This window comes from Neisseria sp. P0020.S005, from assembly GCF_051957055.1.
In the GTDB taxonomy this organism is placed as follows: Bacteria; Pseudomonadota; Gammaproteobacteria; order Burkholderiales; family Neisseriaceae; genus Neisseria; species Neisseria subflava_A.
On sequence record NZ_JBQCWV010000002.1, the window covers coordinates 171,295 to 255,450 of the forward strand.

Consider the following 84,156-nt stretch of genomic DNA (forward strand, 5'->3'; position numbering starts at 1 on the left):
GCCGCGCCAGATATTGCGCCAAATGCGGGCGCGGCGCTGTTCTTGGTAGGCGGCGAGGAGGACTTCGCGCAGGGTGTTGCGCTCCCAGTTGTCGACGGGGGTGGAGGCTGAAGAGGGTGTGTTTTGGGCATCGCCTTCACGGTGGATTCGGTATTGCATGATGTGATGTGCTTTCTTGTGGGCCGTCTGAATGTTCAGACGGCCTTATCGGTTTTAGTTGATGGAATAGCCGCGCAGGTATTGCGTACGTTCGCGGGTCATGCGTGTTTCACACTGCAGGCGCAGGTATTCTGCTTGTGCGGCGTTGTCTGCGGACGCGGCGGCTTGTTGGCAGTTGAGTTTTTTGCTTTGAATCCAGGCGCGTTGTTCGCCGAGGATTTGTTGTTTGACATCGCTGTCCATGCCGCCCCAAAGGTCGTTGATCTCGCCGTCTGCCTGACGGTTTTGCGCACGCGCATTGTCGAGTTCGCTTTGGCTGAGGCCGGGCGGCTCGTTGCGCGGAGTTTCACGGTCAGGACGCAGGACTTCGTAGTCTGAATTGTCATCATCAGTCAAGCCGACAGCTTGGCTGGCGGCGTTGTTTTCAAGGATGTCTTGCGGATTAACAGTCGGCGGCTCTTCCGTATTTGGGTTTTGCAGCAGCTTGATGGCCTGCTCTTTGGATACAGGCTTGCCGTCTATCATGACGATGCTTTTCACGCCGTAGGGCAGCAGGGTGGCGGAAAGGGTTTGGGCTGTGGTGCTCAGGGTGTTGTCTTCGAGAACCAGTTTGCCGTCTTTGTCTGGTGTGTAGAGCAGGGTGGTGCTGAACGTGTTGTTTTCAAAAGTCAGGTTGCTGCCCATCAGTTTTTGTTCGAGCATGTCGGACAACGGGGTGTTGCCGTAAATCAGCGGGCTGTTGTCTATGGCTGTTTTGAGGATGGTGTCGGGAATGCGGATTTTGAGGTTGGCGCGGCAGATGGCTTTACCGTTGTCTTCGGTTTCTTTTGGGTCTTCAAGCAGGGTTTCTAATTCGAGGCCGGCAGCGATGATTTTGTCGGCATCAACGAATTGGCGGTTGTCGTTGCGGGCGAAGGAGCGCGCTTGTTGTTTGAGGGTGTCTTCGATGGTGGTACGGATGTTTTGCAGGGTGGCCGGTTGGGCGCAATCAAGCGCGGCTTTCGGCTCTTCTTTGCTGCATGCGGCAAGAAGAATCGTGCTTAAAATCAATACGGAAGCGGTTTTTTTGTACATAGGTACTCCTGAAGATGACGGCCTTTCAGACGGCCTGACGTGCCTATCATAACAAAAGCACTTGCAGCAAGTAAATGCGGCAAGTGCTTTTCTATGTCAGATGTATCAGCCTTTGATGACGCTGACAAAGCCGGAGAGGATGGCGGCGTTGAGCAAGTCAACGAAGAACGCACCGACCATAGGTACAATCAGGAAGGCTTTGTGCGACGGGCCGAAGGTTTGGGTCAGGGACTGCATGTTGGCAACGGCGGTCGGGGTGGCACCCAAACCGAAGCCACAGTGGCCTGCCGCCAATACGGCAGAGTCGTAATCGCGACCCATGAAGACGTAGGTAACGAAAGTGGCGTACAGAATCATCACAACGGTTTGTACGGCCAAGATGATGGTCACAGGACCTGCCAGACCGGTCAACTCCCACAGTTTCAGATTCAGAAGAGCCATGGCAAGGAAGAGTGACAGGGAAGCGTTACCGAATACGTCGATGGCGCGGTCAAACATATTGACTTTGAAGGCTGAGGTCAGGACATTGCGGATGACCACACCTGCAAACAGACACCATACGAATTTAGGCAAGTCGAAGAAGGCTTTGTCGTAGCCATCCACGATTTCGGCAAATGCCAAACAGCCGGCAAACATAGCCAGGGTTTCGACAGCAGATTCCGCAGTAATCAGGCGGGTACGCTGTGCTTGTTCGAAGATGTCGTCGGCAGCATCGTTGTCGTCGGATTTGGCAGTTTTGACGACAGGTTTACGGCCCAATTTGTTGATCAGACGGCGTGCAACAGGACCACCGATCAAACCGCCGAATACCAGGCCGAATGTTGCAGAAGCCATACCTAAGCCGGTTGCGCCGGTCAGGCCGAATTTGCTTTCAAAGTCAGGACCCCATGCACCGGCAGTACCGTGACCGCCGGTCAGGGTAATCGAACCGGTAATCAGGCCAATCAGCGGATCCAAGCCCAATGCGCTCGCCAAGCCGACACCGACGAAGTTTTGGACGATGATGAATGCACCCACCACGGCGGTAAAGATAACCAAAGGCAAACCGCCCGCTTTCAAACGGGAGAAGTCGGCGCTCAAACCGATGGATGTGAAGAAGATGAGCATGAACGCATCTTGCAGCGGTTTTTCAAATTTGAAGCTGACGCCGTAGGCTTCGTGCAGGGCGAACAGGACGATAGCGGCAATCAAACCGCCGGCGACCGGCTCGGGAATATTGAAGTCTCTTAAGAATTTGATTTTTTGAACCAGAAATTTACCAACCAGCAACACGAGCGTGGCGGCAATCAGTGTGTAATAACTGTTGAATTCCCATTCCATGTTGTTTCACCTCCTAGAAATGTTTTTCCGAGCATCCGTTTTTGTTCCGGATGTAGTGTGTTTCAACGCTTGGCGTTATCCGCCGAGTGTCATGGTATTGATGCGCGGACAAGGTGTTTTCAGAAAGAAATGAAAACAATGACGTGTCCGTGAAAAATAACTGGCAAATATTAGGGGAATAGTTAAAGATTGTCAAAAAATGCGAGTGTAAATCTTTTCAGACGGCCTTTTGTCCGATGGCATGATGTGCTTCGCGGCGCCATTGTTCTAATAGGGATGTTAAAGATTCGGCCGAAGTGAGGCCGTTGCTGATGGCGGCCTGCAACCAGTAGCAGGCGGTCGGAACATGACAGCCGACACCTTGCCCGTGATAGTAAAAACAGGCGAGGTGGTATTGGGCGGAAGGGTGGTTCTGTTCGGCAGCGATGGCGTACCAGTGTGCAGCCGCCCGAGGGTCTTGCGTTGTGCCGAGGCCGTAATGGTAGATGCGGCCTAAGGCTGCCGCCGCGTTTTTATGGTGGAACTCGGCAGCTTCCATGTAATTTTTGCGCGCGGCATTGTAGTCGGCGGGACGGCCGATGGCGTGGGCTTGTGCTTCCGCCAAACGGTAGATGGTTTCGGTTTGTTGCTGTTGTAGGGCGGCAGTTTTGATTTGTTCGTATTGTTGCGGATGGTAAAGAGCGGCGTCGCTGATGAGTTTTTGTGCCGCGGCGGCGGAACCTAGCGCGGCGGCCCGGTGGTAGTAATCATGCGCGATATGGTTGTCGGCTTTGATGCCGAGGCCGTAGCGGTAGAGGTCGCCCATGATTTTTAGGGCTTCAGGATAGTCTTTCTCGGCAGCGGCTTTGGCATAGTGCGCCGCTTGGAACGGATCGCGTTCGGAAAGTTCGCCGTTCAGGGCGTATTGGGCCAGCTTGGCCTGTGCTTCCGCGTGTTCCTTATCGGCGGCACGACGATACCATTCAAAGGCTTCGGGTTTGCGTTGGGCGGCAAGAAGGTCGGCCAGCAGGGTTTGTGCGGCGATGTGGCCGGCTTGTGCGGCTTGTTCGAGGTATTGTTCGGCTTGTGCGTGGTTTGGGTTGATACCTGTGCCGTAGAAGTAGATTTGACCGAGTTGCCAGCAGGCAGCAGTTACGCCGAGCGCGGCCGCTTTTTCGTATTGTTCGATGGCTATTGTAACGTCGCCTTGGCGTTGATGATGGCGTGCCAGATGGTAATATGCAGGCGCGGCATATCGGGCGGCAGCAAGTTCCGCCCAGTAAAGGGATTGTGGATCGTTGCGCTGCGCGTGGTAACGCATGAGGATTAATTGGGCTTCAAGATGACCTTGCTCACCCAGCCAGGTGTAGTCGTTAAGAAGCTGTCCGGTTGGAGTGCCGTTGTGTTGGCGTTGTTGCAGCAGGATAAAGAGTGCCTTGGGATGGCGTTGGGCCGCGGCGGCTTCCAGCCATGGAAGTGCCTGCTCCGGATGACCATTTTGCAGCAGATGATTGCCCAATACAAAAGCAGCTTCCGTATAACCCTGCTCTGCGGCCTGTTGCAGCAGTGGCAGGGCTTGGGCGGTATTGGATTGTTCCAAAAGGGCGGCGGCTTGCCGGCAGAGGATATCAGGAGCGGCGGTCATGGTTTGCGGGCGGATATAAAGTGGAAGACGGATGCTGTGGCATATGGGCGACGATACCGGTTGAGGGTTTTGTAAAAATATTGCTCGCCACAGTTTTGTAAAGTGTATTGCCTTGCTGGCTTATCTTTAGGATGTTTGGCTTGTTATATTGTTTTGCCTGGGAGTACATCCATATTTTGTGTGTTATTAAGGCCTCAGCTTGAGTTGGTATGCTTTTATGACAGCTTAGTTATTATACTGTCTTTGTAATTTATTGTTAATGATAAATGCAGTTTTTATGTTTTATTTACATGGTAGTAGCTAAGATATTGTTTGCTTCAGGCCGTCTGAAATGTTTTTCAGACGGCCTGAACTTTTCCTTCACTAAGTCAGGTTGTCGGTGTGGAAGAGTCGGATGTGTTTTTGTGAGGAAAAAAGACCTGACTGTAGAAGTTACCGTTAATTTGGGTCACGTTGAGGTGGTACATTCGGTAGGCATGGAACAGCTCTTTGTCAGGCGGTGTCGGATGATTCCAAAATTCTGCCAAGGTATTTTGGTCAGTAATGCCGGGAATATCATAATAGGCACGGCCGAGCACTTTGACAGGCATATTGTGTATCAGTCCGGACAGGCCGCTGGTGCTGTTGATGGTGACCATGCCGAGGCCATGGCGCAGGAAAGCGGGCAGGGGGACATCATGGACGTAAGTCACGCGGCCTTTGAGTTCGGGGTGTTCTTTGATAAAGCGTTTAATGTCGCGCCAGTAGTCGATAAAGCCACGATCCATCGGATGATGTTTGATGATGATGTTGGTACCGGCAGGCGCGTGCTCGGCAAATGAACTCAAAACATGGAGCAGGAAGCTGCGGACGCTGGGAAAGTCGCAATGGATACGGACTTGGCTGTCGTTGAATACCTGCAGAGGAACAATAAAAAACTTGCCGTATTTGCCTGCTTCCACACGTTTGGCGATTTGGATGTCTTCAATATAGTAGTTCAAACGCTTGAGGATGGAGAGCGACCACAGTTTGAGGTAATGGCCGGCATTGGGCGCGCGGTGGTGGATGTAGTCGGGGTATTTGCGTGGATTGCGGAACAATTCGATATAGTAACGGATGGCGTTTTTTGCCATGGGCGTAAACCCGCCGCGTACCGGCGTTGGCGCTTCATATTCTTGCCGGGCAAGCTTAGGGAATTGTTCAAGAAAAAAGTCGGCACGGCGTGGCAGAGGGGAAAATGCGTTGACGCCGTCTTTTTCTAAGGTGATGTAGTAGGGGCGGAAATAGCCTTCTTCAAACGCCCAGAAACTGGCTTGGTTTTCGTTTGCAATGCGTTTTGCGATGATGTGATAAGGGCGTGTGTCGCCAAAGCAGACAACGGCCTGGATGTGATGTTGAGCGATGTATTCTTGCAAAAATTCAGGAAAGGCATCGTAGCTGTCGTTAAAAACAACGGTATGCGCTTGAGTGGGCGGATAAAAATAGTCGTCGCCTGCATTAAAGTTGAATTTATGTACGGTTTTGCCGTTTGCAGTTAGCCAGTCGGCAAGACGCAGAAAAAAATTGCCGACAGGACCTTGAAGTAGCAGGATATTTTCTGTGCTTTCGAGCAGGTTTTGCAGGTTGTTTTGGAGGACGGTCTGTTTCATGTCGCAATGTGGTTTTGTTTTTTATGTAATAGTTTTAGGTTGAACTTTCAAGCATACGCCAAGCGTATTAACGATGCAAAGGCAATGATGCCTCAATAGAGGCAAGTTTATGACGTGTCGTTAATTTAGATGGTGTTTATTTGAAAGATCGATATAGTTGTTTGATTTTACCTAATTTTTTAGCAAAGTACCCGCGATGTAATCCGTTGTTGTTTTTTTGCATATTTTTTTGTCGTATCAGGATTTGGGCAGCGGTTTCCGCATTGATGGCCTGATGGGTTTCGGGGTGGATATAGTCGGGGTAGTGGATGAGCGTGCCGGCAATCAGCTGCCAAAGCTCAAGCCTGCGGCTGCGGCGCGGAATGGGGAGCAGATCTTGGGTAAGCCCCCAGCCTGCATAGAAAGGCAGGCCGTAGCAGCTGACTTTTTTGCCGCGCAACAAGGCTTCAAAACCTGTCAGCGAAGTCATGGTATGTATTTCGTCTGCGTATTGGAGACAGGTCAGGATATCGGCTTGTTCGGCGGTTTGGTCGGCATATTGTGCAGCATCTTCAAGGGAAATATGGCCTATACGGTTACCGCTGACTACATCGGGATGCGGTTTGTAGATGATATAGGCATCGGGATTGCGTTCGCGTACGGTACGGAGCAGATCCAGATTGCGATAGATTTGGGGCGAACCGTAGCGGATAGACGCATCATCTTCAACCTGGCCGGGAACGAGGATTACGGTTTTGTCGGTTGACGGGACGGTGAAGTCTGAGCTGCCGACGTTGTATTTGCTGATGTGGTTTTCGGTCAGCATTTTTTGCAGCTTCAAGGCCGTCTGAAAGTCTTGGTCGTCGAAGTTTTGGTTTTGCAGGATGTGTTCAAGACGGGACGGGGTTTCGGCATTGAAATAAATGCCCATATCGTCGGTAACGAGCGACAGCGGCGGCACTAAATTAGAACCGAGTCCGACCGAGCGGATAAATCCGTCTTCCATGCGCAGCAGGGGGATATGGTGTTGTTCGGCAAAACGGACGATGGCCTCTTTGCCATTGCCCCAAGCAAGGATGCGTGCATCGTCGGACAGTTTGACCCCTGCCAGTTTTTGGGTGGAGGAGATAAATTTCAGACGGCATGAGGGTACGTTAAAGAATGGTTTGGCAACCGCGCGTTTCCACAAAGACATGCCGACGCAATATAACTCACCACGCAATTTGTCGTTTTTGCGTTTGACCGTCGCCAGATAGTCGATGACATCAAAGAGGCTGCCTGTTTCGCCGGTATTGGGGTTGAGGTAGCGGCTGTATTGCAGATAGGCTGCGGCGAAGAGCTGCAGCAAGTTGCGGGGGGCGCGGCGTTGGGTTTGAACAAGGTTGTCGATTTGTGGGTGGCGGTCGTCGCTTACGCCCCATCCGGCATACCACGGCAGGCCGAAAGTGGTCAGCGGTTTGCCGCATAAAAGCGCCTCAAAACCCATTTGCGAGGTAACGCAATAAACCTTATCGACGTTTTGCAACAAAGAAATTGGATTGATGTCTTCTGCCAAAAGATGGACGCGGTGTTGCTGCGCCAGTTGGGTCAGATAGCCTTGTTTTTTGCCGCACAAAACATCGGGATGGGTTTTGACCCAGATATCGGCTTGTGGGTTTTCATTCAAGGCCGTCTGAAACATCAGTTCAAACGTAGAGGCGTCTGCGCCGCCATATTGGATGGCCATATCGCCGAAGGTTTGGTCGATGATGAGGACAGTTTCAGGCTTGGATGGGGAACGTAAAGGATGATCGTCTGAAAGCTCGGGCGCGTGGTTGTATTTGGACAGGTGGTGTTGCAGGATGAAATTCATCGCCTGCCGCGCCTGAGCCAAGGTTTCAGACGGCATGGTCTCGGCGGCAAGAATCAGTTGTTCCAAACGTGAAGGACGGGTGGTGTCGTAGTAGATGCCGATGTCGTCATAGACGATGGAATAGGGCGGATAACCGGAGACGCCCAGTCCGACTGAGCGTAAAAAACCGTCCTCAAGATTGAGCAGGGGCAATCTTAAGATATGTGCTAATTTTCTGCGTTTGGGATGTTTCTTGCCCCAAAATACTGCGGTCTTATCCGTTGAAATTTTGTCTAAAAATTTGGTTAGCAAGAGACGTTGTTTAAATAGGCCGAATGTTGAAAAAATCATTTTAAATTATTATTTTATCTATAAAATATCATTAATGTAAGAATTTATTCTGCCTCTATTTCAAAGTAAGTGTCCATAAAATTACGGAAATGTAGGGCATAGTTTTTATCCGCATTATTACTGCTTGAATCGTTAATGCAGAAGGAGTGGGGCATATGAAGGTATTTCTTCTTGAATAACAATTTCTTATATTGAGTCTGGGCGTGTGAACTGCGTATATTGAAATAGTAGCAAATTTCACGTTTCGGTGTGGCATATCCGTCAAGGTACATCAACCAAGGTACTAAAAAACTGGCCATATTAAGTTCAGAATTATGGCGTACCTTGTTATTTAGAAAAGAATTTATTTCATCTTCAAATAATGACCATGCTTTTTGAAAGGATGTTTTCCGTAGTGGAACGTAAGTATGTACCAACGGTGTATTGATATTAATTGTCGGATAATGTCTTTTTAAGAGCTTTAATGCGTGTTCTGATGCGGTCAATGTCGGTGTGATTAGACCTCGTTGACGCATTTTTTGAAAACTTTTATTGGCAACAAATAGGGAAGCCAAGCCATTATTTTCAAAAAAGTGGTTAGGTGTCAGTGGTCTTGCAACGAAAACATCATCATTGAAATAAATAAAATGTTCACTTAAATCTGGAATTTTATATAAGTTTGCTTCAATGACGTGGGAATTAAACGTTGGTAAGTATTTGGCATCAATAATTTTTGAATGATTGATTAATTTAATTTTAGAATGGGTGTTTTCATCTAACCATTTAGGTTTTTGATCCGCCGTTACAATAAAAATATTGCGGACCCACGGCATAAACTTCTGTACGGCCTGTACTGAATAAAAAAGTTCATTATGGTTGGAAAAGCGGGCAGGGTCGGTTGCATACAGACCGATATCTTCTTGATCAATGGGTTGCAGGGTACGGTAATACTGTTCTTGCCATGCTTTATCGGTATTGTCGACCCAAGTAAAAACAACATCGATGGGGAAGTTTGGCAAAACGTTTTCTGTGAGTGATGCAAGATTTGCATCTGCATTGATCAGAGTGAATTCTTCAGTTTCAGGAATAGGCTGTTCTACATTATAAGGAGGAAAGCGTTTATTTAGAAAATCCCTAAAGAAGATATGGGGTTCTCTAAAAAATTTTCTAATTTTATTTAAATTCATTTGAAACTTTCTAATACTACAAAATATAAACAGTTGATTCTGTTATGTTTTGAAGTTATTCAAACGTTACCGCTTCGGCCAATACTTTGCCTGCCAAGTCTTTAGGCGACAGGTTTGGCTCGCCTTGCAACGGCCAGTCGATGCCGACGGTCGGATCATTCCAAATCAGCGAGTGTTCAGCTTTGGGGTTGTAATAGTCTGTACATTTATAGACGAATTCGGCTTCATCGCTCAGTACATAGAAGCCATGTGCGAAACCTTCGGGTACCCACAGTTGGCGTTTGTTTTCTGCGGACAGAATCTCGCCCACCCATTTGCCGAAAGTGGGGGAGTCTTTACGCATGTCAACAGCCACGTCAAATACTTCGCCGACAACCACGCGCACGAGTTTGCCTTGTGTGTTTTCAGTTTGATAGTGCAGGCCGCGCAATACACCTTTGCTGGATTTGGAGTGGTTTTCCTGCACGAAGGTGCGTTCGCAGACTTGGGTCTTGAACCACTCGTCGCGGAAGGTTTCCATAAAAAAGCCGCGCGCATCGCCGAAGACTTGGGGTTCAAGCAGTTTTACGTCAGGAATGGCGGTATCAATGATGTTCATCGTTTTATCTTTCATCTAAAGGCCGTCTGAAAAGTTTCAGACGGCCTCAAACATTATTTTTTCAACAGGCGCAGCAAATATTGGCCGTATTGGTTTTTCGCCATCGGGCGCGCCAGCTCTTCCAGTTTTTCATCGGAAAGCCAACCGTTGCGCCAAGCAATTTCTTCCAGGCAGGCGATTTGCAGGTCTTGGATGTTTTGCACGGTTTGGACGAATGAAGCGGCTTCGTGCAGGCTCTCGTGGGTGCCGGTGTCCAGCCATGCGAAACCGCGTCCCAAAAGTTGCACCGACAATGAACCGTCTTCCAAATACATTTGGTTGAGGTCGGAAATTTCCAATTCGCCGCGGGCGGACGGTTTGATTTGTTTGGCGAACTCGACGACGCGTTGGTCGTAGAAGTACAAGCCGGTTACCGCCCAATCGGATTTGGGCTGTTGCGGTTTCTCTTCGATAGACAGGGCGTTGAAGTTTTCGTCAAATTCAACCACGCCGAAACGCTCGGGATCTTTGACCTGATAACCGAATACGGTTGCGCCGTGGGTCTTGGCGGCGGCCTGTTTTAATGTTTGCGTAAACGATTGGCCGTAGAAAATATTGTCGCCCAAAACCAAGCAAACATTGTCGTTGCCGATAAATTCTTCGCCGATGATAAATGCCTGTGCCAAGCCGTCCGGACTGGGTTGAACGGCATAGCTGATGGAAATGCCGAAATCGCTGCCGTCGCCGAGCAGGCGTTTGAAAGAGGCGTTGTCTTCGGGCGTGGTAATCACCAAAATATCGCGGATTCCTGCCAGCATCAATACGGACAGGGGATAGTAAATCATGGGCTTGTCATATACGGGCAGCAGTTGTTTGGATACGCCGCGCGTGATGGGGTAGAGGCGCGTGCCGCTGCCGCCGGCAAGGATGATGCCTTTCATGGGTTTTCTCCTGAGTAGTGTGTGTTTGCATGATTTTCAGACGGCCTAATATGGGAATAGGCCGTCTGAAAACTTATTTTCCGGTGCCTAAACGTTCCAAACGGTAGCTACCGTTCAATACGTTTTGCCACCAGGTTTTGTTGTCCAAATACCATTGCACTGTTTTGCGGATACCGGATTCGAATGTTTCCTGCGGTTTCCAGCCCAGCTCCCTGCCGATTTTGGCAGCGTCGATGGCGTAGCGCACGTCATGGCCGGGGCGGTCTTGTACGAAAGTAATCAAATCTTCATAACGCGCCACGCCGGCCGGTTTTTCAGGAACAAGCTCTTCCAGCAGGGTGCAGATGGTTTTGACGACTTCAATATTGGCTTTTTCATTGTGGCCGCCGATATTGTAGGTTTCGCCGACAACACCTTCGGTAACAACCTGATACAGCGCGCGCGCGTGGTCTTCGACAAACAGCCAGTCGCGGATTTGCATACCGTCGCCGTACACAGGCAGCGGTTTGCCGTCGAGCGCGTTCAGAATCATCAATGGAATGAGTTTTTCCGGGAAATGGTAAGGGCCGTAGTTATTGGAGCAGTTGGTTACGATGGTCGGCAAACCGTAAGTACGCAACCATGCGCGGACGAGATGGTCGCTGGACGCTTTAGAAGCAGAGTAGGGGCTGGACGGCGCGTATGGCGTGGTTTCGGTGAACAAATCGTCCGTACCGTGCAAATCGCCATAGACTTCATCGGTAGAAATATGGTGGAAGCGGAAGGCTTCGCGCTTTTCAGACGGCATTTGTTGCCAGTAGGCGCGGGCCGCTTCAAGCAGATTGAATGTGCCGACGATATTGGTTTGGATAAACTCGCCTGCCGAATCGATAGAGCGGTCGACATGGCTTTCCGCAGCCAAGTGCATCACGGCATCAGGCTGGTGTTGTGCGAATATGCGGTCGAGTTCGGCGCGGTCGCAAATATCCACTTGCTCAAAAGCATAGCGAGGGTTGCCTGCTACCTCAGTCAAAGATTCCAAATTGCCGGCATAAGTCAGCTTATCGACATTGACGACAGAGTCTTGGGTGTTTTGGATAATATGACGGACAACGGCAGAACCGATAAAGCCCGCGCCGCCGGTAACAAGGATTTTTTTCATAAGTTTCAGAGGATAGTCAAAATAATATAAACGGATTATAGCAGACAGAATGTGTGTTTTTCAGATAAAGAGGCCGTCTGAAAACATCTCTTTCAGACGGCCTGTATCAGGTTAACTTAATCTTCGTAGCCATTTGGGTTGTTGCTGACCCAACGCCATGAGTCTTCCATCATCTGCGCCAAATTACGCTTGGTTTCCCAACCGGTCTGCGCTTTGGTGTAGGCGGGATCGGCGTAGAAACAGGCCAAATCGCCATCACGACGCGGTTTGATTTGGAACGGAATGGTCAAACCGGAGGCTGCCTCAAAGGCACGGATGATTTCCAATACCGAATAAGCACGTCCCGAACCCAAATTAAACAGGTGTACGCCCGAAACATCGCTTTTCGCCTGCATCGCCGCCACATGGCCTTCCGCCAAATCCATCACATGGATATAGTCGCGCATACCCGTACCGTCTGGGGTAGGGTAGTCATCGCCGAAAACTGACAACTGCGGCAGCTTGCCTGAAGCCACTTGGCAGATATAAGGCAGCAGATTGTTTGGGATACCGTTTGGCTGCTCGCCGATCAAACCGCTTTCATGCGCACCGATAGGGTTGAAATAGCGCAACAAAATCACGCTCCAACGCGGATCGGCCTTTTGGATATCCGTCAAAATGCGCTCCACCATAGACTTAGACGTGCCGTAAGGGCTGGTCGTATCTCCGGGTTGCATATCTTCCGTATAAGGCACTTTACCCGGATCGCCGTAAACCGTAGCCGATGAACTGAACACAATCTTAAATACACCGGCACGTGCCATTTCTTCAGCCAAAACCAAGCTACCGGAGACATTGTTGTCATAGTATTTCATTGGTTCGGCCACGCTTTCACCGACTGCCTTCAAGCCGGCAAAATGGATGACAGCATCAATATCGTGTTCTGCAAAGATTTGACGCAACACTTCACGATCACGGATATCCCCTTGGTAAAAAGGCACAGATTTGCCGGTAATCTTTTCCAAGCGCGGGAGGATGTTGGCGGACGAATTGCACAAATTGTCCAAAATCACGGCACTAAAGCCTGATTTCAACAGGGAAACAACGGTATGAGAACCGATAAAGCCGGTACCGCCGGTGATAAGAATAGTCATTGGTTTTCCTTAATTAAAATTGTGTTTGGAAGTCGTGAAACCGGTTGGCTGAAAATACAAACGCTTTCAGATGGCCTGGTGTAAGTGTTGTCAAAGAGGGATTGCTTTATTTGGTTATTGTATATTTAGTTACCTGAAAAGTAAAAAAATATGGGATAATCACAGTGTTATGCACAGGGTGCAAAGCGTTATCATTTCAATTTTAATAAAAGGATCTTACCATGTCAGTATCTAACGAAGTTTTGGCGTTGATTTCACAAGTTGCACAAAAACAAGTGTCAGCAAATGAAGAATTGTTGTCTACAGGACTTATTGATTCTGTGAGCGCAATGGATTTGGTTATGGCCATCAAACAAAAATTTGATGTTGATTTGCCGTTTGAGCAACTGGTTGATATTTTGGCAAACTCGGCCAATATCATTCAATATGTTGAAAATAATTACAAAGGCTAAATCATGAAACAATTAAATGAATTCCAAAATCTTGATGATTTTTTGGAATACCGTTTCAGCCAAACTTCGGGAAAAGCGTTAGTTAATGATACTCAGGAATGTTCTTGGGAAGAGTTGCGCGTAAAAATAGCCGCATTTATCGAGGCTTACAAAAGCATAGCAGATATTACCAAAAACATTCCTTTAGTGTTGCACGGCCATAAAGAAATTGATTTTGCAGTGGCAATTTATGCCTGCTTATTAAACAAAATCCCTTTTATTCCGGTGGATAGTATTTATCCTGAAAGCCGTCTGAACAATATCTGCCAACTGTCGAAAGCACGCTTTGTATACCGTTCGGCAACGCAAACTTTTGAAAAGCAGACTGATGAAGAAGTAGAGTTGGCTGAAAAAGATTTGGCTTACATCATGTTTACTTCAGGAACAACCGGCGCACCTAAGGGTGTGCAAATCGGTCGTGAAGCCGTGTTTAACCTGATGAAATGGATGAAAGAGCAGCTTAATTTAGCCGCACCTAATGTGTTTATGAATCAGGCTCCGTTTGCGTTTGATTTGTCAATGTACGAAATCTTTGGCAACTTGGCTTACGGCGGTTGCATTGTCATGAACAGTCGTGATGCTATTTCTAATCCTGCCACCTGGATTGATTTTTTGGCCAAACAACAAATTACTACCTGGGTTTCCACGCCTTCTTTTGCCATGCAGCAGCTGCTTAACCCTAAATGCAGTCAGGCTACTTTACCGAGTTTGAAAGAATTTTTGTTCTGTGGCGAAAAACTTGGCAAACCAGTAGTAAATATGATTTTTCAAAAATTTCCCGGTGTCCGTGTTATCAATACCTATGGTCCGACTGAGGCTACTGTAGCAACAACTTACGTTGATATTACACCTGATATGCTGGCGGCAGAAGAAGAGTTGCCTGTAGGCGTTGCCGTGCTTAATTCCAAATTAGAGATTGTTGACGAAGAGATTTGGATTAGTGGCAACCATGTGATGCGTGGCTATCTGAACAACGAAACTGAAAATGCTAAACGCTTGGTAGTACACAGTGCAGATAACCGCACTTATAAAACAGGTGACTACGGTTTTGAAAGAAATGGATTGTTCTATGTACAAGGCCGTAAAGACGAGCAGATTAAGCTCAATGGCTACCGTATCGAACTTTCAGAAATTGAAGAAAAAATCCTTAACCTTAAGGAATTTGCCTTTGATAATGTGGCAGTAGTGGCTTTGAAACGCAACACAGGTGCAGTATTGCGTTTGGTGTGTTTCTATACAGCCAAGCAAAGTGCAGATACTCAGGCGATCAAAGACACATTAGTACAAAATTTACCGTCTTACATGATGCCGTCTGAATTTATTCACATCGATGAAATTCCAGTCAGCACCAACCACAAAACCGACAAAAAAGCATTGTTGGAAAAATATCAGCAGGGTTTATAAAATGGATTTATATCAAATTCAGCAAAACATCTTACGAAAAGCCAAGATTGATCCTCAAAAGGTTAACGCTTGGATTTATAACAATCAAAGTATAGTGTTTGATTTTCTGTTGAACGACTATTTTGTCAGTGTCAGTTATACGGCAGTAGGACAAACCTTTAACTTTATTGAGCGTAATAAGAGCAAAATTTCTAAGATTTCCGGCTTCCATAAATTTCTGAAATATATTTCAGAAATTTATGGAAGTTACCCACAATCGGTTAATCAAGAAAAGACAGTATTGTCTTTTAAATTTGCTGAAACCGATTGGGCAAAAATCGAGGATAAATTTAGTGAGATTTTAGAAGTCACTTCCATTTATCTTGGCAGCGAACTGTGCTACATCCTGAATGTTGAAAAAAATAAGGGCATTAATTTAGCCGAGTACTTGGATAAGCCGGAAGTTGAATACATTGGTGTTAAAGGCGACAGTAATGAGTTTTTCCTAAGCTATGCTCGGAATCATGGTCTAAGTGATTATGTTTATGAGCTAAATAATAGAGGCTTTTTAGCTGTTGAACACAAAATGGGTGTAAGTGTGTTCCGTCGCGTGAACAAGCACAGTTATAAAGATCTTTTGGCTTATTTCCCAGACTCTTTCCATGAGTTGGAAAATGTCATTTATACTGTTGAAGCACCGAAAGTATTGAGTGCCAACAAGAAAAACCTATTGGTGTTGTTCTCTTATACCAATAAGAGTAATGAGAATATGGTTGACCGTTATTATAGCCACCCATTTCCATTTATCAGCAACAGCATTATGCCAAATACTTACATCATCCGTATGGCTGATGTATCAGACGCGTTTGGCAGTCACGGGTTGAATACAAAGTTTGATGAAAATATCGAAGACAATATCCAGCGTTTCATTAAGAGCCTGATGAGTATTTATGGCGTAGATAAGAAAAACGTAGTCATTTGCGGTGCATCATCAGGCGGTACAGGGGCGGTATATCACGGCTTAATTGGTGGGTACAAAACCTTTGCAATCGACCCATTTTTGGGCAACCATAAATACTATGGTGGCAAAGATCCATTGTATCTGCACTCTATCCGTACGCCGATTTTGGAGACTTTCAAAAAGCTACCAGATGTAATTGATCATAACCTTGAAAATCAAGTGGTCATTTCATCGGCTAAGGTATCAGAGTTTTACCCGGATATTAAAGAGCTGAAAGAAGCATTGCCTACAGTTGTATTATGTGAGTTTGACTTTGAAAAAATTCAAAAGCACATAGATTTTTCAGGCAACACAGTATTCTTGTCCAATACCATTATCAATAATTTGCTGTTGGACATCCATATTACTGATTCGGACATTAATCTGAACTAAATGTGAAGTAAATAGACAGTAAGTTTAAAATTTACTGTCTATTTTTTTAATATTTGAATCATATTTATCATGTTTGGGGAATGTAATGGTAGATAAAACGACTGAAGAATTTCAGCAAGAAATTCTTAAAAATATCAAATTAAAAAATACGTCTGTTGATATTTATTATCAGCAGAATGTGTACTGCAATTTCAAATCTGACCGTGAAACACCATTTTCTGTCAGCTTAAATTTAGATTGGCAGAAGATTTTCCTGTTTTATCGTAATAAAAGTGAGATAGATAATATCGGAGAAATGTTTCCAAACTTCAGCTTATCTAAGCAGGATGGGGATAATGTATACATTTATGATGTCAGTACTTTGGATTTTGCCCAAACCTGTGCGGTCTTTATCAAATTGGCCGAGCGTGCGGAACAATATTTTTCTGAACGGCCAGTAGTTAACGGCCGCAAAAAAGAGGTGATGTCAGGTAATTATATCGACACCTCCGGAAATAAAATTACTGCACCTGATAATCTGCGAAACTGTCATTTCCAATTTCTAGGAGGAGGTGGGAATGAAGTTGTTATCCACCCTAATGCAAACTTGCGTAATGTATTTTTGGAATTTTTAGGCAAGGACAGCAAAGTCTATATTGGAGAAAATGTTTCTATGCAAGGCCAATGGTGTTTGGGAGTAGGCTGTACGATTAATATCGGCAGTAAAACTACCAGTACCAATCCGGTTTATATTACTGTTGCCGAACATACAACCTTGTCCATTGGTGAAGATTGTATGTTTGCCACTAATAATCAAATCCGTACTGATGATGCACACCCGATTTATGATGTTCATACTGGCAAACGTTTAAATGTTTCTAAAGACGTTACCATTGGAGACAGAGTGTGGGTAGCCTATGGCGCAACAATTTGGGGTGGTACAAAGATTGGTAGCGGTAGTATTGTTGGTGCATTTTCGGTAGTGAAAAAACATTTTCCTAATAACTGCGTTATTGCAGGCGTGCCGGCTAAAGTCATACGTAAAGATGTATTTTGGGAACGCAATAATGTTTTATATACAGATATAGATGAAGGTAAGGATTTGGCAGAAATGAATCATGTCACCTATATCAATTCAACAGTAGAACTTGATTAGTACATCTAACTAGTAAAGGCCGTCTGAAAACATAAAAGTTTTCAGACGGCCTTTTTTAAGATAAGACAGAGATTACTCTAAACAAGCCAATTGTTTTTTCAGACACTCAGCCTGTAATACCTTGTCACCTTTAGCTTCGGCTATTTCAGCTGCCAGTTTCCAATATGCTGCTGTGTCTTGTAGAGAGAGACTGTCAAAATAACGTTGTGCTGCTTGATGGTTTTTCAGACGGCATAAAGCAGTTGTATAAAGATACATCGTTTCCGGTGAGGTTTGTGCAAAATCAGCCAATATTTTGGTGACAGACTCCCAATCTTGGTTTTGGGCAAGTTTTTCAGCTTCATACAAGGCCAAAGACGGATTCTCAGGATATTTTTGGCGCAGTTGAGCCAATAGATATCCTTCGCCGTCAGTGTTGCCGGTAGCGTACATTTTTTTCAGATAATCGACTGTTAAATCTTCAGGAATTAAGAGCAGATTTTCTTCAAAGGCACGGTTAAGCTGGGTAAATAGTTTTTCAGAATCACCGCGTAATTTTGCCAGTCTTGCAATCGCGATACGGCAACTTGGATCATTCTGAGTATGGTTTTCAAAAGCAACCAAAAACTGATGCGCGCCTTGTAAGTTACCAAGTTTCATACAGAGGTAAGAAGCCAATAGCTCGGGTTTGAGATAGCCTTTTTCGCGATCGTCCAAGCTATCAATATACGTTTTCAGTAAAGCCAATGCTACAAAATAATTCTGCTCCGATAGCTTTTGTGCTACGGCTAACAAAGGTTGATATGAGTCGGGTAAGTCTGTACCTATCCGGGCAAACAGTTTTTCAGACGGCCTTTTTGCTTGGTGAAATGAGGCTGCAAGCAATGCTACAAGTAAATCATTTTGCGTTCCTATATGCTCGTTTTCAGCAAAAAATTCCGCCCCTTTAACGGCATTACCGATATATAAATCCATTTTCGCATGCCAGTAATCAGCGGTATCGGGATAATCAGGTAACAGGTTTTGCAAAGTGTCAAACTGGTTGCTTTCAAATAAAGCGTTCAGATAACGATGGCGATAATCAGCTGTTTCTTCCGCATTCAGACGGCCTGTACCAAGCAGAGTTTGGATACGGCTTGCAGCCAAGTCCCATGCATGAAGTTTTTCAGCTTGGGCAATCATATTCTGAATAATAGGCAGATCATCTGTAGTGTCAGGTTGGTCAAGTGCTGTAATAGACTGATAGACACGCTCACAATTATTCGAATCCCTAAATTGGAATGTTTTATCGATACGTTTTTGATATAAATCAGGTACTTTAGCTTGATTGTCTACTAGATCTTTTAATGCTGCCAGAAGTTCTGTTTCATTATAAGCAACTGCACCAAAACCATCTCGGTTATAGTCAAAATAACCTTTTTGATAGGTGTGATTTCCACTCGAGAATACTTCATCATAATCAAATTGATAATACAAAATAGCTTTATTCAAGTAGGCTACATCAAATGCAACAGATGAATAGTCTGTAATCAAGACGCTAGTATTTTGGAAGACGGATTGGATGTTACCTTCTGAATAGCTATAGATTTTAATAAAGTCAGGCACAGTGAACTCATCCATGTATTCCTGAATACTTGGATGTGGTGCAAAGACGATTTGATAACCTTGATCATTCAGTTCTTTTAATATGGCATGATTCATGAAGCCATGCCAATGTCTGGCATAGTTAGTTTTCATGAAATCAGGGTTTCTTGTTCGTTCTGTACCTGAGATATATGTACCTACAATGGAGCTACGCCATGTTGGCATAATTAAAATCTGTTTAGATTCGGTATTGTTATTGATGAGTAAACGGTCATAACGAGGGAAACCTGTCAGTTTAACTTCTTTTTTACCAAATTTATAAGCAGTCGTATTGTCCACAATAGAATGGTATTCTGGATTTGTCGCTGTAACGAAACAAGCAATTTTTTTGGTATTTAACCAACCTGATAAATCATCTTTCGTAATGCCATGTTGTAAAAAGACGTAGTCTTTATCTAATAGGGAATTATCTTTGAAATAATGTGTGATATATCCATCAACATGACTACTGATGATTTTTGCGCAGTCTTTTAATTTACTCTCAAATGCAGATGAGCCAAATTCAAGTAAATTAAACCCATCTTGTTCGAGCCTTTTCCAATCAGAGGAGGTTTTTTTCAGGGCAAAATAAATATCTTGTTCTGGATGATTTTCACTAATATAACGATATAAGTGTTCTGCATTATCATCGGCCTGATTGTCCCTATCCATTAAAATCCAGGCATTCGATTTAACCGTGGATTTTTGTTTGAATGAAGTGAATACTGCTTCGATTGGTAGTTTGTCAAATTGTTTTCCTGAGAATGTTAATTTGGCTCTTTTACCGGCTAAAAAAAGTTCTAAATCGCCCATGTCTTGACAAGGAAGCCATGTGCGGTATTCTTTAGTGTATAAACTGCCTAGAAAGTCATAGACAACTTCTTTTTGGTATTTAGGGAATATTTCCTTACCATTGATTACCCATTGTTCAACAATTGGAAAATTTGAAAAATATTTCACCAAAATCTGTTTCTTTTTCAAATCAAAATCTTCAATATAAGAAATTTGATTCTTAGGTGCTGTATTTTTAAATAAACCGAGCAGAGCTACTTTTTGGAAAAACCATGTCCCTGCTAAATTAAAGCGAAGAATTGTTGCTTCATCAATATATGAAAACATTTCATGTAATAAGGCAACGAAATGTTTTTTTTGCTCTTCACTTAGGTGTGACAATGCTGCAGGTTTATTTACGATACGACCAAAATACCAGATGATATGGTATAGGACGATTCTTTGAATATGCTCAGGGACTTTTCCAAATTTCATTTTGGCTGTTTTCAAAATTTCAATACAGCCTTTTTCAATTACCCTAGAAAATAGTAATGGATTGTTCCATGCTCCATCTAACGTGGACGAACCATCAGAACGTTTCCGATAAAAATAACTGATTTTTGACAGAAAAGCAGCATTAGTTGAGGCATCAGTATTTAGAATATAATCGGTAACAAATTTTGCATCTTCAAAGCTAGGTTTCATTGCCTCATCAAAATAAATATGTGCATTACGGATATTATCAATTTTGAAAAAAGCAGTACTTGCAGATAATTGTAGGTGATCTTTTAGATTAGATAATGGAAGGACAATATCCCCTTTAGCAAAACGGTATTTTAAGGGGTGTGTATCTTTCACCATGTCTTTATCTTCAAAGTAGAATACTAATGGGCAACCTACTATGCTAATGTTGGCATTATTACTTAAGAAGTTATCTGTTTTGTAGAAGTAATCAGAAGAAACAAAGTCATCTGGATCTATGAATGTTACCCATTCGGTTTCAACATGTTGCAAACCCAGATTGCGTGCCGAGGCTTGACCGCCATTTTCTTTGTAAAAATAATGGATATTTTGGGGAAACTTGGCTTGCCATCGTTTGATGATTTCTGCCGAATGGTCGGTTGACCCATCATCTACTAGAATGATTTGAATGTGTTTTTTGAAATTCAAGCTTTGTTTGACGATACTGTCAAAGTATTCATCAAGGTATTTTTCGACGTTATAAACAGCTGAAACGATTGTAAATTGATTATTACCTTCGTATTTTAAGGGAAGGTATTTTTTGAGTTTCATTACGCGTTTGGCGTACATGTCGCGGAAAAAGAGTTTAGGGTCTCGTAAGAGCTTCCGAAATTTTTTATTGTTCATTTTTTTGACCTTTTATTTTTATTTGGTTTTGAAGTAATTTTCCAGCATTTGAATCAGTTTGTCCTGGTAGTTTTCAATCTGTTGCTGGCTGTGAAAATCGTTGGCACAAAAAGAGTGTGGCTGCCGCCCATTTTTTTTATTTTCCAAGAGCTTGATATATTGGGCAGGCGCTTTGTTGGAGCGGATATTAAAATAATAACATATTTCATTACCTACTGTAGATTTCCTGTTTAAAAACATCAGCCAAGGTACGAGGAAGGTGGCAAGGTTGAGATCGTGGTTAGAACGGAAACGGTTGGATAAAAAGGCTTCAATCTCAGTACGGTAGTGCTGCCAAGCAAATTGAAAGCTGCTTTTATGCAGTGGAATATAGGTGTGTACTAACGGACGGTCGATGTGGCAGTCGTAGTGCTGTTGTAATAGTGTGATGCAGTTTTTTGAGGCGGAAAGAGTGGGTGTGTCGGTTCCTCTTTCGGACATTTGTTTTAGGCTTTTGTCTGCAATAAAAAGTGAAGCAATCCCGTTGGCGTGAAAAAAATGTTCCTTCGGTAATGGTCGGGCAACAAATACATCATCGTTAAAATAGATGAAGTGTTCATTTAGATTAGGAATGTTGTGCAAGTGTGCTTCGATTACATGCGAATTGAAGGTGGGCAGGTATTGCGAGTCAATGATTTGACTGTGATCTATTATGCTGACGTTGGGATAGTCGGCAGGATTGAGCCAGTCGGGGCGTTGGTTGTCGGTAATGATGTAGATATGGTTGACCCACGGCAGGAAGGTACGCACGCTGTGAAGTGAATAGTAAAGTTCGTTGTGGTTGCTGAAACGGGCTTCGTCATTATTGTGAAGTGCGTTTTGTTCGGCGGTAGGGCTATATTGGCGGCGACGCTGCTGCCATTGGGGATCTTGGTTATTTACCCATGTGAAAACGACATCAATTTTAATAGGTGGAAGGTTGATACTATTTTCAAGTTCGGCTAAATACAGGGTGTTGTCGATAATGACCGGTTCGTCAGACTCTGTTGTACGCTGTTCGGCGTTGCGGACAGGGTATCTTTTGTTGAGATAGTCGCGGAAGAATACACCTGGTTGTCGAATCAGTTTTTTAAGTTTTCTCATGACGGTATTCACTGTAATGTGATGTTTTTGATGCTTATGTCAGGTTTTCAGACGGCCTAATATTTCATCAGGTGTTATAATGGCTGTGCGTAATTAAAAGTATAGTGAGATTTAATCAATGTTGAAAGCAGAATGTCTTACCCGCAGGGGCATGTTATTGTTGTGCGTCAGTCTGTTGGCTGCATGCTCTTCTCTTCCTAATTCTGGTCCGAGTACGCGAAATGTTGTTGCTTTGGGGCAACAGTCGGCTACAGCCGAAGTGCCGGAGGTGGAATTGATTGATGTGAATGGTGCGGTAGCTCAGTCGCTATATCAAGCGCAAGTTAATCAGTCATTTGCTCAGTTGGGCGATGGTACATCATCAATAGGGGCTATCAATATAGGCGATGTGCTGGACATTACGATTTGGGAAGCTCCTCCGGCTGTGTTGTTCGGTGGAGCTTTGTCGTCTACCGGTTCGGGTAATGCGCAGCAAACGAAGCTGCCTGAACAGATGGTCAGCTCTTCAGGTACGATTTCTGTGCCGTTTATCGGCGATGTGTCTGTCCTTGGTAAAACACCGGTTCAGGTGCAAAACATTATTAAAGGCCGTCTGAAAAAAATGGCGAACCAGCCGCAGGTAATGGTGCGCATGGTTCAAAACAATGCGGCGAATGTATCGGTTATCCGCGCGGGTAACAGTGTGCGTATGCCTTTGACGGCTGCAGGCGAGCGTGTGTTGGATGCGGTGGCTGCCGTGGGCGGTTCGACTGCGAATGTTCAGGATACGAACGTACAGCTGACACGTGGCAATGTTGTCAGAACGATTGCTTTGGAAGACTTGGTGGCGCATCCGCGTCAAAATATTTTGTTGCGCCGCGGTGATGTAGTCACAATGATTACTAATCCAAGCACGTTTACGTCTATGGGTGCGGTCGGTCATACGCAGCAGATTGGTTTCTCTGTGAAGGGCTTATCTTTGGCTGAGGCTGTGGGACGTATGGGCGGTCTGCAGGATTATAGTGCAGATGCGCGCGGCGTATTTGTATTCCGTTATGCGCCTTTGTCCGAGCTGCCTCCTGAGAAACAATCTAAATGGGTTGAAAAGGGTTATGGCGATCGTGCGGAGATTCCTGTGGTCTACCGTTTGAACCTGGCAGATGCGAATTCTATGTTTTGGATGCAGCGTTTCCCTGTGAAGGATAAGGACGTGGTGTACGTATCGAATGCACCGATGGCCGAAGTACGCAAGTTCTTGTCATTTGTGTTCTCGCCTGTGGTTAGCGGTGCGAACAGTATTAATAATTTAGTGAACTGATGGGGAAAATAATGTCTGAGCAAGTTTCTGCAAATGTGGATGTGAAACCGGAACAACCGGCTCCCGAAAAGAAAAAGGCCAAAAAGTCTTGGTTGCGTAAGATTAATCCGTTGCTTTGGGTAACGGTTATCGTGCCGACTTTGTGTTCCGGTGTGTATTACGGACTATTTGCTTCTGATCAGTTCACATCTCAGTCCAGCTTTGTGGTGCGTTCTCCTAAGAGCCAATCGTCTTTGAACGGCCTGGGCGCTATTTTGCAGGGGTCTGGTTTCTCTCGTGCGCAAGACGATATTTATACCGTGCAGGAATATATGCAGTCGCGTTCAGCTTTGGACGCGTTGCGTAAGAAAATGCCCGTTCGTGATTTTTATGAAAAAGAAGGCGACATCTTCAGCCGTTTTAATGGTTTTGGCCTGCGTGGCGAGGATGAAGCGTTTTATCAATACTACCGCGATAAGGTATCCATCCATTTTGACTCTGTCTCAGGCATTTCCAATTTGAGCGTTACATCGTTCAATGCCGGTGAATCTCAAAAGATTAATGATGCTTTGCTCAAACAGGGTGAGGTATTGATCAACCAGCTGAACGAACGTGCGCGTCAGGATACGATTCGTTATGCTCAGGAAGTGGTCAATTCGGCTGAAGAACAAGTTAAAGAGGCTTCTGCCCAATTGACAAAATTCCGTGTGTCCAACGGTATTTTCGACTTGAAGGCGCAATCCGATGTGCAAATGGGTTTGGTGTCTAAATTGCAGGACGAGTTGATTGTCATTCAAACCCAGCTTGACCAGGTAAAAGCTGTTACGCCTGAAAACCCGCAAATTCCAGGTTTGATTGCGCGCGAGAAGAGCTTGCGTAAAGAAATCTCGCAACAAATGAAAGCGATTTCCGGCGGTGGCGAGGGTTCGTTGTCCAATCAGGCGGCGGAATATCAGCGCGTGTATCTGGAAAACGAATTGGCCGAGAAACAATTGGCTGCAGCGATGACTTCTTTGGAAAGTGCAAAAGCGGAAGCAGATCGTCAGCAATTGTATTTGGAAGTGATTTCCCAACCGAACAAACCTGACTTGGCGCATGAGCCAAACCGTCTGTACAACATTGTGGCAACGTTTGTCATCGGTTTGATTGTCTATGGCATTGCTGTGTTGCTGTCTGCAAGTATCCGTGAGCATAAAAACTGATGAAAGAGCTACATAAAACATCGTTTTTGGAGTCGCTGCTTATCCAAAAAAGGGTAATCGGCGCACTCTTAATGCGTGAAATTATTACTCGCTACGGTCGTAATAACATTGGTTTTTTGTGGTTATTTGTCGAACCTTTGCTGCTGACTTTGGTTATGGTGTTGATGTGGAAGTTTTTCCGCATGCACAACGTGTCGGCTTTGAATATCGTGGCTTTCACGCTGACAGGCTATCCGATGATGATGATGTGGCGTAATGCCTCTAATCGCGCCATCGGTTCGATTGCGGCCAATACAAGCCTGCTGTATCACCGAAATGTACGTGTTTTAGATACCATTTTTGCGCGTATGTTGTTGGAGATTGCCGGTGCCACCATTGCGCAGGTTGTGATTATGTTCGCATTGGTCGTCATCGGCTGGATTGATGTACCGGCAGATATTTTCTATATGTTGTTGGCTTGGCTTTTGATGGCTATGTTTGCCGTTGGATTGGGGCTGGTCATCTGTTCGGTGGCATTTCACTTTGAGCCGTTTGGCAAGGTTTGGAGTACCATCAGTTTTGTGATGATGCCTTTGTCCGGCGTGTTTTTCTTCGTACACAACCTGCCTCAGCAGTTGCAACACTATGTGCTGATGCTTCCGATGGTGCATGGTACAGAAATGTTCCGTGCCGGATATTTTGGTAACAGCGTTACGACTTACGAAAATCCTTGGTATATTTTGTTGTGTAATTTAGTTTTGCTGCTGCTTGGTTTGGCGATGGTGGCGAGATTCAGCAAAGGGGTTGAGCCGCAATGATTTCAGTTGAACACGTTTCCAAGCGCTATCTGACCCGCCAAGGTTGGCGGACAGTCTTGCACGATATCAACTTCAAAATGGAGAAGGGCGAGAAAATCGGTATTCTCGGCCGCAACGGTGCAGGTAAATCGACGCTCATCCGTTTGATCAGTGGCGTTGAGCCGCCAACCACGGGCGAAATCAAGCGGACGATGAGTATTTCTTGGCCTTTGGCATTCTCCGGTGCGTTTCAAGGCAGTCTGACCGGTATGGACAATTTGCGTTTCATCTGTCGGATTTACAACGTCGACATCGATTATGTGAAGAACTTTACCGAAGAGTTTTCCGAGCTGGGTCAATATCTTTATGAGCCGGTCAAGCGTTATTCTTCAGGTATGAAGGCACGTTTGGCATTTGCTTTGTCGTTGGCGGTAGAGTTTGACTGCTATCTGATTGACGAAGTGATTGCAGTTGGCGACTCGCGCTTTGCCGATAAATGTAAGTACGAGTTGTTTGAAAAGCGCAAAGACCGTTCCATCATCTTGGTGTCACACAGCCACAGCGCCATGAAGCAATATTGCGATAATGCGATGGTGCTGGAAAAAGGACATATGCACCAGTTTGAAGACATGGACAAAGCCTACGAATATTATAATTCGCTGCCTTAAAGCGATTGTTTTTTAAATCAGGCCGTCTGAAATTTCAGACGGCCTGTCCGTTGGAATTCTATTGATGAACATTACTCAAATTCTTTCCCAAGAACTTTCGGCTACGGCCGCGCAAATTAATGCCGCTATTGAGCTTTTAGACGACGGCGCGACCGTGCCGTTTATCGCGCGTTACCGTAAAGAAGCCACAGGCGGGCTGGATGATACGCAGCTGCGTCAGCTTGCCGAGCGGTTGCAATATCTGCGCGAGTTGGAGGAGCGCAAAGCCGTTGTTTTAAAAAGCATTGAAGAGCAAGGTAAGCTTTCAGACGACCTCAAAGCGCAAATCGAAGCCGCCGACAACAAAACCGCGCTGGAAGACCTGTATCTGCCCTACAAGCCCAAACGCCGCACCAAAGCGCAAATCGCGCGTGAACACGGTTTGCAGCCGCTGGCGGACGTGTTGCTTGCCGGGCAGCCGCAAGATGTAGAAGCCGCCGCGCAAGGCTACCTGAACGAAAACATCCCCGACGCCAAAGCCGCGCTGGACGGCGCACGCGCGATTCTGATGGAACAGTTTGCCGAAGACGCGGAACTCATCGGCACACTGCGCGATAAGTTGTGGAACGAAGCCGAAATTCACGCGCAAGTCGTTGAAGGCAAAGAAACCGAAGGCGAAAAATTCAGCGATTATTTCGACCATCGCGAACCTATTCGCACCATGCCCAGCCACCGCGCGCTGGCGGTTTTGCGTGGTCGCAACGAAGGCATGTTGAACATCGCGCTCAAATACCAGCCCGACGACACGCCGATTACCCAGCAAAGCGAATACGAGCAACTCATCGCCCGCCGCTTCAAGGTTTCAGACGGCCATAAATGGCTGCGCGACACCGTGCGCCTGACTTGGCGCGCGAAAATCTTTTTGTCGTTGGAACTCGAAGCTCTCAATCGTTTGAAAGAAGCTGCCGACACTGACGCGATTACCGTGTTCGCCCGCAATCTCAAAGACTTGCTGCTCGCCGCGCCCGCCGGACGGCTGACGACTTTGGGTCTCGACCCGGGCTACAAGAACGGTGTGAAATGCGCCGTGGTGGACGACACAGGCAAGCTGCTGGATACTGTTATTGTCTATTTGCATCAAGAAAACAATATGTTGGCAACGTTGTCGCGCCTGATTAAGCAGCACGGCGTGAAGCTCATCGCCATCGGTAACGGCACCGCCAGCCGCGAAACCGACAAAATCGCGGGGGAACTGGTGCGTGGGATGCCGGAAATGGGGCTACACAAAATCGTCGTTTCCGAAGCCGGAGCATCGATTTATTCCGCGTCCGAACTGGCGGCGCGCGAGTTCCCCGACTTGGACGTTTCCCTGCGCGGCGCGGTGTCCATTGCCCGCAGGCTGCAAGACCCGCTCGCCGAGTTGGTTAAAATCGATCCCAAATCCATCGGCGTGGGTCAGTATCAGCACGACGTGAACCAAAGCCAGCTCGCCAAATCGCTGGACGCGGTGGTCGAAGACTGCGTGAACGCCGTCGGCGTGGACGTGAATACCGCCTCTGCCCCGCTCTTGGCACGGATTTCCGGTTTGAATCAAACCCTTGCCCAAAATATCGTCGCCTACCGCGATGAAAACGGCGCGTTCGACAGCCGCAAAAAATTGCTGAAAGTGCCGCGTTTGGGCGAAAAAACCTTCGAACAGGCGGCAGGCTTTTTGCGGATTAACGGCGGCAAAGAGCCGCTGGACGCGAGCGCCGTCCACCCCGAAGCCTATCCCGTCGTCGCCAAAATGCTGGCGCAACAAGGCATTACCGCCGCCGAACTCATCGGCAACCGCGAGCGCGTGAAGCAAATCAAAGCGTCCGACTTCACCGACGAACGCTTCGGTCTGCCGACCATTCTGGACATCCTGTCTGAGCTGGAAAAACCCGGCCGCGACCCGCGCGGCGAGTTTCAGACGGCCTCCTTTGCCGAAGGCATTCACGAAATCAACGACTTGCAAGTCGGCATGATACTCGAAGGCGTGGTTTCTAACGTCGCCAACTTCGGCGCATTCGTGGACATCGGCGTCCATCAGGACGGCTTGGTGCACATCTCCGCCCTGTCCAATAAATTCGTCCAAGACCCGCGCGAAGTGGTGAAAGCCGGCGACGTGGTGAAAGTGAAAGTGCTGGAAGTCGACGCCGCCAGAAAACGCATCGCGCTGACCATGCGCTTGGATGACGAGGCGGGCGGCTCAGACAAAGGCAACAGGCCGTCTGTAACCCGACATCAAGAACGCCGCGACCGCAAACCCCAACGCAATGAGCGTGTCCCAACCAATTCAGCAATGGCAGATGCGTTTGCGAAGTTGAAGCGGTAACGATAGTCTGAAGTGCAATTTAAAACAAAATCTTTTGGAAACAAATAAATAAAATTAAATTGTAAAAAAAATGCCGTTTTTTTATCATAACGAAACAATATAGCAAAAAAAATCGGAATTTTTTATTATTTAACCGAAATCCTAAAATGTACTCGATCGAACAATTCCCTCCTGAAATAGATTTCGACTCTGTTGCCGTCTTGAAAAAACTGGCTTCCGCCCATCGTTATCTAGCCGAATTAAAAGGCATCTGCCGCAGTATTCCCAACCAAGGCATTCTGATTAACACGCTGTCTTTGCAGGAAGCCAAAGATAGTTCCGAAATCGAAAATATCATTACTACCCATGACGAACTGTTCCGCGCAGGAATATCGGCAAGCTCATCTAGTCCTGCCATCAAAGAAGTGCAGAATTATGCTTCAGCACTTCTTTGTGGCTTCGACCTTATCCAAAAACACGGAATGCTGACCAACAATCATATTTTGACGATACAGGCCGAGTTGGAAAAGAACCGTGCCGGATTCCGTAAACAGTCGGGGACGATGCTGAAAAACGACCGTACAGGCGAAACCGTCTATACGCCGCCGCAACATATAGACGACATCATTTGCTTGATGAGCAGATTGGAAGCATTTATCAACAATGACAACACGGAAAAACCTATTGATCCGCTTATCCGTATGGCGTTGCTCCATCACCAGTTTGAAAGCATTCACCCGTTTTACGACGGCAATGGCAGAACAGGTAGGATTATTAATGTGCTGTATCTGGTTTTAACCGGGTTGCTGGATATTCCCGTTTTATACCTCAGCCGCTATTTGGTACGGAACAAAAGCGAATATTACCGACTGTTACAATATGTACGCGATACGGGTGAATGGGAGGATTGGCTGTTGTATATGTTGGAAGCCGTGGAACAAACCGCCAAGGACGGCATCGATACCGTGCAACACATCCATCAGGCGATGCTGGACTACAAACATCGTATCAGGCAAAAATTCAGCTTCTACAGTCAAGACCTGATTAACCACCTATTCAACCATCCCTACACAAAAATCGATTTCCTGATGAAAACGCTGAACGTTTCTCGTCCCAGTGCCGCCAAATATCTGGACGAACTGACAGAAGGCGGGTTCCTTCACAAAGAAAAAATAGGCAGAAGCAACTACTATATCAATATTGCGCTGATGAGTATCTTACTACCAACCAATTGATAATATTTGAATTTATACAATATTAAATTAATATATTATTTACCATCATACTTGATGGCTTGCCGATATAAATAAGCGTATAGTTCCAAATATCACAAACCCATCATCACAACTTTAGGAGTTCAAACCATGAAACCTGTTTTGTTTGCCGCGCTGATTTCCTGTTTCTCCGTTGCTGCGTATGCGGCCTGTACCGACAGCCAGCAGCAGTGCGTGATTTATAAAAACGGCAACGTCGCGACAGAAGGCGGCTGTACGGTCAGCAAGTGCCAAAGTGCCGAGGCGCAAGTGTTGAAATGGAAGCTGAAAAACGGCAAAGGCGTAACCGTTGAAATCGGAAAAAACGGTAAGGTTTTGGTGAACAAGAAACCGGGTGCGAAAGCGAACAACAGCAATGCGTCAGGCATGGGTTTGACATGCTATGCCGCCGATGCGGACAAACGCGAACAGTTCTGCTCGACCAATTATTGATTGGATTGTTGCTTTGATTAAAGGCCGTCTGAAAAGTGTTTCAGACGGCCTTGATGTTTATCCTTCCGATATTTTTTCATTGAGAAAGTCGATAAAGCTGCGCACTTTCGCGCTGAGAAAGGCTCTGTCGACATAGGTGGCGTTCAGTTGGTCTGTCCAGATGGTGTAATCGGGCAGGAGTTGGACCAATGTGCCGTCCTTCAATTCCTGCTGAACTGCCCAAAGGGGCTGATAGCCTATGCCCGCACCTGATTTAATCAGCTCGCGGATCATCAGCGTGTTGTCGCTGCGGATAACGGGGGAGAGGTGGAGGATGGCTTTTTCTCCTGTGGTGCGGTGGGTAATTTCCCAGTCTTGTTGACTGGTATAGGAAGGCAGAATAGCTTGGTGCTGCATGACGGCTTCGGGTGTATCGGGTGTGCCGTGTCGGGCAAGATAGTCGGGGGCGGCAAGCAGGACGAACTCGATTTTGGCCAGTGGTTTGACGATCAGCGAAGGGGAGGGGGTTTTGGAAACGCGCAAGGCGAGGTCGAAGCCTTCGGCGATGAGGTCGATATGGCAGTTGTCGAGGACGAGGTCGAGCGTGACTTTGGGATAACGCTGGCGGTATTCTGCCAACCATGCGCTCATATTACCACCTGTAAACCACAGGGGCATGGTAACGCGCAACATACCTTGCGGCGTGTCGGCGCCGCCTGTCGCTTTTTGGGCGGCGGTGTCCAAGGTATCCAGCGCGTAGCTGCATTGGCGGTAGTATTCTTCGCCTGCTTCGGTCAGGTGGAGGTTGCGGCTGTTGCGGTGTAAGAGCTTGGCTTGAATGGTGTTTTCCAGATGGCTGACGTGTTTGCTGGCCATGGCGGTGGAGATGTTGAGCTGATCGGCAGCACGGGTAAAACTGCCGCTTTGAACCACTTGGCGGAAAACTTTTAGGCTAAATAGGGTATCCATGATTTCTTATTAGGAAACGTTGTATCAATAATTCGAGTATATATCTCTTACTGGGAATTATCTATACTGTACTTATTGAAATTGCGCCCTACCTCTTTCAGGTAGCCATTAAAATAAGGAATATTAAGATGTCAGCTCTCAAATCAGTCCAACCGGTTGTATTATCCGTCTTGCGTATTGTTACGGCGTATCTGTTTTTGCTGCATGGTACGGCCAAGTTTTTCAGTTTTCCGATGTCCATGGGCGGCGCGCCTGAAGGTTTGATGCTGGTGGCCGGTATTTTGGAAATTGTCGGCGGTATCTTATTGATATTAGGTCTGTTCACCCGTCCGGCCGCGTTTGTTTTGTCCGGTCAGATGGCAGCCGCCTACTTTATGGCACACGCGTCTTCTGGTAATGTTTTGTTCCCATTGGCCAATCAGGGTGAATCTGCCGTTTTGTTCTGTTTCGTGTTTTTGTACCTGGCAGTAGCCGGTGGCGGAGCGTGGGCTTTGGATAACGTTTTTGGTAAAGATAAAGATTAATTTAAGTTTAAGGAAAAGATCATGACTTATTCTGTTTTGCAACAAGCTGCTGAAACCCGTCGTTCTATCTATGCATTGAACAACACCCTGCCTCTGTCCAATGAGGAAGTAACCAAAATCATCGAACACGCCGTTTTGCATACGCCGTCTTCTTTTAATTCGCAATCTGCCCGAGTGGTCGTATTGTTCGGCGAAGAACATGCCAAAGTGTGGCATTTTGTCGAAGAGGCTTTGCGTGCAATTGTTCCTGCCGAGCAGTTTGAAGCCACTGCACAAAAACTGAACTTGTTTAAAGCAGGCGCGGCGACAGTTTTGTTCTTTGAAGATCAAGATGTTGTCAAAGGCTTGCAAGAGCAGTTCCCATCTTATGCGGCCAACTTCCCGATCTGGGCGGATCAGGCAAATGCCATGGTTCAATATGCTGTGTGGACAACATTGGCGGCTGCCGGTATTGGCGCCAATCTACAACACTACAATCCACTGCCTGATGCGGCCATTGCCAAAGAATGGAACTTGCCGGAAAGCTGGTTGTTGCGTGCGCAAATGGTGATTGGCGGTATCGCGGCTTCAGCCGGTGAAAAAGCCTTCCAACCAATCGAAGGCCGTCTGAAAGTATTTGGCGCATAAGTGAAATGATGTGTTAAACAAAGGGCGCGATGTTTGCGCCCTTTTTGAAATAACAAAATTAAAAAGGCCGTCTGAAAACAGTTTCAGACGGCCTTTTATCTATGCCATAAAATCAACCGCGGCGCCAAGTCGTACCGCCGGCGTTGTCTTCCAGAATGATTTTGTGTTCGTTCAGAAGGTCGCGGATACGGTCGGATTCCGCCCAGTTTTTATCCGCACGTGCCTGTTTGCGGCGGGCGATCAAATCGTCGATTTCCTCGTTGGACAGGCCGTCTGAAACCGCGCCGCCTTGCAGAAACTCGGTCGGGTCGCGTTGCAGCAGGCCGATGATACCGCCCAAGGCTTTCAGGCAGCCAGCGAGGTGCGCATCGTTGGTTTTGTTCACTTCGCCTGCCAGTTCAAACAACACGGCAACGGCTTCGACCGTACCGAAATCGTCGTTCATGGCGGCGTAGAAGCGGCGGGTGTAATCGTTGGCGTTTTCGGACAAATCAAACTCAGCCGCAGGAGTGTTTTTCAAGGTGGTGTACAGGCGTGTCAGTGCGCCTTTTGCGTCGTCCAGATGCGCGTCGGAGTAGTTCAGCGGGCTGCGGTAGTGGGCGCGCAGGATGAAGAAGCGCACGACTTCGGGGTCGTATTGTTTCAACACTTCGCGGATGGTGAAAAAGTTGCCCAGCGATTTGGACATTTTTTCGCCGTCCACGCGGATGAAGCCGTTGTGCAGCCAGTATTTGACGTGGCTGGCAATGCTTTGCCCGTGGTGGGTTTGCGCGTGGTCATGGCCGCAGGTATGCCCCGTCGCGCCGACGCTTTGGGCGATTTCGTTTTCATGGTGCGGGAACTGCAAATCCGCACCGCCGCCGTGAATGTCGAAAGTATCGCCGAACAGGTTTTCACTCATGGCGGAGCATTCGATATGCCAACCCGGACGTCCGTTGCCCCACGGGCTTTCCCATGCCGGCTCGCCTGCTTTGGCCGCTTTCCACAACACAAAATCAAGCGGATCGCGTTTGAAACCGTCCACTTCCACGCGCTCGCCTGCGCGCAGATCGTCCAACGATTTGCCCGATAATTGCCCGTAAGCGGAAAACTCGCGCACGGCGTAGTAAACGTCGCCGTTTGCGGCAGGGTATGCCTTGCCGTTTTGAATCAGGGTTTCAATCATGGCAATCATTTGCGGAATGTTTTCCGTCGCCTTCGGCTCAATATCCGGACGCAACACGCCCAAAGCATCGGCATCTTCGTGCATAGCCTGAATGAAACGCGCGGTCAGTTCGCCGATGGTTTCGCCGTTTTCAGCCGCCCGGGCGATGATTTTGTCGTCGATGTCGGTGATGTTGCGCACATAAGTGAGCGGATAACCGCACTCGCGCAGCCAGCGGGCAATCATGTCGAACACAACCATCACGCGGGCATGGCCTAAGTGGCAGTAGTCGTAAACAGTCATACCGCAAACGTACATACGCACGTTTTTCGGATCGATGGGGGTGAAGGGTTCTTTTTGGCGGGTCAGGGTGTTGTAGATGGTGGTCATATTAATTAAGTAAGTTTAGAAATTAGTAACAGTAATGTCATATCCGCGATTTTTGACGAAATCTAAAAATTCATTGGCTTCATTAACGGCAGGAAATTCACGCATAATTTCAGTTTTAATATTTTCCAACAACGCTTCTGCAATTGGATATTGACCTCTCAATGCTTTTTCGTACCAACGTATCAAATCATCCTCGGTTACGATGTTTTGAATTCGGCTTTTCCAGCCTATCTGTGTCAGTAATGAAACAATGACTGATTGTTCTGCTTTTTTGCAGACAATGACAATTTTGTCTGCGCTGATGGAGGATACAATATCTTCAGCCAACTCTTCGTCTAAAGAGAGATGCTTGACTTGTATAGCCAATCCGAAGTTAGACCACATATCTAACCCTCTATCGGCAGCATTGGTTACGCCTACACGGTGGATTTTTGCAGGAAGTTTTAAATGCCCATTTTTGGGCATAGGGATGATTTTTTCGGCAAAATCTTGATATTCCTCCCATAAAAACAGGTTTTCCTTAGGAAAATCTATTGAAACCGTTATACCTAATTCTGAAACCAATGCATCAAATAATGCATAAACAACGATTTCATATATCTTGTCTATACTTCTTTTCAATCCTGGCTCAAGCCAAAATAAATTTAGAAATTCAGACAATTGGAAGGAGTATCTGTCTGTATTGCCAACATAAGCCAATGCCTCACTCATTTGAGAAAAGCGGTTAAAAAACTGTTTATAAATATATGATTCCACACCACCATCCAACTGTCGATTTAAGATTCCCAAAACCGCTAGTTTTTCAGGTGGCATTGCATTTTTTTCAAACAAATTATCTTGAAATTTTGCCGATGAAGTAGAAATTCGTCCTAAAAATTGACGACAAATTTCATCTCTCCAACGTTTTGATTGATTGCGGTAAGTATCTAAATTTAGAAAATCCAACTGTTTGATGCAGCGATCATGATATAAAATTTCTGCAATTTGAATGGGTTTATAAAGGTGGACACGGGATTTTTTGATAATACTGTCCAATGCTTCTTTGGCTTGTTTTTCTTCGAGTGTCATATTGCCTCCAATAAATTCAATTGTCCTTTTTGTTCAACCTTGCCAGAAAGAGAAGCGAGCATATTTTCTGCGATAGCTTCTATTACAGGGACAGATACGGAATTTCCGGCTACTTTTCTGACTTGTGAGTAGGGAATATTGATTTTAAAATCATCAGGAAAACCTTGTAATCTTAACATTTCTCTTCCTGTTAATCTTCTTACTCCGTTTACCACTAAATAATTGTAACTTCCCCCAGCTCTTAAGGCACAGGAATATGGAAGTGCAGAAACATTTCCACCAATATTTTCATGCCAAATTGATGGAGTAGGAGGGGCTTTTTTTAAAGCTGCCAAACGTTTTTGTTTCAAGACATCTGATAAAAAATAGCTTGGTTCGACGTCTTGATCATTTTCCAGCAGCTCACTCAATGATCGATATTTGTTTATGGGTTCGGGGAAGTAAAAAGGGATGTTGTCTGAAAAACCCACAATATAAATTCTTTCGCGTTTTTGTGGTAATCCAAAATCCAAAGTATTTAAAACTTTAAAATAAACCGTATAACCAAGCTGTTTAAGGGTTTCTAAAATAATACGGAAAGTTCTACCTGAATCGTGCGTAGTTAGCCGCTTAACGTTTTCCAGAAGAAAAGCCTTTGGCTGTTTGTTTTTCAGAATTTCAGCAATATTGAAAAACAATGTTCCGCGTGTATCTTCAAATCCTAATCCCTTACCTGCGATACTGAAAGGTTGACACGGAAATCCCGCAAGCAGAATATCATGATCGGGAATATCTGAAGGATCAATGTCGTTAATGTCGCCAAAAGGTTTTTCTCCAAAGTTTACTTCATACATTTGTCGGGCATATCTGTCCCATTCCGATGAGAATACATTGGTGCAACCGTGTCTTTCAAAACCTAGGCGTATTCCGCCAATACCTGAGAATAAATCTATTGTTTTGTACATAGCAAATATCTGAAGAATGAGTCGTCTGAAAATTTTCAGACGACCTTGTTTTTTCACTCCGGTTTAAACACGCCAGTATCCGTTTTAGGCTGCTGCTCGGCAATTTCGGCTTTTGCCACTGCCTGTTCCGCTTCTGCTTTTTCGGCTTCGATGCGTTTTTTCTCGGTTAGGTATTGGTTGATTTGGTGTACCAATTCCTGCGTACCTTGGTGGGTTAGTGCGCTGATTTGGAAGAGGCGCGGGGTTTCCATGTCGAATTGGAAGCGGTCATCGGGTTTGGGGTAATCCCAGCCGATGGCTTCGAGGAAGGCGGCGCTACGCGCTTGGGCTTCTTCTTCATCGAGCATATCGAGTTTGTTCAGTACCAGCCAGCGCGGTTTGTCGTAGAGTTCTTCGTCGTATTTGCGCAATTCGTTGATGATGGCAAGGGCTTCTTCGGCGGGGTTGACGGTTTCGTCGAATGGGGCCAAATCGACGACGTGCAGCAGCAGGCCGGTGCGCGATAAGTGTTTGAGGAAGCGGTGGCCAAGGCCTGCGCCTTCTGCTGCGCCTTCAATCAGGCCGGGGATGTCGGCCATGACGAAGCTGTGGTTTTCGTCGATGCGCACGACGCCCAAGTTTGGATGCAAGGTGGTGAAGGGGTAGTTGGCGATTTTGGGACGTGCGGCGGAGACGGCGGTAATCAGGGTGGATTTGCCGGCGTTGGGCATGCCTAACAAGCCGACATCGGCGAGGACTTTAAGCTCAAGTTGCAGGGAGCGGGTTTCGCCTTCTTCGCCGGAGGTGGATTGTTTGGGCGCGCGGTTGACGGACGATTTAAAGTGGATGTTGCCCAAGCCGCCTTTGCCGCCTTTGGCGAGGCAGACGCGCTGGCCGTGATAAGTGAGGTCGGCAACGATTTCGTCGGTGTCGAGGTCGCGGATGAGGGTGCCGACGGGCATTTTGAGGACGATGTCGTCCGCACCTGCGCCGTAGCGGTCGGAGCCGTGGCCTTTTTCGCCGTTTTTGGCTTGGTAGCGTTTGACGAAGCGGTATTCGACGAGGGTGTTGGTGTTTTCGTCGGCTTCTGCCCAGACGCTGCCGCCTTTGCCGCCGTCGCCGCCGTCGGGGCCGCCGCGCGGTACGAATTTTTCGCGGCGGAAACTGGTTGCGCCATTACCGCCTTTGCCTGCGGCGACTTCGATTTTTGCTTCGTCGATAAATTTCATGATGTTCTCTTATGGGTATTCGGTTGTTTCAGACGGCCTTTGTTAATAGAGGAGCTTGGTGTCTGAACGGATAAAATGTTGCTTATTATAAAGGATATTTCGGTTTTAGGCCGTCTGAAATATGGTTTCAGACGGCCTTGGTTTTATTGGGCGAGGGCTTGGTCGATTTCTTGATAGAGTTGGGTGAAATTGGGTTCGCCAACGTAGGTTTTGAGGATGTTGCCGTTTTTGTCGATCAGGACGGAAGTCGGGTAAACCTGTGTGCCAAAGGCTTTTGCGGCAGTTTTGTCGGCATCGTACATGACGGTGAAAGGCAGGCCGTATTCTTTGACGTACTGATGGACGCTTTCAATGGGGTCGATGGGCTGGGCAATGCCGAGGACTTGGAAATTTTTGCCTTGATAGTCTTGGGCGGTTTTGATGATTTTAGGCATCTCGCTCACGCAGCCGGGACAGGAGGGAAACCAGAAGTTAATGAGGGTAACTTTGTCTTTTAAATCGGCGTTGGTAATGGTTTTGCCTTGCAGGTCGGGCAGGGCGAAATCAGGGGCGGCTTTGTTGCTGGGGATAAGGACGAAGGCAAGAAGTGCGCCGATCGTGGCAACGACAAGGAGTGTGAGTATTTTTTTCATGATGTGAGGTTTTGAATTGCGTGTGCTAAGGTTGGGGGAACGCTGATACTACGGCCGCTTTCGCTGCTAACGGGCATAAGGGTAACTTCGGCTTCGATGGCGGCTTTGCCGTTGGGCAGGGTCGCGGTTTGGCTGAGGATGATGTGGCGTGTGCCGATGTCTTTCAGACGGCCTGTAAAGGTTAAAACATCGCCTTCAAGCGACGGGCGGCGGTAGCGGATATCGACACGTGCAACAACGAGCATGATGCCTTTGAGTTCGGACAGAAGGTCATGCTCTTGGAAAAACGTCCAGCGCGCTTCTTCTAGAAATTCGAGATAGCGCGCATTGTTGACGTGGCCGTAGCCGTCGAGGTGGTAGTTGCGGACGGTCAGTTTCATCAGTTGAGATTGATGGGTTGGAACTCTTCGCGTGCGATGGGTTCGTGTTCGAGGTCGGTAATCACGGTGGAGAGTTGGATATCGAACCATTCGTTGAAAATGTCGGCGTCCAAATCCGGCCATTCGCTTTCGTCTTCGCACCAGTCGGCCAATTCGGCAGCAAAAATGTCTTCAAAACGCGCTTCGATCTCGTCCCATACTTCGTCGGCAGTTTCGCACGGGCGAACGAGGTAGGAGTTTGCATCGGCTTGGATATCTTCAAGCGTCAGGCCATCCAAGTGATTGCCGGGCAGGGATTTCAGCCAGTTCCAAAAAGGATCGAGGGGGATAAGCAGGAAGACGCTGCGGTTGACTTCGTACATGGTGTTTTCCTTGGTTTCTGTATAGTTGAATGATATAGCAAAGGTGGTGGACTGGCTATCTTTTGGGGGATAAAGGCCGTCTGAATTTCAGACGGCCTTTATTTTTGGAAACAATCAGAGGTTTTCTGATGGTGTTTGATACAGGGTTTGGGGATTGGCTGTATCGGGAATTTCTGCCGGAGCGGTTTGGGGTGCTGCTACCGGCTCGGAAGTGGCATTGCTGTCCACTAAGTCATCAATGTCGATGTTGTCGTCTTCGCTTTGAGGGAGCGTGCCGCCGGTTTGTTGGCTGCGGACTTTCATGTAAAGGTCGCGTGTGTAGCTGTATTTGTCGATGGCTGCGCCTTCGAGGCTGTCGGTCAGGTCGAGCAGTTCTTCACGGGTGTTGATGGCCTGCAGGCCGATTGTGCCCCAGCGTCCTGCTCTGGTGTGGAAGACGGCGTTTTTAACTGGGTAGACGGTGGTAACGGCGTTGCCAATGGTATCGCGTACGGTAGATGGGCCGAACAGGGGGACAACGAAGTAGTTGCTGTTTTTCCAGCCCCATGAGGCGAAGGTGTCGCCGAGGGTATTTTTATTGCTGGGTACGCCGCCTGCACCGGCTACGTCGATTAAACCGCCCAGGCCGAAGGTGGTGTTGATGCCGACGCGGACGAGGTCTTCGCTGGCGCGTTTGACGTCAAGGCGCAGAACGTTGCTGCCGAAGCTGACGACGTCGCGCAGGTTGTTGAAGAAGTTGATCACGCCGGTACGCACCGGTTTGGGCGTTACTTTGCGATAGCCGCGTGCGACAGGGGAAAGGACGTATTTGTCTGCTTTGTCGTTGAACTTGGAAACGGTACGGTTGTATCCTTCGTAAGGATCGGCCGGATTGCGTTCGGCAAGTGCGGGAGCGGAGGCTATGCTGATGAGGAGGCAGAGTGAAGCGGTGGTTTTTTTCATGATTGCAACCAGTCTTTGATTTCGTAAAGTTCGGCCAGTGCGCGGACGGAATCAGGAATGTTTTGAATGGTCGGTTTTTTGTCTATCCGGCGCAGAGCGTTGAGCAGCAGGGAAACGCAGGCTGAATCTGCTTTGCCTACTTGGCTGAAGTCTATGCTGTCTGTTTCTTTCAGACAGCATTGCTGTTCGTAGCGCGCAAAGGCGGAGGCAGTCAGGGTTTTGACGGTAACGTCGCCGCTGATGTAGAGCGTGCCGTTGCGGATTTCTGTTTGCATGGTGTCTTTATGATGTAAGGCACCATGCCGTCTGAACATCAGGCGGCATGGTGCGGGGTGGATTATTTACCGCCGTTTTTGGCTTTCAAGTCGGCAATCAGGCCGTCAATGCCTTTGGCTTTGATGGTTTCGCCGAATTGGTTGCGATATACGGTAACCAAGCTTGCGCCTTCTACTGCGACATTGTATGCGCGGTATTTGTTGCCGCTTTGGTAGGTGGTGAAGTCCATGTTGACCGGTTTTTGGCCGGAAACGTTGATTTCGGCGCGGACAACGATTTCTTTACCGCCTTTGTTTACGACAGGGTTATCTTTGATGTTGACCTTGGCGTTTTTGAATTTCAGCATGGTGCCGGAGTAGGTGCGGATCAGCAGGGTTTGGAACTCTTTGGTCAACGCTTGTTTTTGTGCGTCAGTCGCAGTGCGCCATGGGTTGCCGACGGCCAAAGCGGTCATGCGTTGGAAGTCGAAGTAAGGGATGGCATAGGCTTCGGCTTTTTGGCGTGCGGTGTTGGCGTCGCCGCTGTTGAGGATTTTCAGCACTTGAACGGAGTTTTCACGGACTTGGTTGACTGCGTCGGCAGGAGAGGCAAATGCCATGCTGATACTCAATACGCCGATGCTCAATGCGCTGATGAAGGATGTTTTTTTCATGGGAGTGTCCTGAATATTGGGTTGATATGTGTTTATTGTTCGTTTTGACCTGCAGATTCACTGTCTGCGTTTTTCTCGGCAAAGCTGGTCATGAATTTGCCGATAAGGTTTTCCAAAACCATGGCGGAGCTGGTGACGGTAATGGTGTCGCCTGCCGCCAAAGAATCAGTATCGCCGCCTTGTTGCAGGCCGATGTATTGTTCGCCCAACAGGCCTGAAGTCAGGATTTGTGCGGAAACGTCGCTGCTGAACTGATATTGGCTGTCCAGATTGAGGGCGACTTTTGCCTGATAGGATTTAGGGTCGAGCTGAATAGAGGCAACGCGGCCCACCAGTACGCCTGCGGATTTGACCGGAGCGTTGGTTTTCAAGCCGCCGATGTCGCTGAAATCGGCATAGACGGTGTAGGTTTGAGAGGATTTGCCGAACGATTGTCCGCCGGCGGCGCGGAAGGCAAGAAAGCCGATAGCGGCCGCGCCCAGTAAGACAAACAGTCCTACCCAAAATTCCAAAGCATTTTTTTTCATGTGCTATTGTCCTTGTTTCATTCTTTTTAAGTGTCGTTTCATACGGCCTTTAGTCGGTAAACATCCACGCGGTCAACATGAAGTCGACGGCGAGGATGGTCAGGGCGGAAGACACTACGGTGCGTGTACTGGCGCGCAAAATACCTTCGGAGGTCGGTACGCAGTGGAAACCCTGATGTACGGCGATCAGCGTAACGGCTACGCCGAAAGCGGCGGATTTGATTAAACCGTTGAGTACGTCGTAATGGAAGGTAATGTTGTTTTGCATTTGCGACCAGAAAATACCACCATCCAAACCCAGCCATTCGACGCCGACCAAATACGCGCCGTAAATACCGGCAACGTTGAAAATCGAAGCCAGTAAAGGCATGGAAAACACGCCCGCCCAAAAGCGCGGCGCAACCACACGTGCCACAGGGTCGACCGCCATCACGTTCATTGCTTCAAGCTGCTCGGTGGTTTTCATTAAACCGATTTCGCTGGTCATGGCACCGCCCGCGCTGCTGGCAAACAGAATAGCCGCCAATACGGGACCTAATTCGCGCAACAGGGAAGCGGCAACCATATAGCCCAAAATATCGGCGGATTTGAATTTTGCCAGCTGCGTATAGCCCTGCAAGCCCAATACCATGCCGACAAACAGGCCGGACACGGCAACAATCAGGACAGACAACACGCCTGCAAAGTAAACCTGGCGGATGCTCAGGCGCGGACGGGCAAATGCCGTACCTGATTTAGCCAGGATGTGCAGGAAAAACAGCGTAATGCTGCCCAGCGATTGGATGAAGCCGAGGGTTTTTGCCCCGACGGAACGGATAAAATTCATAGGTTTCAGTTGATTGGTTAAATGGTTTTCAGACGGCCTTATTTAAGTTTCAGGCCGTCTGAACATCAGCCCAGCAAGTCTTGTTTTAAAGTCGTTTGCGCCGGATAGCGGTATGCGACAGGGCCGTCTGCCAAACCGCCGACAAACTGGCGTACCCAAGGCGAGTCGAGTTTGCGCATTTCTTCGGGCGAGCCGGAGAACATGATTTCGCCGTGTGCCAAGAAAATCACTTGATCGACGATTTCCAGCGATTTTTCGATGTCGTGCGTTACCATCACGCTGGTTGAGCGCAGGGCTTTGTTGGCACGGCTGATGAGGTGGGCGATGACGCCCAGCGAAATCGGGTCGAGGCCGGTGAAAGGCTCGTCGTACAACATGATTTCAGGGTCGAGCGCAATCGTACGCGCGAGGGCGACGCGGCGCGACATACCGCCGGAAAGCTCGGAAGGCATCAGGTTTTCAACACCCCGCAAACCGACTGCATTCAGTTTCAGCAATACTAAATCGCGAATGACCGCCTCGGGCAAATCCGTCAGCTCGCGCATGGGGAAGGCGATGTTGTCGAAGACGGATAAGTCGGTGAACAATGCGCCGTGTTGGAACAAAACACCCATGCGGCGGCGGTGTTCGTACAGCTCTTGCGCCGAAAATGCGGCCAAATCGCGCCCTTCAATCAGCACTTTTCCCGATTGCGGGTGAATTTGCCCCGTAATCAGGCGCATCAGCGTGGTTTTCCCGCTGCCCGAACCACCCATTACGGCGGCGAAATTGCCTTGTGGAATGCTGAAGTTGATGTTGTTCAGAATAGGACGGTCGCCATATGCGAAGGCAACGTCTTTCATTTCGATGAAGGGTGTGGAACTCATGCAGGAGAGGGGTGTCAAAAAATGTATTTTAATTACGGGTATTGTAAAGGGTATTGGATATTCGGGCAATTTTCAGACGGCCTGAGCGTAGGAATAACGGGTAAAAACGTGTGAAAGAATGCAGAAGCGTTGGTGGTACGGTCGTTTTGTTGCGTGTTGTGTTAAACATACAGACAGCTGTGTAGGTATATTTGTATAGAAATACAAAAAACAACTGAATCAAATCCAATAAAAATATTTTTATCATCAAAAATCAATACTTTTTTTGGGGGGAGCTTAGACAGGAAACAGCTAATCCAATATCTATATTGAATTCTTTGTGAAAAGAAAGAATAAAACATCGATAAATTTCCTTTTCTCTCTCTTATAGAGTTATAAGGATATTTCTTTAATCTCATTATTTTGCTCTGTGCCTAAAGCGTCCTGTTGGTCCATACATTTCCCCCGTTATGAGTCTGTTTTCATCCATATAGTTTCAAATTTAGTGGGATACGGACTTAGCTAATGGGCTTAAATCAACGAATAGAAGGAACTCCTCCATTTTTAGAAACAAATATAGGCCAATTTCCAATAATAGATTTGTTTATATCCATTGTTTCTAAATATTCTTTTGACTGATATGGGAAAACCCACCCACCATCATTTTCTCGTACATGAGATTCGACTATTAACAATGAAATTCCCATTTCTTGCTCTATTTGACTTAAAAAAGATACTGCGATTTTCTTTGCTTCTTGATAAGTAATTACCATGGAAATACTCCAAATTAAAAATGTTTGAAGATAGTAAAATTGACTTCTCCTCCTTTTTGTATTTGCCTATCAATATACCTTTTTGGATAATTGTGCTTTATGGCCTGCTGGATCGATGGCGTTAAACAAAGGCCGTCTGAAACGGTTTTTCTGTTTTCAGACGGCCTCTTAGCTCAAACCTTGAAAACCGCATGCGTGCGTTCCGCACACATGCTACTTATTGAGTTTAGGTTTCATATGGGCTACGGCTTGCTGATTTCAGACGATTTTTTTTAATTTAGTTAGGTTTTCAACTCAACCTACACACTTAATCTGAAAGTTCATATAGCATATCCAAAAAGGCATCAAAACTATCTGCAATATGGTTAGTTACCATTTTCGTATCTCCATTCTCATCTTCATAAAAATCATCATGATACATCAGAATGATACATGGATTTTCATTGCATTTTCTGTAATCAAAACAGATATAATCTCCATTAGCTGAAATCCCAAAAGCAATCACTTTTTTTGCATATCCATATTCATCATCGATACATGAATAGCTATAAATATCCTCATAGCCTAAATTTTGCTTATACCCTAAAAATGAAATGTCCCTTTCATCATTTTCACCGTATTGATTGATAAAATTGAGAATATTTTCTTTAGGGTATAAATGATCATGTTTGCCAAGAAGTGATACATATGAAACAGGAAAAACGACCCCTACATCTTCAGCAAATTGTTGAATTGTTCTTATTGGAACCAATCCCTCATCTGATAATATTGATAGTTTTCTCATTTTTACTGACCTTTCTTTAACGATTTTTGACCAGTATGCCTAACAGCTTTATGAATACTATTAGGAATTAACTGCATATTATAAAGAGGCGGGCAAATATGCCCGCCTTGTTTTTAATATTTCTGCAAACCTTCTACCTTGATTTCTTTGGCATTGGCATTTATGAAGGCTTGGGTCGCCTTCATCGTGGCTTGGATGCGCGGATCGTTCCAGCGCACGATTTGGTTGTTTTCATCACGCTTGTCCGACCAGATAATCACGCCGTCGGTGTATTTTTTGCTGATTTCGAGCATTTTGCGCCAACGGACGGGATCGATGAATTGTTTGAAATAAGGACTGTTGGTGGCCGAATAATATTGCGGCCAGATGTAGCCGATGATTTTTTTGTTGGGAAAGCGTTGATGGATGTCGTCAACAGCGGTTTTCACGTCTTTTTCCCATTGCACCAAATCGGGGGAAGTGATGTAGAACACAGGGTTAGCATAGTCGCTGATGGCGGCGGTGGGCGCACGGCGTTTGCTAACTTGCCGCCATTTGTCCAAGATGGCTTCGTTGTCAACGTTGGGGCGGTAGTGGCGGATGCCGTGCAGGTGTTCGGAAGGCATGCCGTAGTTGCTGATGAAGGCGCGCGGGTTTTCTTCTCTAAAGATTTGGTACATCCGCACGAAGTCGGTTCTCAATTCGTCAGGGGTTAGCAGTTGACCGTCTTTTTCGGCAAACCAGCTTTCGATGTCGGTAGAAATGGTGCGGTAGCCTTCGCGGCGCGATTGTTTGGCCAATTCGCGGATACGCGCTTCGTTGAGTACACCGTGTTTGCGTTTGCCCGTCGGATCGGGTTTGACCAGCTCGCTTTCGTAAACCAAAAACACTTTGGAGAGTTTGTCGGCAGTAAGGTCGGGTTTGCCGACGTAGTCCATGAGGTCGTAGATGATGAAATCTTTGGCATGGGCGGAGAGGGCGGTCAATAAGAGGAAGAGGGGCAAAAGGCGGTTGGGTTTCATATTTTTAGGCAGATAAGGGAAAAGGGCCATTGTACGGGAAGCGGTGTTAAAGTGAGTCAAAGGCCGTCTGAAAGGATAAAAGTTCTTTCAGACGGCCTTTGTTGGGGTGGGAATATTCAGTTTTGAGGCTGGTATGGCTTACTGCGCCGCAGTTTTTTCCAGCAACAAGAAAGTTTCGGCTTTGTTGCGCGGTCTTGCGCCTTGCCACAAGGTTTGCCAGCCCGAAGGTGCGCCGATGTTGGCAGCTTGGCGGATGAGGCGGTAGCGGCAGGAGGCGTTGTCGGTCGTGGTTTTAATATGGCTGTATTGTGTCCACGCAATGCGTGTGCGCTGGTCTTGGCTGTCGATGCTGATACATTCGAGGCCGTCTGAAAGTTTCTGTTTCAATTCGGCAGAAAGCGCGGCTTCCATTTGGTGTACAACCGGCGCATGGCTTTTGGCGGCGTTGAGCCACGGTAAAAACAGGGTCATCAGCAAAGCCCAAGCCAAGGTAACGCCGGCCGCCCAGTTGGTTACGGCTTGGCGGCCGCGGATGTTTTTACGCGTAATCGCCCAGAGCCACAACGGGGTAAACAGCAGGGCGACTGCCATCGGAATCGGGTCGATGTCGGGGATGTAATACGGGCTGAAATAGGCAGCGCGCTCGGCTAGTTTGGCAGGCCAGCCGTAGTTCATGGCGAAGAAGCCCAGCCACAGGAACACGGCAATCAAACCGAATGCCATGATGCCGAACCAGTTGATAAATGCCACTGCACCGCGACGCAGGCCGTCCAGTTGTGCCGCGCCGAGCAGGGCGAGCGGCGGCAACAGCCAAACGAGGTTGTCTTGCAGGCGTTGCGGGTTGATGGCAAGTAGGGCTGTCATGATAACCAGCCACGACAGGCTCAGAATACCCCAGTTTTTATCGTGGATACGTGTGCGGCTGAGTGTCCATACCGCCAGCGGCCAAGCAGGTAAGACAAACCACAGCAGGTTTTTCAGATAATAGGGCAGGTTGAAGGCCGTCTGAATTTGATTTAAGCCGCCGAATACGCCTAAGGAATAATGGTTGAACCAAATATCAAACCATTCGGGATGAGTTCTGGATAAAACCAGAGGGTACAGAATCAGCAGGGGCAGGGAAACGACGATGGCGCCAATCAGAGTCAGCAGATAACGTTTGCTTTGCCAAGTGGAATGGAACGATAGGGCAAGTGCCAAAAACATCATTGTTGCGGTCAGCAGATAGCCTGATGAGAGGGAGAGTAAAACCCAGCCGCTGCACAACAGCAAAATGGCAATAATGACGCGGCGACGTGCCAGTGAAAAGCCGCACAGAATCAATCCAAACGCGGCAAAAGCTGCCGACATGGGATTGAGGAAGTGGGCGATGGGCAGCAAACCAATGCTGCCGATAAGGATTAAGACAACGCTGCGGCCATGGTGTCTGCCGAGAAAGTTGAACCCGGCAAAACCGCAGGCGGTCAGTCCGATGGCGGTAAATACCACGCCGGCAAAACGTGCGGCATCATAGGCATCGGCCGCCCAAGGCGAAAACAGGGTTTGGAATGCGGTTGCCGCCCACAAAAAAGCAGGGGAGATGGTGAAATCGGGTTGGCCGAAGATTTGCGCAACCAGCAGGCTGCCGCCGTTTTTCATGGATTCGGAGGCAGTAAAGAGGGAGGGTTCGGCAGGATTCCACAAGTCATGCGAGAACACGCCCGGCCACAGCCAGGCAAAGGCCATCAGCAGCAGAAGCCATGGTTTTTCATGGGTTTTTTGGGGGCGGCGCGGATCGGGCGGTGTGTAAGTCAGCATGGAAGGTCAAAAAACGGTTGGTTTGAATAGCAATGGTACAGGGTTTGACGGGTTTGCGCGATATGCCGGACCGGAGAGCTTTGTAAAAGAATGCTTACGGCTCGTTTTTATCGGGTGTTTGGAAGGATATGGCATTCGGTTGACGACAAAAAGCTCAGGCCGTCTGAAAGAAATGTTTCAGACGGCCTGAATGCAAAAAAGACTGCACGAAGCAGTCTTTTTGACAAAGCGGCAATTAGCGTTTGAACAGGTTGCCGAATTTGTTGTTGAATTTGTCCACACGACCGGTAGTGTCGACGATTTTTTGAGTACCGGTGTAGAAAGGGTGGCACAGAGAGCAAACCTCAACGTTGAAGCTGTCTTTTTCCATTGCGGATTTGGTCACGAATTTGTTGCCGCAAGAGCAGGTAACGTTGATTTCGTGGTAGTTCGGGTGAATACCTTGTTTCATTTGATTTCCTTTCGATTAAGCGGGCACAGGGGTTTTGCCTGTACTTCAGTTAAGCGTGGAATTTTCGCTATTTTTGGCTGTTTCGTCAAGAGGATATTTTGTATGCAGGGTAGTTTCGCAACAGAAGAGAACAGTTTAGAATAGAATATCGAACCAAATATTATGCGATCAGATTGTAATCTAACTGAAAAGAGGATGTAAAACCTCCTCTAGATGTGAAACTTTAAGAAGAATAATAGTCTGAATAATATTTACGCTTGTACGAACAGGAGACGGAATCAATGTGGAAAAAGATATTGACGTGCATTTTGCGTGTTTTGGGAGGAGTGTTGCCCCCGTCTTATTGCAAACCATTCGGCAGAATTGCGCAAAAATTCCGTGTTGCTTTGGCTGCGTGTATTTCTCCAAACATCGGTAAAAACGTCAATATTGAAAAAGGCGGATACGTCTTTCCGGATACGGTAGTCGGCGACAATTCGGGTATCGGCGTAAATTGCGAAATCTGCCGCGGTTTGACCCTCGGCAAGAACGTGATGATGGGGCCGGAATGCCTGTTTTATTCGACCAACCACAAATTCAACCCTGAAACCCGCCGCTTTGAAGGCTATACGGACATCAGCCCGATTGTGATTGAAGATGATGTCTGGATTGGTCGGCGTGCGATTATCATGGGCGGCGTTACCATCGGTAAGGGCGCGGTAATCGGTGCAGGTTCGGTGGTTACCAAAGATGTGCCGCCTTATTGCGTGGCTGCGGGCAACCCTGCGATTGTTCGGAAAAAACTGCTGGATGAGCAAGAGCTTGCAGCCGAATAGCGTAAACAAAATAGCAAAATAAAAGGCCGTCTGAATTTCAGACGGCCTTTTTTCAATAGTGCTTAAGCGGCAATTTTTTCGCATTCTTTAATGCAAGCCAAGCAAGATTCGTAGCAGGCTTTGCATTCAGCGTGGTGGCCGGCGTGTTCTTTGCAGGCGGCAGCACATTGTTTGCAGGCTTCGATGCACACTTTTGCCAAAGATGGGGTCAGGCGTGAATTTTGGGCAGCGAGGTTTTGCAATGTGCCGCACAGTGCCAACATTTGGTTAACGCCGGTTGAGCAGTCTTTCATGGAAGTATCACCGGAGCTCAACAGAGTGATGCAGTGAGTCAGGCAGATTTGACCGGCTTCAACGCAATGTGCGGCTGCTTTGCGCGCAGCTTCGTAGGCGCGCGGTGCAGAATGCGCGTGACCGGCATGACCGGCGTAGTGTGCATGGCCTGCATGGTCGTGAGCACGGGCAAAAGAAGCGGCGGCGGTAAGGGAAACAGCAGCGGCGCTGCCGATAAATTGACGACGGTTCATAAGATAGAGTCCTTTTTGCTTGGTGAAATGATATTACGAATAATTAAATCTATTCGATAACAATAGGTTAACATATTATTTGTTTATAAACAATAAAGGCTGCCTGAACTTTTAGGCAGCTTTTTTTAGATACGCGTTAGGTTGATAGAGTTTTCTTTTCCTGAATCAGCAGCTTCAACAAAGTTGCCGCGCTGTCCAAGACCGTATTAGCATATCCAGCAATAAAGGTTTTTGCCAATAAAAAAGAAAAGGCCGTCTGAAAAATATTCAGACGGCCTTTATTTAAACTAAAGCCTACATCAGATGACTTCTAAAATGAAATACTGACGCAGTTTTTCGTACACATTATTTTGTACGTTGATACAACCATTGGTTATGATGCGGTCGGCCACATGAGGGGAGACGATGCGTTCCATGCGTCTTTCCTGTGGCTTGAGCGTCCATACCCTGTGTAACGCAAACAGAAAGTCATTTTCTTCTTTGAAGCCGATAACCTCGCCACCGTAACCCGGTTTGCTGGTCATCATCGGCGTCATATTGAATTTGCCTTTCGGCGTGGTCTTGCCAATCAGTACCGGATGGCACTGACCATCGTCGGCAAAGCAAAGCTCCGCCTTAGCTGTATTGACCACAACTTTTTTACGCTGGATATAGTCGCTGACAGCATCGGCAGCGGCCAAAGAATTCAGACCTGCTGCCAAGGCTATACCCAATAGGATCCGTTTCAAATTTGTCCTTATTGACGGATGCGTTGAGGAGCTTCTTTAATGATCTCGCGGATGATCACTTGAGGCTCTTGTTTAGGTGTAGGTGCTGGAGGAGGACATACGGCATCTTTAGGGAATACTGGATTCCAGAAGAAGCTGCGTGCAAATTTGTCTTTGTCGTAGATCACTTTGTATTGGCAAGTAGTGATGCCTTCAACGCCAGAAGTGTTTTCAGGGTCAACGCCTACGCCTGGGGTGTAGAAGTGGAACAGGTAGTCCCATTCACGCACGCCAACCATGCCTTCGTCGTAGTGAGGACGGCCGAGGATTTTGTAGATGTCGTCTTTGGTCAGACCAGGACGCATTTGATCCAGCTCGTCAAAAGTCGGGAATGTACCGCGGTCTTTGTTGAAGGTCAGGGAGTAAGGTTTAGGGAAGCGTGGCTCGTCTGTAGTGCCTTCAGGAGTGATTTTGCTCTTAGTAGCACAGGCGGCCAGCAGGCCGGTAGCCAGCAGGACGAAGCCTACTTTTGCGATTTTTTTCATTTGATAATCCTTTTATTGATTTTACCGGCCGAACTTTTCAGACGGCCTGTTAGTGCCGGCAGCGAGTTTGCCGGTTTACCCAAATAATGTTGTGCTTCTTAAAGATGTACCCGACGGTTTGACAAACAGAACATCGGCACATTCCGGCAGGGCATTACGCCTCATCTCCGTTGTATCCGCCTGAATCGGCAGAACCGTTCAGACGGCCTGACTGACATTTATTGTCACTTTGTAACAATTTCACTTCGAGTAAGGCTTGGGGTTTAGAGATGTCCGGTTTTCGATAAATCAGGTTGTATTGCGTAATACCTTGTTATCTTTGTGCTTTAGTTCTTTTTGGCATTTGCCGGAGATTAGGTACTTAATCTTTCGGGTGTTATCCCTGCAAATTGTATGCCAGTTTTCTTTTATACGTATAATCTGAGTATGCCAAAATGTTGGCTTTATACAACATTCATATTAACGAACCAGAAACGGATTGTACCTTTTCTCATGCCCGATACTGGTCATACGGCCGTGTCCGGCTATAACTTGCGTGGTTTCGGGCAGGGTTAATAGTTTAGCGCAGATATTGTTTATGAGGTCATCATGATTGCCGCGTGGAAAATCTGTGCGACCGACAGTCTCATAAAATAAAACATCGCCTGCGACTAAAAGTTCATTTTCGGCGTTGTAAAAAACGACTTGGCCGGGAGTGTGGCCGGGAATGTGGAGGACTTGGAAGCTGTGATTGCCGACCTTGAGCGCTTCTCCTTCTTCCAACCAGCGTGTCGGCGTGAATGACGGAGAAACGGGGAAGCCGTATTGCGCCGTCGTTTGCGGAAGGGCTTGGAGCAGGAATTCGTCGTCTTTGTGCGGGCCGAGAACGGGTACGTCGCAGGTTTTCAAAAGTTCAACCACGCCGCCTGCGTGGTCAAGATGGCCGTGGGTCAGCCAAATGGCCGTCAGCTTGAGGCCTTTGTTTTGGACTTGTTGCAATAAATAGGGAACGTCGCCGCCGACATCGGTCAAAACGGCTTCTTTGGTTTCGTCATCCCAAATCAGCGTGCAGTTTTGACGGAAAGGGGTAACGGCGTTGATTTCAAATTGGAGTGCCATGGGTGTTCCTAGGAAATGCTTATTTAATGTTGTTTACGTTTCAGACGGCCTTTTGCTATTATGTATATATAATAAAAAGCAAGTCTGGAAAAATGTCTTATGAATAATGTAATGCGAACCATGATACCGATTTTTGCGGCTTCTTTCATCTCTGCGGCGTTTGGTGCAGATTTGTTGTTGGCGCAGGAATATAAAAATCAAGATATTGCCGGTTGGGCCATGAGTGAAAAGTTGGATGGCGTACGCGCGTATTGGGACGGCAGGCAGCTGGTCAGTCGTCAGGGTTATGCGTTTACACCGCCCAAAGGTTTTACAGCAGGTTTTCCGCCGTTTCCGATGGATGGTGAGTTGTACAGCGGACGAGGGCGGTTTGAGCAAATTTCCGCGACGGTGCGTTCTGCCTCGGGAACTTGGGACGGCATCCGCTTGCATGTTTTTGATGTGCCACAGGCGCAGGGTAATCTGTATCAGCGTCTGGAAACGGCTTCGAAATGGCTGAAATCACACCCGTCGGCACGGTTTACGGTTATTCCGCAAGTCAAGGTGCGCGACAAACAGCATGCTTTGGATTTTTTGAAACAAGTTGAAGCGCTGGGTGGGGAAGGGGTGATGCTGCGTCAACCTGAAGCCCGTTATGCAAGCGGTAGAAATGGGCAGCTGTTGAAGCTGAAAAGTGAATATGATGATGAATGTACGGTAACGCGTCATTATGAGGGCAAAGGGCGCAATGTCGGGCGTTTGGGTGCGGTAGGATGCAAAAACCAATATGGCGAGTTTCGTATCGGCAGCGGTTTTAAGGATAAAGACCGCGACCATCCGCCGAAAATCGGTGCGCTGATTACTTACCGTTATCGTGGTTTTACGCAAAAGGGAACGCCGAAATTTGCAACATTTGTCAGGGTGCGCTCGGATCGATAAAACAAATTAAAGGCCGTCTGAAAATAGGTTTCAGACGGCCTTTAATATAGATGTTGCATAGCCTTTTATAAGGGTTCCAATATATCAGGCAATTCGGCCAAGCTATTGAGCATGGCGACATGGGGCATGGAGGAAAGCTGTTGGGCAGTATGTGCGCCGGTGGTAACTGCGATGGCGCGGATTTTGGCATTGGTGGCCATTTCTAGGTCGTGGGTGGTGTCGCCGACGACGACGGCCTCTTCCGGTTCAACACCCAGTCGGTCGCAGAGGGCGAGTACCATATCGGGCGCAGGTTTGGACGGATATTCGCCGGCGCAGGCGGTTTCCAGCCAAAAGGCTTGGGTGTCGGTTTGTGCGATGGCTTTGTCTAAGCCGCTTCGGCCTTTGCCGGTGGCGACGGCAAGCCAATAGCCTTGTTGTTTCAAGCGTTGCAGGCAGGGCAGGGCTTCGGGGAACAGGGTCATGTTGTGATTGTTGGGATTGAGGTGGTGCGCGGCATAGGTCTCGATCAGGGTTTCCTGAACGTGTTCGCTGACGTTTTGGGCAAGGCAGCGGATGATACCGGAGAGGCTGTATCCGATGAGCGGGCGGATTTGGTCGGCTTCGGGAACGGGCAGGCCGCAATCGGCAAAGCTTTGTTGGAAGGTGTGGATGATGGGGTTGGTGGTGTCGGCAAGCGTGCCGTCCCAGTCGAAAATAATGAGTTTGGGTTTCATGGGTTTCCTTTCAGACGGCCTTTTCCTGATTTTCCAACATTAAAACGAATTGCGCCAATTCTTGCGGCAGGGGGGCTTTCAGGATCAGTTTTTCGCCGGTCAGCGGATGGGCGAGGTGCAGCTCGGAAGCGTGCAGGAACATTCTTTTCAAACCGAGTTTTTGCAGGCGTTTGTTGGCCTGATAGTCGCCGTAGCGTTCGTCGCCGGCAATGGGGCAGTCTTGCGATTGCAGATGGACGCGGATTTGGTGGGTGCGACCGGTTTTCAGGGTGGCTTCGACAAAGGTCAGGTCGGATAGGCCGACTTGGTGCAAAAGGCCGTCTGAAAAACGGTTTAACACGCGGAAGATGGTGTGGGCGGATTGGCCGTCTTCGCTGACGCGCACCATTTTTTCGCCTTGTGCGCCGGTGTATTTGAACAAGGGGAGCTTGACGTGGAAGCGGTCGTTCGGCAGCCTGCCGACACCCAGCGCGAGATAGATTTTTTTTGGATGGTCGTTGCGGATGGCTTCGTGCAGTTTCACCAAGGCGCTGCGTTTTTTGGCAATCATCAAAAGGCCGCTGGTGTCTTTGTCGAGGCGGTGGACGAGTTCGAGATAACGCGCTTCGGGACGGGCGCGGCGGATTTGTTCGATGACGCCGAAGCTCACGCCGCTGCCGCCGTGGACGGCAACGCCGGATGGTTTGTTGATGACCAAAAGCGCATCGTCTTCGTAAACGATGTCAAACTCGCGCGCAGGCGCGGCCTGGCTTTCAGACGACCTTTGTTTTTCAGCGATGCGTATCGGCGGAATGCGGACGGTATCGCCTGCCTGAATACGGTTGTCGGGTTTGCAGCGTTTTTTGTTCAGCCGCACTTCGCCGGCGCGGATAATGCGGTGGATATGGCTTTTCGGGACGCCTTTGAGGATTTTTATCAGATAGTTATCAAGGCGTTGGCCTTCCTCGTGTTCGGCAACGGCAATCAGGCTGACTGAATCTTTGCGTATTGCGTGCATTTTCTCTATAATCCCAAACGTCCGTTTCGGGACCCGAACCTGCGGTCGCAGGCCGTCTGAAACGGATTTATTGTTAAAACGAGATTTTATATTAAAAACGCACTCCGCAAAGCATTTCCTTGTGTTTGTTCAAAGCCGGCAAACGCAATCCCGTAATTAAGTTTGAATTGAACCTGCCGTCCGGCCGGGCGTAAGACGCAATCCGCGCAGCACCGTCCGAAATTACCGGCGCTACGATAATAAGAAGATGTAGGCTGCCTTATTTTGTCCGAAGCATCAGCATTCGGACGGCAGCGGAACCATCAACCTTTCCGCCGCATTGTTCTTTATTTCCTTCTTTATCCGAATCCGTCCGCACATGGCTTGAGTTCAAGCATGCAACCTTGCGGATTTCAAATCAAATACTGGTTACACGGGGATTTTTCCCATCTTGCCTTTGAAGAGTGCCAACCGGACAGACAGGCCGTCTGAAAAAGATATTCACAAATCAAACGGCCGCTGTTCACGAGGTGACTATGAAAAGAATGTTATTCAACGCAACGCAGGCCGAAGAGCTGCGCGTTGCCATTGTCGATGGACAAAACCTTTTGGACTTGGACATCGAAACGCTGGGTAAAGAACAGCGTAAAGGCAATATCTACAAAGGTATCATTACCCGTATCGAGCCGTCGCTGGAAGCGTGTTTCGTGGATTACGGAACCGACCGCCACGGCTTTTTGCCGTTTAAGGAAGTATCGCGTTCGTATTTCCGCGATTACGAAGGCGGCAGGGCGCGTATTCAAGACGTGCTCAAAGAAGGCATGGAAGTCATCGTTCAAGTCGAAAAAGACGAACGCGGCAACAAAGGCGCGGCGCTGACCACCTTCATCAGCCTAGCCGGACGTTATCTGGTATTGATGCCAAACAACCCGCGCGGCGGCGGCGTATCCCGCCGTATCGAAGGCGAAGAGCGTCAAGAACTCAAAGCCGCTATGGCAGAACTCGACATTCCGAACGGCATGAGCATCATCGCCCGTACCGCCGGTATCGGTCGCAGTGCGGAAGAGTTGGAATGGGATTTGAACTACCTCAAACAACTCTGGCAGGCGATCGAAGAAGCAGGAAAAGCGCATCATGACCCTTATCTGCTTTTCATGGAAAGCTCGCTGCTCATCCGCGCCATCCGCGACTATTTCCGTCCCGACATCGGCGAAATTCTGGTAGACAATCAAGAAGTTTACGATCAAGTTGCCGAGTTTATGAGCTACGTCATGCCGAGCAACGTAGGTCGTCTGAAACTCTATCAAGACCACACGCCGCTGTTCTCCCGCTTCCAAATCGAACACCAAATCGAAAGCGCGTTCGCTCGCAGCGTCAGCCTGCCTTCAGGCGGCGCGATTGTGATCGACCACACCGAAGCCCTGGTTTCCATCGACGTCAACTCCGCCCGCGCCACCCGCGGCTCGGACATCGAAGACACCGCGTTCAAAACCAATATGGAAGCCGCTGAAGAAGTCGCCCGCCAAATGCGCCTGCGCGACTTGGGCGGTTTGGTCGTCATCGACTTCATCGACATGGAAAACCCCAAGCACCAGCGCGATGTTGAAAACGTCCTGCGCGACGCGCTCAAAAAAGACCGCGCCCGCGTGCAAATGGGAAAACTCTCCCGCTTCGGCCTCTTGGAATTGAGCCGCCAACGCCTGAAACCCGCTTTGGGCGAAAGCAGCCACGTCGCTTGTCCGCGCTGCGCCGGTACCGGCGTCATCCGCGGCATCGAATCGACCGCCCTGCACGTTTTGCGCATCATTCAAGAAGAAGCGATGAAAGACAACACCGGCGAAGTACACGCCCAAGTGCCCGTCGATGTCGCCACCTTCCTGTTGAACGAAAAACGCGCCGAGCTGTTTGCGATGGAAGAGCGTTTGGACGTCAACGTCGTCCTGATTCCGAATATCCACTTGGAAAATCCGCACTACGAAATCAACCGCATCCGCATCGACGACGTAGAAGAAGACGGCGAACCGAGCTACAAACGCGTTGCCGAGCCGGAAGAAGACGAATCCGCCAAACCTTTCGGCAGCGAAAGAGCCAAAGCTTCCCGTCCTGAGCCAGCTGTCAAAGGCGTGCGCCATACCCAGCCTGCACCGACTGTCGCCCCTGAGAAAAAAGCCTCTTGGTGGGACAGCTTCAAAGCTTGGTTGAAACGCATTTTCGGCGGTGAGCCTGCACCTGCACCTGCCGCAGTTGCTCAAGAGTCTGCTGAAAAACGCACTACAAACAACCGCAGCCAAAACAGTAACCGCCGTTCAAACAGCCGCCGTCAAAATCCACGCCGCAACAACAAACACGACGGCAGCAAAGTCGAAGTGCGCGAAGTGAATGCCGAAGCTGCCGACAGCAAGTTTGAAGAAAGCAAATCAAACGAAAGCCGCAACGACGAGCGTAAAGACACGCGCCGCAACCGTAACCGTAACAACAACCGCCGCGATGATCGCAACAACGAGCGCAACCGTGTTGAGGAAACGGTTGAAGACGTAAACGTTCAAGAAGTAGCTGCACTGGCTGAGATGCCGTCTGAAAACCAAGCGGAACAAAACGGCAATAAACGCCGCCGCAACAACAGTCGCAACGAGCGCAACCGTAATCAATCTGCGGAAAACCGTGTTGAGGACGTGAACGTTCAAGCCGATGGCGAACAGGCGCAAGTTGAAGCGGACGACAACGCCCGCAGCGAAGAGGGTGTGAAAAACAACGGCCGTCAAGGACGCGACCGCAACAACCGTCAGCGCAACAATCGCAACGACCGCCGTTCCAACAGCAAAAAACGCAATATTCCGTCTTCAGCAAAAATCGAGCAATACCTGAACATTACCGACACCGCCGACAAAGTCCTCTTTGCCGTAGCGCATGTTTTGGGTTTGAATGAAACGGTTGAAGCTGCAAATGCGACATTGTCTTCTGAAAGCGATCAAGCCGAGCCGCTGGTGATTGTGGTATCCGAGCCTGAAGTTACCAGCGCAGAGCCATTCGTATTTGCAATTGAAAGCGAAGACGAGCCTGCCGTAGCGCAAACTGAAGGAGCCGATGCCGAACAAGCCCTGCTTGCATCTGCGGTCAACAATGTCAAAGAAGCCATTTCTGCGGTATTGTCTCCGAATGCAACGGCTACTGTTGCACCGGTTGAAGCACCAGCCGAAACTGTTGCCACACAAACTGAAGCCGTAGCTGAAGCAGCGCCTGTCGCAATCGTTGTACCTGAGAGCTTGGGCGATTTGATCTTCGTTGAAACCGATCCGCAAGCCGTTGCCGCTTTTGCCGCGCAGCCACAACCTGAACCGGTTGCCAAAACACGCCGTTCGGATGTGCCTAAAGTAGAAGTGGAAGACGTAGCAGTCGAAATGATTTTGGTGGAAACACGCAAAGATTAAGATTGGTTTTCCAGTTAAAAGCCCGATGTTGAACGCATCGGGCTTTTTTATTGGTAAGGAGATGCACTGCTCATTTGCTTTGTGTTTGCCATGAGGGTTGCTTCATGGTTAAAAAAGCAGGATAGCTTGCTGAGAAAGGGAAGGGCGTGATTCTTTCAATGGGAAGGACTTAACGAAATAGATTGGTATGAGAAAAGGCCGTCTGAAATGGTTTCAGACGGCCTTGGTTTGTGTGTGTATGTTTAGGTATTGTGATTAGTTTTTGTTCAGAGAGTCACGGATTTCGCGCAACAACAGAACTTCTTCGCTAGGCTCTGCTGGTGCTTCTTCAGCAGGAGCTTCGGCTTTTTTCACAGAGTTGATGGCTTTAACCACGCAGAAGATGGCAGCGGCGATGATCAGGAAGCTGATTACAGTGTTGATGAACAGACCGATGTTCAGGGTAACGGCACCGGCTGCTTGAGCGGCTGCCAGGTTGGCGTAACCTTCAGCAGGAGCGGCTTGTGCGCCGTCTTTCAGGGTAATGAACAGGTTGGAGAAATCAACGCCGCCGATCAACAGACCGATAGGAGGCATGATTACATCGTCAACCAATGATTTGACGATGCCGCTGAATGCTGTACCGACAACCATACCGACTGCGAGGTCGATCACGTTGCCACGCATAATAAATTCTTTAAATTCTGAAGCGATTGACATAATTAATCTCCTGTATGTGTTTGAGTCAAAATCAGATGTGATTCAGTTAATCGGCAGGCATCTTAACGCTTTATTAGTTAAGAAGAATTCAATAATGTTAAATTTTGTATTTCATGCTAAAAGTGCCCTGCTTCTATGCCTTCTGTATGAAAAACAGGCCGTCTGAATTTTTTTTGTTACTTTTTTGCACCACTTTTTATCAGCGGCTAAGTATCAGATAACATGAATGTTATCTTTAGAATCAATGCTCTATCGGAATTTCAGATTGGGGTAGAATGATAATATAATAATGTTGAAAACATAATCATTGAAAGCCTGTAAAGGTAATGTTTCGTATCCGTATTTGACTTTCAGACGGCCTTATCGGTTATGCAGTTATTCAAACCATAATGTAATGGCCATAAAAAACGCACTTTCATGAAGAAAGTGCGTTTGGCGTGAAAACTGTTTAGTTCTCTTCGTCGTTCAGCGCGTTGATGCTGTAACCGCCGTCAACGTAGGTAATCTCGCCGGTGATGCCGGAAGCGAGGTCGGACAAGAGGAAGGCGGCGGTGTTGCCGACTTCTTCAGTGGTAACGTTGCGACCCAATGGGTTGTGGGAAGCGACGTGGCCTAAGAGTTTGCTTAAATCGGCAATGCCGGAAGCAGCCAGGGTTTTGATCGGGCCTGCGGAGATACCGTTGCAGCGGATGCCTTCTTTGCCCAGGCAGGCGGCGGTGAAGCGGATGCCGGCTTCGAGGCTGGCTTTGGCCATGCCCATAACGTTGTAGTTAGGAATGGCACGAACGGCGCCCAAGTAGCTCAGGGCGACGATTGCGGCGTTGCGGCCCTGCATCATCGGACGGGCGGCTTTTGCCAGCGCAGGCAGGCTGTATGCGGAGATTTCGTGAGCGGTGTTGAACGCTTCGCGGCTGATGCTGTCGAGGAAGTCGCCGCTCAAAGCTTCTTTAGGGGCGAAGCCGATGGAGTGAACGAGGCCGTCCAAGCCGTCCCAGTGTTTGCCCAAGTCAACGAAAACTTGGTTGATTTCGTCGTCGCTGGCAACGTCGCAGCGGAACACGAGTTCGGAGCCGAGTTCGGCAGCCATTTTACGGACGCGCTCTTCCAGTTTGTCGACAACATAAGTAAATGCCAATTCCGCGCCTTGTTCGCGGCAGGCTTTGGCGATACCGTAAGCGATGGAACGCTCGGAGATCATGCCGGTAATCAGAATTTTTTTGCCTTGCAAAAAGCCCATTTTCTTATCCTTTAGCAGTGGTATTGCGGTTGCATTAAACTGCGCATTATAGCAAAAACCGCTGTTTCGGCATAGAAAAAAACGGATAACCCTTTGTCTTGCCTCAAATAGGGATAAGGTTTTCTGCTAAGGCCGTCTGAAACCTGACGGAACGGCGGCAAAACGTTATACTTTATAGTCTTAATGACCGATGTTTCAGGAGTGAACCATGCCCGAGCAAAACCGCATTCTTTGCCGAGAACTCAGCCTGTTGGCGTTTAACCGCCGTGTACTGGCTCAGGCGCAGGATACGAAAGTTCCTTTGTTGGAGCGTTTGCGTTTTTTGTGCATCGTGTCTTCCAATTTGGACGAATTTTTTGAAGTGCGCATGGCGTGGTTGAAACGCGAAAACAAACTGCGTCCGCATCAGTTGCTTGACAACGGCAAAACCGCGGCCGAAACCATCGAAGCGGTGGCGAAAGAGGCGCAGGCCTTGATTCGCGAGCAGTACGATCTGTTTAACAAAGTATTGCAGCCTGCACTCAGCCGCGCCGGCATTCATTTCTATCGCCGCCACAAATGGACGGCCGCGCAGAAAAAATGGATTGAAAACTATTTTGACAACGAGCTGTTGCCCATTCTCACACCCATCGGCCTTGATCCGTCACACCCATTCCCGCGTCCGTTAAACAAATCGCTCAACTTTGCCGTCGAACTCGAAGGCACGGATGCGTTCGGCCGTCCGTCCGGGATGGCGATTGTGCAGGCTCCGCGCATTTTGCCGCGCGTCGTCCCCATGCCGTCTGAAATTTGCGGCGGCGATGCAGGCTTTGTGTTCTTGTCTTCGATTTTGCACGCCCATGTCGGCAAACTCTTTCCCGGCATGAAGGTTAAAGACTGCCATCAGTTCCGCCTCACGCGCGACAGCGATTTGACGGTTGATGAAGAAGATTTGAAAAACCTGCGTGCTGCGATTCAAAACGAATTGCACGACCGCGAATACGGCGACGGCGTGCGCTTGGAAGTGGCAGACACTTGTCCGGCGCATATTCACGACTTCCTGCTTGCCCAGTTCAAGTTGACTTCTGCCGAGCTGTATCAGGTCAAAGGGCCGGTCAATTTAGTGCGCCTCAATGCCGTCCCCGATTTGGTGGACAGGCCGGATTTGAAGTTCCCACCGCGCAATGCAGGCCGTCTGAAAGCTTTGCGCAAAAACGGTTCCGTATTCAAACTGGTCAAACAGTCACCGATTTTGCTGCATCACCCGTATCAGTCTTTCGATCCGGTTGTCCAAATGATACGCGAAGCCGCAGCCGATCCGGATGTGTTGGCCGTCAAAATGACCATCTACCGCACCGGCAGCAATTCCGAGCTTGTGCGCGCATTGATGAAGGCCGCGCTGGCGGGCAAGCAGGTTACCGTCGTGGTTGAACTGATGGCGCGTTTTGACGAAGCCAACAACGTTAACTGGGCAAAGCAGCTGGAAGAGGCAGGCGCGCACGTCGTGTACGGCGTATTCGGCTACAAAGTTCATGCCAAAATGGCTTTGGTTATCCGTCGCGAAGACGGCGTGCTTAAGCGTTATGCCCACCTCGGTACCGGCAACTACCACCAAGGCACATCGCGCATTTACACCGACTTTGGCATCATTACCGCCGACGAACAAATCACTGCCGATGTGAACACGTTGTTTATGGAAATCACAGGCTTGGGCAAGCCGGGCCGTCTGAACAAGCTCTATCAAAGCCCGTTTACCCTACACAAAATGGTCATCGACCGCATCAAGCAGGAAACCGAACACGCCAAAGTCGGCAAACCGGCGCGGATTACCGCCAAGATGAACTCCCTCATCGAGCCGAGCGTAATTGATGCGCTGTATCAAGCCAGCGCGGCAGGCGTGCAAATCGACCTGATTGTGCGCGGTATGTGTACTTTGCGCCCGGGTGTAAAAGGCTTGTCCGAAAACATTCGCGTCCGCTCCATCATCGGTCGCCAACTCGAACACTCGCGCGTGTATTGCTTCCATAACAACGGCGCAGACGATACCTTTATCTCCAGTGCCGACTGGATGGGGCGCAACTTCTTCCGCCGTATTGAAGTCGCCACGCCGATTACCACGCCCGAACTCAAAGAACGCGTGATTCGCGAAGGTTTGGAAATGGCTTTGGAAGACAATACCCAGGCTTGGCTGATGCAACCTGACGGCAGCTACATCCGCACCCAGCCGCAAGACGGCGAGCCTGCGTTTGGTTTGCAGGAAGGTTTGTGGAAAATATACGGACGTTGAGTTGAATAATGTCTCAGGCCGTCTGAAATGCAGGTTTCAGACGGCCTTTTTTGATTTTGCCGTTATAATTCCGTTTCCCAATCTTTCAGACGGCCTTTTCCTATGAAATCTTACCCCGATTCCTATCTCCATTTTGAAAACCTCGAATCTCCCGAAACGCAAAATTTTGCCGCTGCGGCGGATGCCGAAACGCGCGCCCGTTTTTTAGAAAACGACAAGGCGCGCGAATTGTCTGACGGCATTTTGGCGCAGTTGCAGGACACGCGGCAGATTCCGTTTTGTCAGGAACACCGCGCGCGGATGTACCATTTCCATCAGGACGCGGAATATCCGAAGGGCGTGTACCGCGTGTGTACCGCGGCGACGTACCGTTCCGGCTATCCTGAGTGGAAAATCCTGTTTTCAGTGGCGGATTTCGACGAATTGCTTGGCGACGATGTGTATTTGGGCGGCGTGTCGCACTTGGTGGAAAAGCCCAACCGCGCGTTGTTAACACTGAGCAAATCGGGCGGCGATACGGCGTACACGCTGGAAGTGGATTTGGAAGCAGGGGAGTTGGTAGAAGGCGGTTTTCACTTTCCGGCAGGCAAAAACCATGTGTCGTGGCGCGATGAAAATAGCGTGTGGGTGTGTCCGGCTTGGGACGAACGCCAGTTGACCGAATCGGGCTATCCGCGCGAAGTGTGGCTGGTGGAGCGCGGCAAAAGTTTCGAGGAAAGCCTGCCGGTGTATCAAATTGCTGAAGACGGCATGATGGTGAACGCTTGGCGCTATCTCGATCCGCAGGGTTCGCCGATTGATTTGATTGAAGCGTCGGACGGTTTTTACACCAAAACCTATTTGCAGGTGTCGGCCGAAGGTGAGGTGAAACCGTTAAACCTACCCAATGATTGCGACGTGGTCGGCTATCTGGCCGGACATCTTTTACTGACGTTACGCAAAGACTGGAACCGTGCGAACCAAAGCTATCCGAGCGGAGCATTGGTGGCAGTAAAATTAAACCGTGGTGAATTGGGCGCGGCGCAGCTTTTGTTTGCGCCCGATGAAACGCAGGCATTGGAAAGCGTGGAAACGACCAAGCGTTTTGTCGTGGCAAACCTGCTGGAAAACGTACAAGGCCGTCTGAAAGCATGGCACTTTAGCGGCGGTAAATGGCAGGAAGTCGAATTGCCGCGCCTGCCTTCGGGTGCGTTGGAAATGACTGACCAACCGTGGGGTGGCGACGTGGTTTACCTTGCTGCCAGTGATTTCACTACGCCGCTGACGCTGTTTGCATTGGATTTGAACGTGATGGAACTGACCGTCATGCGCCGTCAGCCGCAGCAGTTCGATTCAGACGACATCAATGTGCAGCAGTTTTGGACGACTTCGGCCGACGGCGAGCGCATTCCTTATTTCCGTGTCGGTAAAAACGCCTCCCCCGACACGCCGACTTTGGTTTATGCCTACGGCGGTTTCGGCATTCCCGAATTGCCGCATTATCTCGGCAGCGTCGGTAAATATTGGCTGGAAGAGGGCAATGCCTTTGTGTTGGCAAACATCCGCGGCGGCGGCGAATTTGGCCCACGCTGGCATCAGGCGGCGCAGGGAATCAGCAAACACAAAAGCGTCGATGATTTGCTGGCCGTCGTGCGTGATTTGTCCGAACGCGGCATGAGTTCGCCCGAACACATAGGTTTGCAGGGCGGCAGCAACGGCGGCCTGATTACCGCCGCCGCCTTCGTGCGTGAACCGCAAAGCATAGGCGCGCTGGTGTGCGAAGTGCCGCTGACCGACATGATCCGCTATCCGCTGCTCTCCGCTGGTTCAAGCTGGACGGATGAATACGGCAATCCGCAGAAATACGAAGTCTGCAAACGCTGGCTGGGCGAATTGTCGCCGTATCACAATCTTTCAGACGGCATCGATTATCCGCCAGCGCTCATCACCACCAGCCTCAGCGACGATCGCGTCCATCCTGCCCACGCGCTCAAGTTCTACGCCAAACTGCGCGAAATCTCGCCGCAATCTTGGCTCTACTCGCCTGACGGCGGTGGCCATACCGGCAACGGCACGCAACGCGAATCCACCGACGAACTTGCCTGCGTCTTGCTGTTTTTGAAAGAGTTTTTAGGGTAGAAGTAAGCAGCAGGACTGACTGTTTCGTAAAGTTGAGAAACAAAATACTCTTGTTTCGGCAAGTGAAAAGAAGGCCGTCTGAAAAACGAATATTAAAGTTTTTCAGACGGCCTTCTTTTCTTTTAACTTTCAACATATCCCGATAAAATGGACACTTTGTAAGTGATCATTGATGGAAGACGCAATTATGGCAACCGAACCGAAAAATTATGCACGATTTAGAAAATAATTTCAAACAAAACAATATATTAAAACTCAAACAAATCTTTCCCGAAGTCTTTTGCGAAGACCAAATCGACTTTGAGAAACTCAAACTCGTCCTTGGTGCAGAAAACCTTGCCGGTGTGGGCGAACGTTATCAACTCGATGCTGTAGAAACTAGTAGCGTTGTTTACAGTATTTCCAGGAGAATACTGAAACATGAACATGCACAAAAACACCTGTCTCACCCCGTCTCTGGATTTGGATATCCTCAACGGCATCATGCGCCAAGCCGTGTTGCAGCAGCTGCAAACCTACTTGGGCGCGGACACCATCATCGAAACGCACATCACCCGCGACATGCTCGAACGCGCAGAAAAAATCCGCCTCTCCAACGCCTTGAGAGGCGTGTTTGAGGCGGATTTGGTGTACTAGGAACAATCAATGATTTCTCGGAAATGGATAAAGCCTGAAGGCGATTATTCGTTAGACGGTTTATCTGTCTGAGACTTGTGCGTTTGCAATATGCGCACTACCTTACCCTCATAACGCTGGCTTAACCACGCCTGTATCCGCTCGTGATCTTTGGCAGGTAGTGGCTGCTCCAATTCGAGAGAGACAACGACGATATCGTCATATGTATCTGTCTTCGGTTCTGCGTTTTTTTGGCTTTCAGACTGTTCGGAAACAGGCGTTGTTTGCGCTTTATCCCAAGCCAAGCCGCGTCCGACAACGATTTTTTCCGCTTCCGGATATTGGGCTTTTAATTCCTTGAGTACCGCTGCATCGTCGATATCGGAGGCTTTGCCTGCCAGTATGGTATCGATATAGGCCTGCTGCTCTTTCAGCTCATTTTGCTGCTGAACCGGGTTGTTTCGGCTTGCCAGCAATTCTTCGATTTTGGCATCGTTCCCTCCCGCATAGACCACGTTGACCTTCGGCTCTTTCACCCCCGACGCGTTAAGGCTTTTCACCAGCAAGGCGGAAATTTTCTCGGCATTGCCCGTTCCATTGACAATCAGACCGACTTTATTTTCTCTGTGGTTCAACATCTTACGCAGCACGAAAAAACCTTCCTGTTGCTGCGCAGTGGCAATGGCGGCATTGGCTCTGGTGTTGAAGATCTCCTGACGCACCAGCCCTGATGCCATATAGCCGCTCGGAATCATCACAGCCAACACGACGGCAGTAATAATGATGCTTTGCAACCGGCGTTTGGATTCCGTTACCAACCCCCTGCGCGGCAGCTTGAGCAGCTTAGAAAACAACAAGGTCGAAAAAGCGATGAACACGCAGTTGATGGCAAAAAGATATGAAGCACCGAGAAAGTAGTGCCAGTTGCCATGTGCCAGTCCGTAGCCCGCAGTACACAGGGGCGGCATCAATGCGGTAGCAATCGCCACACCCGGTATGGCATTGCCTCCTTCTTTTCGAGTCAGCGCCACAATACCCGCACTACCACCGAAGAAGGCAATCAACACATCCCAAAGGGTCGGCTGAGTACGCGCCAAAAGCTCGCTTTGCGCCTCTTTAAGCGGGGTTAACAGGAAATACAACGTAGCGGTAATCAAGCTGATGACGACGAATATAATAATATTGCGCACGGCTTGACGGATCAGCGCAGTATCCCCTACCGCCAAACCGTAACCCATACCTACAATCGGCCCCATCAACGGCGAAATCAACATCGCGCCGATCACTACCGCCGTGCTGTTTACATTCAGACCGATACTCGCCACGGCAATGGCAAACATCAATACCCACATATTGGTTCCGGACACCCGAGTATTGGCGCGGATGACGGCATCAATTTTATCGGGATGGGCCTGGTCATGCGCAAGATTGAACACATCTTGCAACTTGGTCATGGCACCATTGTCTTCTTTTGGCTGATTTTCTTGTTCTTCTTGGTTTTTAATGTTTTCTTGGTCTTGCATTTTCATCCTTAAATCAATCTTAACGATTGTCTCTGAATATTTAATTAACTGGAATTTCGGATACTGATAATTATGCTTTAATACTGATTTCAAATATGATTAAGCAGATACCTTGCAGAAGGTTAGCATACACATGAAAACGCTGACAACGCTGATCCTGCGTAGGCCTTCACGAAACCAGCATATGCAAAAACCTTCTCTCAAATCCAATTCCTACTTTTTCAGCAGCAACCGCCATCAAAATTTTTTAAGGGGCTGTACTAGTAGATTAGCTCTAAATTCCACACCAATCCCGCAGGATTTTAAGCTGTTGAGACGGTGTGCCGAAGTTAAATCGAAATTCGCATTCTTTCAAGAACAGTGGGAAAGATTTGCGATCGATTCCGTTGTATTTGCGCAAGACGCGTTTTGCCTGATTCCAAAAATTCTCAATGCCGTTAATGTGGTTCTGACGGTCGGCAAATTCCTTGGAATGGTTGATGCGGTAATGGATGAAACCGCTCACGTCCAACTTGTCGTAGCTGCTCAGGCTATCCGTGTAAACAATGCTGTCCGGCATGATTTTCTTTTTAATGACAGGGAGTAACGTTTCAGACTTGGCATTATCCACCACAACGGTAGAGACCCGTCCGTTGCGTTTCAGAATGCCGAAGACAACCACTTTTCCTGCCGCACCGCGACCACGTCTGCCTTTACGCCGTCCGCCGAAATAGCTTTCGTCCAACTCGACAGGGCCCTCAAAAACCTCATCGGCAACCAAGGCCAGATAATGGCGGATAACCATACGAATTTTGCAGTAGAACAGAATAGCGGAGTTGGGCTGAATGCCCAAAATATCGGCAGCGGAACGGGCGGTAACTTCGAGTACAAAAAAACGAAGCAGTTCTTTCTGTACTTTTTTTCTTTAATTTGCAGTGTGTTATCTTCATATTTCGAGGGTAACATATCTGCTAATCTAGTACAGCCCCTTTTTTTAATAATGTTAATGTTAATACGTAACAAAACAAATTCCCGCTTGTAGGTTAAAATCAGGCTATGCTAATATGCACAACAACAGGTTTTTACTGAATAATCTGTGCTAAAATGCAGGATTAGATGGAAAACTCTATCCGAATTCGGTACAATACCGACGAATTATTTCCCTTAAACAACCTGCCGCAAGGCGAAAAGGAACGACTGACATGTCAAACATCGAACAACAAGTTAAAAAAATTGTTGCTGAACAACTGGGCGTAAACGAAGCCGAAGTGAAAAACGAATCTTCTTTCCAAGACGATTTGGGTGCTGACTCTCTGGACACCGTAGAACTGGTGATGGCTTTGGAAGAAGCTTTCGGCTGCGAAATCCCTGACGAAGACGCTGAAAAAATCACTACCGTACAATTGGCTATCGACTACATCAACGCCCACCAAGGCTAATCGGTCGCACCAAACATCCAGCCTCTGCTGCGCCATCGCAATAGAGGCTTTTACCTTATTATTAAACCCCTGAAATTTCAGACGGCATGAGTTTTGCCTGTTTTCACGAAGAAAAAGAGCAAGGCTGCCGCGAAAATCCCGACAACCAACAGCGAGATTATCATGAGTCAGAGAAGAGTAGTCATCACAGGTCTTGGCCAAGTATCACCGGTCGGCAACGACGTCGCCACCGCATGGAGCAATCTGCTCGCAGGCAAAAGCGGCATCGGACGGATTACCCGCTTTGACGCATCCGACATCAACAGCCAAATCGCCGGCGAAGTTCGCGATTTCGACATCGGCCAATACATCAGCGCAAAAGAAGCGCGCCGCATGGACGTGTTCATCCACTACGGTATCGCCGCCGCCCTGCAAGCCATCAATGATTCAGGCTTGGACGATTTGGAAACCCTCGACAAAGACCGCGTCGGTGTCAACATCGGTTCCGGTATCGGCGGCCTGCCGAGCATTGAAGCGACCGGTAAAGCCGTTATCGAAGGCGGCGCGCGCAAAATCAATCCTTTCTTTATCCCAGGCTCGCTGATTAACCTGATTTCCGGCCATGTTACCATCCTTAAAGGCTACCGCGGCCCAAGCTACGGCATGGTTTCTGCCTGTACGACCGGTGCACACTCCATCGGTGATTCTGCACGACTGATTAAATACGGCGACGCGGATGTGATGATTGCCGGTGGTGCGGAAGGCGCAATCAGCACTTTGGGCGTTGGCGGTTTTGCTGCCATGAAGGCACTTTCCACCCGAAACGATGACCCTGCTACCGCTTCCCGTCCGTGGGACAAAGGCCGTGACGGTTTCGTTATCGGCGAAGGCGCTGGCGTGCTGGTGTTGGAAGAATTGGAACACGCGAAAAAACGCGGTGCGAAAATTTACGCCGAAATCGTCGGCTTCGGTATGAGCTCAGATGCCTACCACATTACCGCGCCTAACGAAGAAGGCCCTGCATTGGCGGTTACTCGTGCGCTGAAAGATGCCGGCCTGAATCCTGAAGACGTGGATTACGTCAACGCACACGGTACGTCCACTCCGCTGGGCGATGCCAACGAAACCAAAGCCCTCAAATGCGCTTTGGGCGATCATGCGCGCAAAGTCATTGTTAACTCTACCAAATCTATGACCGGCCACTTGCTCGGCGCGGCCGGCGGCGTGGAAGCGTTGTACAGCGTGTTGGCAGTACACGAGCAAAAATCTCCACCGACCATCAACATCTTTGAACAAGACGTTGAAGCCGGTTGCGATTTGGACTACTGCGCCAACGAAGCACGCGATGCGAAAATCGACGTTGCCATCTCCAATTCCTTCGGCTTTGGCGGTACCAACGGCACATTGGTATTCAAACGCTTCACAGGCTGATAGAAGGTTTTAAGTAGATTAAAAGGCCGTCTGAAACTTGGTTTTCAGACGGCCTTTTTTATTTTAAAATCCAAATATTCTTGATAATCTGTATCATTTGTATAAAAATACCGATTCCTATCAATATCGCCCGGATTTTATCGGGTAATCAACCCAATTACATTTTTATCAGGAGTCTGCAATGAAAACTATCCGTATTCTAGCATTGGCCGCTGCACTGGCCGCCGTGCCCGCATTTGCGTCTGATTTCGGCCATGAACAGGCATTGACCATAGACGGCAAGCCTGCCCATCTGGCAGAAACTTCAGCCCGTATTTTGGCAAACGAAACCCTGACTGCGCCGCAACTGGTCGAAGATATCACTGATGGATTCGGTTCGAAAAAAATTCCAGGTTATAAATTGATGATTATGGGCCGCACTTATTCGGTGGCGGCAGAAACCAAACCGCCGAAAGAGGGCCAAACTCAGTGGCGGGACAATACGTTCATTCATCGCGGCGTAAAACTGTTTGTCGGTATTCCGGTCAAAAACGGCAAGATGGATTTGGCGTCTGCCAGATTGATTAATATCGGTGTGGTTGACGATAACGGTGGTGCCGCGCCTCATGATGAGGGTGAAAAAATCCGTCCGGTCGGCAAACAGCTGATGTCTCCCGATACCAAAGTGGGAAATGTGAAACTCAATATTGCCAAACTGACGTTGCCAAATATGAAATTAGGCGAAACCAGTGGCGGTGGCGTGAAATTGGAAGCATCGGCAACATTGGACGATAAGCCGATACAGACCAAAATCGACAGCACTTTCTCCCGCTTCTATTCCGCCAAACCAGCCGCTACACGGCCGTTTATGGCAGATGCACGGTTTGTGAAATAATTGCAAAGGCCGTCTGAAATCCTGCTTCAGACGGCCTTTTATTGATAAAACCGATTCAATACCGCATCATTTTGCTGTCAACCTGCATTGCCCAAGCATCAATACCGCCCTGCAGGTTGTAGAGGTTTTCAAATCCGGCGTCTTCCAAATATATTGCCGTGTGCAGGCTGCGGATGCCGTGGTGGCAGTAAATGACGATGGGCAAATCGTCGTCGGGCAGCTCGTTTTGGCGCAGGGGGATGAGGTTCATCGGGATATGAATGGCGGCGGGTAGGGTGCAGATGGCGTATTCTTCATCGGTGCGGACGTCGAGCAGATGAAATGCGCGGCCTTCGTCCTGCCATTGTTTCAATTCGGTGGGCGAGAGTTGGATGATGTCGGTCATAGGGTTGGGTAAAAGCATGAGGCCGTCTGAATTTTCAGACGGCCTGTTGTTTAAAAATCGAAATCGCCAAACGGATTGGCCGATTTGTCTTCCAAGTGTGCTACGACGGTGTCGAACAATACCTTTTCGGAAAACTCATTGCCGTTACGCGTCAGCAAAAGCGCGTGTTGTACCGGTTTGCGGCCGATGATGACCACCATACGGCCGCCGTCTTTCAGTTGCTCTTTCAGAATTTCAGGTACGCTGTCTACTGCGCCGCCCACATAAATCGCATCGAAAGGCGCGCCTTGCGATGCTTCGGTCAGGCCGTTGTTTTGCACATAATTGACGTTGGTAAAGCCCAATTCGTCCAAAACTTTTTTGGCGCGTTGCTGCTGCTCGACATCGATGTCGTCGGTCACGACGTTGCCGGCCAGTTTGGACAGCAGGGCGGTTGCATAGCCTGAGCCTGTACCGATTTCTAAGACGGTTTCGTCTTTTTTCAATTTCAAACCTTGAGCCAGGCGGGCAACGACTTTGGGTTCCAACATCTTATGACCATTGGCCAGCGGCAGCTCCATATCCGCATAGGCCAAACCTTGAAAAGCCTCGCCGACAAAATGTTCGCGCTCGATCTCCTCCAAAGCATCCAAAATGTCGAAGTCCAAGACATCCCACGGACGAATCTGCTGTTCAACCATATTGAAACGCGCTTTTTCAAAGTCCATATTTGTGCTCCGTTCAATTCTTAATTTTATCGAAGCATACATTATAAATCCTTGTCGGAGAGTGTGCCATCTTTCAGACGGCCCCGGAGGCCCGTTAATAATTGCCAAGCGCACATATATCCACTAAACTTTCACATTACACGACGCTACAACAAGCAACAACCAACACACGGAGCAATAAAGATGTATCACCAAATCGGAATGTGGGACCAAAAATGGGTTATCGGCAACTGGAAAATGAACGGCCGACTCCAAAACAACAATGCGCTTATGCACCGCTTCCGTGTCATGCCAACCGCAGAACGCGTGTTAATCGGCCTGGCCGCTCCGACCGTTTATCTGTTGCAACTGCACAACGCCATGCAGATTGTTTTGAACAATCGCATCTTGACCTGTGCGCAAGACGTGAGCCGTTTTCCCAATAATGGCGCGTACACCGGCGAAGTGTCCGCCGAAATGCTTGCCGACATCGGTACAGACATCGTCCTCATCGGCCACTCCGAGCGCAGCCTTTATTTCGGCGAGAAAAACGAAATCCAACGCCGCAAAATGGAAAACGTCCTCAACGTCGGCCTGATCCCATTGTTGTGCGTCGGCGAAAGCTTGGAAGAACGCGAAGCCGGTAAAGAACACGAAGTCATTGCTCACCAGCTTTCCATCCTGCAAGGTTTGAACACCAAAAACATCGCCGTTGCCTACGAGCCGGTTTGGGCGATCGGTACAGGCAAAGTCGCCACTGTCGAACAAATCGCCGACATGCACGCATTTATCTACAAAGAAATCTTGTCTTTGTGCGGAAGCGATGTTAAAATCCGCGTTCTTTACGGCGGAAGTGTGAAAGCGGATAACGCAGCCGACATCTTCGCAGTACCTCATGTAGACGGCGCATTGGTTGGTGGCGCGTCATTATCATATGACTCCTTTACCGCCATCATCAACGCAGCACAAGCCTCGTAGAAAACATATGGAAGCCTTTAAAACCCTTATCTGGATTATTAATATTATTTCCGCTCTATTTGTAATCGTGTTAGTATTGCTGCAACACGGTAAAGGCGCGGATGCCGGCGCAACATTCGGTTCCGGCAGTGGTAGCGCGCAAGGCGTATTCGGTTCTGCTGGTAATGCCAACTTCCTCAGCCGCTCGACTGCTATTGCTGCAACATTTTTCTTTGCGACCTGCATGGCAATGGTGTATATTCACACCCATTCCAGTAAGCACGGTTTAGACTTCAGCGATGTGAAGCAGACCCAGCAAGCTCCTAAGCCTGCAACGCCTGCACAAAACAATACAACTCCTGTTGCTCCGAATCCTCAGCAGCAGTAAGACAATTTAATTTATGCCGACATGGTGGAATTGGTAGACACGCTATCTTGAGGGGGTAGTGGCCGTAGGCTGTGCGAGTTCAAATCTCGCTGTCGGCACCACATTAGAAAATCTAACCGCTTTTTAGCGGTTATTTTTTCGTCTTGAGAATCTGCCTTTCATTTATTTTTAGGCCGAGACAGGGAAATACAATGAAGCGTTTGGTTGTCGGCATCAGCGGTGCCAGCGGTTTTCAGTATGGCGTGAAGGCTTTGCAGCTTTTGCGTGAGCATCAGGTAGAAACACATTTGGTGGTTTCGCAAGGGGCGGAGATGACCCGCGCTTTGGAAACGGATTACACCAAAGAAGACGTTTATGCTTTGGCGGATGTCGTACATTCTGTCCGTAATGTCGGGGCAAGTATTGCCAGCGGATCGTTTTTGACGGATGGAATGTTAATTGCGCCGTGTTCAATGAAAACCTTGGCTTCGGTTGCCCATGGATTTGCCGATAATTTGCTCAGCCGTGCGGCGGATGTAACGTTGAAAGAGCGGCGCAAGTTGGTATTGATGGTGCGTGAAGCACCGTTAAACTTGGCGCACATTGAAAATATGCGCCGCGTGACAGAGATGGGCGGTATCGTGTTTCCTCCCGTTCCGGCTTTATATCAGAAGCCCGAATCCATCGAAGATATGATTACACACAGCGTCTCTCATGCTTTGGACTTGTTCGGCATCATTCAAAACGATGTGCCGCGCTGGCAAGGTTGATGTTTCAGACGGCCTGAGCATAAGTTACGACTGAGAAGGAAGATAAAAGCCATGCAAACGATTCCTGCCAATATAGTGAAGTTTTTGAGCAATCATCATGTCGTCAGTATTGCTGCTGCGGAAGAGGGCGAAGTTTGGGCAGCTTGCTGTTTTTATGTGTTTGATGAGGCGAATGCCCGATTGATTGTGCTGACTTCTTTGAAAACGAAGCATGGCGGAATGATGAGTCGTTCTGCCAAAGTAGCCGGTACCATTGCCGGACAACCTGACAGCATCGCAAAAATCAGCGGCATTCAGTTTGCGGCGACTGCCGCTTTGATTGAGGATGAAGCGGATTTGAAAGCGGCGCAGTCTTTGTATTACAAAGCGCATCCTGCTGCTCGAGTGATGAAAAGCGATGTTTGGGCATTGAATTTGGACAGTTTGAAATTCACTGACAATAAATTGGTATTCGCACAAAAAACGTACTGGAATCGCGAGGATTAAGAAAAGGCCGTCTGAAAGATGAAATTTCAGACGGCCTTTGGTAATGTTACAAATTAATCGTGTCCGAGATCGACAGTTTTGTCTTTGTAACGTGTATCAGGAACCAAAACGATTTTCTCGTCCACTTTGCCGATGGCTTTCACGTCTTTGCCCGGATAGTCCAGCTGATGCAGGAAGTAGCGGATACAGTTCAAACGTGCACGTTTTTTGTCATCGGAACGGATGATGACCCAAGGCGCGTCGCCGGTGTGGGTGTGGAAGAACATGGCGTTTTTGGCTTCGGTGTAGTCGTCCCAGCGGTCGAGCGACTGGATATCCACAGGGGATAGTTTCCAGTGTTTCAGTGGGTCGTCACGACGGGAGATGAAGCGACGGAGTTGTTCTTCACGGGATACGGAGAACCAGAATTTGAACAGATGGATGCCGCTGGCAACAAGCATACGTTCCAATTCAGGGGTTTGACGCATGAAGAGCAGGTATTCGTTAGGTTCGCAGAAGCCCATTACGCGTTCTACGCCGGCACGGTTGTACCATGATCGGTCGAAGAATACCATTTCGCCTGCGGTCGGCAGGTTTTGGATGTAGCGTTGGAAATACCATTGGCCGCGTTCGGTAGTGGTTGGTTTCTCTAAAGCAACCACGCGCGCGCCACGCGGATTCAGGTGTTCCATGAAGCGTTTGATGGTACCGCCTTTACCGGCTGCGTCGCGGCCTTCAAACAGGCTGACGATACGCTGACCGGAATCTTTAACCCAGCTTTGTACTTTCAACAATTCGATTTGCAGCTTCTGTTTTTCTTTTTCGTAAACAGAGCGGCGCATACGTTGTTTGTACGGGTAATTGGCAGGAAGCGGTGCACTGCTGGAATCTTCGTCAGTGCCGCGTCCTTCGTGTTCCAAAACAGCCTTTTCGAATACTTGCAGCTGGTCTTGTTTCTCGCCCAGTTCAACATTCTCGAACGGTTCTAATTGGTGGTCTGCCATAAAGTCTCCTTATCGATTAAGTTTTAAATGATATGGTGTGGTATGACTTGATTTTACCTCTTTATGCTGTGTTAGCCTACATAAAATTACACATAAGCAATTTTTTCCGGTTTGTTTGATAATTTTTGTAAAACCAGCGTATAATCAGCCTATTTGTATCATACATCATGCCTTATTTCGCCCTGTTCGACGATGCGTTAAGCGGTCGTGCAAAACTCTATCAAAATCATGTGGAAAGCCATCGGTTTTATCATAACGAACTGGATTCGTTAACAAGTATTTTGCAAGCCGGCTGGAAAAAGGGTTTGCATGCAGTGTTGTTTGCAGACTACGAATTCGGATTGCCACTGATGGATATTTCATCCGCGCGCAGTGGCAATTTGCGTTTGCACTGGTTTGCAGATTGTTCCGAAATCGATGCCGAAAGCTGGCTGACCAATCATTCAGACGGCCTTGAGGCAGGCATCTCCACTCCCCGATTCTCTGTATCCGAAGCCGATTATCTCGAGCATATCAACCAGATCCACGAAGCCATCCGCCGCGGCGATACCTATCAAATCAATTACACCGCACGCCTGCACATGCAAACTTACGGCAATCCGATTCAGCTTTACCGCCGTTTGCGCCAGCCTGTGCCGTATGCCGTTTTGTCTTGTCTGCCCGACGGGGCAGGGCAGGAAGCGTGGACTTTGTGTTTTTCTCCCGAACTTTTCCTCAAAATTGATTCAGACGGCCTGATCACAACCGAGCCGATGAAAGGCACCGCACCGATTCTTCATGATGGACAAGATGAACGCCGCGCCGTTGAATTGCAAAACGACCCGAAAAACCGCGCCGAAAATGTGATGATTGTCGATTTGTTGCGCAATGACCTCGGCAAAATCGCGCAAACAGGCAAAGTACGCGTGCCTGAACCGTTTAAAGTTTCCCGTTTCGGCAGCGTTTGGCAGATGACCAGTGCCATCGAGGCGCAGGCGCTGCCTGATGTTTCGGTTGCCGATACTCTCCGTGCAGCCTTCCCATGCGGCAGTATTACCGGTGCGCCCAAACGCATGAGTATGCAGATTATTGAGTCCCTTGAATCCGAACCGCGCGGTTTGTACACAGGCAGCATCGGCTTTTTACATCCGTGTGATACGGGTTTGGGGTTTGAAGGCGTATTTAATGTTGTGATTCGTACCTTATCCCTGAAACCGGTTTCAGACGGCCTTTATCAAGGTGTTTATGGTGTGGGTTCGGGGATTGTGATTGATAGCGATCCTGAAGCCGAATATCGCGAGTGCGGTTGGAAGGCGCGTTTTCTCAATGAATTGCGGCCTGATTTCGGTATTTTTGAAACCATGCGCGTGGAAGACAAACAATGCCGTTTGCTCGATTTGCACTTAGGCCGTCTGAAAATTTCGGCACAAGCGCTCAACCTGTCTTGGCCTGAAAATACAATAGAGCAAATCCAACACTATATAGATGCGTTGCCAAGTGGGTTGTTTAGAGTCAAAGCCGCTTTGTTTTCGGACGGCCTTGCATTGAGCCATACGGCTGTTTCCGAATTGGATGGGCAACAATACGTCATCTTGAGTGAGTACACATTAAGCCAACGTGATTATCTACGCCGTTTCAAAACCACGCGCCGTGAAATTTTTGACCAAGCATGGAAAACGGCAGAAGGGCAGGGCGCATTTGACAGCCTGTTTTTCAATTCAGACGGCCTTTTGTTAGAGGGTGGAAGAAGCAATGTGTTCGTAAAATATCAAGGACAATGGCTCACGCCGTCTTTGGATTTGGATATTTTGAACGGGGTAATGCGCCAAGCGGTATTGAGGCAGCCGCAGCTATATTTAGGTACGGATACAATCAAGGAAACCCACATAACGCGCGCGATGTTGGAAAATGCGGAAGAAATCCGTTTGAGTAACGCTTTAAGGGGCATGTTTGCGGTTTCGCTCCGTAAATAAATGGCAATAGTCAAATCATCGTGATTCAAATTGTCGTAAAGCGGCAATATCCGATAGAATACGTCATTTCAACAATGAGGCCGTCTGAAAGGGAAAACAATATGGCAAAAGCAAAAGGTGGATTGGGACGCGGTTTGGATTCGCTGATTTCCAATGCAGTGGACAGCAGCAGTAGCGACCGCCTGACAACGGTTGCCATCGCCGATATTCAGCCCGGCCGCTATCAGGCGCGTGTGCAAATTGATGATGAAGCTTTGCAGGAGTTGGCCGATTCCATTAAAGCGCAAGGCATTATCCAGCCGGTTATTGTGCGCGAACGTGGTTTGTCCCAATATGAATTGATTGCTGGCGAACGCCGTTGGCGCGCTTCCCAGTTGGCCGGTTTGACCGAAATTCCCGTCGTCATCAAAACCATCAGCGATGAAACTGCATTGGCCATGGGTTTGATTGAAAACCTGCAACGTGAAAACCTCAATCCGATTGAAGAAGCGCAAGGTTTGAAACGCCTCGCCGACGAATTCGGCCTGACTCATGAAACCATCGCAAAAGCCGTCGGTAAAAGCCGTAGTGCCATCTCCAACAGCCTGCGTCTGTTGAGCCTGCCTGAGCCGGTTCAGGAAATGCTTTATCAACGCCGTCTGGAAATGGGGCATGTCCGTGCGTTGCTAACTTTGCATGTGGTTGACCAATTGGAGTTGGCGCAAAAAGCCGTCAAAAACGGTTGGTCGGTGCGCGAGGTAGAGCGGCGCAGCCAGTTGGCTCATCAAAAAGCCAAGCCGGAAGCAGCCAAAACCATCAGCCCGGATATCCGCCGTATCAATGATGCCCTGACTGAGCGTTTGGGTGTCAATGCCGAAGTCAAAACCAGCAATCAGAAAAAAGGCAAAATCGTACTGCATTTTGATACGCCGGAAACGTTTGACTACCTGCTGAAACAGTTAGGCATCAATCAAGAGTTTTAACGGTTTGATAAACAGGCCGTCTGAAAAAAGTTTTTCAGACGGCCTGAATTTTTGATAAAAGGACTGGTCGTACAGATGTTTACAATACAAATCAAAATCTTCTGTAAAATCTGTGTAGCAACATGTAATTTGTGTTAAACTCCGTTCCTGCAAAGATTTGTTTTATATGTGTTAATCATTTATCTGTGAAAGGTTCACAAAGATTAACATATTGCTTGACGTTAACAAACTTCTTGATTATATTAATTTACCTTGCGTTTTGGGGTGTGAAGTACAATGAATCAGATAGTCCCATTGCAAGTGATTGTATTGTTAATAATTTCAGTTGTTTGTGCGTTATTTTCCGGATTGCCCGGCTTCCTCTCTGCTTTGGCGGGAGGATTTTCGTATATTTTGCCTACCCTGGTTGCAGTTTTACTTTTAAAGTTTTCCCGACGAAATCCCAATCTGCAAAGTTCGATGTTTATCGGCGGAGAGGTTTTAAAAGTAGTGCTGTCGCTGGTATCTATGTTGGTCGTTTTTGCGATATGGCATCGATCACTGGTATTTTACCCATTTTTATTGGCGTTTCTTAGCGTCAGTCATTTGGTTTTTTTAGTATTGTTGAGAGTGAAACACTATGGCAGGTGAAACTATGACCGCTGCCGACTACATCAAGCACCACTTGCAAAGCTTGACCAGTATGTCGGATGTTACTCAGGGTCAAGGACTGAAAAACATCGCTGATTTTTCGTTCATTAACCTTGATGCAATCTTTTTTGCCGTTCTGTTGGGCGTAATCGGCAGCTTCCTTTTGTGGCGTGGGGCCAAAAAAGCAACTGCTGGCGTACCCGGTCGTTTTCAGGCGGCTGTTGAAATTCTGTTCGAATTCGTGGATAACATGTGTAAGAGCATTATCCATAACGAACAATCGCGTAAAGCTGTTGCACCTTTGGGTTTGACCCTGTTTGTCTGGATTTTCCTGATGAACGCCATGGATATGTTGCCGGTTGATTTGTTGCCGATGGCATGGCAAGGCATTACCGGTAATCATCACGCACTGTTGCGTGTCGTACCGACTGCTGACTTGAATACCACTTTGGCTTTGGCAATTGGCGTATTGCTGGTATGTATTTATTACAATATCAAAATCAAAGGCTTTGGCGGTTGGATTCACGAATTGTTCAGTGCGCCTTTTGGTCCGATGCTCGCTCCGGCCAACTTCCTGCTGAACTTGGTAGAGTTTTTGTCCAAAACCGTATCCCACGGTATGCGGTTGTTTGGTAATATGTATGCCGGTGAGCTGGTGTTCTTGCTGATTGCTTTGTTGGGTGGTGCATGGGCATCAACCGGCAGTATCGAAACTTTGGATCCAATTTTGTTTGTGTTCCATCTGATTGCCGGTTTGGCTTGGGCGATTTTCCATATTTTGGTTATCACCTTGCAGGCATTTATTTTCATGGCGTTGGCGTTCGTATATATCGGACAAGCGCATGATGCACACTAATCAAGTAGTTTTTTCGTAGTTTGTTTTTTGTAGTTTAACCTTTACTATTTTAAGGAGTTTAAAAATGGGTTTGATTGCTATCGCATGTGGTTTGATCGTTGCCTTGGGCGCATTGGGTGCCTCTATCGGTATCGCAATGGTTGGTTCTAAATACTTGGAATCTTCTGCTCGCCAACCTGAGCTGATCGGTCCTCTGCAAACCAAACTGTTCTTGATCGCTGGTCTGATCGACGCGGCCTTCTTGATCGGTGTGGCTATTGCCCTGTTGTTCGCCTTCGTTAACCCGTTTGGTGCTGCGTAATCAAGACGGAGCGATCCGTTCAGATACAGGCTTATGGTCTGTTTGATTAACCCAGATACGAAGGTTAAGTAACGTGAATATTAATGCAACCTTATTTGCGCAAATCCTAGTTTTCTTTGGCTTGGTTTGGTTTACGATGAAATTCGTATGGCCTCCGATTGCCAAAGCATTGGATGAGCGTGCCGCAAAAATCGCCGAGGGCTTGGCTGCTGCCGAGCGCGGTAAGAGCGATTTTGAGCAGGCAGAGAAAAAAGTTGCAGAACTTATGGCCGAAGGGCGTAATCAGGTAACCGAAATGGTTGCCAACGCCGAAAAACGTGCTGCAAAAATTGTAGAAGAAGCCAAAGAGCAAGCTTCTCATGAAGCAGCACGCATTGCAGCCCAAGCAAAAGCTGATGTGGAGCAAGAAGTTAACCGTGCGCGCGAAGTGTTGCGTGAACAGGTTGCTACACTGGCTGTTAAAGGTGCGGAATCTATCTTGCGTAAAGAAGTTGATGCTTCCAAACATGCAGATTTGCTCAGTACCTTAAAACAGGAGCTGTAATCTTATGGCAGAGTTCGCAACGATTGCCAGACCTTATGCGAAAGCATTATTTAGTCTGGCTCAGGAAAAAAACCAAATCGAGTCTTGGTTGGGCGAACTGAAAGAACTCGCAGCGGTTGTTCAAGATGAGAAAGTCATTGCGCTCATCGAGCAACCGGAAACGGGAGCTTCCGAAAAAGCAGAAACGCTCAAAGGTCTTGTCGGTATCAAAAATGTCGAATTGGCAAATTTCATTACCGTTTTGGCCGAGCAAAAGCGTTTGCTGGTATTGCCGGAAATTTATGCCCAATATCAAGATTTGACCTTGATACACAACAATACGAAATCGGCAGTAATTTACAGCGCGTATGAGCTCAGTTATCAGCAGCTGGCCGATGTTACCGATATCCTGACAAAACGCTTTAACAGCAAATTGGATGTGGTAACTAAAGTTGCCCCTGAATTAATCGGCGGCATCAAAGTAGAAGTGGGTGATCAGGTCTTGGATTTGTCCGTACAAGGCAAGCTGAATGCTTTGTATGCGACTATGACGAATTAGGAGAGTTTTCATGCAGCTTAATCCTGCTGAAATTAGCGATTTGATTAAAGCCAAAATCGAAAATCTGTCCGTCAATGCAGAAGTGCGTACCCGTGGTACCGTTGTTTCTGTTACAGACGGCATTGTGCGCATTCATGGCTTGTCAGACGCGATGCAAGGTGAGATGCTCGAATTCCCCGGTAACACTTTCGGTCTGGCTATGAACTTGGAGCGTGACTCCGTCGGTGCCGTAGTGTTGGGTGAGTACGAACACATTAAAGAAGGCGATACAGTTACCTGTACCGGCCGTATTTTGGAAGTGCCGATCGGTCGCGAACTGGTTGGCCGCGTGGTTGATGCATTGGGTCGTCCTATCGATGGTAAAGGTCCAATCAACACAACATTGACTGCTCCAATCGAAAAAATTGCACCAGGTGTGATTGCGCGTAAATCGGTTGACCAACCAATGCAAACTGGCCTGAAAGCCATTGATTCTATGGTTCCGGTTGGTCGTGGCCAACGTGAGTTGATCATTGGTGACCGTCAAACCGGTAAAACTGCCGTAGCACTGGATGCCATCGTTAACCAAAAAGGTACAGGCGTTATCTGTATTTATGTGGCTATCGGTCAAAAAGCATCTTCTATTGCCAACGTAGTACGCAAATTGGAAGAGCATGGTGCGATGGAACATACTATCGTGGTTGCTGCAACTGCTTCTGAAGCCGCTGCACTGCAATACATCGCTCCTTACTCCGGTTGTACCATGGGCGAATTCTTCCGTGACCGTGGTGAAGATGCGTTGATCGTATACGATGACTTGTCTAAACAAGCCGTTGCATACCGTCAAATTTCTCTGCTGTTACGCCGTCCTCCTGGCCGTGAAGCATATCCTGGCGACGTATTCTATCTGCACTCCCGTTTGTTGGAACGTGCAGCCCGCGTCAGCGAAAACGAAGTTGAAAAACTGACCAATGGCGAAGTAAAAGGCAAAACCGGTTCTCTGACTGCGTTGCCAATTATTGAAACCCAAGCCGGTGACGTATCAGCATTCGTACCAACCAACGTAATTTCGATTACAGACGGCCAAATCTTCTTGGAAACCGACTTGTTCAACGCCGGTATCCGTCCTGCAATCAATGCCGGTATTTCCGTATCGCGCGTAGGTGGTGCAGCACAAACCAAAGTCATCAAAAAACTGGGTGGCGGTATCCGTTTGGCGTTGGCACAGTACCGTGAATTGGCGGCATTCTCGCAATTTGCTTCCGATTTGGACGAAGCAACACGCAAACAGCTGCAACACGGTGAAGTGGTTACTGAATTGATGAAACAAAAACAATTCAGCACATTGAACACTGCCGAAATGGCATTGACTTTGTGGGCGATCAACAACGGTTCTTACGCAGATGTTCCGGTATCCAAAGCCTTGGCTTTCGAAGCAGAATTCTTGAGTTTCGTACGTACGCAACATCCTGACGTTCTGGAAGCGATTAATGCATCAGGCGCAATGTCTGACGAAAGCGAAAAAGCATTGACCGAAGCCATGAAATCTTTCAAATCTTCTTACGCTTACCAAGCATAAGTATTGAGATGAAAGGAGTCTGAAATGGCAGTCGGAAAAGAGATTCTCACCAAAATCCGTAGTGTTCAAAATACCCAAAAGATCACTAAAGCGATGCAAATGGTGTCGACCTCTAAAATGCGGAAGACTCAAGACCGGATGCGCTTAGCGCGTCCGTACGCCGAAAAAGTGCGTACAGTGATGAGCCATCTTGCACAGACTAATGCCGATCATGGTATCAAATTGTTGGAGCCGCACCGCGAAGTGCGTCGTGCCGGTTTCATTTTGATTACCTCGGATAAAGGTTTGTGCGGTGGCTTGAACGCAAACGTACTGAAAAAGTTTTTGGCGCAAGTTCAAGAGTATCAGGAACAAGGTATCGAAGTCGAAGTCGTGTGCCTGGGTAGTAAAGGTTTGGCTGCATGCCAAAGTATCGGTTTGAATGTTATTGCCAGTGCAACCAATTTGGGTGATACCCCAAAAATGGAATTGCTGCTCGGCCCTCTGACCGAAATCTTCCAACGTTATGAGAAGCATGAATTAGACCGTATCCATATGGTTTACTCACGTTTCGTCAATACAATGCGCCAAGAGCCGCGTATGGAAGTTTTGCTGCCTATCGGTGAAAACGTTATTGACGACGGAACAGGTCATTCTTCATTTACTTGGGAATACCTCTACGAGCCGAGTCCTATCGCCGTATTGGAATATTTGGTTCGCCGCTATTTAGAGTCTGTGGTTTATCAGGCATTGAGCGATAACATGGCATCTGAACAAGCTGCGCGTATGGTAGCGATGAAAGCCGCAACCGACAACGCAGGCAATGCCATCAAAGAATTGCGCTTGGTGTACAACAAATCGCGTCAAGCCGCGATTACCACAGAATTGTCAGAAATTGTAGCAGGTGCAGCGGCAGTTTAATGCCGTCTGAAGCCTGAACAGGAAATTAGGATACGATAATGAGCCAAGGCAAAATCGTACAAGTTATTGGTGCGGTGGTTGACGTGGAATTTCCACGCGACGCTATCCCGCATGTTTACGATGCCCTGAAATTGGACGAGAACGGTCTGACTCTGGAAGTTCAACAGCTTCTGGGTGACGGCGTTGTCCGTACTATTGCAATGGGTAGTTCAGACGGCCTGAAACGCGGTATGTCTGTAAGCAATACTGGTGCGCCAATCACTGTGCCGGTAGGTAAAGGTACATTGGGTCGTATTGTCGACGTATTGGGTACACCTGTTGATGAAGCAGGTCCGATCGATACCGACAAGAGCCGTGCCATTCACCAAACTGCTCCGAAATTCGACGAGTTGTCTTCAACTACCGAATTGCTGGAAACCGGTATTAAAGTGATCGACTTGCTGTGTCCGTTTGCTAAGGGCGGTAAAGTAGGTCTGTTCGGTGGTGCCGGTGTAGGTAAAACCGTGAACATGATGGAATTGATCAACAACATCGCCAAAGCGCACAGCGGTCTGTCCGTGTTCGCAGGTGTAGGTGAACGTACCCGTGAAGGTAACGACTTCTACCACGAGATGAAAGATTCCAACGTATTGGATAAAGTAGCCATGGTGTATGGCCAAATGAACGAACCTCCAGGCAACCGTCTGCGTGTTGCTTTGACCGGTTTGACTATGGCCGAATACTTCCGTGACGAAAAAGACGAAAACGGTAAAGGTCGCGATGTATTGTTCTTCGTTGACAACATCTACCGTTACACTCTGGCCGGTACCGAAGTATCTGCACTGTTGGGCCGTATGCCTTCTGCAGTGGGTTACCAACCGACATTGGCTGAAGAAATGGGTCGTTTGCAAGAGCGTATTACCTCTACCCAAACCGGTTCCATTACTTCCATCCAAGCCGTATATGTACCTGCGGATGACTTGACTGACCCGTCTCCAGCGACAACTTTCGCCCACTTGGACGCGACCGTCGTATTGAGCCGTGATATTGCATCTTTGGGTATTTACCCGGCAGTTGACCCGCTTGACTCTACTTCACGCCAATTGGATCCGATGGTATTGGGTCAAGAGCACTACGACGTAGCGCGCGGTGTACAGTCTACTCTGCAAAAATACAAAGAATTGCGCGATATTATCGCCATTCTGGGTATGGACGAATTGTCTGACGAAGACAAACTGACTGTGATGCGTGCCCGTAAAATCCAACGCTTCCTGTCTCAACCGTTCCACGTTGCCGAAGTATTTACCGGTTCTCCAGGCAAATACGTTTCATTGCGTGACACCATCGCCGGCTTTAAAGCCATCTTGAACGGCGAATACGACCATCTGCCTGAACAAGCGTTCTATATGGTAGGCGGCATCGAAGAAGCGGCTGAGAAAGCGAAAACCTTAAACTAAGGAGGCCGGCATGAGCACCATGCAAGTTGAAGTGGTTAGTAGCGAGCAAAACATCTATTCGGGCGAGGCCAGCTTTGTGGTGGTTCCGACCGTTCAAGGTGAGCTTGGTATTTATCCACGACACGAGCCGATTATGAGTTTGGTACGCCCCGGCGCATTGCGTTTGACTGTTCCGGGTGAAGCTGAAGAAGTGCTGGTTGCCGTTTCCGGTGGCGTTTTAGAAGTACAGCCTGATAAGATTACCGTATTGGCAGACGTTGCCGTCCGCAGTACCGAAATGGATCAGGCGCGTGCTGAAGCAGCTAAAAAAGCAGCCGAAACAGGTGTTAATGAAGCTAGAGACGAAAAATCTTTGGCCGAAGCGCACAAAGCATTGGCAGCAGCCATTGCCCAGCTGAAAACTTTGGATTACCTTCGTTCGCAAAAAAACAAGTAATGTGGGTTCATCAAGAAAAAGCACAACGAAATGTTGTGCTTTTTTATTTTCTTGAAGATAAGCGGCTTGATATTGAAATGTCGACAGACGAGTAGACGGCATAAATTATTAAATCCCCCTATTTTCAGATGATCTGTACGTACCGTAAAGAAAGGCCGAGACCTTTGCAAAATTCCTTTCCCCCAACAGCCGAAATCCAAACATAGGTTTTCGTCTATTTCCGCTCCTAATTACTCCTGATTTTACCCAAATATCCCCTTAATTCCCCTTGGATACCTGATTAA

General features: G+C 48.1%; 80 protein-coding genes, 1 tRNA gene and 3 pseudogenes (1 of these 84 only partly in view). 38 read left to right on the forward strand and 46 right to left on the reverse strand.

What is annotated here, in order from left to right; genetic code table 11:
• The 11 genes from ACTHTU_RS02855 to galE all read right to left on the reverse strand — a co-directional run.
• Positions 1–159 carry the 5' end (the start) of a S49 family peptidase gene (locus ACTHTU_RS02855; RefSeq protein ID WP_440361704.1) on the reverse strand. Its footprint begins 837 nt before the window's first position, so the window shows 159 of its 996 coding nt (coding positions 1–159); it begins with the start codon at positions 157–159; its stop codon lies beyond the left edge, outside the window.
• A gap of 54 nt (positions 160–213) precedes the next feature.
• Positions 214–1,233, reverse strand: coding sequence for a lysozyme inhibitor LprI family protein (locus tag ACTHTU_RS02860; protein ID WP_440361705.1), 1,020 nt, complete (start codon positions 1,231–1,233; stop codon positions 214–216).
• 105 nt (positions 1,234–1,338) lie between these two features.
• Positions 1,339–2,553: a sodium/glutamate symporter gene (gene gltS / locus ACTHTU_RS02865; protein ID WP_293207813.1), complete on the reverse strand. Its 1,215-nt coding sequence runs from the start codon at positions 2,551–2,553 to the stop codon at positions 1,339–1,341.
• Between the two features lie 217 nt (positions 2,554–2,770).
• Positions 2,771–4,177: a tetratricopeptide repeat protein gene (locus ACTHTU_RS02870; RefSeq protein ID WP_440361706.1), complete on the reverse strand. Its 1,407-nt coding sequence runs from the start codon at positions 4,175–4,177 to the stop codon at positions 2,771–2,773.
• A 368-nt stretch (positions 4,178–4,545) separates the two neighbouring features.
• Positions 4,546–5,805, reverse strand: a complete 1,260-nt coding sequence (locus ACTHTU_RS02875; protein WP_440361707.1) for a capsule biosynthesis protein — start codon at positions 5,803–5,805, stop codon at positions 4,546–4,548.
• 136 nt (positions 5,806–5,941) lie between these two features.
• Entirely contained in the window at positions 5,942–7,966 is a 2,025-nt protein-coding gene (locus tag ACTHTU_RS02880; RefSeq protein WP_440361708.1) for a capsular polysaccharide biosynthesis protein, read from the reverse strand.
• Positions 7,967–8,010: 44 nt separating this feature from the next.
• Positions 8,011–9,132 carry a stealth family protein gene (locus ACTHTU_RS02885; protein WP_440361709.1) on the reverse strand — a complete coding sequence of 374 codons (1,122 nt, stop codon included), beginning with the start codon at positions 9,130–9,132 and terminating at the stop codon, positions 8,011–8,013.
• Positions 9,133–9,187: 55 nt separating this feature from the next.
• Entirely contained in the window at positions 9,188–9,730 is a 543-nt protein-coding gene (gene rfbC / locus ACTHTU_RS02890) for a dTDP-4-dehydrorhamnose 3,5-epimerase (protein ID WP_440361741.1), read from the reverse strand.
• Between the two features lie 53 nt (positions 9,731–9,783).
• A complete protein-coding gene (rfbA, locus tag ACTHTU_RS02895; protein ID WP_049332928.1) occupies positions 9,784–10,650 on the reverse strand; it encodes a glucose-1-phosphate thymidylyltransferase RfbA in 867 nt (288 codons plus the stop codon).
• A gap of 73 nt (positions 10,651–10,723) precedes the next feature.
• A complete protein-coding gene (rffG, locus tag ACTHTU_RS02900; RefSeq protein ID WP_254324316.1) occupies positions 10,724–11,791 on the reverse strand; it encodes a dTDP-glucose 4,6-dehydratase in 1,068 nt (355 codons plus the stop codon).
• Positions 11,792–11,907: 116 nt separating this feature from the next.
• The gene (gene galE, locus ACTHTU_RS02905; RefSeq protein ID WP_440361710.1) at positions 11,908–12,924 is read right to left on the reverse strand and encodes a UDP-glucose 4-epimerase GalE; all 1,017 of its coding nucleotides are present in this window, start codon (positions 12,922–12,924) and stop codon (positions 11,908–11,910) included.
• A 221-nt stretch (positions 12,925–13,145) separates the two neighbouring features.
• Here galE and ACTHTU_RS02910 point away from each other — a divergent pair, with 221 nt between their 5' ends.
• The 4 genes from ACTHTU_RS02910 (at position 13,146) to ACTHTU_RS02925 (ending at position 17,326) form a co-directional block, all read left to right on the forward strand.
• Positions 13,146–13,376, forward strand: coding sequence for an acyl carrier protein (locus tag ACTHTU_RS02910; RefSeq protein ID WP_003747973.1), 231 nt, complete (start codon positions 13,146–13,148; stop codon positions 13,374–13,376).
• Between the two features lie 3 nt (positions 13,377–13,379).
• Positions 13,380–14,819: an AMP-binding protein gene (locus ACTHTU_RS02915; RefSeq protein ID WP_440361711.1), complete on the forward strand. Its 1,440-nt coding sequence runs from the start codon at positions 13,380–13,382 to the stop codon at positions 14,817–14,819.
• Between the two features lies 1 nt (position 14,820).
• Positions 14,821–16,191 carry an XcbB/CpsF family capsular polysaccharide biosynthesis protein gene (locus ACTHTU_RS02920; RefSeq protein ID WP_107848604.1) on the forward strand — a complete coding sequence of 457 codons (1,371 nt, stop codon included), beginning with the start codon at positions 14,821–14,823 and terminating at the stop codon, positions 16,189–16,191.
• Positions 16,192–16,276: 85 nt separating this feature from the next.
• Positions 16,277–17,326 carry an acyltransferase gene (locus ACTHTU_RS02925; protein ID WP_440361712.1) on the forward strand — a complete coding sequence of 350 codons (1,050 nt, stop codon included), beginning with the start codon at positions 16,277–16,279 and terminating at the stop codon, positions 17,324–17,326.
• A gap of 72 nt (positions 17,327–17,398) precedes the next feature.
• Here the strand turns inward: ACTHTU_RS02925 and ACTHTU_RS02930 are convergent, their stop codons facing one another.
• Both ACTHTU_RS02930 and ACTHTU_RS02935 read right to left on the reverse strand, forming a co-directional pair.
• The gene (locus ACTHTU_RS02930; protein ID WP_440361713.1) at positions 17,399–21,067 is read right to left on the reverse strand and encodes a CDP-glycerol glycerophosphotransferase family protein; all 3,669 of its coding nucleotides are present in this window, start codon (positions 21,065–21,067) and stop codon (positions 17,399–17,401) included.
• A gap of 18 nt (positions 21,068–21,085) precedes the next feature.
• Positions 21,086–22,189, reverse strand: coding sequence for a stealth family protein (locus tag ACTHTU_RS02935; protein WP_440361714.1), 1,104 nt, complete (start codon positions 22,187–22,189; stop codon positions 21,086–21,088).
• A 118-nt stretch (positions 22,190–22,307) separates the two neighbouring features.
• Here ACTHTU_RS02935 and ACTHTU_RS02940 point away from each other — a divergent pair, with 118 nt between their 5' ends.
• The 7 genes from ACTHTU_RS02940 (at position 22,308) to ACTHTU_RS02970 (ending at position 30,134) form a co-directional block, all read left to right on the forward strand.
• Positions 22,308–23,486 carry a polysaccharide biosynthesis/export family protein gene (locus tag ACTHTU_RS02940; protein ID WP_440361715.1) on the forward strand — a complete coding sequence of 393 codons (1,179 nt, stop codon included), beginning with the start codon at positions 22,308–22,310 and terminating at the stop codon, positions 23,484–23,486.
• 11 nt (positions 23,487–23,497) lie between these two features.
• Positions 23,498–24,667, forward strand: a complete 1,170-nt coding sequence (locus ACTHTU_RS02945) for a capsule biosynthesis protein (RefSeq protein WP_107857811.1) — start codon at positions 23,498–23,500, stop codon at positions 24,665–24,667.
• The gene (locus ACTHTU_RS02950) at positions 24,667–25,464 is read left to right on the forward strand and encodes an ABC transporter permease (protein WP_063068518.1); all 798 of its coding nucleotides are present in this window, start codon (positions 24,667–24,669) and stop codon (positions 25,462–25,464) included. The genes ACTHTU_RS02945 and ACTHTU_RS02950 overlap by 1 nt, the downstream gene beginning before the upstream one ends.
• Positions 25,461–26,111, forward strand: coding sequence for an ABC transporter ATP-binding protein (locus ACTHTU_RS02955; protein ID WP_036492188.1), 651 nt, complete (start codon positions 25,461–25,463; stop codon positions 26,109–26,111). Before ACTHTU_RS02950 ends, ACTHTU_RS02955 begins: the two co-directional genes overlap by 4 nt.
• A gap of 64 nt (positions 26,112–26,175) precedes the next feature.
• A complete protein-coding gene (locus ACTHTU_RS02960) occupies positions 26,176–28,449 on the forward strand; it encodes a Tex family protein (protein ID WP_440361716.1) in 2,274 nt (757 codons plus the stop codon).
• 146 nt (positions 28,450–28,595) lie between these two features.
• Positions 28,596–29,663: a Fic family protein gene (locus ACTHTU_RS02965; RefSeq protein ID WP_440361717.1), complete on the forward strand. Its 1,068-nt coding sequence runs from the start codon at positions 28,596–28,598 to the stop codon at positions 29,661–29,663.
• A gap of 129 nt (positions 29,664–29,792) precedes the next feature.
• On the forward strand, positions 29,793–30,134 hold the full coding sequence (locus ACTHTU_RS02970; RefSeq protein WP_440345986.1) for a hypothetical protein: 342 nt from the start codon (positions 29,793–29,795) through the stop codon (positions 30,132–30,134).
• A 57-nt stretch (positions 30,135–30,191) separates the two neighbouring features.
• Here ACTHTU_RS02970 and ACTHTU_RS02975 read toward each other — a convergent pair whose 3' ends face one another.
• On the reverse strand, positions 30,192–31,082 hold the full coding sequence (locus ACTHTU_RS02975) for a LysR family transcriptional regulator (protein WP_440361718.1): 891 nt from the start codon (positions 31,080–31,082) through the stop codon (positions 30,192–30,194).
• Between the two features lie 128 nt (positions 31,083–31,210).
• Between ACTHTU_RS02975 and ACTHTU_RS02980 the strand changes: the two genes are divergently transcribed.
• Positions 31,211–31,606, forward strand: coding sequence for a DoxX family protein (locus ACTHTU_RS02980; protein ID WP_296186572.1), 396 nt, complete (start codon positions 31,211–31,213; stop codon positions 31,604–31,606).
• Between the two features lie 21 nt (positions 31,607–31,627).
• Positions 31,628–32,233 carry a nitroreductase family protein gene (locus tag ACTHTU_RS02985; protein WP_107857817.1) on the forward strand — a complete coding sequence of 202 codons (606 nt, stop codon included), beginning with the start codon at positions 31,628–31,630 and terminating at the stop codon, positions 32,231–32,233.
• Positions 32,234–32,345: 112 nt separating this feature from the next.
• Here ACTHTU_RS02985 and cysS read toward each other — a convergent pair whose 3' ends face one another.
• The 19 genes and pseudogenes from cysS to rpmE form a co-directional block, all read right to left on the reverse strand.
• Entirely contained in the window at positions 32,346–33,767 is a 1,422-nt protein-coding gene (gene cysS, locus ACTHTU_RS02990; RefSeq protein WP_440361719.1) for a cysteine--tRNA ligase, read from the reverse strand.
• Positions 33,768–33,782: 15 nt separating this feature from the next.
• Positions 33,783–34,835 carry a HaeII family restriction endonuclease gene (locus ACTHTU_RS02995; RefSeq protein ID WP_377084709.1) on the reverse strand — a complete coding sequence of 351 codons (1,053 nt, stop codon included), beginning with the start codon at positions 34,833–34,835 and terminating at the stop codon, positions 33,783–33,785.
• Entirely contained in the window at positions 34,832–35,779 is a 948-nt protein-coding gene (locus tag ACTHTU_RS03000) for a DNA cytosine methyltransferase (protein ID WP_440361720.1), read from the reverse strand. The genes ACTHTU_RS02995 and ACTHTU_RS03000 overlap by 4 nt, the downstream gene beginning before the upstream one ends.
• A gap of 53 nt (positions 35,780–35,832) precedes the next feature.
• Positions 35,833–36,987 (reverse strand): GTPase ObgE, encoded by a 1,155-nt coding sequence (gene obgE, locus ACTHTU_RS03005; RefSeq protein ID WP_440361721.1) that lies wholly within the window; start codon positions 36,985–36,987, stop codon positions 35,833–35,835.
• A 143-nt stretch (positions 36,988–37,130) separates the two neighbouring features.
• The gene (locus ACTHTU_RS03010) at positions 37,131–37,619 is read right to left on the reverse strand and encodes a peroxiredoxin family protein (protein WP_004519060.1); all 489 of its coding nucleotides are present in this window, start codon (positions 37,617–37,619) and stop codon (positions 37,131–37,133) included.
• Complete coding sequence (locus ACTHTU_RS03015) at positions 37,616–37,999, reverse strand: acyl-CoA thioesterase (RefSeq protein WP_070712052.1); 384 nt, start codon at positions 37,997–37,999, stop codon at positions 37,616–37,618. Before ACTHTU_RS03015 ends, ACTHTU_RS03010 begins: the two co-directional genes overlap by 4 nt.
• On the reverse strand, positions 37,999–38,361 hold the full coding sequence (locus tag ACTHTU_RS03020) for a hypothetical protein (protein ID WP_003681812.1): 363 nt from the start codon (positions 38,359–38,361) through the stop codon (positions 37,999–38,001). The genes ACTHTU_RS03015 and ACTHTU_RS03020 overlap by 1 nt, the downstream gene beginning before the upstream one ends.
• Positions 38,362–38,475: 114 nt before the next feature.
• Positions 38,476–39,303: an MlaA family lipoprotein gene (locus ACTHTU_RS03025; RefSeq protein WP_440361722.1), complete on the reverse strand. Its 828-nt coding sequence runs from the start codon at positions 39,301–39,303 to the stop codon at positions 38,476–38,478.
• On the reverse strand, positions 39,300–39,578 hold the full coding sequence (locus ACTHTU_RS03030; RefSeq protein ID WP_036492161.1) for an STAS domain-containing protein: 279 nt from the start codon (positions 39,576–39,578) through the stop codon (positions 39,300–39,302). The genes ACTHTU_RS03025 and ACTHTU_RS03030 overlap by 4 nt, the downstream gene beginning before the upstream one ends.
• A gap of 62 nt (positions 39,579–39,640) precedes the next feature.
• Positions 39,641–40,231 carry an MlaC/ttg2D family ABC transporter substrate-binding protein gene (locus ACTHTU_RS03035; RefSeq protein WP_036492158.1) on the reverse strand — a complete coding sequence of 197 codons (591 nt, stop codon included), beginning with the start codon at positions 40,229–40,231 and terminating at the stop codon, positions 39,641–39,643.
• Between the two features lie 32 nt (positions 40,232–40,263).
• Positions 40,264–40,758 carry an outer membrane lipid asymmetry maintenance protein MlaD gene (gene mlaD, locus ACTHTU_RS03040; protein WP_003681819.1) on the reverse strand — a complete coding sequence of 165 codons (495 nt, stop codon included), beginning with the start codon at positions 40,756–40,758 and terminating at the stop codon, positions 40,264–40,266.
• 49 nt (positions 40,759–40,807) lie between these two features.
• Positions 40,808–41,584, reverse strand: coding sequence for a lipid asymmetry maintenance ABC transporter permease subunit MlaE (gene mlaE / locus ACTHTU_RS03045; protein ID WP_070606268.1), 777 nt, complete (start codon positions 41,582–41,584; stop codon positions 40,808–40,810).
• 65 nt (positions 41,585–41,649) lie between these two features.
• Complete coding sequence (locus ACTHTU_RS03050) at positions 41,650–42,450, reverse strand: ABC transporter ATP-binding protein (RefSeq protein ID WP_440361723.1); 801 nt, start codon at positions 42,448–42,450, stop codon at positions 41,650–41,652.
• Between the two features lie 191 nt (positions 42,451–42,641).
• Positions 42,642–42,848: pseudogene (locus tag ACTHTU_RS03055) on the reverse strand (hypothetical protein); the annotation flags it as partial.
• Positions 42,849–42,965: 117 nt separating this feature from the next.
• A complete protein-coding gene (locus ACTHTU_RS03060) occupies positions 42,966–43,202 on the reverse strand; it encodes a YrhB domain-containing protein (RefSeq protein WP_440361724.1) in 237 nt (78 codons plus the stop codon).
• A gap of 307 nt (positions 43,203–43,509) precedes the next feature.
• A complete protein-coding gene (locus ACTHTU_RS03065; RefSeq protein WP_440361725.1) occupies positions 43,510–43,986 on the reverse strand; it encodes an SMI1/KNR4 family protein in 477 nt (158 codons plus the stop codon).
• A 113-nt stretch (positions 43,987–44,099) separates the two neighbouring features.
• Positions 44,100–44,987 carry a hypothetical protein gene (locus tag ACTHTU_RS03070; protein WP_440361726.1) on the reverse strand — a complete coding sequence of 296 codons (888 nt, stop codon included), beginning with the start codon at positions 44,985–44,987 and terminating at the stop codon, positions 44,100–44,102.
• A 138-nt stretch (positions 44,988–45,125) separates the two neighbouring features.
• Positions 45,126–46,784, reverse strand: a complete 1,659-nt coding sequence (locus ACTHTU_RS03075; RefSeq protein WP_440361727.1) for an ArnT family glycosyltransferase — start codon at positions 46,782–46,784, stop codon at positions 45,126–45,128.
• A gap of 235 nt (positions 46,785–47,019) precedes the next feature.
• Positions 47,020–47,235: a 50S ribosomal protein L31 gene (gene rpmE / locus ACTHTU_RS03080; protein ID WP_003681847.1), complete on the reverse strand. Its 216-nt coding sequence runs from the start codon at positions 47,233–47,235 to the stop codon at positions 47,020–47,022.
• 281 nt (positions 47,236–47,516) lie between these two features.
• Between rpmE and ACTHTU_RS03085 the strand changes: the two genes are divergently transcribed.
• The gene (locus ACTHTU_RS03085) at positions 47,517–48,050 is read left to right on the forward strand and encodes an acyltransferase (RefSeq protein WP_070583988.1); all 534 of its coding nucleotides are present in this window, start codon (positions 47,517–47,519) and stop codon (positions 48,048–48,050) included.
• A 62-nt stretch (positions 48,051–48,112) separates the two neighbouring features.
• Here the strand turns inward: ACTHTU_RS03085 and ACTHTU_RS03090 are convergent, their stop codons facing one another.
• The 4 genes from ACTHTU_RS03090 to ACTHTU_RS03105 all read right to left on the reverse strand — a co-directional run bounded on the left by ACTHTU_RS03090 (position 48,113) and on the right by ACTHTU_RS03105 (position 50,927).
• Positions 48,113–48,577 carry a four-helix bundle copper-binding protein gene (locus ACTHTU_RS03090; protein ID WP_440361728.1) on the reverse strand — a complete coding sequence of 155 codons (465 nt, stop codon included), beginning with the start codon at positions 48,575–48,577 and terminating at the stop codon, positions 48,113–48,115.
• A 299-nt stretch (positions 48,578–48,876) separates the two neighbouring features.
• On the reverse strand, positions 48,877–49,305 hold the full coding sequence (locus tag ACTHTU_RS03095; protein ID WP_049329449.1) for a hypothetical protein: 429 nt from the start codon (positions 49,303–49,305) through the stop codon (positions 48,877–48,879).
• 8 nt (positions 49,306–49,313) lie between these two features.
• A complete protein-coding gene (locus ACTHTU_RS03100; protein WP_107810714.1) occupies positions 49,314–49,829 on the reverse strand; it encodes an outer membrane protein assembly factor BamE in 516 nt (171 codons plus the stop codon).
• Positions 49,830–50,288: 459 nt separating this feature from the next.
• Entirely contained in the window at positions 50,289–50,927 is a 639-nt protein-coding gene (locus tag ACTHTU_RS03105) for an MBL fold metallo-hydrolase (protein ID WP_107792176.1), read from the reverse strand.
• 111 nt (positions 50,928–51,038) lie between these two features.
• Between ACTHTU_RS03105 and ACTHTU_RS03110 the strand changes: the two genes are divergently transcribed.
• Positions 51,039–51,845 carry a DNA ligase gene (locus tag ACTHTU_RS03110; RefSeq protein WP_070461150.1) on the forward strand — a complete coding sequence of 269 codons (807 nt, stop codon included), beginning with the start codon at positions 51,039–51,041 and terminating at the stop codon, positions 51,843–51,845.
• A 65-nt stretch (positions 51,846–51,910) separates the two neighbouring features.
• Here the strand turns inward: ACTHTU_RS03110 and ACTHTU_RS03115 are convergent, their stop codons facing one another.
• Positions 51,911–52,561: an HAD-IA family hydrolase gene (locus ACTHTU_RS03115; protein WP_440361729.1), complete on the reverse strand. Its 651-nt coding sequence runs from the start codon at positions 52,559–52,561 to the stop codon at positions 51,911–51,913.
• A gap of 10 nt (positions 52,562–52,571) precedes the next feature.
• Positions 52,572–53,558, reverse strand: a complete 987-nt coding sequence (locus ACTHTU_RS03120; protein WP_440361730.1) for an RluA family pseudouridine synthase — start codon at positions 53,556–53,558, stop codon at positions 52,572–52,574.
• Positions 53,559–54,073: 515 nt separating this feature from the next.
• Here ACTHTU_RS03120 and ACTHTU_RS03125 point away from each other — a divergent pair.
• Positions 54,074–56,965 carry an Rne/Rng family ribonuclease gene (locus tag ACTHTU_RS03125; RefSeq protein ID WP_440361731.1) on the forward strand — a complete coding sequence of 964 codons (2,892 nt, stop codon included), beginning with the start codon at positions 54,074–54,076 and terminating at the stop codon, positions 56,963–56,965.
• 255 nt (positions 56,966–57,220) lie between these two features.
• Here the strand turns inward: ACTHTU_RS03125 and mscL are convergent, their stop codons facing one another.
• Together mscL and fabI are read right to left on the reverse strand one after the other, a co-directional pair.
• Positions 57,221–57,664 (reverse strand): large conductance mechanosensitive channel protein MscL, encoded by a 444-nt coding sequence (mscL, locus tag ACTHTU_RS03130; RefSeq protein ID WP_440361732.1) that lies wholly within the window; start codon positions 57,662–57,664, stop codon positions 57,221–57,223.
• 448 nt (positions 57,665–58,112) lie between these two features.
• On the reverse strand, positions 58,113–58,901 hold the full coding sequence (fabI, locus tag ACTHTU_RS03135; protein WP_003748060.1) for an enoyl-ACP reductase FabI: 789 nt from the start codon (positions 58,899–58,901) through the stop codon (positions 58,113–58,115).
• A 208-nt stretch (positions 58,902–59,109) separates the two neighbouring features.
• On the opposite strand from fabI, the gene ppk1 reads away from it, so the two are divergent.
• The 3 genes and pseudogenes from ppk1 to ACTHTU_RS03150 form a co-directional block, all read left to right on the forward strand.
• On the forward strand, positions 59,110–61,167 hold the full coding sequence (gene ppk1 / locus ACTHTU_RS03140; protein ID WP_440361733.1) for a polyphosphate kinase 1: 2,058 nt from the start codon (positions 59,110–59,112) through the stop codon (positions 61,165–61,167).
• A gap of 102 nt (positions 61,168–61,269) precedes the next feature.
• Positions 61,270–63,285, forward strand: a complete 2,016-nt coding sequence (locus ACTHTU_RS03145) for a prolyl oligopeptidase family serine peptidase (RefSeq protein ID WP_440361734.1) — start codon at positions 61,270–61,272, stop codon at positions 63,283–63,285.
• 444 nt (positions 63,286–63,729) lie between these two features.
• Positions 63,730–63,921, forward strand: a pseudogene (locus ACTHTU_RS03150) (aminotransferase class IV); the annotation flags it as partial.
• Between the two features lie 44 nt (positions 63,922–63,965).
• On the opposite strand, the gene ACTHTU_RS03155 reads toward ACTHTU_RS03150, so the two are convergent.
• Positions 63,966–65,423, reverse strand: a complete 1,458-nt coding sequence (locus tag ACTHTU_RS03155; RefSeq protein ID WP_070734913.1) for a DUF389 domain-containing protein — start codon at positions 65,421–65,423, stop codon at positions 63,966–63,968.
• A gap of 274 nt (positions 65,424–65,697) precedes the next feature.
• Positions 65,698–66,352, reverse strand: a pseudogene (locus ACTHTU_RS03160) (IS1595 family transposase).
• Positions 66,353–66,604: 252 nt separating this feature from the next.
• Between ACTHTU_RS03160 and acpP the strand changes: the two are divergent.
• The 3 genes from acpP (at position 66,605) to ACTHTU_RS03175 (ending at position 69,125) form a co-directional block, all read left to right on the forward strand.
• Entirely contained in the window at positions 66,605–66,841 is a 237-nt protein-coding gene (acpP, locus tag ACTHTU_RS03165) for an acyl carrier protein (protein WP_003679644.1), read from the forward strand.
• 162 nt (positions 66,842–67,003) lie between these two features.
• Positions 67,004–68,251, forward strand: a complete 1,248-nt coding sequence (gene fabF / locus ACTHTU_RS03170; protein ID WP_440361742.1) for a beta-ketoacyl-ACP synthase II — start codon at positions 67,004–67,006, stop codon at positions 68,249–68,251.
• A gap of 181 nt (positions 68,252–68,432) precedes the next feature.
• Positions 68,433–69,125, forward strand: coding sequence for a hypothetical protein (locus ACTHTU_RS03175; RefSeq protein ID WP_440361735.1), 693 nt, complete (start codon positions 68,433–68,435; stop codon positions 69,123–69,125).
• A gap of 55 nt (positions 69,126–69,180) precedes the next feature.
• Here ACTHTU_RS03175 and ACTHTU_RS03180 read toward each other — a convergent pair whose 3' ends face one another.
• Positions 69,181–69,510 (reverse strand): rhodanese-like domain-containing protein, encoded by a 330-nt coding sequence (locus tag ACTHTU_RS03180; RefSeq protein ID WP_440361743.1) that lies wholly within the window; start codon positions 69,508–69,510, stop codon positions 69,181–69,183.
• A 50-nt stretch (positions 69,511–69,560) separates the two neighbouring features.
• Positions 69,561–70,217: a protein-L-isoaspartate O-methyltransferase family protein gene (locus ACTHTU_RS03185; protein ID WP_070646544.1), complete on the reverse strand. Its 657-nt coding sequence runs from the start codon at positions 70,215–70,217 to the stop codon at positions 69,561–69,563.
• Between the two features lie 183 nt (positions 70,218–70,400).
• Here ACTHTU_RS03185 and tpiA point away from each other — a divergent pair, with 183 nt between their 5' ends.
• The 5 genes from tpiA (at position 70,401) to ACTHTU_RS03210 (ending at position 72,776) form a co-directional block, all read left to right on the forward strand.
• Positions 70,401–71,174 (forward strand): triose-phosphate isomerase, encoded by a 774-nt coding sequence (gene tpiA / locus ACTHTU_RS03190; RefSeq protein WP_004519014.1) that lies wholly within the window; start codon positions 70,401–70,403, stop codon positions 71,172–71,174.
• A gap of 7 nt (positions 71,175–71,181) precedes the next feature.
• On the forward strand, positions 71,182–71,541 hold the full coding sequence (gene secG, locus ACTHTU_RS03195; RefSeq protein ID WP_293203767.1) for a preprotein translocase subunit SecG: 360 nt from the start codon (positions 71,182–71,184) through the stop codon (positions 71,539–71,541).
• 15 nt (positions 71,542–71,556) lie between these two features.
• Positions 71,557–71,642, forward strand: a tRNA-Leu gene (locus ACTHTU_RS03200).
• 90 nt (positions 71,643–71,732) lie between these two features.
• Positions 71,733–72,290, forward strand: coding sequence for a UbiX family flavin prenyltransferase (locus ACTHTU_RS03205; protein WP_004464450.1), 558 nt, complete (start codon positions 71,733–71,735; stop codon positions 72,288–72,290).
• A gap of 51 nt (positions 72,291–72,341) precedes the next feature.
• Positions 72,342–72,776 (forward strand): pyridoxamine 5'-phosphate oxidase family protein, encoded by a 435-nt coding sequence (locus tag ACTHTU_RS03210; protein WP_293203768.1) that lies wholly within the window; start codon positions 72,342–72,344, stop codon positions 72,774–72,776.
• A 53-nt stretch (positions 72,777–72,829) separates the two neighbouring features.
• On the opposite strand, the gene ppk2 is transcribed toward ACTHTU_RS03210, so the two are convergent.
• On the reverse strand, positions 72,830–73,759 hold the full coding sequence (gene ppk2, locus ACTHTU_RS03215; protein ID WP_070583865.1) for a polyphosphate kinase 2: 930 nt from the start codon (positions 73,757–73,759) through the stop codon (positions 72,830–72,832).
• A 167-nt stretch (positions 73,760–73,926) separates the two neighbouring features.
• On the opposite strand from ppk2, the gene ACTHTU_RS03220 reads away from it, so the two are divergent.
• The 11 genes from ACTHTU_RS03220 (at position 73,927) to ACTHTU_RS03270 (ending at position 83,872) form a co-directional block, all read left to right on the forward strand.
• The gene (locus ACTHTU_RS03220) at positions 73,927–75,711 is read left to right on the forward strand and encodes a chorismate-binding protein (protein ID WP_440361736.1); all 1,785 of its coding nucleotides are present in this window, start codon (positions 73,927–73,929) and stop codon (positions 75,709–75,711) included.
• Between the two features lie 101 nt (positions 75,712–75,812).
• Positions 75,813–76,673, forward strand: a complete 861-nt coding sequence (locus ACTHTU_RS03225) for a ParB/RepB/Spo0J family partition protein (RefSeq protein ID WP_440361737.1) — start codon at positions 75,813–75,815, stop codon at positions 76,671–76,673.
• Positions 76,674–76,949: 276 nt separating this feature from the next.
• Positions 76,950–77,303: an ATP synthase subunit I gene (locus ACTHTU_RS03230; protein WP_296184167.1), complete on the forward strand. Its 354-nt coding sequence runs from the start codon at positions 76,950–76,952 to the stop codon at positions 77,301–77,303.
• Positions 77,293–78,159, forward strand: coding sequence for a F0F1 ATP synthase subunit A (gene atpB, locus ACTHTU_RS03235; RefSeq protein ID WP_036472483.1), 867 nt, complete (start codon positions 77,293–77,295; stop codon positions 78,157–78,159). The genes ACTHTU_RS03230 and atpB overlap by 11 nt, the downstream gene beginning before the upstream one ends.
• A 64-nt stretch (positions 78,160–78,223) precedes the next feature.
• A complete protein-coding gene (atpE, locus tag ACTHTU_RS03240; RefSeq protein WP_003676106.1) occupies positions 78,224–78,460 on the forward strand; it encodes a F0F1 ATP synthase subunit C in 237 nt (78 codons plus the stop codon).
• Positions 78,461–78,533: 73 nt separating this feature from the next.
• Positions 78,534–79,004: a F0F1 ATP synthase subunit B gene (locus ACTHTU_RS03245; protein ID WP_004464459.1), complete on the forward strand. Its 471-nt coding sequence runs from the start codon at positions 78,534–78,536 to the stop codon at positions 79,002–79,004.
• A 4-nt stretch (positions 79,005–79,008) separates the two neighbouring features.
• On the forward strand, positions 79,009–79,542 hold the full coding sequence (locus ACTHTU_RS03250; RefSeq protein ID WP_440361738.1) for a F0F1 ATP synthase subunit delta: 534 nt from the start codon (positions 79,009–79,011) through the stop codon (positions 79,540–79,542).
• Positions 79,543–79,552: 10 nt separating this feature from the next.
• Positions 79,553–81,100 (forward strand): F0F1 ATP synthase subunit alpha, encoded by a 1,548-nt coding sequence (gene atpA, locus ACTHTU_RS03255; RefSeq protein ID WP_070646547.1) that lies wholly within the window; start codon positions 79,553–79,555, stop codon positions 81,098–81,100.
• Positions 81,101–81,124: 24 nt separating this feature from the next.
• Positions 81,125–82,000, forward strand: coding sequence for a F0F1 ATP synthase subunit gamma (gene atpG / locus ACTHTU_RS03260; protein WP_004519003.1), 876 nt, complete (start codon positions 81,125–81,127; stop codon positions 81,998–82,000).
• Between the two features lie 38 nt (positions 82,001–82,038).
• Positions 82,039–83,436, forward strand: a complete 1,398-nt coding sequence (atpD, locus tag ACTHTU_RS03265) for a F0F1 ATP synthase subunit beta (RefSeq protein ID WP_003683789.1) — start codon at positions 82,039–82,041, stop codon at positions 83,434–83,436.
• Between the two features lie 10 nt (positions 83,437–83,446).
• Positions 83,447–83,872: a F0F1 ATP synthase subunit epsilon gene (locus tag ACTHTU_RS03270; RefSeq protein WP_070826683.1), complete on the forward strand. Its 426-nt coding sequence runs from the start codon at positions 83,447–83,449 to the stop codon at positions 83,870–83,872.
• Positions 83,873–84,156: the final 284 nt, after the last annotated feature.

Bases quoted from the DNA above. Each gene is read 5' to 3' on its own strand.
- ACTHTU_RS02860 (WP_440361705.1), bottom strand. From the start codon at position 1,233: ATGTACAAAAAAACCGCTTCCGTATTGATTTTAAGCACGATTCTTCTT.
- gltS (WP_293207813.1), bottom strand. From the start codon at position 2,553: ATGGAATGGGAATTCAACAGTTATTACACACTGATTGCCGCCACGCTC.
- ACTHTU_RS02870 (WP_440361706.1), bottom strand. From the start codon at position 4,177: ATGACCGCCGCTCCTGATATCCTCTGCCGGCAAGCCGCCGCCCTTTTG.
- ACTHTU_RS02875 (WP_440361707.1), bottom strand. From the start codon at position 5,805: ATGAAACAGACCGTCCTCCAAAACAACCTGCAAAACCTGCTCGAAAGC.
- ACTHTU_RS02880 (WP_440361708.1), bottom strand. From the start codon at position 7,966: ATGATTTTTTCAACATTCGGCCTATTTAAACAACGTCTCTTGCTAACC.
- ACTHTU_RS02885 (WP_440361709.1), bottom strand. From the start codon at position 9,132: ATGAATTTAAATAAAATTAGAAAATTTTTTAGAGAACCCCATATCTTC.
- rfbC (WP_440361741.1), bottom strand. From the start codon at position 9,730: ATGAACATCATTGATACCGCCATTCCTGACGTAAAACTGCTTGAACCC.
- rfbA (WP_049332928.1), bottom strand. From the start codon at position 10,650: ATGAAAGGCATCATCCTTGCCGGCGGCAGCGGCACGCGCCTCTACCCC.
- rffG (WP_254324316.1), bottom strand. From the start codon at position 11,791: ATGAAAAAAATCCTTGTTACCGGCGGCGCGGGCTTTATCGGTTCTGCC.
- galE (WP_440361710.1), bottom strand. From the start codon at position 12,924: ATGACTATTCTTATCACCGGCGGTACCGGCTTTATCGGTTCTCATACC.
- ACTHTU_RS02910 (WP_003747973.1), top strand. From the start codon at position 13,146: ATGTCAGTATCTAACGAAGTTTTGGCGTTGATTTCACAAGTTGCACAA.
- ACTHTU_RS02915 (WP_440361711.1), top strand. From the start codon at position 13,380: ATGAAACAATTAAATGAATTCCAAAATCTTGATGATTTTTTGGAATAC.
- ACTHTU_RS02920 (WP_107848604.1), top strand. From the start codon at position 14,821: ATGGATTTATATCAAATTCAGCAAAACATCTTACGAAAAGCCAAGATT.
- ACTHTU_RS02925 (WP_440361712.1), top strand. From the start codon at position 16,277: ATGGTAGATAAAACGACTGAAGAATTTCAGCAAGAAATTCTTAAAAAT.
- ACTHTU_RS02930 (WP_440361713.1), bottom strand. From the start codon at position 21,067: ATGAACAATAAAAAATTTCGGAAGCTCTTACGAGACCCTAAACTCTTT.
- ACTHTU_RS02935 (WP_440361714.1), bottom strand. From the start codon at position 22,189: ATGAGAAAACTTAAAAAACTGATTCGACAACCAGGTGTATTCTTCCGC.
- ACTHTU_RS02940 (WP_440361715.1), top strand. From the start codon at position 22,308: ATGTTGAAAGCAGAATGTCTTACCCGCAGGGGCATGTTATTGTTGTGC.
- ACTHTU_RS02945 (WP_107857811.1), top strand. From the start codon at position 23,498: ATGTCTGAGCAAGTTTCTGCAAATGTGGATGTGAAACCGGAACAACCG.
- ACTHTU_RS02950 (WP_063068518.1), top strand. From the start codon at position 24,667: ATGAAAGAGCTACATAAAACATCGTTTTTGGAGTCGCTGCTTATCCAA.
- ACTHTU_RS02955 (WP_036492188.1), top strand. From the start codon at position 25,461: ATGATTTCAGTTGAACACGTTTCCAAGCGCTATCTGACCCGCCAAGGT.
- ACTHTU_RS02960 (WP_440361716.1), top strand. From the start codon at position 26,176: ATGAACATTACTCAAATTCTTTCCCAAGAACTTTCGGCTACGGCCGCG.
- ACTHTU_RS02965 (WP_440361717.1), top strand. From the start codon at position 28,596: ATGTACTCGATCGAACAATTCCCTCCTGAAATAGATTTCGACTCTGTT.
- ACTHTU_RS02970 (WP_440345986.1), top strand. From the start codon at position 29,793: ATGAAACCTGTTTTGTTTGCCGCGCTGATTTCCTGTTTCTCCGTTGCT.
- ACTHTU_RS02975 (WP_440361718.1), bottom strand. From the start codon at position 31,082: ATGGATACCCTATTTAGCCTAAAAGTTTTCCGCCAAGTGGTTCAAAGC.
- ACTHTU_RS02980 (WP_296186572.1), top strand. From the start codon at position 31,211: ATGTCAGCTCTCAAATCAGTCCAACCGGTTGTATTATCCGTCTTGCGT.
- ACTHTU_RS02985 (WP_107857817.1), top strand. From the start codon at position 31,628: ATGACTTATTCTGTTTTGCAACAAGCTGCTGAAACCCGTCGTTCTATC.
- cysS (WP_440361719.1), bottom strand. From the start codon at position 33,767: ATGACCACCATCTACAACACCCTGACCCGCCAAAAAGAACCCTTCACC.
- ACTHTU_RS02995 (WP_377084709.1), bottom strand. From the start codon at position 34,835: ATGACACTCGAAGAAAAACAAGCCAAAGAAGCATTGGACAGTATTATC.
- ACTHTU_RS03000 (WP_440361720.1), bottom strand. From the start codon at position 35,779: ATGTACAAAACAATAGATTTATTCTCAGGTATTGGCGGAATACGCCTA.
- obgE (WP_440361721.1), bottom strand. From the start codon at position 36,987: ATGAAATTTATCGACGAAGCAAAAATCGAAGTCGCCGCAGGCAAAGGC.
- ACTHTU_RS03010 (WP_004519060.1), bottom strand. From the start codon at position 37,619: ATGAAAAAAATACTCACACTCCTTGTCGTTGCCACGATCGGCGCACTT.
- ACTHTU_RS03015 (WP_070712052.1), bottom strand. From the start codon at position 37,999: ATGAAACTGACCGTCCGCAACTACCACCTCGACGGCTACGGCCACGTC.
- ACTHTU_RS03020 (WP_003681812.1), bottom strand. From the start codon at position 38,361: ATGTACGAAGTCAACCGCAGCGTCTTCCTGCTTATCCCCCTCGATCCT.
- ACTHTU_RS03025 (WP_440361722.1), bottom strand. From the start codon at position 39,303: ATGAAAAAAACCACCGCTTCACTCTGCCTCCTCATCAGCATAGCCTCC.
- ACTHTU_RS03030 (WP_036492161.1), bottom strand. From the start codon at position 39,578: ATGCAAACAGAAATCCGCAACGGCACGCTCTACATCAGCGGCGACGTT.
- ACTHTU_RS03035 (WP_036492158.1), bottom strand. From the start codon at position 40,231: ATGAAAAAAACATCCTTCATCAGCGCATTGAGCATCGGCGTATTGAGT.
- mlaD (WP_003681819.1), bottom strand. From the start codon at position 40,758: ATGAAAAAAAATGCTTTGGAATTTTGGGTAGGACTGTTTGTCTTACTG.
- mlaE (WP_070606268.1), bottom strand. From the start codon at position 41,584: ATGAATTTTATCCGTTCCGTCGGGGCAAAAACCCTCGGCTTCATCCAA.
- ACTHTU_RS03050 (WP_440361723.1), bottom strand. From the start codon at position 42,450: ATGAGTTCCACACCCTTCATCGAAATGAAAGACGTTGCCTTCGCATAT.
- ACTHTU_RS03060 (WP_440361724.1), bottom strand. From the start codon at position 43,202: ATGGTAATTACTTATCAAGAAGCAAAGAAAATCGCAGTATCTTTTTTA.
- ACTHTU_RS03065 (WP_440361725.1), bottom strand. From the start codon at position 43,986: ATGAGAAAACTATCAATATTATCAGATGAGGGATTGGTTCCAATAAGA.
- ACTHTU_RS03070 (WP_440361726.1), bottom strand. From the start codon at position 44,987: ATGAAACCCAACCGCCTTTTGCCCCTCTTCCTCTTATTGACCGCCCTC.
- ACTHTU_RS03075 (WP_440361727.1), bottom strand. From the start codon at position 46,784: ATGCTGACTTACACACCGCCCGATCCGCGCCGCCCCCAAAAAACCCAT.
- rpmE (WP_003681847.1), bottom strand. From the start codon at position 47,235: ATGAAACAAGGTATTCACCCGAACTACCACGAAATCAACGTTACCTGC.
- ACTHTU_RS03085 (WP_070583988.1), top strand. From the start codon at position 47,517: ATGTGGAAAAAGATATTGACGTGCATTTTGCGTGTTTTGGGAGGAGTG.
- ACTHTU_RS03090 (WP_440361728.1), bottom strand. From the start codon at position 48,577: ATGAACCGTCGTCAATTTATCGGCAGCGCCGCTGCTGTTTCCCTTACC.
- ACTHTU_RS03100 (WP_107810714.1), bottom strand. From the start codon at position 49,829: ATGAAAAAAATCGCAAAAGTAGGCTTCGTCCTGCTGGCTACCGGCCTG.
- ACTHTU_RS03105 (WP_107792176.1), bottom strand. From the start codon at position 50,927: ATGGCACTCCAATTTGAAATCAACGCCGTTACCCCTTTCCGTCAAAAC.
- ACTHTU_RS03110 (WP_070461150.1), top strand. From the start codon at position 51,039: ATGCGAACCATGATACCGATTTTTGCGGCTTCTTTCATCTCTGCGGCG.
- ACTHTU_RS03115 (WP_440361729.1), bottom strand. From the start codon at position 52,561: ATGAAACCCAAACTCATTATTTTCGACTGGGACGGCACGCTTGCCGAC.
- ACTHTU_RS03120 (WP_440361730.1), bottom strand. From the start codon at position 53,558: ATGCACGCAATACGCAAAGATTCAGTCAGCCTGATTGCCGTTGCCGAA.
- ACTHTU_RS03125 (WP_440361731.1), top strand. From the start codon at position 54,074: ATGAAAAGAATGTTATTCAACGCAACGCAGGCCGAAGAGCTGCGCGTT.
- mscL (WP_440361732.1), bottom strand. From the start codon at position 57,664: ATGTCAATCGCTTCAGAATTTAAAGAATTTATTATGCGTGGCAACGTG.
- fabI (WP_003748060.1), bottom strand. From the start codon at position 58,901: ATGGGCTTTTTGCAAGGCAAAAAAATTCTGATTACCGGCATGATCTCC.
- ppk1 (WP_440361733.1), top strand. From the start codon at position 59,110: ATGCCCGAGCAAAACCGCATTCTTTGCCGAGAACTCAGCCTGTTGGCG.
- ACTHTU_RS03145 (WP_440361734.1), top strand. From the start codon at position 61,270: ATGAAATCTTACCCCGATTCCTATCTCCATTTTGAAAACCTCGAATCT.
- ACTHTU_RS03155 (WP_070734913.1), bottom strand. From the start codon at position 65,423: ATGCAAGACCAAGAAAACATTAAAAACCAAGAAGAACAAGAAAATCAG.
- acpP (WP_003679644.1), top strand. From the start codon at position 66,605: ATGTCAAACATCGAACAACAAGTTAAAAAAATTGTTGCTGAACAACTG.
- fabF (WP_440361742.1), top strand. From the start codon at position 67,004: ATGAGTCAGAGAAGAGTAGTCATCACAGGTCTTGGCCAAGTATCACCG.
- ACTHTU_RS03175 (WP_440361735.1), top strand. From the start codon at position 68,433: ATGAAAACTATCCGTATTCTAGCATTGGCCGCTGCACTGGCCGCCGTG.
- ACTHTU_RS03180 (WP_440361743.1), bottom strand. From the start codon at position 69,510: ATGACCGACATCATCCAACTCTCGCCCACCGAATTGAAACAATGGCAG.
- ACTHTU_RS03185 (WP_070646544.1), bottom strand. From the start codon at position 70,217: ATGGACTTTGAAAAAGCGCGTTTCAATATGGTTGAACAGCAGATTCGT.
- tpiA (WP_004519014.1), top strand. From the start codon at position 70,401: ATGTATCACCAAATCGGAATGTGGGACCAAAAATGGGTTATCGGCAAC.
- secG (WP_293203767.1), top strand. From the start codon at position 71,182: ATGGAAGCCTTTAAAACCCTTATCTGGATTATTAATATTATTTCCGCT.
- ACTHTU_RS03205 (WP_004464450.1), top strand. From the start codon at position 71,733: ATGAAGCGTTTGGTTGTCGGCATCAGCGGTGCCAGCGGTTTTCAGTAT.
- ACTHTU_RS03210 (WP_293203768.1), top strand. From the start codon at position 72,342: ATGCAAACGATTCCTGCCAATATAGTGAAGTTTTTGAGCAATCATCAT.
- ppk2 (WP_070583865.1), bottom strand. From the start codon at position 73,759: ATGGCAGACCACCAATTAGAACCGTTCGAGAATGTTGAACTGGGCGAG.
- ACTHTU_RS03220 (WP_440361736.1), top strand. From the start codon at position 73,927: ATGCCTTATTTCGCCCTGTTCGACGATGCGTTAAGCGGTCGTGCAAAA.
- ACTHTU_RS03225 (WP_440361737.1), top strand. From the start codon at position 75,813: ATGGCAAAAGCAAAAGGTGGATTGGGACGCGGTTTGGATTCGCTGATT.
- ACTHTU_RS03230 (WP_296184167.1), top strand. From the start codon at position 76,950: ATGAATCAGATAGTCCCATTGCAAGTGATTGTATTGTTAATAATTTCA.
- atpB (WP_036472483.1), top strand. From the start codon at position 77,293: ATGGCAGGTGAAACTATGACCGCTGCCGACTACATCAAGCACCACTTG.
- atpE (WP_003676106.1), top strand. From the start codon at position 78,224: ATGGGTTTGATTGCTATCGCATGTGGTTTGATCGTTGCCTTGGGCGCA.
- ACTHTU_RS03250 (WP_440361738.1), top strand. From the start codon at position 79,009: ATGGCAGAGTTCGCAACGATTGCCAGACCTTATGCGAAAGCATTATTT.
- atpA (WP_070646547.1), top strand. From the start codon at position 79,553: ATGCAGCTTAATCCTGCTGAAATTAGCGATTTGATTAAAGCCAAAATC.
- atpG (WP_004519003.1), top strand. From the start codon at position 81,125: ATGGCAGTCGGAAAAGAGATTCTCACCAAAATCCGTAGTGTTCAAAAT.
- atpD (WP_003683789.1), top strand. From the start codon at position 82,039: ATGAGCCAAGGCAAAATCGTACAAGTTATTGGTGCGGTGGTTGACGTG.
- ACTHTU_RS03270 (WP_070826683.1), top strand. From the start codon at position 83,447: ATGAGCACCATGCAAGTTGAAGTGGTTAGTAGCGAGCAAAACATCTAT.